This is a genomic window from Mucilaginibacter sp. P1_D10 (genome assembly GCF_056406215.1).
The window spans coordinates 346,028-461,370 of the sequence record NZ_JBFUAP010000003.1 but is presented as its reverse complement, the minus strand read 5'-3'; the positions used below and the strand labels follow the sequence as shown (position 1 = coordinate 461,370).

Here is a 115,343-nt window from a genome sequence, read left to right as displayed (position 1 = left end):
CAAATAATGATATATAAAAGAGTCTCAGCCAATTAAATAGCATATTTTGCAGATGCCCCTTATCACCCAAATATCACCTTTTGCCTTGATGCTTTAAGCTTTGGCCGTAAAAGCCTACCTTTGCGCCCTATTATGGCACATCAAGTTCCGGACGACGGCACATTGCTTCCTTTGATGGAAGAATTTTATACGATACAGGGAGAGGGATACAACACCGGCAAAGCCGCTTACTTTATCCGCCTGGGCGGCTGCGATGTGGGCTGCCATTGGTGCGACGTTAAAGAAAGCTGGGATGCCGAACTGCACCCCCTTACCTCTGCCGATACTATTGTGGCCAACGCCAAAGTGCACCCCTCCAAAGCTGTGGTGGTAACTGGTGGCGAACCGCTCATCTACAATTTAGATTACCTCACCGCCCAACTGCATAACGAGGGAATCCGCACGTTTATTGAAACATCGGGCGCGTATCCCCTATCGGGCGATTGGGATTGGATATGCCTCTCGCCAAAAAAATTCAAGGCCCCCATGCAAAACGTGGCCGATAAGGCGCACGAGCTAAAGGTGATTATCTTCAATAAATCGGATTTTGAGTTTGCCGAACACAACGCCAAACTGGTTGCGCCCGATTGCAAGCTGTACTTGCAGCCCGAGTGGAGCAAAAACAAAGAGATGGCACCACTAATTGTAGAATATGTGATGAATAACCCGCAATGGGAGGTTTCGTTGCAAACGCACAAATACTTAAATATCCCTTAATTTTGTAACTTAGCTTATTGATTAACGAATCAACAAGCGATGCGCATTTTTTACTTGTTTGCCGTCTTCGTGTTACTATCCCCCGTGTATGTGTTTGCCCAGCAAAGGCAATATTCTACTACGGATAAGGAGTCTATTAAAAACTTTGCGTTGGCCAACCAAAGCCTGGACGAACACTTGTACGACGATGCCATTGCCCAATTGCAAAAAGCTATAGATAACGATAGCAAGTTTATAGAGGCCCAGGCGCTGTTGGCAGATGTTTTGCACTCGCGCTTGCAAAACAAAGCCGCAATACCACACTATTTAAAGGCGATAGCACTTTCGCCCGAGTATTCGCGCTCGGTATATTTACGCGTTGGCGATGCCGAAGTTAGCGAGGCGCAATATGTTGCGGCCAAGCAGCACCTGGAAAAATACATCACCTATCCAAACCTGGTTAGTAGAGACGAAGCTTACGCCCGCAAATTGCTGCGCGATTGCGATTTTGCCATAGATGCCATTAAGCACCCCGTGCCTTTTTTACCCATAAACATGGGCCCCGAGATAAATACAGCTGCCGACGAATACCTGCCCGTAGCTACGGCCGACGAAGGCACGCTGATATTTACCCGAAAAATAAACAGCAACGAAGATTTTTATAAGAGCGATAAGCTCAACGGCAAATGGAAAACATCGGTTTACTTAAGCGATGCCATCAATACGCCTATTTATAACGAGGGGGCGCAATCGATATCGCAAGATGGCAAATACCTGTTTTTTACCGGCTGCAACCGGCCCGATGGCCAGGGCCGCTGCGATATTTATATAGCGCAACGCAAAGGCGACGACTGGGGCAAGCCTTTTAGCCTGAGTTCGCCCTTGAACACCTCAGGATGGGAGGCCCAGCCAAGCATCAGTGCCGATGGGCGTACCATTTACTTCGTAAGCAACCGCAAAGGTGGTTACGGCGGTTATGACATTTGGAAATCTACCCTTACCGATAAAGGCTGGGGCAACCCCGAGAACATGGGGCCAAACGTAAACACCGTTTACGACGAGCAGTCGCCTTTTATACACCCGGACGATAGCACCTTTTACTTCTGCAGCAACGGCTGGCCGGGCATGGGCGGAAGGGACCTCTTCATCAGCCGGATGGCTAAAGACGGTAAATGGCAAAAGCCGGTAAACCTGGGTTCGCCCATCAACTCCAGCGGCGACGAAAACGGCCTCACCCTCACAGCAAACGGTGCTTACGCCTTTTTCTCATCCAATAACTTAAACGGCTTTGGCGGCTATGATATCTACACCTTCGAGCTGCCGCTAAACCTGAGGCCCAATATCGTTACTTACGTAAAGGGCAATATAAAAGACATTAAAACCCGGGCCCCCTTAGAGGCCATCATCGAAATTGTGGACCTGGAGAAGAATATGCCAGTGTACCAGGATTATAGCAGCGAGGATTCGGGTGAGTTTTTAGCCACGCTGGCCGCCGGCAAAAACTATGGCCTCAATATTTCGCGGCAAGGATATTTGTTCTATTCGGATAATTTTTCGCTGATAGGGCATGCTCCAAAAACAGCCTTCAATATATCGGTGTTGCTATCGCCAATAGAAGTTGGGGGCAAAGTAATATTGAAGAACATCTTTTTCGATACCAATAAGTTCGACCTGAAGGTAGAATCGAAAGCAGAACTCCAGAAGCTCATTGAGTTTTTAACGCTTAACCCAACCGTTCGTATAGAAATATCCGGTTATACCGATGATGTGGGCAACGACGCGGCAAACCAACTGTTATCAGAAAACCGGGCAAAATCTGTATATACTTACCTTACCTCGAGCAATATTAACCCGGCCCGTTTGGTTTACAAAGGTTACGGCAAAACTGAACCTATCGCACCCAACACGTCAGACGATAACCGCGCCAAAAACAGAAGGACGGAGTTTAAGATTATTGCGAAATAGTCGCCCTTTAAAAAGTATATAATCATTTGTTATTTAACCTCAAACGAAAAATACTGACTCCCCGCATCGCCTTTAGTGTTGATCCCTTGTATAACGCCCACGTATTTTCCTGGTTGATCGGATGTATAAAATGATACAATATCATTACCCTTGTTGTTCACCGAAGGTGTCCAATACAATACGTTACGGAAATCGGGTAAGCGGGTGGCTGTTTTAGTGTCGGAATCATAAACCGGCGAATAAAATTCGCGGCGCAATTGCAATCCTTCATAATCAAGCACCACCGATTTAGGATCGATGTCGATGCCACCCAAATCGCCTTTATAAGTTGTGAAACTAAATATACCTTCATGTTCAACCGTGCCATGGAAATACCGGAAAGGGACAACTTCGAGTTTTTTTACTTTTAAGGGATCGATAGCAAATATTTTGTCGATATCAAAAACAGGGATACCATCAAGCAGTACCAACGGATCGTCATCTAAAAATCCATTACCGCTTAATACGACGATATGAAAATGTCCCTTCTTTTTCACAATATAATCTTCGGATACATATTCTCTTAAATCCTCTTCCATCGTTGTAAAACGCGTAAAGTCGTCGAGCTTATAAGTTTTATACGGCCTGCCATAAAAGGGGAGGCTATCGGTCTTTGCATCATAATAATTACGCAATTTACTACCAAAATAAATATTCAATATCTTCATACTAAGGCTGTGCTTCTGAAGCGCTTTGGCCGTTGTCGAATTAAAATCTAACGTTGGGAATATTGTTTTCGAAAATTGTTCGGAGAATGGGCTCAATACCTCAATCCGATAGATGCTATCTTTAAGTGTATTTGTTTGCACAATAACTTCATTCGGACCAAAAAAATCTTTAGTGTTATAAATTAAATGGCCCAGTGAATCACTTTGCGAGCAATATAATTGCACCCTTTTCCCCGGCACACCCAAATACGTTATTATGTTTTTAGCAGGTGCTTGGGTTTGAGCGTTAACTATTTTGGCCGAAATAATATGTCCGTTATACTCTGGCACGAAAGTAAAGCCGGCGGGTTTATTGGCCAGCACCTGCTGCCATTCAAACCTGCGCCAACCCTGGGTTAACATCAGGTTATCTAAAGCTTCAGATGTTTCGGCATCTTTGTTTTTTAAATAATAATCGGGCGATTCAATAAAGCCTTTCAAATCCGAATTAAGCCACAAGTAATTAAAAATATCAATTTTGTCAACCGCTTGCAGAGAATCGACTTGATAAATCGCCATAGATAATTCTGCATTTTGCAATTTGCCTCCTTTGTCTTTCGTGGCAACATTTATATTAACCTTTTTACGCCGCCCATATAGTTGCTGATCGGTAGCCGCATCAATAAATAATTGCCGCTCGGGGCTTTTGAAATATAGTCTTTCACAAACCGGTTGTTTTAGGCTATTAAAAACAGTTAAATGTGAAATGCCATCACTCAAAACACTGGGATCAATAAAAAAATGGGCTGTACCATCAGTGCTTACTGCGGTTGCTGCGGCTTTAATTTCCTGCCTTGTATGCGCAAACAGATAAATAGATTCGCCTGCTATGTTGTCGCTATGCACTGTAATATCCAATTGACCATTTTCGGTTTTTGTTAACTTCATAGCGTAACCGTGCGCCTTAATTTCGGATATGGTCTTAATTAGCGGTGCATTGTTTTTTATATAAATAATGGCTTTATAGGTGTTATTTATATCCGGCGTAAACGAAAAAGATCCCATCCCGAATTTTAGTGTTTGAAATCTTATGAGCGTATCATTATGTTGGTTTACGATTACTCCTTTTGCAGAAACACCTTTGCCATCTGATGCGGTTATTTTGAAAGCAACTTTACTTTCAAGGCCACTTACCAGATTTCCTCCCTCGGGAAAAAACTGCACATCGTATTTTAAAGCTGTTTCTTTAAGCGGATCAGGAGACTTTAAGGGGTGATTAGTGAGGGTTATCGCTTTTTCAAAATAAAAATCGGGACTAAAATTTTTCATCCAGTTGGTGTAGGCCCTCAATTTATAATTGCCATTTGCAGTAGTAACCGGCACATAAATAGAACCATCGCCAAAACCATTTTTCATTTCAACTTTTACCTGGGCTATAGGGTTTTGGCTACCATCCAACACATCAACATAAACAACTTTACTTAAATTGAGCGGTTTATGATCGTTACCGTCTACACAGTAAACCTTAAACCAAACTATTTCGCCGGGCACATAAACGGTTTTATCGGTGTGTACGAAAACCTTTTCGAGCAAGGTGGTTTGCTTATATAAGTTAAAACTGTTTTGAACCTCGTTAATAGTTTGGGCGCTACTATTGGAGTAACAGGCAAATAGAGCCATCGTAAAAACGGTCAACCTGATGACTTTCACTATATTTCTCATGATCAAATATTTATTCGTTGTAAGACCCTTCACTAATTTGGATACAAACTTTTCAACTTTTTTACAGTGTTTTCCTATTTTTTACACTTCGAAACTTAAACCATCAAAATACTATTGCCAAAATGGTGGTTGTTTTGTGGTGCCACGTTCGGTACAAGACGCACATACCTGGCTCGAAGCCGTATATCCAATAATCCCGGAACTGTCTAATAATTGGTCCAATGGTATAGATTGCGAGCCGAGGGGTATTAAACGACCGGCTACCTGATTAACGGCCGGCCCTCCATTTGGCGACTGGTAATCAAACAATACCGTATCTAGTTTGCAGGTGTACGGAAAGGTGAAGTAGTTAAGGTCACGGGGTAATTGATACCGGGTAATAAATATCCTCTTTCGCTGAACATTTGAAACACCGATAAACCCAATAACTGGTTTCGATGGTGTGCTCAGGCATTGTATATTTCCATTGATAGTTGATGGCTGGGCATCAAATATACTCCCCAATTGTTCGGTATTCTTTTTCATGTTAACCCAAAAATTATAAGCATCTTTCGATAGCGCGTATTGGTTTACCTCAATACTATATTTATCCTGGAGTTTTTCAGTATTGGCCAACACGTGCACAATTGGTTTTTGATGAATTACAGGCTTTGTTAGCTGGGCCGATGAGCCTAAAATAATGGTACTTGATGAATCGCGGCCAAAGCAGTAATAGACCTGCTGGGCGGGGGTCCTCCGAACTATTTCCTTTCCGTTGGTAACAAACGCCGACTCATACGGGCTGTGGAACTTCCATGTTTCGGCGTAATCCCAACGATAGTAATTTACCACATTAGCCGGATCGTGCGTATTTACATGAATCTGTACGGTATTGTAATCGGGTACTGTATATCCGATACTGTCGATAGGCGGGTTATTTAATACTGCCTCATACGACGAAAGATATGATTCATTGTTGGATGTTGTTATCCTTAAACGATATTTATGTGTTTTATCAAGTGATAGCGCCGGTGTAGCATACATGCCTTTACCAAAATCCATTAAAACATATTTCGAATTATCATCGCCTTCTACAACTAGTTGCGCCCCCAACTCCGGCTTATGAGTATTACCCGACGAAAGGGGAACCGTACGACTAAGTTTTATAAATGTAGAGTCCGTGCCACTATTTATCATTCCCTCAACTACCAGGTAACTACCTGGCGAAGCAATCGGCTGCGGGTCATAAGGCAACTTGCAGCCTTGTGATGCCACTATGAAAAATAAAATGCAACTCCAGGTAAAAACTTTCACTATCATTTTTTTTTCTGTTTTCAAAAAAGCAGATTGATTATTCATATTGCTTAAAATCGTATATTATAATTTATAAATGGGATAGCGGCCGCGAATATGGATAATTTATAACCACTGATTATGCCGCCCTGTTCGGTAAAATAGGTTGAATATGCATTTTGCTGGCCCGTTAAATTGTAAACACCGGCAGACCATGAACCATGGAAGCGTTGATGTACCCTGTGGTTACCTTCGATGTTTATCGAAAAATCGGACCTGAAATAATCAGGTATTCTATAGGCATTTCTGTCCGAATAAAATACCCTTTCGGAGCCCGAATATTCAAATTCGGATACTGGCAAAGTAATTGGTCTGCCGGTACTGTAAATTATATTGAGCGAAACGCTATAACGGTGGGTAAATCTGTAATTCCCCGTAAAATTAAAGGAATGTGGTTTATCGTAATTAGCCGGGTAATACTTTCCACCGTTTATTAACTCTCCGGCATTCGGGTCATCCTGTCGTAAAAGCGTGCGTGAATAGGTATAGCTCAGCCATCCATTTAATTTCCCTTCAGTTTTCTTTATTAAAAACTCAACGCCATAAGCTTTTCCCCGGGTATTAATTACCTCCTGTTCGATATGGTGGTTTAACAAAAGGTTTGCACCGCTTTTGTAATCGAGATAATTATTGATGCGTTTATAATAAACCTCGGCCGACAATTCGATGGTATTAGATTTTACGTTTTTAAAAATGCCAAACGAAACCTGGTCGCCAGATTGGGGCTTAATATTAGGATCGCTTAATTTATAAACATCGGTTGGCGAAATAGACGTAGAGTTTGAAAGCAAATGGAGATATTGGTGCATGGTATTGTAACCCGCCTTTAACGATAAATCGTCGTTAATTAAATACCTCGCCGATAGTCTGATGTCGGGCGCGGCATAAGTATTAATAAACTGCCCACCTTTGTAAATGGTGCTGTCAATTACATTTGTTGCATCTTTTGGCAAATTGGCGGCATAATAATTTATCGTTTGCGCACCGAGGTAGTTATATATATTAAACCTTACACCTGCGCTAACCGATAATTTAGATGTTATATCATATTTATCACCTAAATACAATGCGCTTTCCAGGGCTTGCTCGGGTGCTACAACATCGGGCGCTACGAGCGAACTACTGCCGTAGGGTTCGAAACCGCCGGGGTTGGCCTTATACAAAATAGAGCTTACCCCGAAATTAATGGTGTGTTTATTGCTGAGATAGTAAGTAAAAACACCTTTAAAATTGGCCTGGTTAATATTAAAGCCCAATTTAAACGCGTTAACCGGATTGGCACTGGCTCTTATTTCATATTGGTACCTATCGACCCCGGCAGACAAAAGGCTATATAGTTTATTGTTAAAATTATGTTTCCATTTTAAAACAATACTCTTGTTGCTATACGAATAAGCAGTGTCACTATTGAGCCGGAATTTATCGCCACTGATGTAGCTTGATAGGTAAAGGTTGTTTTTATCATTTATTTGATGGCTCACATCAAAATTCACATCATAAAAAGAAGCCGAACTGTTTTTGTACGCAGCGGGCAATAAACTTAGCAACCAATCGGAATACGTTGTGCGTGCGCCAAATATAAATGAGGTTTTATCTTTAACAATTGGCCCTTCAATGCTAAACCTACTGGTTAACAAGCCAATCCCTGCCGAACCAGTGAAGACTTTCTTATTGCCTTCGCGGTTGGTGATTTCCAATACCGACGATAAACGCCCGCCAAATTTTTCGGGGATACTATTTTTATAGAGTTCAATACCCTTTACTACATCCGGGTTAAATGCCGCAAAAAAGCCAAAAAAGTGAGCCGGATTATAAATAGTAGCACCATTCGATAAAATCAGGTTTTGGTCGGCAGCCCCCCCGCGAACGTTAAAGCCCGTGGTAGCTTCGCCAACCGATGTAACCCCTGGGAGCGTAAGCACTGCTCTCAGTACATCGGCCTCGCCAAAAACAGTTGGTATTTGTTTAATGTTTTTAATATCGATCCGCGTTACACCAAGGGCTACACCGCGTACATTTGCCACCTTATCGGCCGAAATTTTAACCTCCTTCAACCTGTTTACCTGCTCCTGCATTTCGATATTTAATTTGCCATCGGCATAAAGTATTATCTGCCGGCGGGTATCGCGCATTCCCATCCCTCTAATATTTAATAAATGCCGTCCACGAGGCATTGTAAGGGCAAAATACCCGAATTGATCAGTAGCTACACCAGCTTTAGTGCTTTCAACATAAATACTTGCACCAGCCACCGCTTCGCCCGTTTTAATATTGCGTACGTAACCTGATAAAACTGCATTGCCCGGTGCTATGACGTTTGTTTTTAAGCCGACTTCGTAAACCTTGTTTTCGGTTGTGGCCTCGGGTATTTTTTTATCACGATCGCCGGTGTAGTATGCTATTGCCGGGTTCTGTGTCACCTGCTGATTATTTGTCGGTGTTTCCACAAAATCGGACGCTAATTCGCTTTTAATGTCTCTACCTTTAGCTAAAAAAATTTGCTGGTTGACAATAGCATAGTGATAATCGGTATTGCTGAACACTATGTCTAAAATGTTTGTTACCGATTTATCGGTTACCTGCAGGGTAACTTTTAAACTGTCGAACTGCGTGGCATCGTAAAAAAAACGATAATCTGATTTCGATTCCAAATCAGTCACAAATTGCTCAATTGTAGCCTTTTCGAAATTTACGCTAATCAACTTTACATCTTTTTGCTGCGCGAAGCCAACCCGGATTAGAAAGACCAAACAAAAAATAACAAGATAAAGGCTTTTCATATTAATTGCTTAAATGGTCATAAAAAGATACAATTTTGACCATTGCCTCTTCTGGTTTAGCCCGAAACTGAATGTGATTCGTTTTAATATATTGCTTTAATTCCTTTTTTTTATCCTTTAAAAGCTCTAACAGTTCGCCCTGATTATTGAAGCTATAAAAAACGTTGTTTTTTTGGAGGAACCACTTTGTGGACTCCGAAAAATAGCTTTCGGCCCAGTTGTTTGTTTGAATTGTTTTTTCGCGTTTTACCAAAATTTCAGTTTTACCGAGATATAATTGATCATAAAAACCCGGCTTTAAACCTTCCTTTTCGCCAAGGGCATCGCTTTTTACATTGACGAAATGATGGTTTAAGAAATTAAAACTTTCTACTTTTTCTTTAACTAATGAATACATAGAATAATGATTGTATAGAAGGGCTACCACTTGGTCGGTATTTAGATCGTAAAGCATAGGTACACCATCGTAATAAACGTCATCGTAATAAACCGATCCGGGAGTAAATGAGTTTACATCCGAAAAATAGGCGTTGCCCTTTGCAAGTGGGTCGTGTAAATGGTATTCAATTCCATTAAATATATCGGCCTGCTTGCCAATCGACGAATGATAAAACGTTACCGCCTTATCAAAGGCATTTTGCTGTGAACTACTATCACGGTTAACAACTTGCGCTAAAGTTTTTTTGCTAATTATTGTATTGATAAGGCATAAAATCACGGGCAGGTAAACAATTTTTCTCATTGAGGATGTATATAGGTAAAACTGACTCATATTTTAGAAATGGACTTAGCTTTTAACCTGGCAGTTGTGATACTAACCTGATTTTTATTTTCACGCACATCAAAAATGGCATGCCCCATTTTTTTTTAACAATGAGTGAGGATTTGGTGCTGAAGCCGCGAACGTAGTGTATTTAACTTCTATGATATCATCCTTAAAAACGGCGATGTACATTAAGCCTTTATCCAGCTTAAGTAGCAATCCCCTGGCGTCTTTTTATACGATATAACAGTGGCGTTAGCAGATAAGCTTATGCAAAGCAGAATCAGGGGAATTATCAGTTTGCGTACTGGCGACTTTGTTCAACATGAATATAGGTTTATCATAGGTTTATCTAATTGGTAGCAAATTACATTGTTCCCGGCTATAAAATGATAGCTAACAAAGCCGTCCCCGCATTGAATGCCGGTGTTCTCACTTCCCATCCGGAAACAAAGAAACTACTATCTCTTTTTTTAAAAGCTATCAGGTTTATTGATTGGGCTGGCCAAAAGTATAGATGGGAAAGATAAATGAAAGGGTACAAAAGTAAATAAATAGGGCACAAAATGTTCAAAATGACGAAATACTACGGCCTAACACATAGGACGGTCATCCACAATTTGAAGAAGAGCGCCTGATTGTGGTTGGTTCCACATGGTCGCTACCAAGCGAGGTATAAAACGTAGCATTAACACTTGACCTGCGGCGCACCTGATCAATTAAAGCCAATGGCTCCGCGCCTGTGTTAACCTGGTTTAAATAAGTTTTATAAAGTCTCGAGTCGAAAGTCTGAAGTTTTATTTGAGTCTCGCTAATAAAAGAAAAAGCCCGGAGGGGAGCTCCAGGCTTTTATAAAAGGCTTATCTAAGTGTACTCTTGGCTTAAAGCTTAATTCCCTACTTCCGACATGAATTTGATACGCATCAGCTGTACCTCTTCGCGGGTGTAATCATCCGGACCAAGGTCTACCAGAGCATCGTCTATGGAGTCTATCTCGGCTGTCTTGAAGTAGTCATAAACCTCTTCTTGTTTGTCCTCATCAATAACCTCGTCAATATAGTAATTGAGGTTAAGTTTGGTACCCGAATTTACGATTGTTTCTACCTCTTTCAGTATCTCTTCGTATGTGAGGCCTTTAGAGGCCGCTATGTCATCCAAATTCAAATGGCGGTCGATATTCTGGATGATGAATACTTTCAAAGCCGATTTATTGGCGGCGCTTTTAATAACCATATCCACCGGGCGGTCTATATCGTTATCGTCCACGTATTTCTCTATCAAATCGGTAAACGGCTTGCCAAATTTCAGCGCCTTGCCTGCTCCCACGCCGGATATTTGCTTAAGTTCCTCTGTATTTATTGGGTAATGCGTGCACATTTCTTCCAAAGAAGGGTCCTGGAAGATAACGAACGGTGGCAAGCCTTTTTGCTTGGCTATTTTCTTGCGCAGGTCTTTCAGCATCTGCAGCAGTGCCGTATCTAATGCGCCACCACCCTGTTTAGGGCCGTCCTCGGCCTCGTCATCGTCTGTCGGGCCCATGTCCCTATTCAGTACGAAACGGATGCTGTAGGGGTTCTCTATGAAGGAATTGCCGGCCTTGGTTAAATGCAACAGGCCGTAATGATCAATATCTTTCGACAGGAAATTGTTTAGCAAGGCCTGGCGCATGAGCGAGTTCCAAAGGTTATCGCCGTCTTCTATACCGGTGCCGAAGTAATCTTCCAGTTTATCGTGCTCATAGTTCTTCACCTGGGCATCATCTTTGCCCATCAGGATATTGATGATATGGCAATCGTCGAATTTCTCGCCGATTAGTTTAATCAGGCTAAGGGCTTTGTGCAGCTGCGCTTCGCCATCGAAATGGGTTTTCGGTGCCGAACAGTTATCGCACATGCAATTGCAACCGGCTTCGTTAAAGTTCTCGCCAAAGTAATGCAGCAACTGCTTGCGTCGGCAAACCGACGATTCAGCATAATCGATAACCTCTTTCAATATCTGGGTGCCTATCTCGCGCTCGGCCACAGGCTTATCTTTCATAAACTTCTGCAGCTTATCGATATCCTTGCCGCTGTAGAAGGCAACGCAAACACCTTCGCCGCCATCGCGCCCGGCGCGGCCGGTTTCCTGGTAGTACCCCTCCATGCTTTTGGGCATATCGTGGTGTATCACATAGCGTACATCAGGCTTATCTATACCCATCCCGAAGGCGATGGTAGCCACAATAACGTCTACATCTTCCATCAGGAACTTGTCTTGTGTATCGGCACGCACCTTAGGGTCTAAACCGGCGTGGTATGGCAATGCCTTTACCCCGTTGAGGTTAAGCGCCTCGGCCACTTCCTCAACCTTTTTACGGCTGAGACAATAAATGATGCCCGATTTGCCCTGATTTTGCTTTACAAACTTTACTATTTCTTTGATAGCCGTGCGCTTAGCCCTTACCTCGTAAAACAGGTTAGAGCGGTTGAACGACGACTTATAAACCGTAGCGTTGTTCATTTGCAGGTTCTTTTGGATATCCTGCTGTACTTTGGGCGTTGCGGTTGCGGTTAAGGCTATAATAGGGATATCATCGCCTATATTGCTTATCACCTGGCGTATCTTGCGGTATTCGGGCCGAAAATCATGCCCCCACTCTGAAATACAATGTGCTTCATCTACCGCCACAAAGGATACCTGGTTCAGCCTCAAAAAATCGACGTTCTCTTGCTTGGTCAATGATTCGGGCGCAACGTAAAGCAGCTTAGTTTTGCCGCTTAATACATCGTCTTTTACCCTCAGAATATCGGCTTTGGTAAGCGAGGAATTGAGGAAATGCGCTATGCTGTCTGAGCCACCGAAGGCCCTTAGCTGGTCTACCTGGTTTTTCATCAGTGCAATGAGCGGGGAAATCACAATCGCTGTGCCTTCGCTCATCAATGCAGGTAGTTGATAACACATGGATTTGCCACCACCGGTAGGCATTATCACAAATGTATCGTTACCTGCTAAAATGTTCGTAATTATCGCTTCCTGCTCCCCTTTAAAGTTATCAAACCCGAAGAAATTCTGCAGGTTATCAAAAAGCGATTTTTTAGCTTCTATCATTTATGTACTTTAATACGTTTTAAAAATATGGTTCAAAATAACAAAAATTTATAAATAAACGATGGGTTTTGTGTAAAATTTTATATAAAAATGATTATTCTTCTGAAAACAATTTGTTTATTTATCCATTTAAAAGAGTGTGTTTTCTGCGCGTAAATATTTAGTTCTATTTAATACTAAATTTACAAATTAATGTACACATTTAAACCAATGTTTACCAAATAAAAATTCTTCAACCCGAACATGAATAGAAACTACTATGCCATCATTATGGCTGGCGGTATTGGCAGCCGTTTTTGGCCAATAAGCAGAACTTCGCACCCAAAACAATTTATAGACATATTGGGTACCGGGAAAACATTGATACAAAATACTTACGAGCGTTTCTTAAAGGTGTGCCCTGCAGAAAACATCTTTGTTGTAACAAATGAAAATTATACAGGTCTGGTAAAAAAGCAACTTCCCGGTATGGCCGACAGCCAGATACTTACCGAGCCTGTAATGCGCAACACCGCCCCCTGCGTTGCTTATGGCTGTTTTAAGATAGAAAGTATTAACCCCGACGCAGCTATTGTTGTTGCCCCATCAGACCACCTGATACTTGATGAGGCGGCATTTTTAACCGCTATAGAAAAATCATTCCAAACAGCTGCCGAAAGAGATTGCCTGGTAACGCTTGGCATTAAGCCATCAAGGCCCGATACGGGTTACGGCTACATCCAATATACTGAAGATACCATTAACGAAGATTTCCATAAAGTAAAAACATTTACTGAGAAACCCACCGTGGATATTGCCAAAACCTTTATCCAAAGCGGCGACTTTTTGTGGAATGCGGGGATTTTCGTATGGTCGGCAAAGGCTATCGTAAATGCCTTCAATAGCTACCTGCCCGAGATGCACGAGATATTTGCCGAGGCCCGCTCCGTTTACAATACCGACGAGGAAAAGGCTTTTGTGCACAAGATATACCAGCGCTGTATCAATATATCTATCGATTACGGTATTATGGAGAAGGCATCCAACGTTTACGTTCTACCATCAGAATTCGGCTGGAGCGATTTGGGTACCTGGGCATCCATCTATCAACTGGCCGATAAGGATTATGTGGGCAACGCTGTTATCCCATCAGAAAAGGTGATTATGTACGATAGCAGCAACTGCATGGTAAACGTACCCGGCGACAAGCTGGTGATATTGCAGGGACTGCACGATTTCATCGTGGTAGAAAGCAATAACTCCTTGCTCATCTGCCCCCGCGACCAGGAGCAGAATATCAAACAAGTAGTTGCCGACGTAAAAAGCAAATTCGGGGCTAAATATATATAGATGTGCAGATTTTAAATGTGCAGATATGCAGATGAATAAAAAGCGCCTGTTCGATAATCGAACGGGCAATTTTGTTGACCAAGGTTGGATAATCTCATTTGACGGTAATTGAGTTTAATTTGGTAAATTTGGTAATAAACATTACAAAATAGAAGGATGGAAACGGTATTAATAGAGCTAACCAATCAAAAAGCTTACAAATTGCTTAAGGATTTAGAAGATTTGAATATCATTAAGGTTTTAAAACAGCCGGCAAGCCTATCATCACTAAGGGGGAAAATTCAAACCAAGATGAGTAACGAAGATATTGATAAGCAACTTGACGCGTAATAAATTCCTTTCAACCTATTGAAAAACGAATATTAAGAGTGCCTAACATTGGCGCTCTTGTTTAAAATTTCATCTTTAATATTTGTTGACATGCACCCTCTCATGGAATCCTCTTATTCTTATTTAAATATGGATTTGAGGAAAGAAATCCTTTATGATTCACTTTCGTTAGAACACAGAATATCTATTTTTCTTGCCAAATTATTGTCAATTGAGGATTACAAAGTCTCAATGTCATTTGGTTATACATCTAAAGCTTTATCATTCAATCAAAAGATGATTTTACTCATCGACTTAGGAGCATTGGACAAAGCTGTAATTAAAAAATTCTCGAAATTCATGGAGATTAGAAATAAATTCATGCATAATCTTGATATCAAAAGTTTTGAAGAATGCGATGATACTTTTCCAGATAATGAACTAAAGAAATTTTTATTAAGAAACTATCCGCAAGAGCAAAATGGTTCAATTGAAATGCAATTACATCACGCTTTTAGACAACTAAATACTGAAATTATTCAAATTACTAATACATTATTCGATAAAATAATCACTAAAGCTGAAACAGAAACGGAGCATGAGATAAACAAATGCATTGTTGAGTCATACGATAAAAGCATAGAGAATCTAAAAAGCTTATTAGATGACCAAATAGATTTATTTGCCGATAAAAATCCTAACGTTAATATCGATGATTTGAAAAATTTAGGGACTAAAATTTATCAGTCAATAAATAAGAAAGTTGCGGAAGATATAAGACAACGAAATAAAGTTAAGAATTAGTTCTCTGCCTTATCGCTTCATACAATATTACCGCTGTAGATACTGATACATTTAATGATTCAATCTCGCCGAACATGGGTATTTTGGCCAAATGGTCTGATATACGGATGATTTCGTTGCGGATACCATCTTCTTCCGAACCCATAATAATAGCCGTTGGTGCGGTGTAATCTGGCGTGTAGATAAACTCGTTGGTTTTCTCGGTGCAGCAAACCAGCTGCAGGCCCGATTCCTGCAAAAACTTCACCGTTTGCATAAAATTATCATGGCGGCAAACCGGTATCTTATACAGCGCACCTGCCGATGTTTTGATCGCATCGGGGTTTATTTGTGCCGAACCCTTTGCCGGGATAACGATGGCGTGCACGCCGGCACATTCGGCCGTGCGGGCTATGGCCCCCATATTGCGCACATCGGTAATGCTGTCCAAAACCAAAATCAAAGGCACCTCCCCTTTTTCAAAAATCTCCGGGATAATGTTCTCTACCTTATGGTAAGTAATGGGCGATATGAACGCGATAACGCCCTGGTGGTTTTTCATGGTGATGCGGTTCAGCTTCTCTACCGGCACCTGTTGCGCGGTAATCTGATACTCGTTCATCACATCGCGTAGCTCATTTAGCAGGCCGCCGCCCAGTCCGCGCTGTGTGTAAAGCGCTTCAATTTCTTTCCCGGCAAGTATCGCCTCGATAACCGCACGTATGCCAAAAACCATTTGGTTGCCTTCGCGCACCGGCTTAGAATTATAACTCATTTCTTGTATGTTGGATAGGGGCAAAAGTAGCTATATAAACTCATTTTACGGTTATTGAACTAAACAGCATTTTGGTATTCGCCAAATATGCCATTGCCGTAGTTAACAATTGCCAACTTTTATCCACATTGTTATATTGTACTGATGTTAAGCCAATTATAAAACACCCAACAAGTTATTAACATCGGGCCTTGATAACAATGCCCCAAATTTATATCACTGATACCGTTTTCATTAAGTTTTAAATTAGTATGTGGACGAAATATCGAACATCCTCCATGTTATTTTGTATATTTTTGTTCGTTATGATTTTCGAGAACGATTCTACCAATAATAAGACAAACACCGACCGTAAAAGCCGCTTCAGCAACCCTACACCAAACGGCTTGCTGGGCAAATTACCTCCCCAGGCGCTAGACCTGGAGGAAGCTGTGCTGGGTGCGCTGATGCTGGAAAAAGATGCCCTTTCTTCAGTTATCGATGTATTGAAACCCGAGGTTTTTTACGAAATCCGCCACCAAAAAATATTCAATGCCATTGCGGTGCTGTTCGAGAAAACATCGCCGGTAGATATCCTTACTGTGGTTGCCCAGTTGCGCCAGCAAGGCGAACTGGAAATGATTGGCGGCGCGTACTACGTTACCGAGCTTACCAACCGCGTGGCTTCTGCCGCCAACATCGAATATCACTCGCGCATCATCATCCAAAAATACATACAGCGCGAATTGATACGCATCTCTACCGAAGTAATCAGCTCTGCTTATGAAGATACCAGCGACGTTTTCGACCTGCTGGATAAAGCCGAGAAGAACCTCTTCGAGATAGCCCAGAACAACCTCCGCCGCGATTCGCGCATGATGGACGACCTGGTGCATGAAGCGCTAAAGGATATGGAAGCGCTAAAGGACAAAAAGGATGGCCTAACAGGCGTTGCCTCTGGCTTTACCGAGCTTGACCGCATGACCTCTGGATGGCAAAAATCCGACCTGGTTATCATTGCTGCTCGCCCTGCAATGGGTAAAACAGCCTTCGTGCTTACCTGCGCGCGTAACGCCGCAGTAGATTTCAACAAGCCGGTGGTAGTGTTCTCGCTGGAGATGTCCTCGGTTCAGTTGGTGAATCGTTTAATATCCGGCGAAACAGAGATTGAACAGGAAAAGATACGTAAGGGAACTTTGGAAGAGTGGGAATGGCAACAGATACACTCTAAAGTTGGCCGCCTGGAGCAGGCTCCTTTGATTATAGACGATACCCCATCCTTAAATATATTCGAGTTCCGCGCTAAATGCCGCCGTTTAAAATCTCAGCACGATATACAGCTGATTATCATCGATTACCTGCAACTGATGCACGGCAAAGCCGATGGCAAGGGTGGTAACCGCGAGCAGGAAATCGGTAGCATTTCCCGCGCTTTAAAAACGGTAGCTAAAGAACTGAACGTACCGGTAATTGCGCTGTCGCAGTTGAGTCGTGCGGTAGAGAGCCGCCCCGGTGGTTCAAAAAGGCCAATGCTATCAGATTTGCGTGAATCGGGCTCGATTGAGCAGGATGCGGATATGGTACTGTTCCTTTACCGCCCGGAATACTACGGGCTGGATGTGGATGAAGACAATAACCCAACAGCAGGCGTGGGCGAGGTAATTATTGCCAAGCACCGTAACGGCGAAACCGGCCGCGTAAGGCTTAAATTTGTTGGCAAGTACGTGAAATTTACGGATCTGGAAACTAATATGGATGGCTTTCCTCCTGCCGGCAACGCCTTTGCAGGTTTGGCCCCTTCACAGGATTTCGAGAAGCAAAGCAACTTCATCATCCGTCCTTCCAGGATGGATGATATGGAGGACGAGCCTCCGTTTTAGGCCAAAATCAGAAACAAGAGATAAGATACAAGAATCAAGAAAGCCCTCAGTCCACAATATCATGAGGGTTTTTTTTACATTATCAGGCCAAGGGCCACTCCTATCAAAATAATCACAGGTGCCTTAATCCTGGTAAACTGCAACAAAAGAAAGGTTGCTGCCATTAATCCGTAGGCCAATAAATCGTGGTGGAATGGCTTCATCAACATAATAAACGCCGTGGCCATAAAACCTACCGCTACGGCGTTGATGCCGCTTAAGGAGTTCTTGATGCGGGTTATCTTTTTCAGGTCGTTCCAAAAAGGTACGATGAACAAGATGAGTATCAGTCCCGGCAGATTGATGCCGATAACCGCTACCGCGCTGCCTACAATCTGCCCGGCAATGCCGTAACCTCTATCGCCCATGGCAATGCCGCCTACAAATGAGGTGAACGAGAATGTCGGCCCCGGCAATGCCTGCTGCAGGGCATATCCGCTCAAAAATTCCGAATTGGTAAGGTAGTGTTTCAGCTCCACGAATTCCGTGTACATCAGCGGCACCAATACCTGCCCACCGCCGAATATCAATATCCCGTTTCGATAGAAATTCTCGAACAAACGTATGGGTAAACTAAAGGGAGACGTGCGGCTTACGATGGCACCCAAAGTGGCGAAAAACAGCAATATCCCTATAAAATAAGCCACCTTATTTGGGTTTACGTTACTGAACAACTTTACCCTTAATTCGTTCTCCTGTGGCTGCGTTTCCAATGCGGAGGAAATGATACCGCCCATCAAAATCAACAAGGGGAAAGCATAAGGGTTCTGCAATATCAGCGTGGCAATTAACGAGGCCGCCGCAAGCATCATCGTGACTTTGGTGCGCAGGAACTTGGTGGCAAAGGTATAAGTAGCGTACCCCACAATGCCAACGGCCATGGGTTGAACAAACCGCAGTATGGCGGTCAATCTCTCCTTATCGGCAAACATTTTATAGCTAATGGCGGCCATGCACATAATGGCTGATGAAGGCAATATCCATATCAGGAAGGTGATGATGGCCAGGCGCAGCCCTCCTACTTTCCAGGCTATGCCCACCAGCGTTTGAGTAGACGAAGGGCCCGGCATAATCTGCGAGAGGGCGTTTAGTTCGAGCAGTTCCTGCTCGGTAATATAACCGCGTTTCTGCACAAATTCGCGCAGCAAAACGGCAATATGCGCCTGCGGACCGCCAAAAGCGGTGAAGGTGTACAACGCTACATCCCTGATGAATAACAGCTCCCTGCGCCTCAATGTGCTATTGGTTAATAGTCGTCGTCATCATCGTCGTCGTAACCTTTGGCGGCCATATACACGCCCTGCAATTCGCTGTAGGCATGGTTATCGCGTTTCTCTTTGGTTATCTTCATGCCTGTTTCGTAAATGCGTATGGCATCGTCTTTGCGGCCAAGGGCCTCGTACAATTTACCCAGATGATAATAAGTGCCTGTATAACCGGGGTGGTTGTTCACCAGGTCCTCATAATAGCACAGGGCTTTCTCGGTATCGTTAAGGCGCAGGTACTCTGTGGCTAAGGCATATTTCAAAAATTCGTCTTCAGGTTCGTTCTGTATAAAAGCCAACAGCTTATCTAATCTGCTTATCTCCATTTTTTACTCTCTCTTTTTTAACTAAATTTGCATCACCAACAAATACCCGTAAAACAAACCAATTATGATGAAAATACTGGTATGTATCAGCAACGTTCCGGATACCACTACAAAAATAACCTTTACAGATAACAACACCCAATTTAATACCAACGGCGTTCAGTTCATCTTAAACCCATACGACGAGATTGCTCTGGCCCGCGCCATAGAACTTACCGACGGCGGCAAAGGCACCGTTACCGTTATTAACGTAGGCGATGCTGCAACGGATGCTACCATACGCAAGGCACTGGCTATAGGCGCTACAGATGCCGTACGCGTAAACGCCAAACCGCAGGATGCATGGTATGTGGCTTCCCAGATAGCCCAATACGTAAAAGCAAACCCTTTCGATCTGATACTTACCGGCCGCGAATCTATCGATTACAACGGCTCCAAAGTTGCCGGCATGCTGGGCGAACTGCTGGATATCCCATCAGTATCTATCATCAAGAAACTGGATGTTGACAGTGGTACCGCTACGGTAGAGCGCGAAATAGAAGGCGGCAAGGAAGTATTGACTATCCCCCTACCCTTTGTGGCCGGTACTGCCGAGGGCGTTGCCGAACCTAAAATACCCAACATGCGCGGCATCATGAGCGCACGTACTAAACCCCTTACGGTGGTTGAACCTGTAGCTGTTGAAACCTTTTCAAACATCATTGGTTATGAAACGCCGGCCCCGCGCGGGAAGGTAACGCTGGTTGATGCAGGTAATCCCGCCGAACTGGTTGATTTGTTGCATACACAGGCAAGGGTTATATAATCATTCCTATTTTATCTCAAGAAGAAAACGATATATGTCAGTTTTAATATATGCGGAAAATGCAGGCGGGAAGTTCAAGAAATCAACTTTCGAAGCGGTAAGCTATGCCAAAGCCATTGCCGACCAGAATAAAACCAGCGTCGTAGCCATTTCCATTGGCGATGTGGCTGCCGGCGATTTAGCCGCCCTTGGCCAATACGGCGCCGAAAGGGTGTTGAACGCAAGCAACGCTAAACTTAAAGATTTTGTGAACCAGGCCTACGCCTCGGTAATTGCCGAAGCCGCCAAAGCACAGGGCGCGGATATTGTTGTGCTGTCCAACTCGTTCAGCGGGCGCGGACTGGCCCCACGCATTGCTGTAAAACTGCAAGCCGGCCTGGCCGATGGCGCAGTTGAACTGCCAACTCAGGACGGCGGCAAATTCACGGTGAAGAAAACGGCTTTCTCGGGCAAAGCATTTGCAACGGTGGAGTTAAGCTCTGCTATAAAGGTAATTTCGCTTACGCCTAATGCCTATAAAGTAGTAGCGACCGGTGCGGATGCCCCGGTAGAAGATTTTGTGGCAGAGGCCAAAGGGTCAGATTTTAAGGCGATGATCAAAGATATCGTTCGCTCTACGGATAAGGTTTCCTTGCCCGATGCCGAGATTGTGGTATCAGGCGGGCGCGGACTGAAAGGCCCCGAAAACTGGGGCATGGTTGAAGAACTGGCCGAACTGCTTGGCGCGGCCACGGCCTGCTCCAAACCGGTATCTGATGCCGGCTGGCGGCCACACAGCGAACATGTTGGCCAAACAGGCATAGCTGTCAGCCCAAATTTGTATATTGCCATTGGAATTTCGGGGGCCATACAGCACTTGGCGGGCGTAAGCTCGTCAAAGGTTATTGTGGTTATCAATAAAGATGCCGAGGCCCCGTTTTTTAAGGTTGCGGATTACGGCATAGTTGGCGATGCCTTTGAGGTATTGCCAAAATTAATTGCCGCGGTTAAGGAATATAAAGCTACGGCTTAAAACTGTTTTGTTGCGATGGGTAATGATATGAAAAAAATTGAGCTGGATATCGTTGGGCTTTCATATAGCCAAACACAATCCGGCGCGTATGCGTTGGTTTTGGGCGAAATGAACGGCCGCCGCAGGTTACCTATCATCATAGGCAGCTTTGAGGCACAGGCTATTGCGATAGAAATAGAGAAAATGACGCCGAGCCGCCCCCTCACTCACGATTTATTCAAGAGCCTGGGGCAAGCTTTTAACATCTCGGTACAGGAAATCATCATCTACAACCTGGTGGATGGTATATTTTATGCCAAGCTGGTTTGTTTCGATGGCAAAAAAACGGTAGAGATTGATGCGCGCACTTCTGATGCCATTGCGGTATCGGTACGGTTCGATTGCCCTATTTATACCTATGAGTTTATCCTCTCTACAGCGGGTATCGTGATAGAGGGCAACGATTTCGTGTACCTCGAGAACATCAACGAGACATCCGAAGAAAAAACACCGGCAACACCGGCGGGTTCTTTTACTTCTGTTAGTGACGACGAACTGAAGACCCGCTTACAGCAGGCCCTCGCCGAGGAAGCCTACGAAAAGGCCGCCAAAATACGCGATGAGTTAAATAAGCGAAAAGCATCGTAAAAAAACGGGGCTATCATAAATCGCTTGATAATTCGGGCAATTGATTTCTTATAGTCGCCTATTTGCTTTAAGGTGCTGCATCCAAATTACCCCAAAAGCTTGCGTTAAGTGTTCACGCGCCGCACTGTGAACACCGTGAACACTTACAAGTTACTTATAATCAAATGATTGCAAATTACCAAATGGTGTCAATATAGTGTCACCACGCTATCGTCGCTTTTTGTTATATTTTGCCTATAAAAGGGTCGCTTTGGGTTCTCGGCAAAAATTTGAGGCCTTTTGGCAAAAATCACCAAAAGGCCTCAAAGAAAAGCACAAGGCCCATAAAAGAGGTATTTGCCAGGATATGTATTCTATATCATTTAGGCAAATTGATTTTGATAATGCTTCTAATGATTTTCTAAACCTTATACTTTAGAACAGGAAACCGATGTTGATAGCCGATACCGTGTTGCGTATTGCCGAACCTGTATTATTTTTAGCGATATCGCTAAGGCCTGCCTCGCCGTTAAGTTCGACATAGAATTTAGTGGTTTGGCCCACTGGGAATTTAACGCCGATACCTAAATCGAGCCCCGCATCGGTAGAAGTGAAATAAGGCTTTACATCCTGTTTGCCCTCGGTTTCCTTAGCGCTGGTCAAAAAGCTCACATACGGGCCAAAATCAAGATACCAGTTCTTTTTACGCCCGAAGTGCCAGTTGGCCAGCAGCGGCACGGTGATGTAGTTAAGGTTATAATTGGTTTCATATTTGCCGCTGCCTGTATCCAGGTAACCGCCGTCCCATCCTTTTTGATCGTAAAGCAGGCGGGTTTTAAAGCTCCAGCTTTCTGAGAAATAATGCTCCAGCGATATGCCGACGTTTACACCGTTACGCAAATCGCTATTGGCGATATTGCCTGCTGTGACGTTGCTGCTGTTGAGGCCAATGTTGATGCCGAACTGGGTTGTACCCTTGATTTGCGCAAATGCTACGGCCGAAAAGCCCAATGCAATAAATAATACTGCGAAGAATTTTGTCATGATATGGATTTAGTGTAGCCAAATTTAGCTAATTCTCATCAACCTGCAACAACAGATTTTAAGTAAAAGTATGGCTACGGATTTTAAGGTATCGCTTAATTTCAGTACTTTCCGCTTTTGAATTTAACGTTTTACTCATACTGATCTTAAACTGTGCCATATGAATATTAAGTTCCGCTTAATACTGATGAATTTCATGCAATTTTTTATCTGGGGAGCCTGGCTGCTCACCATTGGCGCATATTGGTTTCAAAATAAACACTGGTCTGGGGCGCAGTTTGGGGCCATCTTCTCTACTATGGGTATCGCATCTATATTTATGCCCACCATTACCGGTATTATTGCAGACAGGCTGATTAATGCCGAAAAGCTCTACGGTATTTTACATATATTGGGTGCCTGTGTTTTGTTTAGCCTGCCTATGGTTAAAGATCCCGGTACGTTCTTTTGGGTGCTGCTATTAAATATGGCTTTTTATATGCCGACTCTTTCGTTATCAATTACAGTAGCTTATTCTGCGCTAAAAAATCAAAACATCGATGTTGTAAAAGAATATCCACCTATACGTACCTGGGGTACAGTTGGCTTTATAGTTGCCCTTTGGGTGGTAAGTTTAACCCATAGCGAAACTTCTTCCAACCAATTTTATATTGCCTCTTTTGTGTCGCTATTGTTGGGTTTATATTCCTTTACCCTACCGAAATGCAGGCCTTATGCCGTGAAAACGGGCAACAAATCTTTTTACACCCTTTTGGGGTTAGATGCTTTTGCTTTATTTAAAACTCCAAAGTTTGCCATATTTTTTGTATTCTCGTTATTGCTCGGGGCTGCATTGCAACTAACCAACGCGTATGGCGATACCTACCTGCACGATTTTGCTACCGTTAAAGCGTACAAAGATCTTAAGGTGGTCCAATACCCGGCTATCATCATGTCTATCAGCCAAATATCCGAAACCTTGTTTATCCTGGCTATCCCGTTCTTCCTACGTAAATTTGGGATAAAATACGTAATGCTTTTCAGTATGATAGCCTGGGTACTGCGGTTTGGGCTATTTGCTTTTGGTAACCCGGCCGATGGCCTATGGATGATTGTGTTATCGTGCATCGTGTACGGTATGGCATTCGATTTCTTCAATATCTCAGGCTCTTTATTTGTTGAAACACAGGCTGCTCCTGAAATCAGAGGCAGTGCACAGGGTATGTTTATGATGATGGTAAATGGTTTCGGCGCGTTCTTTGGCAGCCGCGCGAGCGGTTATATAATAGACAAATACTTTACGCTACCAAACCAAGCCAAAGATTGGCACGGCATATGGCTCACCTTTGCCGGATATGCCTTGGTTATTGCCATCATCTTCCCATTTGTATTCAGGTACAAGCACAACAAGGCATTGGTAGAAGCTATTAAGCACGCTTAGTATAGATATGAAATTTGAGAGGTTAGATTTGAGACAGGAGTTCATGATTTTAATATATAGAATCTACATTATGAGGATTACCGCTGAAAATAGGGCGTTCGGGCGCCGTCCCATTTTATCTCAAATCTCAAATCCCATATCTCACATCTAATATGAAAAAGCATTACCGGCACGAAACGGATTGCCTTAACTGCGGCGCCGACTTGCAGGGCCACTTTTGCCACGTTTGCGGGCAGGAGAACCTGGAGATGAAGGAAAGTTTTGGCCACATGCTTAACCATGCGGTAAGCGATTACTTCCACTTTGATTACCAGTTCTTCCACACTCTTAAACCTTTGTTTGCCAAACCCGGCAAGCTAACGGTTGACTACTTGGCCGGCCGGCGGATGCAGTATCTGCACCCGGTAAAGATGTACATTTTTATCAGTTTGGTTTTCTTCGTACTGTTTTTTAAAGTGAACGGCGACCATGTGGTAAAGGTGAGTGAGAATAAAAAGAAAGCCGAACACGGGGTTAAATTGAAAGATACCATTCAGCACAACCTGCTTACCGATATTAACAACGATGGCAGCCTAAGCCCTGAAGAGAAGAAGAAGATAAAAGGACTTGTAAGTACCTACTTGCCGGGTGCAGTAAACAAACCCGTTCAGGACTCCAGCGTAAAAGATAAGCCCGGTCATGAAAACGCCGGAGGTGAGGAAAGTGAAGAACGCGGCAGCTTTGTTATAAACAATGATACCAAAGCCAAAACATATGAGGAATATTTAGCAGAACAGGCTAAACTGCCGGAAGAAAAACGCAACGGTATTTTAATGCGGTATATTACTAAAAAAGGCTTCGATTGGAATAAACAGGGGCACCCGCAGGAAATTGTTAAAGAAGCGGTTACGCATAACTCGCCAAAAATTATGTTTGTGATACTGCCGTTGTTTGCCCTGATATTGAAGATAGCTTTCAGAAAAAATCATAAGCTGTATGTAGAGCATATCATCTATTCTATACATCTGCATTGCTTTGTGTTTCTGTTTCTTACGGCATCTTTACTCCTGCAGTTGATACTGCCGAATAGTTGGGAAAAACCGGTTATGGATTGGGTGCAACTGATCTCATTTGTTGGCATTGTGTGGTATGTTTACCGATCGTTAAGGGTGGTGTACCAACGCAGCCGCTGGCGTACCGTAAGCAAAATGATAGGTGTCTCGCTGATGTACCTTCTTACTTCAATTGCCTGTTTTTTTGTATTTCTTTTCATCATAGCACTCACATCGGTATAAAACACCTGCTAAAACTTCCGTTTTTTTACCAAAATGGGCACAAAAAAGGGATGTTTTTATCGCCTTTTTCTTGCTTATTTGGGGGCTTTCCATCCCGTTTGCAAGGCCTGTAAGGCATTCGCCAAATAGGCCAGCGGAGCGTTCCAATTAATGGCAATTTCGTTGGAGGCGTAGGCCCGGTCGTCATCAATATAAGCCTCGTCCGGGAAAAGTGAGGGCAGCTTTATTTTATCCTGCGCACCCGGATTGGGGCCACCAGCCAATAAGCCAGGGATAGGATCTACCACTCCATCGGCCACCGATGGCCTATGATGCGGGTGCATGGTTGGCTTGCTGCCAAAACCCGTAACATAACAATAGCCTGTACCATTCCGGCCCAAAATATAATCGAGGTTGGCTAAAGCGAAATTCAAATATTGTTTATCGCCAGAAAGCTTGTATGCTTTTATCAAAAGTATCCCCTGGTTAGCGGCATTGCTGTTGCTGCCCCAGTTGAAATTGGACTTTGTTTTTGTCATCACTGTTTGATAAGCGTTGCTATCGGCTGCGTTTACCATTCCATCGGCGTAGGCCAGCAGGCTTTTCTTTAGTATAACAACTTCGGGCAATTGAGGCGCGTTCTGAAGCAAGGTATAGTAAGCGAGTTGTTTAACCGAGTTCCAGGTAGGTAACTGCATCTTACCATCATCCATCGATTTGAACTTATCCAAATAAGCAGGCTTGCCCGTGGCTACATAAAGCTCTGCCGATGCCCAAATAAATTCATCGGTGACATTCCTGTCGCCATAGGTGCCGGTTACCACGGCAGGTTTAAATTGCTTGTTCATGGCGCCCTGGTTATAAATTGCGGTTGGGTTTTTCTCTGCCCAGGCCCAGGCGTACTCCGAAGCCCTTATGCACGAATCGGCCAGGCCCGGCAATTGTGTAGGAAAACTTTTGAAAATGCGCGAAGCTTGCGCCATAACCGCAGCGAAATCCAATGTAGCAGCGGTACTTTTTTGCACAACATATCTGGTTGAATCTGCCTTATCGGGCATAATCATCCCATCGAAACGGGTGTTGGTGAGTTTGTGATAAACGCCGCCATCGTTCGGATCTTGCATGGTGAGCATCCAGCGGAGGTTCCATAGCACCTCATCCAAAACATCGGGCAGTTGATTGCTGCTTTCCGGTATATTCAATTTCACGGTTTTCATGTATTCCGGAAAATCCTCGTACAATGAAAGCAGTGTAGCCGTAGTTATACCACTGTTCACAATGTATTTATTGTAGTCGCCCGCATCGTACCAGCCCCGGGGCGAGGAAATAACCGTTCCTTCGGGTCTTTGCGCCGAGGCAGCAGAAGCATGGACCAACACTTTATCATCCGGATGCCCCGCTGCCCTTTGCCATTTACCGGCATATTTCTCTTTTAGTTGGATAGATGCGCGCTGGTAATAAAAAGCCTTGATGCTACCATCGGCCACGGGTTTAAGTACGTTTGGCTTAATTTGAAATTCGTATGAATTGCCCAGGGAATCTACTTCTATAAAATACCTTCCAGGCTTGTTGAATGCGGAAAAATCGGCTATCGATGTAAATCCGCCGGAAAAAGCAGGTTGCGCAGACGTTGTCAACTGCCCGGTGAACAGCGTTTTCCGCTTCGCATCCTTTATCCGGAACTTTCCGGTTAATTTAGCGGCAATAATGGCCACCTTGGGCGAAGCGGGGTAAAAACCGAGCTGGTTCAAACGAATCAGGCTTTTAGCATTGCCAGGCGTGGTTTGCGCTTTAACGCATAAGTGCGACAAGCATAAGGCTATTATCAAAACGCTTATTCTTCGGTATTGCATATCGTTTCTGTTTTTTAATAAAGGTAATGGCTTGAGGCAACAGATTATAATATTTTATTGCCAAATGGGGCTCAATTTGCGGCAGCATTAGAGCAATCCCTTTTGGTACTAACCAGTCGTTCCGACGGAACGAAATACTTTCTTCATCCCATCGGGATGTTTGGTTGGTAGAAAGAAACACAAAATCCGACAACGTTCCATCCTTTGGTTAATCACCAACCTGTTTTTGATGAGCTATTACTCTTTAAAGAAGGGCACTTGCAGAGCCCGTAGCGTGGCCTTTTTAAAGGCGAATTGAATAAAGAGATTTTGCATCCCATCGGGATGCCTGGTTGGTAGAGAAAATTATTAAATTGCTTTTCGTTCCATGGGAACGATTGGTGCCTAATAAATATAATCAACCGATATGCCTAACACTTACACCCAACTCCACATCCATTTTGTTTTTGCCGTTAAATATCGCGCTGCTCTGATTGATAAAGAATGGAAAGAACGCTTGCATCAATACATCACCGGCATATTCCAGCAAAACGAGCACAAAATGTTACAGATAAACAGCATGCCCGACCATATCCACATTTTTATCGGCATGCGGCCTCATCAATCAATTTCTTCCTTGATACAAAATGTAAAAAGCGAGAGCAGCAAATGGATAAAAGAACAGAAGTTTTGTGCTGGTCCTTTTGCATGGCAAGAAGGCTATGGTGCTTTTTCGTATGGTAAAAGTCAAATTGATAATGTTATTCGATATATTAAAAATCAAGAGCAGCACCATCAAAAGAAAACATTTCTGGAAGAGTACCGCGAATTTTTAACCCTTTTTGAAATAGATTGGGATGAAAAATATATCTTCAAAGAACTTGAATAATTTGTAAGCACCAAGCCTTCCGATGGAAGGCTAAAACTCATTGCTGCCATTCTCTACCAACCAGCTGTCCCGATGGGACAAGGAAAATAAACATGGTCTATAAACACCGTTCGCCTCACAGAACATAAAACTCAATTCAGACAAAGCGCTTCGGCGTAGTATGGTGTTAATATTTCCGAAAAAAAGGATAGGCGCCGTAGGTGCCTAATAATTTATTTGCTTAAACGCGATTTCCCGTTGGCGATATATCCCGAAAAAAAAAAGGCCTGTACAATTCCTGCACAGGCCTTTCTGATACCATTTAAAATTACAAAAAGCTGTAACCCAGGCTTAAATTGAAAAGGCTTACACGGGTTTTAATATTAGTAGAGCCATCTACGTAGGTTTGTTTGCTTAAACCAGCCTCATAGCGCAGATCTATAGATACTTTTTGAATGTCTACCCCGGCGCCTACCGTCCAGGCAAAGTTAGAATTTTTGTAGTCGAACGTAACTGCCTGACCGGCAGCGTTGAAAAAATTCTTGTCTTTATTTATGGCAAAAGACAAAAGTGGGCCTGTATAAAAACGGCCGCCAAACCCTAACGCGCCAACTTTACCGCCAAAAAGTAAGGGGACGTCGATGCTGGTGAATTTAGCTTTGGTTGATGCGTTATTGCTGGTGTTTATATCCACGTTTTTACTGGTAAGGTAAAGCTCGGGCTGAAAATTGAACCCGAGGGCACCAAAACGGGCAAAGAAACCGCCGAGGTAGCCTGCACGGTTATCGCTGCTTAACGAACTGCTGCCCGATAGGCTGGTAAGGTTAGCACCGGCTTTAATACCAAACTGGAATTTTGGCAAAAGTTGTGCCTGACTTTTGAACGCCAATAACGATATGATCGCTACTGTAAATAAGATTTTTTTCATTGGATTGCGGTTTTAGTGTTTAACAACGCAATATAGCTTTTGTGTTGCACAGTTGACAGTAAAAAGCGGAAAAGGAGGAATTGGAAATACCCGGTACGCCGTTGATAATGGCGTACCGGGTACCGGGTTAATTCTGCGATAAATGTAATATAATATTACAATACAAAGCAAATTTTATTATAATGATAATTTTCCCTGGTAATAATCTAAAATTTTGTTATAAATGTAAACTTCGTAGCGGGCGTTGATGAGGTTTATTTTTGCCCTGTCGAGGTTATTTTTGGCCACAACGAAATCTACCGAGGTAAGCACGCCTGCATTGAACCTGATCTCCGCTGTGCGGAACGATTCTGTGTAGGCTTTTACCTGATCGGTAAGCACGTTGTACTTATCGTAGGCCGAGGTCATGTTGAGGTAGGCCTGCTCTACGTTCTGCTTCAGTTGCACCTTAGTGGTTTGCTCCACATAGATATTGTTCTGCAACTGTATTTTGGCCAGAGCCACCTTGTTGCGGTTTTGCATGTAGTTGAGGATAGGCACCCTTAAGCTTATGCCAAACTGCGTGCCGTAGTTGTTCTTGAACTGATCGTAATAACCAATGGTTTGCCCGTTGAGCTGCGCTGCACTGGAGTAGTTGGTAGATATGCCGCCATATAAAGATACGGTTGGGAATAATGAGCCCTTTGCTACGCTAACCCCTTTCTCGGCACTTTGGCGCCTTAAGATGGCGGCTTTTATATAGGCCAGCTGGTTTAGGGCGATATCATACACCTGGTCGGCAGAGTTTGTGGTTTGCTTGGCCAGGTCGTCGGCATTGATGGGCTGCAGGGAGATATTTTCCCGGTAAGGGATATTGAGTATCTGCAGCAGGTTTAGCTTAGATGTTTTCAAGGTAGCATTGGTAGTTACCACATTCAGCTGGTTATCGCCGTAGGTACCTTTGAGGTCGTACAGGTCTGACGGCAGTTTATTGGCTCCCTCTTTCTCCAGTATCTCTAAGCGTTCCACCTGTTTTTTGGAAACATCCAGCTGATTCTTCACCTGGTTAAACAATTCGGTGTTGTTAAGCACCAGTAAATAGGCGGTAATAACGTTGATGGTTATCTGGTCTTTGGCCTGTTGCAAATCCATTTTGCCTGCCTGGTAGGCCAGCGAAGTTTGCTTGATGTTGTTGAGGTTCTGCAAGCCGCTGAAAACGGTAAGATCGCCATTGAGGCTGTAATTGCCCGATTTGAACGACTGCTTTACATAGGTATTGGTAGATGGATCGATACCGCGGCCGTTGTTGATGCCATGGTCTACCTGGCCGCTGATGGCGGGCAGCATAAACTCCTTAGCCTGGTTTGAGTTCACCTGCGCAGTTGCCAACGCCAGCTCGCTCTTCTTCACGTCGAGGTTGTTCTTTATCGCTATATCGATGCATTGCTGCAGGGTAAGCGTGGTATCGGCCACCTGACTGTGCGCCAGTGCCGGTATTAGTAGGGAAAGACTAAAAAGTAGGTATTTAAAGTATCGCATTGTATGTTGTAGTTCAGAATTTTTTTGAAGATTCTACCCTTCCATCCAGCAGGTTAATAATGCGCGAACCATATTCCGCATTTTTTTCGGAGTGCGTTACCTGGATAATTGTAACGCCATCTTCTTTGTTCAGCTTACGGAACAACTCCATAATCTCTTCGCCTTGTTTGCTGTTGAGGTTACCGGTTGGCTCATCGGCCAAAAGCAATTTGGGTTTGGCTATCAGCGCGCGGGCTATGCCCACCAATTGCTGCTGCCCGCCCGATAGTTGCGCCGGGAAAAGGTCTTTTTTACCAACGATGTTGAAACGATCCAGCATATCGGCAACCATGGCTTTGCGTTCGCTGCTTTTCACATCCTGGTATATTAGCGGGGTTTCGATGTTCTCGTAAACGGTTAGCTCATCAATCAAGTGATATGCCTGGAAAACGAAGCCGATATATTGTTTGTACAAAGCCGAGCGTTGTTTTTCCTTCATCTGGTGAACGGGCTGGTCTACGAAGTAATGGAAGCCTGTTGATGGCTCATCTAACATGCCGATAATATTGAGCAAGGTAGATTTACCCGAACCCGATGGCCCCATGATAGATACGAACTCGCCCTCATCAACATCCAGGCTGATATCGTTGATAACGAAATTTTTGTTGCCGCCAACCTGGTAATACTTCGAAATATGCTGTAGTGATAACATTTTAACTGGTTAAGATTAATGGATAATTGTTTACTGGTTGCAATTTCTTAATTTGATTTTGGCATTGAAGTATCAATAACATACCAAAGTTACAATGCATTGCATATCAGTATATTATATTTAAATTTCGAACGTAATACTGTACGCTTATGTACAGCGTGCGTTCGGTAATGATACAGTCTTGGGGAAAGAAATAAGACTTGTAGAAACAAGAAGCAAGACAACAGGAATTACGATGGACTCATTGGTTACCTATCTAAAACGGCCAAGAGCCAGGACGAATAACATCCCGGCTCTTGTTTTGCCTATTGATTCTTGAACTCTTGCGTCTTGATTCCTGGCTCTTGACTCTTGATTCTTGATTCTTGACTCTAATTTCTACTCACTCCTCAAACTCTTTACCGGATTGCTCAGCGCGGCCTTAAACGACTGGTAGCCAACCGTTACGAAAGCGATGAAGATGGCCATCCCTCCTGCCAGCAGGAAAACGTACCATTGGATATCAATCCGGAAGGCAAAATCCTGTAGCCACGCACTCATGGCGTACCAGGCCAGCGGCGATGATATGATAACGGCTATCAAAACCAGTTTGAGGAAATCGGAAGAGATGAGGCCTACGATACTCATTACGTTGGCGCCTAATACCTTGCGTATGCCGATCTCTTTAACCCGCTGGCGCGTACTGAAGACCGCTAAGCCAAACAAGCCCAGACAGGAGATAAATATGGTAACCATGGTAAAGGCTTTTAATATTGAGCCTGTACGCTGGTCGGTTTTGTACATTTCTTCAAACTCCTGGTCGAGGAAGTGGTAATCGAATGGTTTGTTTGGATAAAAACCTTTCCATTTTGCCTGTATGGCTGCAATGGTTGCTGCTGTGTTTTTGCCGGAGGTTTTGATAAGCAGCTTTCCAAACCAATCGTACTCGGGGAACATCACTATAGGTGTTATCTCCTGGTGCAGCGATGCAAAATTAAAATCTTTGGCAACGGCCTTAATGGTACCCATACGTCCATTAAGCCCTATTTTTTTGCCGATGGCCTCTTCCGGCTTCCAGCCGAGGGCCTTTATCGCCTTTTCGTTTAAAACGAAGCTGTAGTTGCGCTTTTCGCTCTCTTTATTCATTACCTGTAGCTCGTCATCTACATTCAATTGCCTGCCGGCGATGAGTTGGATGCCAAGCGTTTGGATAAAGCTTTTTTCGATAGGAATAGCGGTTACCGAAAGGCTATAGTCAGCAGCTTTGCCTTCAGCTGTGTTGATGGAATACCCACCCCGCACATCTACCGGCGAGTCGTAACTGGCGGTTGAGCCTAACACGCCTGTTTGCTGGTTTATCTCGCTTTTAAAGGCCGCGATATTGTTGTACGGGATGCCGCCGATATCAAGCACCATCACCTGTTCGCGATTGATACCTGTGTTTAAGCTTTGCATGTAACGCAACTGGCTACCTGCTATCAGCGTGCTGATAATAAAGAACACCGACACTACAAATTGAAAGATAACCAATGATTTACGCAGCATATTACCACCGGGTTGGCCCGATACTTTGCCTTTTAAGGTTACAATTGGCTTAAATGCGGATAAGAACAGGGACGGGTATGTACCTGCCAACAGCGTTACCAAAACAAACACGGCAACAAGTGCCTCTATCAGCCAGGTGGTATTCCAGGTTTTAAAACCCAGTTGCTGGCCGGTAAAGGTGCTGAACGATGGGAAAAGTACATATAGCAAAACCACGCCCGCCAGTAAGGAAAACAGCGTAATAATACCGGCCTCCATAATAAACTGAACGAAGAGTTGCCCGCGTAATGCACCCATAACTTTGCGTACGCCAATTTCGCGCGCGCGCTCTGCCGACCGGGCCGTAACCAGGTTAAGGAAGTTTACGCAAGCCAAAAGCAGCAACACTACGGCCACAATGCCCAATATATAAATATACTTAATGCTGCCTGCGGCCTCCAGGCTGTATAGTGCGTTTGAGTATAAGTGCACACTGGTAAGAGGCTCCAGCGTGTATAAAGTAACGGCATCCCTGTTCTGTTCCTTCAGGATGTTTTTGATGTAGGCATTCATTTTTGCCTGTAGGGCATTAACATCTGCACCGGGTTTCAGCAAAAAGTACGAATAGTTGCTTGCCGAGCTCCATTTAAGCTCTTTTATGCCGGGCATAATGGCCGAGTTGGCTATCATATCAAACTTAATCTGCGAATAGGCGGGCACATCCTCTACTACGCCGGTCACCATCAGATTATGGCTTTCGTTTACCTTAATTATCTTCCCTATTGGGTCGTCGCTGCCAAAATACTTTTTAGCGGTAGATTCGCTGATGACAATAGACAAAGGATCTGATAGAGCATCTTTTGCATTGCCCTTGATGAAATTGAAGCTGAACATCTTAAAAAAGGATGCGTCGGCTGCCAGCATGCTTTTCTCGTTAAATATCTTGTCGGCATACTGTACCGCCGCCGGCCCGTTACCCGAGTAGTTGAAAACGCGGGTGCCATCCGCAATCTCCGTGATTTCCTGCTTGTAAACCGGTACTACAGCGGTTTGGGTAACTGCCAGGTAACGCCCTTCTTTATCATCGGCAGATTTATAGGTGTAAGCAACGCGTACTATTTGATCGGCCTTTTCGTGGAAACGGTCGTACCTTAACTCGTTGATGAGGTACGTTGCCAGTAAAAGGAAACAGCAAATACCGACTGCCAGCCCGGCTATGCTGATGAATGATGTGGCTTTGTTTTGCAACAAATTGCGCCACGCTGTTTTTAAATAGTTCTTTATCATAATATTTTAATCATTGAGTCATTCACTTCGTTGTCATTGAGTCATTGGCCGCAAGTACAAATGACTTAATGACCCAATGACTCAATGAAAAAATCATTCGCTTTTCAAGCTCTTCACCGGATTTACCAGTGCGGCCGTTATTGCTTTGTAACCAACCGTTAGCCATGCGATGATGATGGATAGCGAAATAGTTAGTACGAATACGCCCGCGCCGGGGGTAATGCGATAGGTAAACCCTTGCAGCCATTGTTGCATAAAGTACCAGGCAACCGGCGCGGCAATTACAAAGGCCACTACAATTAGCAGGGTAAATTCTTTAGAGAACAGGTAAACGATATTGCCCACCGATGCGCCAAGCGTTTTGCGGATGCCCACTTCTTTGGTGCGCTGCACGGCCATAAACGATACCATACCGTATAAACCAAGGCATGAGATGAATATCGCAATGCCTGCGAAGATTTTGTACAGCACCGATAGCTGATCTTCTTTTTTATAGAAGTTGGCAATCTTGTCATCCAAAAATTTGTACTCGTAAATATTTTCCGGGAAGGTGCTGCTCCAAACCTGTTCTATACCGGCAAGGGTTTGTTTGACGTTGCCGGGTTTAAGCTTGATGTTAGCTACTTCGTATTGGTCTGTCCAGGCACCCATAATCACGGGTGGCACCTGGTCGCGCAGAGATACGGTGTTGAAATCCTTCACCACCCCTACTATCCGGGCTGCTCTCCTATCCCAAATGTTGATATTTTTGCCAATAACGTCTTTCGCATCTTTTACGCCAAGGCTTTTCACCATCGCCTCGTTTATAACAAACTCCCGCAGCGTGTCGCTTTTGACATACGGGCGACCGGCAACAAAGGTCATTCCGTACAATTTAAAATATCCTTCATCGGCCCATTTTAAACTGGCTTTGAAATCAGCATTTTCCTGCGCGTCGTTATACTTAAAGCTTGTGCCCCAATTTTTATCATCAGAGGGGCTGCCGTAACTAAAGCTAAAATCCTGCACGCCGGGCTGTTTGATAATCTCGTTACGTAGTGCAGTGAGTTTAAGTCGGCTAACACTATCCGAAGCTAAAGGCACCGTTATAACCGCTTCTTTGTCAAAACCCAAGGGGCTGTTTTTAAAATAATCGAGCTGGCTTATCACTACTATAGTTGCGATAACCAAAACCTGGGCAATGCCAAATTGCAATACCACCAAACTGCGCCTAAGGGTAACGCCGCCGCTCTTGGCACTGCTGATCTTATTTTTTAAAGCCGCAATAGGGTTAAAGCCCGAGAGTACAACCGCCGGATAAAGCCCCGACAAAAGCGTAACGCCTACTATCACAGCAATCAGAAACAGGATGATATCGCTGCTTGCCAGGAAATTGGCATTCAGCTGTACTTCCAGCAGGTTGTTTAATGACGGCAACACAGCCTCGCTCAACCCAATGCCTAACCCAACCGATATAAGGGTGATAATAAAAGTTTCGCTGATGAATTGCAGAATGAGCTGTTTACGGCCGCTGCCTAATACCTTACGGATGCCAACTTCTTTAGAACGGTTTACCGCCTGCGCGGTAGCGAGATTAATGAAGTTAACACAGGCAATCACCAACAGGAAAATCCCGATGAGGCTGATGGTTTTGATTAAATCTTTACTGAATACCTGCCCGCTGAAAATGGGCACTTTACTATCGTAGTGCATGTCTGTAAAGGCCTGCAGTTTCAAAAAGTCCTTATTGTCTTTCTCAGGCTTATACTTTTTTACGAATGATTTTAAAAAGCTATTAAAACTTGCAGGGCTTACATTATCGGGCAGTAAGATAAAGCAGGCATGCGCACTTAGGTTGCTACCCCAGTCTGCAAGATTTTGCATGTAGCCCGTATTTTTTATAGTGCTGTACGATACGGCAATGTCTATAGGCAGGTCGGTATTGGCGGGATGGTTCTTCAATACCCCGGTAACTTTCAGGTCTATTTTATTATCGCAACGCACTGTTTTACCAATTGCATCCTGCCATTTGCCGAAGTATTTCTCGGCAACACGCTGCGAAAGGATAACGGTATTCGGTTCTGTCAATGCGCTTTTTTTATCACCATCGAGCCATTCAAAGTCGAATATTTTAAACATTTGAGGTTCGGCAAAGTACACATCATCGTCGTTGAATTTTTTCACCTCCCCCGTGCGCGCATCGGCAACGTTCATCTGCAAATCGTAGTTGTTGAAAACGGACGCTACTTGCGGCAATTGCGCATAATCAACCCTGAGCGCAGGCGCAACCGGCATGGGTACACCGCCTTTATATTTGATACCATCGGGCGTATGCCTTTCGGTAATTACGCGGTAGATATGGTCTTTTTTGGCGTGATAGTTATCGAAACTGGTTTCGAAATGCACCACCAAAAATATCAGCAAACAGGCTGCAATGCCAATGGCAAGGCCGGTGATGTTGATTATGGTATAGCTTTTATTGCGAAGCAGGCTGCGCCATGCTGTTTTAAGGTAGTTCTTTATCATATCGTTTTGTCATTGGGTCATTCACTTCGTTGTCATTGAGTCATTTGTTTATTGGCCACTAGTCCAAATGACTCAATGACCTAATGACTCAATGACAAATCCTTTATTCGCTCTTCAAACTCTTCACCGGATTAGCTATCGCTGCTTTTACCGATTGGAAACTGATGGTTAACAGGGCGATGAACACCGATAAAATCGCCACGAAAACAAACGTGCCTGAGGATATGCTGATGTGATAGGCAAAATCTTTGAGCCACAGATTCATAGCGTACCACGCAAGCGGCCAGGCAATGAGGTTTGATATCAATACCAATTTTATAAAGTGCGTTGATAACAGCAGCACTATGTTTTGTACCGATGCGCCCAACACTTTGCGCACGCCTATCTCTTTAACCCGTTTTTCTGCTGAGAAGGATGCAAGGCCGAATAAACCAAGGCACGAGATCAGGATAGCTAAGCCGGCGAGGATTCCCACAATTTTGCTTACCTGGTTGTCGGCGCGGTAAACTTCCGCGAAATGATCGTCGAGGAACTGGTACTCAAAAGGGTGATCGGGATTTATTTCCTTCCAGGTATTTGTTATAAACGCCACTGCTTCCTTTGACTTGCCCGGTTTTATTTTTACAGAAACAGTCCGGAATCCCCACTGATCCTGGTTTACAATAAATAAATTTTCAACTTTAAAATGCAGGGAGTTAAAATTAAAGTTTTTACATATACCCGTGATAACGCCCAATGAATCGTAACCGAACCGCTGGCCTATTAACGAAGCCTGTGTAGCCTTAGGGTGATCTTTTAAAAGTTCATTCGCCATGGCTTCGTTAATAATATACTCCCGGCCGTTAGCAGATTTTTCCGAAGAGAAATTCTTCCCTTCTGCCATTTTAATGCCGTACACTTTTAAGTAATCATTATCTACTATAAGCTGTGTTGCGGCCATTTCCCTTACCGGCGAATCGTTATACTTAAAGTTAACCCCCGACTGGTCCAGATGACTCCCCAACTGATCCTGAGAGGCGGTAACGCCTGCTACGAGTGTACTGTTTGATAGCTGTTGTTTAAATAGCTGGTACTTTTGGCCGGAAATCCTATCAAGCGGAATAGTTACCATTTGCTCACGGGTAAAACCAGGATCTTTTCCCTGCATAAATTGCAACTGCTTCACTACAAATACCGTGGCGATCATCAGGAAAACCGCACTGGTAAATTGCGCAACAACCAATATATTGCGCAGCGTCCCTTTATTTTTACCTATTTCTACCGAGCCCTTTAACACCTTCACCGGCTGAAAAGAAGACAGGAACAACGCCGGGTAGGCGCCTGATAGTATGCCTACGCCTATAGTACTTAATATAATCAGAGGCAGGAATAGCGGTTTACTAAATACAGGCAGCGAGATATTACGCAGGCTTAGGTTATTTACATAAGGCAACGCCAGCGCTACCAAGGCGATGGCCAACAGCAATGCCAGTAACGACAACAAAATAGTTTCGCCCAAAAACTGTAAAGCCAGCTGAGGCCGGTTGGCTCCGATGGATTTGCGAATACCTACCTCTTTAGCCCTATCGGCAGAGCGCGCGGTAGAAAGGTTCATGAAATTAACGCAGGCGATGATCAACACAATGATGGCAATGATTGCAAACATATTGGTTGATTTCTGGTCGAACTTCTGAAAGTTTAAGTAATCTAGCCCAATATCTGCAGAACCGGCGTGCACATCTTTTAGCGGCAAATAAAACAATTCGTAATATTTCCAGTTATCGCCGTTCATATGTTTCTTCAGAAAGGCGGGCATCTTAGCCTCAAACGCACTTAAATTTGTACCGGGAGTTACTTTAAGATAGGTATTTAGCCAATTGCCACCCCAGTTATCCATCCACTTTTGATGGATGCCGGCTAAGGAGTACAAAGCATCAAATTGTAGCTGAGAGTTTTGGGGGATATTTGCCATAACGGCTGTTACCGTAAATTTCACCGTATCGCCCCCGTAATGATTTATTATTTTCCCTATCGGATCTTCCTTACCAAAAAGTTTTTCGGCGGTTTGCTGTGTAATAGCAATGCTGTTTGGCTTTGTGATCGCATCAATTGCATTGCCCTTAACTACTTCAAATTTAAAGATGTTAAAAAACGATGAATCGACCGCGAAGGCCTGTGGCACAAAAACCCTTTGTTCGTTGTAAGTAAGCTGATATTTCGCATCCCACTTTACCCGGGTATAATCTTTCACCTCCGGAAACTCCGCCTTTAGGGCAGGTGCCATCGGGTACATAGATAAAGCCACTTTTTGCGATGCCGCCATCCCCGGGAATTTTTGCACTTCGTTTAACCTCACAATGTTTTCGCCGTGAAAGCTATCAAAGCTCTTCTCGTACGAAACAAATAACAGGATAACAATACAGGCAGCCATCCCAACGGAAAGCCCCACCATATTTATTATCGACGAAATTTTGTTCTTCCACAAATTACGCCAGGCGATTTTAAAATAGTTCTTTATCATAATTAGTTCATAGTTGATGGTTCATAGTTCATGGTAGATGGCCGTTAGTTGATGGTTCATGGCAGATTTTTCTTTTCCTATGAACCATGAACTATCAACCATGAACCCTTATTCACTCTTCAAACTCTTCACCGGGTTTACCAGTGCGGCTTTTACGGCTTTGTAGGCAACAGTTAGCCAGGCTATGGTAATGGAACCTATAATGGCAAGTACGAACACGCCGGGTGTAATGGGTATTCGATATGCAAAATTTTGCAGCCACTCCGACATCATGTACCAGGACACAGGCACAGCAATTACAAAAGCGACACCTATCAGTAATAAGAATTCTTTGGAGAACATAAACACGATGTTGGCAACCGATGCGCCTAACACCTTACGCACACCTACTTCTTTGGTGCGTTGCACTGCCATGTACGATACTAAGCCGTATAAACCAAGGCAGGAAATAAAAATAGCGATGCCGGCGAAGATCTTATACACCAATGCCAGCTTGTTTTCCTGCTCGTAAAATTTCGCAATATTCTCATCAAGGAAGTAGCCGGTATAGGCATACTCGGGATAGGTTTTCTCCCATAGGGCTTTGATATCGGCCGTTGTTTTAGAAAGGTTCCTGGTTTCTATTTTCACAGCAGCCAATGATTCGAATTGCTTGAGTGGCGCAATAGTTATCGGCTTAACAGCATCACGCATGGAGTTAGTTTTGAAATCTTTCACCACGCCGGTAATAGTGGCCCATGATCTCATGCCGCCTGTTTTCAGCGTTTTGCCAATAGCATCTTCAGCCCTTTTTACGCCCAGTTTGTGTATCAGCGTTTCGTTCACTACCACCTGGCGAACGGTATCGGCAGGGTCGTAACCTTTACCGGCCACAAATTTAAAGCCGAAAGTTTTAAAGTAATCGGCATCACCATATTTCAGGAAAGTAGCAAACGTGGCGCCCTTGTTATCGTTGTTGTAATAGAAATTAGATCCCCAATTATTTTCTGACGACGGTGGATCCGAAGCAAAGCTTACCGATTTTACCTGCGGGTTTTGCAGCAGTTGCTGTTTAAAGGTTTGTATTTTGCCCAGGCTGATGCTATCGGTATAGCCGGGCAATATCAATACAGCGCTTTTATTGAACCCCAGGTCGGCATCGTTAACATAATTCATTTGCTTAACAGCTATCAGCGTACCGATGATGAGGAACTGCGCAATAACAAACTGGCCAACTACCAGGGCCCTGCGTAAAGGGATGCCACCAACCGAAGCTGCCGTGATTTTATTTTTAATAGCCAGTATAGGTTTAAAGCCTGATACGATAAGCGCAGGATATATACCCGATAACACGATAACCGCCAGTGTGGTTAACAACAGGAACAACACGGTGCCCATGTTAAATAAACCGATGTCATCAGGCACGCTGGCAATGTTTTTAAGGTATGGTAACGCGAGCTTGCCTATGGCGATAGCAATTAAAACTGAAAATATTACGATAAGTGTAGTCTCCCCTATTACCTGGAAGATCAGTTGCTGACGGGTGCTGCCCAACACCTTGCGGATACCAACTTCTTTTGAACGACTTACCGATTGCGCGGTAGACAGGTTTATAAAGTTAATGGATGCCATTACAATGATAAGTATGGCAATAAGCCCAAGTATACGCAAGGTTGCCATACTGGTGCTATGGTCGCCAATGGTGTTGCCAAAACGGGTATCAAAATGCATATTATCCAAAGGCTGTAAAAAATGCGCGCGGGTTACTTTAGTTTTATCCTCGCTGTACTTTGCGGTAAAGCCTATGAGTTGCTTATCCATATTTGCTGCCGTCATATTTCCCGGTAGTTGGGCAAATATTTGGTGATTGCTGCTTAACGAGCCCCATTCGTTGCTGTAATTATAGTCTTTCGGATGGTCTTTCCAGGTAATGTAAGATACCATTATCTTTAGCGGAAAATCGCTGTTTTCCGGCGCATCTGCTATTATACCGGCTACTTTCAGCGTTAAAACGTTATCCATTTTCAGCGTTTTGCCAACAGCTTGTTTCCAGTCGCCAAAGTATTTGGTAGCGGTGCTTTTGTCAATCACTACCATATTTGGCTGCTTTAAAACGCTTTTATCGCCGGCCATCCAGTCCAATTGAAAAATATCGAAGAACTGCGGCTCCATAAAGAATACGCCAATAGGCTCGGTAAACTTTTTATCATTGGCGGCGTTGGTAGGATCGTTCCCCGGTACAGTTAACTGGCTGCCATAGCTGGAGTTCAACGCAGCAAATTTTACCTGCGGGAAATCGTTGCGCAAAGCATCGAGGGCAGGAACAGATACGCCCGGATTATAGGTGGTACCATCCTCGCCCATTTGCTGTGTTACCACATGATAAAGGCTTTTGTAATTAGTAAAGCTGGTGTTGAAGCTAAGCTCGAACTGCAGAATAACGAATATGAGCAGGCAAGCTGCAATACCCACGCTTAAGCCCGAAATATTTATGATAGAGTAACCTTTATGGCGACGGATATTGCGCCAGGCTATTTTGAAGTAATTTTTTAACATAAGGCCGATTTTGGCCTTATAAAGTTAAAAGCTATACCAATTACTTAAACAATTGATTATAAACATCTTGCAAACAATCGGGGTTATAAGAATTGTCCGTAAGCGTGACAGTTAGTGTTCGGTTATGATACAGTGAGTTGGTGAGTGGTAAATAGAGAGCGGTGAGTGGTTCTTTGCATTTCTGCCACTGCGCAACCACTCACCATTCACTTAATCAACCCCTCCCTTAATACCCAAAGTATTTAATATATGTATCCAAATCCTTATCGCCCCTGCCCGATAGGCAGATAACTACGTTGTCGCCTTTCTCGAAGGTCATTTTCTCCAGGTAGGCCAGTGCGTGCGCGGTTTCTATAGCGGGGATGATGCCTTCCATCTGCGAGCAAAGCAGGCCGGCTTGCAGGGCTTCATCATCGGTGATGCTTACGTATTTCGCGCGGTTTATCTTATACAGGTGCGCGTGCTGTGGACCGATGCCGGGATAATCTAAACCCGCCGAAATAGAGTACGGCTCCTCTACCTGCCCATCTGCGGTTTGCATCAGTATGGTGCGGCTACCGTGCAGTACGCCCTCTTTGCCCAGGAAAGTGGTGGCTGCGGAATGCCCGCTATCCACGCCTTTGCCCGCTGCTTCTACGGCTACCAGCTTTACGTTTTCATCATCCAAAAAATGGTAGAACATGCCCATGGCGTTGCTGCCGCCGCCAACGCAGGCCATTACGTATTGCGGCAACTCGCTGCCGGTTTGCTCTAATAATTGTTTTCTTGCTTCGAGGGAGATGATAGACTGGAATTTGGCCACCATATCCGGATATGGGTAAGGCCCAACTACCGAGCCGATGATGTAATGCGTATCAACCGGGTTACCTATCCAATCGCGCAGGGCCTCGTTTGTGGCATCTTTAAGCGTTTTACTGCCCGATGTTGCCGGCACTACCTTAGCGCCCAGCATCTTCATGCGCGATACGTTGGGTGCCTGCCGTGCCATATCTATCTCGCCCATATACACCACGCATTCGATGCCTTTTAAAGCGCAAACAGTTGCAGTGGCCACACCATGCTGCCCCGCGCCGGTTTCGGCTATAATGCGTTTTTTGCCTAAACGTTCGGCCAGCAATATCTGCCCGATGGCGTTATTTATCTTGTGCGAACCGGTGTGGTTCAGGTCCTCCCGTTTGAAAAAGATGTTCGCCCCATATTTTTCCGAATACCGTTTGGCGTGGTACAAGGGCGAAGGACGGCCCACGTAATCGCGCAGCAACTGATCGAACTCGGCCTTAAAACCGGGGTCTTCCATTACTTTTACGTATTCCTGTCGCAGTTCTTCTACGTTGGGGTATAGCATTTCTGGTATGTAGGCCCCGCCAAAATCGCCATAGTAGCCCTGTTCGTTTACGCCGTATTTCATCGCTCTTAAATATTTTTTATGGTATTGAATGCCTTTTTTAGTTTATCTATGTCCTTTATCGCCGGTGCCGATTCGAACTTACTGTTCAAATCTACCCCTTGCAGCATCGGGTGCTTAATGTTGGCCACTTCGTGCAGGTTATCGAGGCCTAAGCCGCCCGATAGAAAGAAGGGGGTGTCGCCCGTGTATTGGTTCAGTATGGCCCAGTCGAAACTCAGGCCCGAGCCACCATGCGCCGGCGTTTTGGTATCGAACAGGAAAAAATCCACCTTGTTCGCATAAGCCTCCAACCTGCCGAAATCGAATTGCTCGTCTACACCGAAGGCTTTTATTACGATGACTTTGCTGCGCAGCATGGCGCAATACTCAGGGCTTTCTACCCCATGTAGTTGCACCGCCTCAAAATCGTACTTATTGATGGTTTTGTTCACCCGCTCGATAGATGCGTTTACGAACACGCCCGTTTTAAGGATATGGTCGGGCAGCAGGGTTAAGATATCCTCATCCAGCTCGCCTATGAACCTGGGCGAGCGGCTGTAGCATATAAAACCCATAAAGTCCGGCGATAACGCCGCCACGGCATTTATATTTTCGGGGTACTTTAAGCCGCAAACTTTTACTCTCATCTTAGTTGGCAATCAGGTTCTTGAAACTTTGCAACGCTTTTTTGCTTACCAACGATTGCTCGGCCTCGTAAAAACTATCGGCGAAGCTTTTGCCGGGCGACATGGTTTTAATGGCCATGGCCGCATTGCTGAGCACCACGCTGGTTTGCGCTTTGGTGGCTTCATCGTTCAGCACTTTCATGAATATATCTGCCGAATCGGCCACGGTGTGGCCTCCGGTAATCTGGCTCTCCTGCAATTTCTCAAAACCCAGGCTCTCAATAGTGTTTATCTTTTCGCCTTCGGCAGAAAAGGTCTTGAAATCGCAGGTGAGCGATATCTCGTCGTAACCATCCAATGCATTCAATATGGTGTATTTGATACCCGACTTTTGGTACAGGTAGGCATACACCCGCGCCAACTCCAGGTTAAACACCCCTACCAGTTGGTTGCCCGGCTTTGCAGGATTTACCATGGGGCCAAGCATATTGAAGAACGTTTTAACGCCCAGTTCCCTGCGGATAGGCGCAACGGTTTTCATAGCCGGGTGGAACAGCGGCGCATGCAGGAAACAAATATTGGCCTTATCGATACTGCTTTTCAGCTTATCCACATCGTTGGTAAACACGTAACCCAGGTGCTCCATTACATTGGACGAGCCGCAGCCCGAGGATACGCCGTAATTACCATGCTTAGCCACCTTATAGCCGGCTCCTGCTACTACGAAGGATGCCAGCGTAGAGATATTAAAGGTATCCTTGCCATCGCCGCCGGTGCCGCAAAGGTCTATCAGTTCGCCCGCCTGCAGGTCTATAGGCAGGCAAAGCTCCAGCATGGCATCGCGGAAGCCTTCGAGCTCGTTCACGGTAATGCTGCGCATGCAATAGGCCGTCATGAACGCGGCCATTTGCGAGTTGTTGTATTTACCCAGGGCGATGTTCTTCAAAATTTCTTTCGATTGCTCGCGGCTGAATGTTTTGTGTTCGAATAGATGGTTAAGTATCTGTTTCATGATGCGCTAACTCAAGCCCCCCAACCCCCTGAAGGGGGAGCTTTTGATTTATAAATTTTATATCCTACTCCCCCTTCAGGGGGCCGGGGGGCTTGGCATAAAAAAAGGGCTACCTTGCGGCAACCCTTCTGTATATCTGTAAAAAACAAAAAATGAGGCTGCCTTACGAATTTTCGTTAAGCCACCACCAATTGTTGTTCAATGCTTTCATTTTCTTTTGTATGGCAAATATGGAAATACTTTTCACTAAAAGCAAGCAGAATGATAATTTTACGAGCATAGCCCAGCACCCGAATTAATATGGCGATAAAAGAGCAGAAAGTAAACCCAGAGAACGACCTTGGCTTCGGCCCCCAGCCGGTAATCAAAAGCCAGCCGCTCATTAATAAAGATGGCTCGGTAAACGTGCGGCGCAAAGGCCTCTCCCCTTTCAATACCGCCGATAATTACCACACCCTCATCAAAATGAGTTGGGGCAAATTCTGGCTAATCATACTGAGCGGTTATCTGCTCGCTAACCTGTTCTTCGCCAGTATTTATACCCTGATAGGCATGGATAGCCTCGACGGCTCTACCGGCACCAACGGGTTGGGCCATTTTTTGGATGCCTTTTTCTTTTCCGCGCAAACCATTAGTACGGTGGGTTACGGGCATCTCAGTCCGCACGGCGTGGTGGCCAACAGCGTAGCGGCCATCGAATCGATGATTGGCTTGTTAGCCTTCGCATTGGCTACGGGCTTGCTTTACGGGCGTTTCTCCAAACCCTCGGCCAAAATTGTTTATAGCGAAAATCTATTGGTGAGCCCTTACCGGGGCGATGGCAAAGGCCTGATGTTTCGTATGTCGAACCTGCGCAAGAACGTGCTTATCGATTTAGAGGTGGAGGTGGTTTTCTCCTACAACGAAATCGTAGATGGCAAAGCAACCCGCCGTTTTTTCCCGCTGGAACTGGAACGCTCTAAGGTGAGCATCCTCACCCTCAACTGGACGATAGTACACCCGCTTGACGACAACAGCCCCCTCGCCGATATCACCGCCGAAGAACTGGAACGCACCCAGGCATCATTCTCGGTGCTGCTCAAAGCCTTCGACGATACCTTTTCGCAAACCGTGCATTCGCGAACTTCTTACACCTACGCCGATATGGTTTGGGATGCCAAATTCGTGCCGATGTTTGAAAGGGATGAAGATGGGAGGATTGTGCTGGATATGAGTAAAGTGAGTATTTTCATTGAGTCATTGGGTCATTGAGTCATTGGTATTTGCGAGTGGGTCTTTAACCAATTTGTCATTTCGAAACGAGGTACGAGTGAGAAATCTTGTTGGATATGCAAAGCAATCATGCAAAGTTGCGACCTTGCACAACCAACAAGTTCCCACCTCGCCCCTGCACACATTCCAGCGCCGCTCGTTCGGGATGACAAAACTTAGATTTAAAAAATGGAAACAGATCCAGTAAGGAAGCTCAATTTGAGGCTCACCAACACTACCGATGAACTGCTTTTTGTGGTGTTAGAACCAGGTTTTTATTATGAGGACCTGAAATCAGGAGCAACCTTAAAGATAACAGTGGATACCAACGCGTCAGAAGGATTGGAGAATTTTTTCTTTATAGAATATGGAAAAAATCAAATCACCGTGTTTTTTGAATACAAGCTATCTGCGGATAAATTTTATCACGTACAGGTTTTTGTAAACGACGGGGCTCTTTTTGATTATACGCTGTGAGGCGGTGATCCGCATCCCGCATAAGTTCCCTCCTCGCTCCTGCGCACAGGCCTGCTCGGCTCGTTCGGGATGACATGGGTGGAGGAGAAACGGAATTACAGGCCAACTCCTACCAATGAACTAATGACTCAATGAAGCAAGGCATTCCTTTCCTTAGAAAACACTTTATAAACCTGTGTGTCTAAAAACGCCGGGAAGAATTTACTGAGGAATACGGTGAGTTTGCCCTGGGTGGTCATGATGAGCGTGCGGCTGCGGTTTTCGATGCCACCAGCGATGATTTTAGCGACGGCTTCGGAGGTCATCATCTTATTTTCTTCCAGCGTGCTTTCGCCTTGCTCGGTACCGCTTTTATCAAGGGCCGTATTGCGGATATTCGAAGCCGTGAAGCCAGGGCAGGCCACCATAATGTGAACGCCGGTTTTAAGATTTTCTACCCGCAGGGCATCCATAAAACCATTCATGGCATATTTGCTGGCCGAGTAACCTGCGCGGCCCGGCAGGCCCTTATAGCCTGCTATTGAAGATACAGCAACGATGCTCCCCTGGGTTTTGGTAATCTCGGGCAAGGCGTATTTGGTGCAATATACGGTGCCCCAAAAGTTTACGTCCATCAGGCTTTTGAGCACCTTTAGGTCAACATCTTTGAAGAGCGCCCGCATGCTGATGCCCGCATTATTGACGAGTACATCTACCCTGCCGAAAGTGAGCATGGCCTGTTTTACCAGCATTGCGCAATCCTGTTCCACCGTCACATCGCATTGCACGGCAACGGCGCGTACCTTTTGATGGCTTTCGATATTTTGGGCAATGGTGCAGAGGTTTACGAAATGGCGCGCGCCCAGCACCAGGTTGGCGCCGCGGCTGGCAAGTTCTATAGCGAGGGATTTACCGATGCCTGATGAAGCACCGGTGATGATGACTACCTTATTTTTCCAGTTCATAGTTCGGGGCAAACAGCTGCGGTACTTCCGGTATTTTTATCTCGGGCATACGGAACAGGTATTTGGCGGCGAATATAATCATAGCACCATAAAAATGCCTGATGTAGTCCCAGGTAAATTTGGCGCTTTGTTGTTTACGGAAATTGAGGATATAGCTTTTGGGGTAATAGTAATTTTTATAGCCGGCGAGCCTGATGCGGTACGACAGGTCGATATCGTGGCCGAACATGCTCAGGCGTTCGTCCAGCCCGCCTATTTCATTTACCACGTCTCGGCGCAGCAGCATGAACGCGCCGTTTATTACGTCAACCTCGGCGGTTTCGAACTCATCCACCCAATTATCTTTGCCGTTTTTATACAACCTCGATTTGGTGAAATGTCGCGCTAACCCCGTAAGCTTAAAAAAAGCCTCCCAGGCCCGGTTGAAACCCCTGCGGGATATATGCAGGAAACGCCCCTGTGGGGTAAGCATCCTGATGCCTACGCCGCCTGCATGTTCGTGGTTATCCATAAAAGAGAGGGTGCCTTCCAGCGCATTGCTGGCGGTAATTGTATCCGCACTGACCAGTAAAACATACTCTCCTTTAGCTTGCGTCAGCCCAAGGTTACGGCTTTTGGCAGTACCTAAATGCTTCGCGTTCACGATGATATCAGCTTTGGGGAACTCGCTTTGTAGCATCTTTACCGAGCGGTCTTCAGAAGCATCGTCAATCACAATCATCTCATAATCAATATGTTTACAAGATTTCACTAAAGAGCCTAGCGACGCTTTCAACAAGGCGCACATATTGTAATTAACTACAATAACAGAGAGTTTCATAAGCTATCAGGATAATGAATTTTGGTACGGAACCCTGGTTACGATAGACCTTCCTAACGTAATCTCGTCAACGTACTCCAATTCACCACCAAAAGCTATGCCACGGGCAATGGTTGAGATATTTATATCGAATTGTTTTAAGCGCTTGTGCAGGTAAAATATAGTGGTATCGCCCTCCATGGTTGCGCTAAGGGCAAATATGATTTCTTTAACCTCACCGTCTTTCAACCTTTCTACAAGCGTATCTACCTGTAAATCAGACGGACCAACACCGTCCATAGGCGAAATAAGGCCGCCTAGCACATGGTACACGCCATTGTACTGATTGGTGTTCTCTATGGCCATTACATCGCGGGTGTCCTCTACCACGCAAACCAGGGAATGGTCGCGTTTTTTGGAAGAACATATTTCGCAAATGGCACTATCAGATATATTATGGCAGGTGCCGCAGAACTGTATTTCGTTGCGCAAACGATTTACCGCTGTGCTAAAGCGGGCCACCTCCTCTTTTTCGCGGCCAAGCAGGTGCAGCACCAGGCGCAAGGCGGTTTTTTGGCCCACGCCCGGCAATTTGGCAAATTCGGCAACGGCATCTTCCAGCAGCTTTGATGAAAAATTCATTGGGCGAATTTAAGGATTTTAGTTCATAGATGATGGTTCATGGGTAATGGCGGCATGGAGCTATCAAAACCCCGATACCAGCAAGTTCGATGCGGCATTAACGCTGCATTTCTGGTACTTTACATAGGCCGCTACTGCCCTGCTCCTTATCTTTTGTGTGGGTTCGTTATTCAGGTAGCCGGTGATGGCATCGTGCAGGGTGTATGCTTCGGGGCACATGAGGCCGGTTGTCCAAATCAGCGGGTTGGCTTTTGCGGTGCTTATGTAGCCTTTAAAATAGCTTTTACTGATACAGGCCAAAATGATGCAATCGCGCGTTTGGCCGTCGGTATTGTGAAATTTATCCGCCATGCCGAAATCCATCAAGCCATCGTGCCCTATATAGGCCAGCAATTGCGCATTGCCGCCAATGCCTATTACCCGCTTATTATAATGGATGGTATCTTTCAATTGCCCGGCGCAGCTATACAAGAAATCTTCAGTAGTCTTTTCGATGGACCGGCCATCCCAGGCATCGGCAACCAGATAGGTATCCTTACTGCGGTGCTTGAACACTAGCCGCTCCATAATCATCCCTTTCATTTTCACCTTTTTAAGCAGCTGCCATTCCTTGCTTTTTTTGAAGTAAGTGCGCACGCCGTTATCGCATCCCCAATACAGGTTGGTTTCGGGGTCCTGCCCGTTGCCTATGGCTTTCGGTACGGGCACTATGCCCTGGTATTTGTTATCGCAAAGGGCTACGAATACGTGGATTACTTTGGTTGAGCCATTGGCGTAAGTGATATTTTTGAGTTTTGGGGCGGTTGGTTTGGGGCTTGGTGTCGAGGATGCTTTATCTGCGGGCTTTTGTGCGCATGCCGAAATGGTCAGGATAAGGATTAGGATTAGGGCAATATTTATACGGCGGCGCATTGGTGTATTATTTTGAAGCAATGTAGTTAATTGTTTGATAAGCCGGTTAACTTATCCCGTCATTCTGTCCGTGGGACTCCTTCGGACAGAATGACGAATTGTATGGAAGCATATTGAAGTCGAGCACAGACCTACCCACTTAAACCCGATTGTACGGAAAGCCAGCCTCTATCGGCGGCTTGGAGGGAAAGCGGGGCCGAACCTAACCTAAGTGCTACTGTCTTTGCTTTTTAAATCTTCAATCGATGTAAGCAGAAATTAGTTTCGCGCAAAGTCGCGAAGCCGCAAAGAATCTTAAACGCATCACTTTGCGGCCTTGGCGACTTTGCGTGATAAAAAACTCAACTTAATACAATGTCAGATGAGTTTCGAAAAGGCGACATTACCAGCAATAGATTTTTCTATATTTGCCGCAATAACACAATTTATATGAGCGCATTAAGTAACAGGATAAACAACCTGTCGGAATCCCAGACCATTAAAATGGCAAAAATGGGTCGCGAACTGGCGGCCAAAGGCGTTGATGTGATCAGCCTCAGCTTCGGCGAGCCTGATTTTCACACCCCCGAGCATATTAAGGAAGCTGCTAAAACAGCTATGGACAAGAATTTTACCTACTACACCCCTGTAGCCGGTTACCCCGACCTGCGCAAGGCCGTAGTTGCCAAACTGAAGAACGAAAACAACCTCGATTTTACCGATAACCAAATAGTAGTATCAACCGGTGCCAAACAGGCGCTTGCCAATGCCGTGCTTTCGCTGGTGAACCCCGGCGAAGAGGTGATTATCCCTACACCTTACTGGGTATCGTACTCCGAAATTGTGAAACTGGCCGAAGGCGTGAGCGTTTTCATAGATACCACGGTTGAAAACAACTTCAAGATTACTGCGGAGCAATTGGAAGCGGCCATTACGCCGAAAACGAAGCTGTTTATGTTCTCGTCGCCATGTAACCCTACCGGAAGCGTTTACGGCAAAGCCGAACTGGAAAGCCTGGCCAAAGTTTTTGAAAAACACCCGGATATCTACATCCTTAGCGATGAGATCTACGAGCACATCAACTTCATCGGCGGGCACGAATCTATCGCCCAATTCGATTATATCAAAGACCGCGTAATCATTGTGAACGGCTGGAGCAAGGCTTTCGCCATGACGGGCTGGCGCATTGGCTACACCGCAAGCAATAGCGAGATTGCTGCCGCCTGCGATAAACTACAGGGGCAGATTACCTCGGGCACCTGCTCTATCACCCAGAAAGCGGGCGTTGCTGCTTATACCGGCGGACTGGAAACCGTGCACGCCATGCGCGAGCAGTTCCAGAAACGCCGTGACATCGTGTACGAATTATTAAAAGAGATACCGGGTATTACGGTTAACCTGCCCGAAGGCGCATTCTACTTTTTCCCGAATGTAACTTCGTTCTTCGGCAAAAGCTACAATGGCAAAACCATTACCGATTCTGATTCGCTGAGCATTTACCTGCTGGAAGAAGCACACGTGGCCACCGTAGGCGGCGACTCCTTCGGCGATAAAAAATCGATACGTATATCTTACGCTGCCGCGGAAGATAAACTGATTGAGGCCGTGAGAAGGATTAAGGAAGCGTTGGGGAAATTGGCGTAAGCAGGATTCCCTCCCCATCGTCATTGCGAGCGATAGCGTGGCAACCCTCGGCAGGCAGAGCGGACTTGCACAGCGGCTCTGCTTACCGAGGATTATTAATGTGTTTTTTGTTTTTGAAAGGAATTAATGAGCTCCCTTCGGTCGGTTGTCCGCGTCGCCCCATTGCACTATTCCGGCGCGCCGCTCCTCGCAAAGACGAAGGGGCATAAAAAAACGCCCCGTTGGCCAATTGGCCAACGGGGCGTTTTCTATTTAAGTACGTTGCTTTTTACAAAAATGCGTAAGCTACACGTAAGCCGGCTGTACCATAGCCGTTACCCTGGCCAGAGAAATGCTCGTAACGCAAACCTATGTCCCAGCCCGAATCGCCTGCGAAGCCTATACCCGGAGCAAGGATAAGTTTGGTATCTTTAGCATATTTGGTTTCGAAACCTGCACCGGCCTCAGCACCTACGTACCATTTTGGTGCAAAAAATGCTTTGACGCCTAATTTAACGGGCACTATACCTTGGTCTGGTAGGTTGGTTACACCGGCCTGATCCTTAGCGAAGAAGTTATAGTAACCGGATGTAAGGGTAAATGATAAACTGCTTTTGATATCATACTGTAAACGTGCAGTACCGCCCAAGCCAAAGCTCGAGAAATCGTGCAGGTCTCCTACTGGTGCTAATGCCTCAACACCTATACCAAAGCGCCATCCTTTTGAATCCGGAGATGATGTAGAGGTTTGTGCATTAGCGTTTGTTCCTAAAAATATAGCAGCTACTGTAAATGCGGCGGCTACTAAGGTTGTCATTTTTTTCATCGTTGTGTTTTTTAGTAATACAATCTTAAATTGTGTTACCTCCCCCTTTACAAATACTTTGCCACGATGCCAAACTTAACATTGCGTTAATGCCAATCAAAAGGGAATTTGCTTGCGAAAAGCACTCTGCAGCCCCCTTATTTGTTGATAATCAGGTAATTTTTTGGCTCATCGTTACCGCGTTCGGGTTATGAAACAGCAGTGTTGGCCGACAGCAAAGCGACGCAGTTATGTGGGCGATAACATACAAAACTGTATGGTGGTGCATATAAAGGTTGCATTTCGAAGGCTGTTTTTCATCTGTTTTTCATGCCACGATGGGGTAAATTGGCGGGAGGAAATAAAAAACTATATCATTATGAACCCCTGCTGTGGTAAAAATAACCGCAAAGGGCGCAAAGATTTCGCAAAGGGCGCAAAGATTTGCAAGCCGATGAAAAGACTTGTAAAGTGAACTATCAAATAGTCGCGCTTTGGAAACTTTGCGCGAAAAAAATCTTTGTGCTCTTTGCGCTCACAAAAAACAAATCTTTGCGGGCTTTGCGGTAAAAAACAACCAACACAACATACAAACCATAAAAAAAGCCCCTTTTTCAAGGGGCTCGGTTTATTATTTTATGCTTCCGGATCTAGTTCCGGGTCGGGTTTGTAGTTTTTCTCCAATTCGGCGAGTTTCTTTTTGCCGTAAGCAAATTTGGTAATGATGTAGAACAGCACCGGCACAATGAATATCGCCAGCGATGTTGCGGTAAGCATACCACCGAATACCGTGAAGCCGATGGTTTTACGAGCCTCGGCACCTGCGCCCGATGCAAACAGTAATGGCAATACGCCCAGGATGAAAGCCATCGAGGTCATGATGATGGGGCGCAAACGCAGCCTTACAGCTTCCAGCGTGGCCTTTTCCAGGTCCATACCCTTATCCACACGTTCTTTGGCAAACTCTACTATCAGGATGGCGTTCTTGGCCGCCAAACCTATCAAAGTAATCAAACCAATTTGTGCGTAAACGTTATTGGTTAAGTTCTTATCGAACAAGAGGAACAATATCGCGCCAAAAGCACCAAGCGGTACGGCCAGCAATACCGAGAAGGGAACCGACCAGCTCTCGTACAAGGCAGCCAAAAAGAGGAACACGAAACCTATCGACAAGGCAAATATGTATATGGTTTTAGAGCCGGATAGCAACTCCTCGCGGCTTAAGCCCGAAAACTCGTAGCCGTAGCCTTGCGGCAACGTTTCTGCGGCAACTTCCTGCAGGGCCTTTATCGCGTCGCCGCTGCTGTAGCCCGGCTTGGTTGAACCATTTATCTCTGCCGAGCGGAACAGGTTGTAGTGCGATATCAATGGCGCATTTTCGATAACCTTATAACTGGTCAGCGTACTCAGCGGCACCATGGCACCGGACGAATTGCGTACGAAGTACTGCCCAATGTTCTGGATATTCGTACGGTAATTGGTATCGGCCTGCGTAACCACCCTGTAGTTTCGGCCATAGATGGTAAAATCGTTGACGTAGGAACTACCCATGTAAGTTTGCAGGGCGTTATTTACATCGGATATCTGCACGCCGAGTTTCTTGGCTTTCTCCTTATCGATGGTGAGCTGGTAAGCCGGGGTATGCGCACCGAAGAACGAGAACGCGCGGGCAATCTCGGGGCGTTTATTAACAGCGCCTACGAAATTATTCATCACCTTTTCGAAGTTCTTGATATCGCCGCCTGCTTGTTTTTCCTGTAAGATGAACGAGAAACCGCCCGTATTACCCAGGCCCGGTATGGCCGGCGGAGAAATAACGACAACGTTAGCCTCTTTAAACCTGGCCAGTTTTTTAGTGATGGTGGCAATAACACCTTGTAATTTGTCTTTATCGTCTTTCCGTTCTTCCCAGGGCTTCAACTGCACAAATATGGTAGCACTGTTTGATTTTGTGGCAAAGTTGACGGCATTTAAACCACCCAGCGCAGCATAGTGCTTTATAGCGTGTACGCTATCCAACACGGTCATCATCTCGTGCAATACCGCTACGGTACGTTCTGTAGATGCACCCTCAGGCAAATCGTAAGTAACATACACACGTCCCTCATCCTCCAATGGAATAAAGCCTGATGGTTTACTTTTGAACAGCAATATAGTGCCTACCACAACACATACCAGTATGATAACCACAAACTTGGAGTTCCTGATACCTCTATCTACCGAATTTCGGTAACGGCCGGTAACCCGATCGAACCATTGGTTGAATTTGAAGAAGAACTTATTAAGGCCTTTAGATTTATCATCGATTTTATGCGGGCGTAATAATATGGTACAAAGCGCAGGAGTAAGCGATAAAGCCACGAATGCCGATATCAGTACCGATATGGCGATGGTTATAGCAAACTGCTGGTAAAGCCTACCTACGATGCCGGGGATAAAACCTACCGGCACAAATACCGCCGCCAATATCAACGCGATAGCGATAACCGGTGCCGAAATATCCTTCATGGCGTGCTGCGTGGCCTCCTGCGGGGTCATACCCTTTTCGTCCATATAATGTTGCACAGCCTCCACCACCACAATGGCATCATCCACCACGATACCTATCGCCAACACAAAGCCGAACAGCGTAAGCGTATTGATAGTAAAATGCAGCGGTATAAAGAAGATGAACGTACCCACGATAGATACCGGGATAGCCAGTACCGGGATAAGCGTGGTACGCCAGTTTTGCAGGAAGAGGAACACCACGATGATTACCAGCACCAGGGCGATAACCAGGGTTTCTATTACTTCCTCCAGCGATACCTTTACTACCGTAACCGACTCAAAAGGTACAACGTAGTTTATATCCTGCGGGAACGATTTTTTCAATTCTTCCATCGTAGCTACAACGTTGTCGGCCGTTTCGATGGCGTTGCTGCCCGGTGCCTGGTATATCAGCAGGTACGATGCGCGTTTATTATCTACAAAGGAGTTACCCGCATAGTTGAATTTGCCCAGCTCTACCCTTGCAACATCCTTAAGGTGTACTATCGAGCCTGTGCCGGGCTGCGTTTTAACCACGATATTCTCAAATTCGGCCTGGTTGGTCAACCTGCCTTTTACCAGCACGGTGTATTCGAAGGTTTGCCCTTTCATTTGCGGGGTTGCACCAACGGTACCGGCGGCTACTTGCGCATTCTGCTCTTGCAGGGCTGCAGTAACATCCGCAGCAGTCATATTCAGGGCAGCCAGTTTATCGGGTTTTAACCATACGCGCATACTGAAATCATCGGCACGTGTAAACACGTCGCCAACCCCTTTAGTACGCAGCAATGCATCCTTTATAAATACGTTGGTATAGTTATCGGTAAAAGTTACATCGTGCGAGCCCTTGGGCGAATACATAGCCACTAACATCAAAATGCTGGGGTTACGTTTACGTACAATAAGGCCCAGGCGCTGTACCTCCTGCGGCAGGCTTGGCTGGGCAATGCCTACGCGGTTCTGCACATCCAGCGCGGCATTGTTGATATCGGTACCTACTTCAAAGTTCACCGTCATGCTCATGGCGCCGTTGCCGGTGCTGTTGCTTTGCAGGTAGGTCATGCCCGGGGTACCGTTTACCTGTAATTCTACCGGCGTGGCTACGGTTTGCTCAACGGTTAAGGCATCGGCACCTATGTAGTTGCCGGTAACCTGTACGGTTGGCGGCGTAATTTCGGGGTACTGCCCTATCGGCAGGCTCAGCATAGATAGTATGCCCACTATGACGATCACCAGCGATATCACGATGGCGGTTACGGGGCGTTTTATAAAAACATCTGCAATCATTATCTATTTCTTTAGCTTAAAAAATGGGGATATGCTCCCTTATCCGCTTTAAGTATCTTTTATTTTTTTGGTGCCGCGCCCGGTGCCGGTGCTGCAGGGCCCTGGGTTACCTTGCCCCCATCGCGCAAGCGCTGGAACCCTTCGGTAATTACCTTGTCGCCGGGTTTTACGCCTTGCATAATAATGACGTTGCTTTGTATGCGTTGCCCAAGCACAACTTTCACCTGGCGGGCCAGGGTATCGCGGCGGTCTTTAATGGTTTTGTCGGCTGCGGTGTCCTTAACAGTAGTATCCCTTACAGTAAACACAAAAAACTCGCCCATTTGCTCGGTAATCGCTTTATAAGGTATCTGCACCCGTTCGCCCGAATTATCGTTCAGTACCTGCAATACGCAGCTCATGCCGTCGCGCAGTACATCCTGCGCGTTGGGGAACTGCACCCTTACTTTTATGCTTCCGGTTTGGTTGTTTACGCCGCGGTCAATAGCGAATATCTTACCATTTTGGGCGTAGGTGGTACCGTCCGAAAGTTGCAGCTTGAAAGTAGTATCTGATGCGTGCTGTTGTATTTTATAAAAACGGTTGATATCCTGCTCGTTTATCACCACGTCTACCCCTATCGGGTTACCTGTAGATATGGTGTTCAACAGCGTAGTGCCCGGCGTAACCTGTGCGCCCAGCTTTACCTGCGATATACCTATACGCCCGGTAAACGGCGCACGAATGGTAGCATAAGAAAGATCCGTTGCGGCGGATGCCAACGCGGCCCTGGCAACGGCTACCTGGCTTTGCGCGGTTTCGAAGGCCGCTGTCGCCTGATCTACCGTTTGGCGTGCCACTGCATCGGCCTTCAACAGCATATTGTAGCGGTCTACATCTTTTTGGGCCTTTACCAGGTTGGCTTTGGCGCTTAATACATTGGCGTTTGCCTGCTCGTAAGCGGCTACGAATTTGCGGCGGTCAATCTCATAAAGCGGGCTGCCTTTGGTAACCACATCGCCTTCTTTAAAGGAGATGCCGGTAATAAAGCCGCCTACCTGGCTGCGCAGCTCAACTGTATTGAGCGCAACTGCGATGCCCTGGTATTTATCATAATAAAGGGCTTCAGATTTTTGCGCTTCCACCACGTTTACCGGGGTGGGCGGCAGCACAGGCGCGCCCGTGCCTTTGTCTGAACTTTTGCATGCCGAAAGCGCCAAAACACTTGCGGCGATAATAAAGGAGATATAGCTGTTCTTCATATGCTGTTTTTATTCGGCCTGTAGGGTGCCCAGTGCACGTTGCAGATCGATCTTGCTTGATAATAGTTGAAATAGTGCGTTATAATAATTCAGTTCGGCGGTGCGTAGGTCGGCCTGCGATACAATTACGTCCAGGTAGGTTTTGATGCCCTCACGGTATTGCAAATCAACCACTTTATATACATCCTTGGCCAGCTGCACGTTCTCGCTCAGCACCTGCCAGTTGGTATAATTGCTTTTGTAACTGGCCAGCGCCTGGGCGTACTGGGTGTTGATGGCGTTGCGGGTGTTCTCAATATCCAGATCGGTACGCTGCACCTGCAGGCGTGCCTTGGCCAGGTTCTGCAAACGTTTGGTGCCCGTAAAAATGGGGAACGTAAGGCTGAGGCCCACATATGATGTTGGGAAACTGCTGTTATACAACTTGCTGAAACTATCGTTAAAGTAAGCCAGACTGTAGCCGCCGGTTGCGGATAGCGATGGTAAAAAGCCCCATTTATAATACCGCACGTTGAGGTTCTGCAGGTTTTTGCTGGTTTCCAGCAGGCGGTATTCTATACGGTTGCTGTAGTTGATTACCTCGTTGGTATCTATCACTGCCTCGGCCTGTAAACGGGCAGAGTCGTACTGAAGCACCAGTCGCCTGGCCGGGTCGTAACCCATTACCTGTTTAAGATAGGCAGTTTTGCTTTTAATGGCTTCTTCGGTTTGCTTGTGCGATGCCAGCGCATTGTTGAGCGATATGGTGGCCTGCTTATAGTCGGTTTTATCTGCCACTCCGGCCTGGTAGCGGGCGGTGGCATCTTTCAGGCTGCGGCGCAGCCTCAGGATATCTTCTTTGATGATATCCAGCTGGCGTTGCGATAACAGCACATCGTAAAAGGCCTTGCTTACGTCTGATGCCAGGTCTATCTTACTGCTTTCGGTATTCTGTTGATAATACTGGCGCGAGTATTTTGATGCTTTGGAAGCCAGCACCACATCATTATTATATAGTGCCTGGCTGGCTGTGAGGCCCAGGGTTGATACATTGTGCGCTATGGCCAGGTTTTGGCCCGTACCATTACCCGCACCTGTAGCTGCGCCCGTTGGCCGCTGAAAATAGTGCTGCACACTGCTGCTGCTATTGATCTGCGGCAGCCATCCCGATAAGCCTATATTGATATCGCGCTCGTTTATCTGCTCGTCTATTATCGATTGCTTAAGCAATGGCTGGTTCTTTAACGCAAAAGCTATGCTTTGCTTTATAGTAAAGGAGGTGGTGGTATCGGCAGATGTTTGCGCAAATAGTAAAACGGGAAAAAAAAGTAGTATATTAGTGATATATATGCAGCTGTTTTTTTTCATAAAAATGGTGAAGCGGTAAAAAAACGGACACCGGAGCGAGGGGCCTCCGTTGATTCTTTATTTAAATAATAGAGTTCACGAATATGAGATTTTGCAGAAACAATAAGAAATTGGCAACAGGATTTTTACTTAAATAAGATAATTATTGCATTGCAACAGGCTTTTTTTGTTTTTTTATTACAAATTTCAAAATCGTGACATTGTTTAAATAAAATTTTAATTAATTTGCCTTATGATTGTGAATAGTGCTGTATTAAGATAGTGTAAAAAAATTTGTACATCTAATGCCGCAGATAAGCATATTCATGGTATTTTTACAGAAAATTTAAGAAGTGTTAATAAATGGTTAAAAAACTGCACGATAAGATTGCCCAGTTTCAGGATGCGAACATGATCCGCGCGCAGGGACTGTATCCTTTCTTCCGCCCTATAGAAAGCGGTCAGGATACTGAAGTTATGATTGATGGCAAACGTGTTTTAATGTTTGGGTCTAACTCCTACCTGGGGCTTACAAATCACCCTAAGATAAAAGAAGCTACCAAGAAAGCTGTTGATAAGTATGGCTCCGGCTGTGCGGGTTCGAGGTTCCTGAACGGCACGCTCGATATCCATATCGAATTGGAACGCCGCCTGGCTAACTACGTAGGTAAAGAAGCCGCGGTGTTATTCAGCACCGGTTTCCAGGTTAATCTGGGCGTGCTATCTTGTATCACAGGGCGTAACGATTATTTAATTTTAGACGAATATGATCATGCCTCTATTATAGATGGTACGCGCCTGTCGTTCTCTAAGGTTATCAAATACGCCCACAACGATATGGTAGATCTGGAGCGCAAGCTCAGCATTTTGCCCGAAGAAGCCGTAAAGGTTATCGTGGTAGATGGTATCTTCAGCATGGAAGGCGATATCGTAAAACTGCCTGCTATAGTTGAGCTTGCCGATAAATACGGCGTAAACATTATGGTTGATGATGCCCACAGCCTTGGCGTTATCGGCGTAAACGGCTCGGGTACCGCTTCGCACTTTGGTTTAACCAGCGAGGTTGACCTCATCATGAGCACCTTCAGCAAATCGCTGGCCTCGCTTGGCGGTTTCATTGCCAGCGATTACGAAACAATTGATTATATCAAACACCGCGCACGCTCTTTAATGTTCAGCGCCAGCATGACCCCAGGCTCCGTAGCCAGCGTAATTGCCGCCCTGGATATCATCGAATCAGAACCGGAACGTATACAGAAGCTTTGGGATAACACCAATTATGCCGTTAAGTTGCTTACCGACGAAGGTTTCGACCTCGGCGCAACCGAAAGCCCGATATTGCCTATCTACATACGCGATAACGACAAAACCTTTATGGTAACCAATTACCTGCAAAACGCGGGCATATTTGTTAACCCGGTAGTATCGCCTGCGGTACCTTCAGATTCATCGCTGCTGCGTTTTTCACTGATGGCTACGCACACCTTTGAGCAGATAGACGAGGCTGTTGAGAAACTCATTGCTGCATTTAAAGCAGTTGGCGTGCCCTTAAAAAAACTGGCTAATACCTCCCTGTAACGAGAAGTTAATTTTACTTTTATAAAATAAAACCATATAAAGCCGATACATTTGCACACCGCATTTGCATCGGCATTTATTTTTAAGCCCTCCAAAATGAAAAAAATAGTTTCGGTGAAATCAAAAAAAGAACTCGCATCTTTTATTGATTTCCCGCATGAGTTGTATAAGAACGACCCATATTACGTACCGGAATTATTTATCGCACAGCGCGACATCCTGACAACGCACCCCTTCCACAAGCATTCGTCGCTGCAAACATTCTTAGCTTACGATGGCGATAAAATAGTTGGCCGCATTGCCGCTATCCAAAACAATAACCACAATAAGTTCAATAACGTAAATGATGGTTTTTTTGGCTTTTTTGAATGCATAAACGACCAGGAAACAGCCAACCTGTTAATCGATACGGCTATAAAATGGCTTAAAGAAAAAGGTGCCGAAACCATTGTAGGTCCGGTTAACCCATCTACCAACGAAACCTGCGGCCTTTTAGTAAAAGGGTTTGATAGCTCGCCTATGGTGATGATGACCTACAACCCGGAGTATTATATCACGCTGTTAGAAAACGCCGGCTTCAAAAAACAAACCGACCTGCTGGCATGGCACTGGGACGGCCAGAATTATAACGATAAATCGTTGCAGATGCTGGATAGGCTGCAAGAGCGTCTTACGCGCAACAGCGGCATTACCATTCGCAAGATAAATCTCAAGAACTTTAAAGCAGAGGCCGATGCCCTGCGCGAGGTATATAATAAGGCATGGGACAAAAACCTGGGTTTCTTCCCCATGACCAATGAGGAATTCGATTACACCGCCAAAGATCTGAAGATGATATTGGATCCTGATTTTGCCCTGGTGGCCGAGCAGGACGGCAAGATAGTAGGCTTCGGCGTAGCTATTCCGGATATTAACCAGATATTAAAAACCATCAAGAAAGGCCGTTTGCTGCCTACAGGCATATTCAAGCTGCTGCTCAACAAAAGCAAGATACAAGGCATACGCATTATGCTGCTTGGCGTAATAGATGGTTACCGCAAAATGGGCATTGAAGCTTGCCTTTACGGCAGCATCATAAAAGAGTACAGGCGCAAAGGGCTTAAATATGCCGAAGCAAGCTGGACCTTAGAAAAGAACGATATGGTGAACCGTGCTATCGAAGCTATTGGCGGCGAGCAGTACAAAACATACAGAATATACGAGAAAACAATATGAGCGAACGGGTTTTAATAACCGGTGCGAGTGGGTTTGTGGGATATCATATTATACAGGAAGCGCTTAAGAACAATTTTGAGGCATACGCGGCAGTGCGCAAAAACAGCGATACCAGCCACTTAAGCAACCTGGGCGTGCCATTGGTGCACCTGAAGTACAACGATGCGGAAGCATTGGTGACAGAGATAAAAGAAAAGCGGTACGATTATATCATACACGCGGCCGGCGTAACCAGCGCGCGATCGCAAAAAGAGTTTACGATAGTAAACGCCGGGTTTGCTTACAATTTGGCCAAAGCAGCCGAAACTTGCGGCATAAAAAAATTCGTGTTGATAAGCAGCCTGGCTGCCGTTGGCCCGTTGAAGCAACTTAGCGGCACTATTACCGAGGGCACTACACCGGCCCCTATTTCGGCTTACGGCAAAAGCAAGCTGCTTGCCGAACAAAAGATAGCGGCCCTGCCCGCCCTAAACTATACTATTTTGCGCCCAACAGCAGTTTATGGCCCCCGGGAAAAAGGCATATTCCTTTTTATAAGGCAAATAGCAAAAAAAGGATTCGAGCCCTACGTTGGTAATGTCGAGCAAAAAGTTAGTTTTGTGCACGCAAAAGATTTAGCTGCGGCAAGCGTAAAAGCATTGTTTGCGCCGGCCAAAAGCACTTACAATATATCCGACGGTAATTTTTACAGTCGGTACGAATTGGGCGATACTGTTAAGGAAACGTTAAAATTACGTTCAATTAAATTTCATCTGCCTGTAAACTTTGTAAAAATAATTGCAGCAATGAACGGAAAATTGAGTTCTTTGCGCGGCAAATCGATAAGGTTAAACCCGGAGAAGATAACCGAATTGATAGCCGTAAATTGGGATTGCAGCATAGAAAAAGCAAAGGCCGAACTCGGTTTTTACCCACGCTACAACCTGCGCACAGGCTTAACCGAAACACTGGCCTGGTATAAAGAAAATAAATGGCTGTAAGCCTCTATTTTATATTAACAAACAAAACAATGAAAGGCTTGTGGGCCCGCGCTTAACAAAACCCATGGCTGTTCATTATTCGATCTTTTAAACAACCAATACAAATGAAAATCAACATTAAACCTGCCAATGGTAAACTAGGTATCTTAATACCTGGTTTGGGTGCGGTAGCTACTACGTTAATTGCCGGCGTTGAAGCCGTAAAGAAAGGTATTTCCCAACCTGTGGGCTCACTTACACAAATGGGAAGCATCCGTTTAGGAAAGAGAACTGAGAACCGCCATCCAAAAATTAAAGATTTTGTGCCTTTGGCCAAATTGGAAGACATCGTTTTTGGCGGTTGGGACCTATATGAAGATAACGTTTACGAATCGGCTATGAACGCCAAGGTTTTGGAAGAATCGTTATTGAACCAGGTAAAAGAAGGTTTACAGGCTATTAAGCCAATGAAAGCTGCGTTTGATAAAAACTACGCTAAAAACCTTGATGGCACCTATGTAAAAACCGGTACCCGTTATGAGCTTGCGCAGCAGGTGATGGACGATATCAAAAACTTCCAGGCAGAAAATGGTTGCGATCGTGTTGTTTTAGTTTGGTGCGGTTCTACCGAAGTTTACTTCGAAGGTTCTGAAATACACGAAACTTTAGCGGCTTTCGAGCAGGCTTTGATCGACGATGACAAACGCATCGCCCCGAGCATGATTTACGCTTACGCGGCTTTGAAGCTTGGCGTACCTTTCTCAAACGGCGCCCCTAACTTAACCGTGGATATCCCGGCTATGATAGAACTGGCTAAACTTACCCAAACCCCAATTGCGGGCAAGGATTTCAAAACCGGCCAAACTTTAATGAAAACCGTTTTGGCTCCGGGCCTTGCTGCACGCAGCCTGGGTGTACACGGCTGGTTCTCTACCAACATTTTGGGTAACCGCGATGGTTTGGTATTGGACGATCCGGATAACTTCAAAACTAAAGAAGTATCAAAACTTGGCGTACTGGAAGATATCCTGCGCCCTGAGGATAACCCGGAATTGTACGGCGAGATCTTCCACAAGATCCGTATCAACTACTACCCGCCACATGGCGATAACAAAGAAAGCTGGGACAACATCGACATTTTTGGCTGGTTAGGCTACAAAATGCAGATCAAGATCAACTTCCTTTGCCGCGATTCTATCCTGGCTGCCCCTATCGCTTTAGACCTTGCTTTGTTCAGCGATATGGCAAAACGCGCCAACATGAGCGGCATACAGGAGTGGTTATCGTTCTACTTGAAGTCGCCGCAAACCGCGCCGGGCTTACATGCCGAGAACGATATATTCAAACAACTCATCAAGCTGGAGAACACCCTGCGTTACCTGATGGGCGAAGATTTGATCACCCACCTGGGCCTCGATTACTACGACGATATGTTTGCACAAGCATAACATTTGCTATAAACGCAAAACAGAAACAGGTTAGGCAACATTGCCTAACCTGTTTTTTTATTTTACCTTTGGCCCACCCTAATCGCCTGCACAGTAACAATAATCTTACCCTTCGATTATTTATGAACTTTGCAACACTACGGTAGCATTTTCTGCGTATATAGTAACAATTATCCGCTTCGGCCGTCTATCTACCCGGTTACAAGCATGGCAATAGTCTTTTCTGATGACAGTATAAAGCTGTTTTTATTGGGGCAAATTTTGAGGGTAGCAAGGCGCAAGGGTTATGATGTGTACCGATTTTTGACTTTTTGACCACAATAGTCTGTAGGGTTTTTTACTTACCTTTGGCTTTGTATTTGTGTAACGAGCATGTTTACTAAATGATTTGTAAAAACACTTTTAAGCGTTTATTTTTTATTGCACTTTTATTTGTAAGCACAACCTTAGCTGCACAAAATACGGTAGTAACGGGCGTTGTTACCGATGCCGGCAATAAGAAACCCCTGGGCTTCGTAAGCGTTAGTTTTACGGGCAGCACCATCGGCACCAATACCAACGATGCGGGGCAGTTCATTATCCACTCTACAAGGCCTTACTCGCAGTTAAAAATCACTTACCTGGGCTATAAAGATGCCGTAGTGGCTGTAGTGCCCGGCAAAGAGCAGGTAATAAATATCAAACTGTTCCCATCCGCACAGCAACTTAACGAGGTTACTATACAAGCCGGCAAGCGGCCCAAATACACTAATAAAGATAACCCTGCCGTTGAGCTTATACGCAAAGTTATAGCCAATAAAGACAAAAACCGCCCCGAGAACTACAATTACGTAGAGTACAAGGAGTACGATAAGATGCAGTTCTCGCTCAGCAACTTATCTGATAAGATATCCGAGAAAAAATTCTTCCGCAAGTATAAATTTGTTTTCGATAACCGCGACAGCACCAGCTACGCCGGCAAAAACCTGCTGCCTATTTACCTGGTAGAGAAGCTTTCGCAGGTGTATTACCGCAAAAATCCCGAGGTTACCAAAACCGTGCTACTTGGCGAGAAAGGCGTAAATTTTGGCCCTGCTGTTGATAACGAAGGCGTTGGCCAGTACTTTAAGCACCTTTACGAAAAAGTTGATATTTATACCAACAGCATATACCTGCTGGGCCGCCAATTCATGAGCCCGATTGCCGATGCTGCGCCTACCTATTATAAGTTTTTCATTACTGATACCATCACCACGGCCGATAACAAAAAACTGGTTCAGCTGAGCTTTACGCCCCGAAACACCAACGATGTATTGTTCGAGGGCGATATCTATATCACCCTGGATGGCAACTACGCCGTGCAAAAAGCCGGGTTAACCATCAACAAAAACATCAACGTAAACTTTGTGCGCTCGATGCATGTAGATCAGGATTTCGAACTGAACCCCGATGGGCGCTACCACCTTAGCAAAAGCAACACTTACGCCGATTTTGGCGTATCGGCCAAGCGGAAGGGCGGCCTTTTCGGCATACGTACGCTTACGTATAAAAACTACATTACCAATAAATACCAGCCCGATGTTTTATATACGCCCGATATCAACCTGGAAGACGACGAAGTAAAGCACCGCAGCGACCAGTTCTGGGCCGAGAACCGCCTGGATACATTGACCGCTGCCGAATCTAAGGTATATAAGAACATCGATAGCCTTACGCATATGCCATCGTTCAGGCGTACAGCAGACCTGGTTACGCTTTTGCTGGCGGGTTACAAAGGCTTCGGTAAGTTTGAAGTTGGGCCGGCAAGTACGTTCTACAGCTTTAACCCTATCGAGGGCTTCAGGCTGAGGATAGGCGGGCGCACCACGCCGGAACTGAGCAAACGCTATTATTTTGAAGGCTACGGCGCCTACGGTTTTAAAGATAAACGCTGGAAATACCTTTTGGCCGCCACCTACTCGTTCAATTCTAAAAGTGTTTACAAATTCCCGCAGGATTACCTTCGCGTAAGCTTCCAGCGCGACACCAAGATTCCCGGCCAGGAGCTGCAGTTTATATCAGAAGACAACATCCTGCTATCGTTTAAACGGGGCACCAACGATAAGTACCTGTATAACGACCAGTATAAGATCGATTACGTGCACGAGCTGGAGAACCATCTTTCGTTCAATTTCGGCGCGCGCAAATGGGTACAAACCCCTGCGGGTTCGCTGTTCCCATTCCAAAACGGGCCAAGCACTATATTCAACGATTTGACCACTACCGAGGTTTCGGCAGGCATCAGGTACGCGCCCAACGAGCAGTTTTACCAGGGCAAGCTATTCAGGGTACCTATCATCAACAAGTACCCTATCTTGAGCCTGGATTATACCGCAGGTTTTAAGAATGTACTGGGCGGGCAGTACAACTACCAGAAGCTGAGGGCGCGTTTCGATAAACGTTTCTACATCGCGCCGTTCGGTTTCTCGGATGTTACGCTGGAGGGCGGCCGCATCTTCGGTACCGTGCCTTATCCCCTGTTGGATATCCACCGCGCCAACCAATCGTATGCCTACGTTATCGATTCGTACAACTTAATGAACTTTTTGGAGTTCGTGAGTGATAGGTACGCCAGCATCAATATAGATCAGCATTTCGGCGGCTTCTTCTTTAACAAGGTGCCACTATTCAAAAAACTTAAATGGCGCGAAACTGCGTCGTTCAAAGCATTATACGGCGGCCTGGGCAACAATAATAACCCAATGCTCAACTCGTCGGTTTACCAGTTCCCTACCGATGGCAACGGCGTGCCCATTACTTATGCGCTTGGCAACAAGCCCTATATGGAAGCCAGCGTGGGCGTTGAAAACATTTTTAAGTTTATAAGGGTTGATTTGGTGAAAAGGCTTTCGTACTTAGACCATCCGGACGTTGCCCCCTTTGGCGTTCGGGTGAAAATAAAGTTCGATTTTTAATTATTTGTAGTATTTTATTTATTTTTATTCTGAAATGGAACAGCATACATCTATACGCACCAGCTTACAGCTTGGGATATATAAAATTATCGATCCGTTTGTTAAGCTGCTGATTAAACTTGGCTTAACCCCCAATGCCGTTACTTCTATCGGCTTTATTTTGAACGTAGGCGTTGCAGCGATATTTATCGTAGGCGGCGAAGATGGCGACCGTGCCAACCTGAGCTATGTAGGCTGGGCCGGCGGGCTTATACTTTTTGCGGGCCTTTTTGATATGCTTGATGGGCAGGTAGCACGTTTAGGCAATATGAAATCGGTATTCGGCGCCTTGTACGATTCTGTGCTTGATCGCTATTCGGAACTGATCATGTTCCTGGGCATATGCTATTACCTGGTATCGCACCACTATTTCCTCAGTTCGATATTCGCTTTCATTGCGCTAATAGGCTCTATGATGGTGAGCTACGTACGTGCCCGTGCCGAGGGCCTCGGCGTAGAATGCAAAGGTGGCCTGATGCAACGCCCCGAGCGCGTAATTACCATAGCTGTATTTGCCATTGCCTGCGGCGTGGCCTCAAACTACATCGGCGGCGATTATAAATTATGGATACCGGGCATACGTTTCCACGTGTTCGAAACCATGTCGATATTCACGTTCCCGATAGCCATACTGGCCGTGCTAACAAATTTAACAGCCTTTAAACGCCTGGTAGATGCCAAAAAAGCACTATCAGAAACCGAAAATGAATAAAAGCGCGGCGAAGCAGGCCATTGTTTTCCTGGTACTGTTGGTAAGCATGTGGCATAACGCCGCCGCGCGTGCTATCAGTACCCTGCAAACAGACACATCAAAGGTGCGCAAGGCTGCCGACGGCCGGGCATACCCCACACCGCCGCCTAACAGCAAGCGCTTATTTTACCTGCAGCGCTCGCCCAACATCAATGCCTTATCTTATGATATTAACATTGATGCCAGCACTGGTAAAGCCGACGAGGACGATCCGATACATGTATATTGGCTGAGGTATGCTGAAGGGAATGGAGAACCCTCCGAACTGACTTTTGTACAGCGCAAATTTGCGTATGGGGTAACTGTGGATAAATTGAGCGACGATAAGTATGATATCAGAATTATGTCATACAAAAAATTTCCTCTCACGCTGATGAGGGGTGCTGACGGAAAATATCATATCTTCGCAACTGTAGCAAAAAAACAGCTAACCCTTCAAAGTATTTTTATCCAGATTGACGGAGGCTCTGTGTTTGCTCCAAACGTAACATATATTGAAATAAAAGGTGTAGACCCCGTGACAGGTAAAGAAGTTACAGAACGTTTTAAACCTTAAATGCTATGGCGAAAAATTTTGTATCAAATTCACAGGAATCTGTGAGGATGTTTAAGAGTAACTTTTTAGAGAGTTTATCAAAGGTGCATTTCTTTGTGCCGCTTATTATTTTTATACCCGTTATTTTGGTATGCAGCTATTTTGCATACGACAAAAATATCGGCGCGTTAAATTATATCTGGCTATTTTTGTTCGGCCTGTTCATATGGACGCTTACCGAATACATCATGCACCGTTTTGTGTTCCACTTTGTGCCAAAACAGGGCTGGGCATTGCGTTTGCACTTCATTTTCCATGGCGTGCATCACGATTATCCCAGCGATGCCAAGCGTTTGGTAATGCCCCCATCGGCAAGCATACCGCTAGCCACCGGCTTTTACTTTTTGTTTAATGCCCTGCTGCCTGCAAACTATATTTTTGGCTTTTTCCCGGGTTTTATATTGGGTTATCTGGCTTACGATATTTCGCACTACGCCATACACCATTTCAACTTCAAAGGCTCGTTTTGGAAAAGAATAAAACAACACCACATGTTGCACCACTACCAGGACCCTACCAAAGGTTATGGCGTAAGCTCTCCGCTGTGGGACAAGATTTTTAATTCGGATTTTATTAAGAAGTAGGATGGCTAATGCTGTTGATAGCGGCGTCCAGATCAATCAGAAAAGCATCAGTATTGTATCGGGCCTGTCGTTATTGTATTTGATTTTATCGTGTTTGCTGCTTGGCTTCAAGTCGGATCAGTTAGTGCTGATCGGTATCTTTAATGTGCTTTTCTACGCATCGTTAATCACGCGCAAGTTTATTTTAGGCTTTTCCATCTTCATCGTTTACTGGATAATCTTCGATTACATGAAGGCTTTCCCAAACTACAATTACAACCCTGTAGCTATAGGCGGCCTCTACAATGCCGAGAAAAGCCTCTTCGGCATCCATTATAATAATACTATCCTTACGCCAAACGAATATCTGCTCCTCAAAAGCAATACATTCACGGATATTTTTGCGGGTGTATTTTACCTGTGCTGGATACCCGTGCCGCTGGGCTTTGCAGCCTACCTTTTTTTCCGCAACAAGCAACAGTTTTTGTACTTCTCGTTAACCTTCGTGGTTGTAAACCTGTTAGGTTTCGTGGTATATTACACCTACCCTGCCGCACCGCCATGGTATGTACAGGTCCACGGCTTCAACTTCCACCCGCTTACGCAGGGCAATACCGCAGGGCTGGCCCGTTTCGATAGATTTTTCAACGTAACGGTATTCAAATCCATTTATGCTAAGGGATCAAACGTGTTTGCGGCCATGCCATCGTTGCACTCCTCCTACCCGGTTATCGTATTGTATTACGGCATCAAAAACCGGCTGGGCACCATCAATATATTCTTTGCAACGGTAACGGTAGGGATATGGTTTACGGCAGTTTATGCCAGCCATCATTACGTGCTTGATGTTTTGGCCGGCATTACCTGTGCCAGCCTGGGGATACTGCTCTTCAACCTTATCCTTTCGCACTCGGCATGGCTTAAGAGATCGCTCCTCAACTACGAAAAACTGATACAATAAACGCTGCGGACTTTATTGTATAGTATTGGCTACTTCTATTTCATATTATTTATATATAGCCTGGCTTTAATTAATATATTTTATCCATTTTTACGTTATATATCAGGCACTTATAATCTACCGAATAAAAAAGGCCCGATATCTGCACTTTCGGTACCCGCAATGCCCATTTGGGGCATGCTATTTGGGTATCATTCAGCAAAAAATCTATCAGCCAGCGGATGAAGAAAATCGTTTTCCTTATTTTATTGATATCAGCCGCAATTAAGGTGCAAGCCGCGCAGCAGCAGATGAACCCCGATACCTTGAAGCAGGAATTGCAGGTTACGGCGGATTCGTGCAAAGCGCCTATTTACACCCTGTTAGCCGATGTTTACCTCAAGTACGATACCATTGCCAACCGGCGCAAACGTACCCTGTACCAAACAGAAGCGCTAAATTATACCATGCAGGCCCTGCATTACTACAGCCGCTACAACGATTCTTTGGGCTTGCGGGTAAGTTTCGATAACCTGGCAAAAGTGTATTTTTCGCAGCGCAAGTTCAGCCAGGCCAAATGGTTCATCCTGCAATCCAACAGCATATCACGCATTAAGAACGATACGCTCAACGTTATTACCTCTTTGGTAAAGCTATCCATGGTAAAAATGGAGATAAAGGATTTCTCCCTCGCCATGCGCGATCTTAACGAAGCCCTCTCCCTATCCATCGCCGGCCACATGCCGCAATGGGAAGCAACCGTGCAAAAAAACTACGGCTTTTTATATAACCGAATGGATAACCCGGCCAAAGGAGCCGTCGCTTTAAAACGCGCCGATGTTATACTGGATAGCCTCAAGCGCGACGAAGCGGCAAAGATGCTGGCCATCCAACGATTTGCGCGAGACACCATCGGCACCCGAACGATAGACTCGGCACTAAAAAAAAAAGTAGTGATAACGGCAGTCAAGAAGCCGGCCAAAGCCAAAAAGGTATCTTCCAAAAAAGCCGTGGCATCTTTGTAGTAGTTGGGCTTGTTATTCTCTTACTCATAATTTTAATTCGCTCCCGGCGGAATAAAAAATAAGCTCCCCTATTTTGCGTTAGGTTAAACCACAGGCCATTAAGCCCGTCTGTACCTGTTAATGAGAAAGCATTTTTTTAGCGCATTGTTACTTTTGGGCGTACTGCTGGTATGCGGCTTTACTTATATCGGATTTAACAACCGCGACGCCAATTTTAAACAGGAGTTTTTAAGGCTGATTAATAAAACGCGCACCAAAGGCTGCAATTGCGGCGGCAAATGGTACCCGGCCGCCGCGCCGTTAATTTGGAACGATAATTTGGAGAAAGCCGCGCAAGGCCATGCCGACGATATGGCAAACCGTGAATACTTCGATCATACCAGTAAAGATGGCCGCAGCATGAGCGACCGCATTGTTTTTGCAGGCTACTTTTTCAAAGGTTACAAAAATTTCATGGTGGGCGAAAACATTGCCATGGGCCAAAGCACCATTGCCGAGGTAATGGCGGGCTGGTTCAAAAGCGAGGGGCATTGCCAAAACCTGATGGAGCCCCGTTTCAAAGAAATAGGCGTAGCCGAAACCGAGCATTATTGGGTGCAGGATTTTGGCGGCCGCGTACCCTTCTCTCCCGAAGAACAAAAGATGATCAAATCGGGTAAGTACCGTTTAATCCCAAAAGATGGGGATAAGCATTAGTGATAAATATCGAATAATGAATTCCGAACTCCCAATATCGAAGGAGTTCCCCTTCATCATTCGATGTTGGGCATTCGGCGTTCGATATTTTTGATTAAGCTTTGTCTTCGCCCTGCTTTCCTTCTGCCGGTTTTGCGTTAGCGGCAGCTTCTTTGTTCTTCTCGCGGTTATCGGGCCTTGGGCCGCGTTTGTAAATCACCAGGCCATTCAAAAAATTGCGCAGCAACTGATCCTTACAAGGCTGAAAGTTTGGATGATCCTCGGCACGAAAGATAGCGCTCAGCTCGGTTTTGGTGGTACGAAAATTAGCGAGCTTCAATATCTCAATAATATCATCGTCGCGCAGCGAAAGGGCCACGCGGAGTTTCTTCATTACATCGTTATTGCTCATATCCTTTTCTTTTTAGATTTTTTTAAATACTACCACGCCATTATGCCCACCGAAACCAAAGGTATTGCTTAAAGCGGCATCTACGCGTTTTTCAATGGCTTCGTTTATCACGATGTTCAGCCCCTGCGGTATCTCCGGGTCGATGGTTTGGGTGTTGATGGTTGGCGGCACTATACCTTCTATAATCGCTTTTATGCTGATGATGGCCTCTACCGCGCCTGCCGCGCCCAAAAGGTGCCCGGTTACAGATTTGGTTGCGCTTACGTGCAATCCGTCGTGCCCGTCAAACACGGCTTTGATAGCTTTTGCTTCGCTGATATCGCCTACCGGCGTAGATGTAGCGTGCGCGTTTACGAAGCCGATATCGGTTGCGTTGAGTCCTGCATCTTCCAGTGCTAATTGCATAGCCTTTATCGCGCCTTTACCTTCGGGATGCGTGGCGGTGATGTGGTAGGCATCCGAGGTCATGGCGGCGCCGCCCACTTCGGCATAGATATGCGCACCGCGCGCTTTGGCGTGTTCGTATTCTTCCAAAATCAAAACGCCTGCACCTTCGCCCATCACGAAACCATCGCGCTCCACATCGAAGGGGCGTGATGCCTTAGTTGGCTCTGCATTGCGGGTAGATAAGGCTTTTAAGGAATTATACCCACCGATAGATGCCTCGCTGATAGGCGCATCAGAACCGCCGGTTACGATAACCTTGGCCTTGCCGAATTTGATGTAATTAAAGGCATCCATAATGGCCGTATTGGCGCTTGCGCAAGCCGAAGCCGTAGAAAAGTTGACGCCCATAAAACCATGCTTGATGGATATTAGCCCTGCGGCCATATTCACCAGCGTTTTTGGGATGAAGAAGGGGTTGAAATGCGGCTCGAAGTTTTTGGCAGCAAACTCTTTATACTGATGCTCGAAAGTATCCATACCCCCCTGCGCCGTACCGAATATCACGCCGACATCGAATGGCGACATCGTATTCACATCGATGCCCGCGTCAGATATGGCCTGGTCGGCAGCGATGAGGGCATATTGGGTGTACAGGTCGCTGCGTTTTATTTCATTCCTATCGAGGTATTGGGCAGGATTAAATTCAGCTATCTGGGTAGCAAAGCGCGTTTTGAACTTTTCCGGGTTAAACCGGGTAATCTCTTTGGCAGGGCTATTACCCTCAACAATATTATTCCAGAACCCGGCAATATCCGTACCTGTAGCAGAAAAAACCCCAAGGCCGGTAACAACAACTCTTTTCATCAATTAAAATAACCGTTTAAATTTTAGTAGCGCAAAAGTACTACAGTAAAGTTTATTATTTTGTAAAATTTTCTGTTCAAAATCAGGCATAGTATTCATAGGAGGCACCTACGGAGCCTTCTCGCTTTTCTTCTTCAAGCTATAAACAGGGTGCTCCTAACGGAGCGTTCTTTATCATCAAATAAAACCGATAGGTTAAGTGACCCCATCCGAACAGTCACACCCCATAGGGGTACCCTGTTTATAGCAATTAAAAGGAACGACACCGGCTCCGTAGGTGCCCCCTTTTACGCAACGCATCACCAACCCATTATAGCCATAGCGGCAGCAAATCCCGGCTGTAACGGTGCATCTATTACAACTTCCGCGCCAGTTACCGGATGCTGAAAGCTCAGCTGCGCCGCGTGCAGCAGCATGGTCTCCATTTCCCATTTATCTTTAAACAGCTTGTTTTGTTTATTGCAGCCGTGCGTGCGGTCGCCTATAATGGGGTGGAAAATATGCGCGAAATGCTTACGCAATTGGTGCATGCGGCCGGTCTGCGGCGTTGCTTCCACCAATGAATATCTTGAGGTTGGGTGCTTGCCAAGCGGCACATCCAATTCGGCGCGTTTCAGCGTAATAAAACGGGTGAGCGCATCCTGCAGCGTGCCGTTCTCCTTGCGCAGGGGATAATCTATTTCCAATTCATCGGGCGTGTAGCCGCGCACTATGGCCAAATACTTTTTGCTTACGCGATTTTCCATGAAGGCCTGCTGCATGGCGATTTCCGTTGGCTTATCGAAGGCAAACAGCAATACGCCGCCCGTCTTGCGGTCTATACGGTGTGCCGGGTTTACCTTTTTGCCGGTTTGGTCGCGCAGTAGCTGCAAGGCAAATTCTTCGGCATCGGCGGCTATGGATGAACGGTGCACCAACAGGCCATGTGGCTTGTTGATGGCTATGAGGTAATCGTCCTGGTATAAGATATCGAGCATCTGGTTATAGGGCAAACTGAAACTGCCCGGTAATTTGGTTAAGTGCTAGCTGCTGGGCAACCGGCGTGCCCTCGGGATGGATGGTGTAAACTTCGCTTTCGTTATAACGCGAAGCTACGCTTACCTTGGTATTGCCCGCATGCTGCACGAACAATTGCAGGGCAAGTTCGGGATCGTTATTGTCTTTTGATAGGTGGGCCAATAGTAAATGGCTCATATAATGCGGCTTATGGTCTATGAAAAGCTGTAGGGCCTGTCGGTTGGATAAGTGCCCCTTGCCACCGCGTATGCGCTTTTTCAGATGGTATGGGTAACGACCGGCCTCCAGCATAGCTTCATCGTAATTAGCCTCTAAAAATGCGGCGTGGCACTGGTTAAAATGCTTGATCAAGTGCTCGCAGGGTGCGCCGATATCGGTAAATACGCCAATGCGGATATCGCCATCGGTAACCAGGAAACTATGCGGGTCGATAGCATCATGATGTTTGGGGAATGCGCTCACCTGCAGGCTGCCTATGCTTACCGGCGTATAACCCTTTAGCGCAATGCAAAACTCGGCGGGTACATCGCCACAATAACCCGACGTGCTATGAGTAACATAAACGGGTATGCGGTATTTACGCGATAGCACGCCCAGGCCACGTATATGGTCTGAATGTTCGTGCGAGATGAAGATGGCCCTTACTTTTTGCATGGAAAGCCCAAGCCTCGCCATGCGCCGCTCGGTTTCGCGGCAGGATATGCCGGCATCTATCAGCACGGCTTCGCGCTCGTTGCCCACGTAATAGCAATTGCCGTTACTCCCCGAATTCAATGATGCAATAAAAACCGGCATAGCTTACAAAATAAAACATTTTGGCCGGGAATAGAAAGTTTTATGGCAAGGTCTTTATCCACCTCATTTTACACATCATATAGTAGCCCCACGCCGCTTTGTTACCCCCGCCTATACCAAGTGCTCCAAATTAATAATTACCGTTAGCATCTACCACAAAAGCTCTTGAGGTACCGTTAGAGCCGGTAATAGGGAACTTCCATTTTTCATCTCCTGTGGCAGCATCGTATCCCGCATAAAATCCGGAGCCGCCGCCCCCGGGATAAACAATATTATCAGAAACAACAGGTAACGTTGAATAGGTTGCAACAGCTTTGCTCCATAGGATACTGCCATTAAGTGGGTTGATCGCGTAGAGCTTTCCATCATCTCCGTTTATATACAGTTTGTCGTTCGCTATCACAGGCCCGGATGCAAAAAAGCCCACATTATCAAGGCTTCTCCACAAGAACTTACCGTCTGCTTCCTGCACCGCATTCAAGCTTCCACGTATGGTGTGCGCTGGGTCGTACCCTATATACTCACCAGTAATAAAATAAACCCGCCCATCCTTTACGGCTGCGCTGCAGTTGTAAAGGGCATATTTATCGAAATAAAGCTTCCACTTTTCAGTGCCGTCGTTCGCGTTCAGGGCATAGAAAAACCCATCATAACCGCCAAGGTAAGCCACACCATTTGCCACGCTCACACCCGATAGCGCCATATTAATACCAATTTGATGCTTCCATTTTAGAGTTCCGTCGGCGGCGTTAATTGCATGTACAAAGCCATCGGCACTGGTAATATAAATAACATTATCTACATAGGTTAGTTCCGACCGTATCATACCACCTGGCGAGTAGCCCCATTTGTAGGTACCTGTTTCAGCATCTAAAGCAACAATGCTGTAACCCGATACAAAACATACCCGTGCACCGGCCATTATAGCACGAAATCGCTGCTCTCCCAATCCATTCTTCCATTTTAAATTGCCCGTGGCGGCATCAAATGCGTACATATACGCATTTGCGTTACCAACCAAAACCATTCCGTTATAAAATATCGGTGGTGCAAAATCTTTATCTGCGGTAGTTTTCCAAATAAGGCTACCGTTTAGGGAATTTAAGGCATATAAGGTTTGGTTTTGCCCGCTTACAAATAATATGCTTTTAAATTTCCCACGATGCACTGCCACAAAATACATTTTTGTGGTGCCGTCACCCGCGGTTAGCGTATATGTTACCGGGCTGGAAAAATTTTGCGAAATCCCGTTTGCAGGAGAAATCGTAACGGCATCTATCGTAATATTTGGTACAAGGTTGCTTATATCGGTAGTTGCAGGCAGAGTGATGAGGACACTATCGCCAACGATGCTAACCGAAATGTCGGCCGTAGCGAAATCAGACCCGTCTGCCTTTTTAAGACTGAACCCCGTAATGCTTTTACTTGTGCTTTTACCCTCCCCTTTTGGTGATGAGCCTTTACCGCAGGAGCAAATGATGACAACAGAAAATAAAAAAGCCGGATAAATTAGTGCTTTAAAGGAAAAATATCTCATAAGGTTTACGGTATTTTGGTGCTTAAATATACAAATAACATAAATACTCTTTCTTTTAAAAAAAAAACAGCCGACTAATTCCTTAGCCGGCTGTTGGTTTTATATATATTCGGTGGGGGGCCGAATGCCTTTTTCTATTATTTGCTGCCCGTAGCTACCTGCATTGGGTTTACGCCGGTAGATTGGCCACGTACAGGGCCGTTAGCGCCCATCTTTTGTTTAAACACCTGGAATTTAGTCGGCTCGCCGCTTTTACCCCAGAAATTGTTGGTTTCGTCGATGTCGGCGGTTTCGCGCATAGGGTCTAATTTGATAGATGCCACTTCCTTATCCAGCACATAGAATTTGCTGCAATTCTTCTCGTTCAGGCGCCAGATTTGTACGGGGATACGGTCAGTAAACGTGGTACCATCGGTGAACTTAAACTCTACGATGATAGGCATCACCAAGCCACCTTTATTGCTAAAGTTTAGCTGGTAAGCATATTTAGAGCTATACTTCGCTTTGTCATCCGTAGTTGGGATGTCGGTTTCGAAAACCGGCGGGGTTTGTGCTTTTATCAGGTTGGAGAACTTAAGGGTATCCACACCAGCCAGGCCACGTGCATATTTCCAGTAGAAATCATGCGTAGCGGTGTCTCTATCTGTTTGGAAAACGATGCTCTTATCGGTACGGTTACGTATCTTGGAGATATCATCGAAGCTATTTACCGCAGGGCCTGCAACTTTCGCAGTTGTCGATGAGCCACGTGGCATGGTGTAAGTATCCTTCAAGTCGGCTTTACCAACTTTTACCGAATCTAGAGAGATGTCAACCGGGTCAGTACCGTAGAACCAGCCTCTCCAGAACCAATCCAAATCCTCGCCGCTGGCATCTTCCATAGTGCGGAACAAATCAGCAGGGGTTGGGTGTTTGAATGCCCAGCGTTTTGCGTATTCTTTAAAGGCATAATCGAACAGCTTGCGGCCCATGATGGTTTCGCGCAGGATGTTTAAGCCTGTAGCCGGTTTTGTATAAGCATTCGGCCCGAAGCGCACGATATTCTCAGAGTTGCTCATGACGGGCTCCAGCTCGTTTTTGGGCAGTTTCATATAATCAACGATGGTGTATGCCGCACCTTTTTTGCTCGGGAATTTATTGTCCCATAGCTCTTCGGTAAGGTACTCCACAAAGGAGTTGAGGCCTTCGTCCATCCAGCTCCACTGGCGCTCGTCGCTGTTTACAATCATCGGGAAGAAGTTGTGCCCAACCTCGTGGATGATAACGCCGATCATGCCGTTTTTGGTGCTTTCGCTATACGTGCCGTCTTTTTCGGTACGGCCGTAGTTGAAACAGATCATCGGGTACTCCATACCGTTTGATGCTTCTACGCTTTGCGCAACCGGGTAAGGGTAGTTGATGCTGAAACTTGAGTAACTTTTGATGGTATGCGCCACCAGCCTTGTAGAGTATTTGCTGTACAGGTTGTAGGCTTCTTTGCCGTAGAAGCTCATGCACATCACCGGTTTGCCTGCAACATTTTGGCCCATGGCATCCCAGATGAATTTACGTGAAGATCCCCATGCAAAATCGCGCACGTTATTGGCCTGGAACACCCAGGTTTTCTTGGCGGCAGATGGTGCGCCTTCGGCTTTCTTAGCATCGGCAAGGGTTACGATCTCTACCGGTTTGGTTGATGTTTTTGCTTTATTGTAAAGGGCAAGCTTAGCCGGACTCAAAACAGCCGAGTAGTTTAGGCACTCGCCGGTTGCGCCAATCACGTGGTCGGCAGGTACTGTCATCTGCACGTGAAAGTTACCGAAGGTAAGCGCAAACTCGCCACGGCCTGTAAACTGGTGGTTCTGCCATCCCTGGAAATCGCTGTACACGCAAAGGCGGGGGTACCACTGTGTCATGGTGAACAGGTAGTTGCCATCGCCGGGGAAAAATTCATAACCGCCACGGCCGCCAACGGTCATACGGTCGGTTATCTTGTAGTTCCAGTCGATGTTGAATATAAACTGCTGGCCCGATTTAAGCGGCACAGGCAGCTCAATACGCATCATGGTTTTGTTGATGGTGTAGGCCAATTTTTTGCCGGTACCATCGGTAAGCTTGGTGATGATATCGCCAAGGCCATTATCCGCATCGCCGTTGCGCACGATGGTGCGATCGAGGCCCTGCAGCGTGGTTTGCTTGGGCATAGTAGAACTGGCCTGATAGCCTGCGTTGTTTATCGAGCTGTGCTCATTCTCGTCCAGCTGCAGCCAAATGTAGGTAAGCACATCGGGCGAGTTGTTGAAATAAGTAACCGTTTCGCTGCCCTTGAGCGTCAGGTTCTTCTCGTCAAGTTCGCATTTGATGTTGTAATCGGCACGCTGCTGCCAATATTTTACGCCCGGCGCACCGCTGGCCGTGCGCTGTTCGTTCGGCGTGTTGAGGATGGTGCCCAACTGCTCGAATTTGTTACCGTGATTACTGCCCGGGTTGTTCTGGATATCCTGTGCAAAGGATGCTCCAACGGTGCCAATCACGAATAAAATCCCTGTAAAGATCCGCTTCATATATCTGTTTAAGTTTAAAAAAGTTTTCAATGCAAAAATGGGAGCCTTTCCACCGCCATTTTTATGGCCAGTGCAAACACACCCGAAGATATAAAAAATACCCAGTCGCGCCGCCGCACCCGCAATAAATTCATGAACAGCCAGCCCAGCACCAGGATGATGGCTACTACGACGATCTGCCCTGCCTCGAGCCCGATATTGAACCCGAAAAGCCCCATGCCTACGCCCTGATCCTGCGCCAGCATGATGCGGATGCTGTTGGCGAAACCCATGCCATGTATCAACCCGAAACCGAGGGCCAGGTAGTAATTTACCTTTGCGCTCCCCTCCTTTTTATCAACCCGCAGGATATTGTTGAGGGCGGTGATAAAAATGGTGCAGGGTATCAAAAATTCAACCCATTTGCTGCTGAAGCGTATCACATCGAGCACACTGAGGGCCAATGTTAAGCTATGGCCAATGGTAAAGGCGGTAACCAGTATCAACACCTGCCTGATATTTTTGAACGTGTACACCGCCGCCAGCGCTAAAATAAACAGCTGGTGATCCAGCGCATCCAGGCTGATGATATGCTTCCACCCTAACCCGAAATAAAAAACAAAATCAGACATGCAATAAACAGGCGTTGAAACCGTAAATTTAGCAGGTTTTAATTATAAATAAAACCGGGGACTGTTATGACTGCTTTATTGGCCAAACCGCTATTATATTGTTACATTTTGTTGGGTGCTTTTTGGGCAGATAAGCCCGCCCCCGCAGCTTTCCACCCGCTGCACGTAAGCACATCAGATATCAGCTATAACGCTAAGGACGGGCAGATGGAGGTTATCCTGACCATTTTTACGGATGATTTCGAACTTGCGCTTACAAAGCAATTCAATACCCGTACCGATCTGACCAAACCCGATATGCACGCCGCTATGGACGACCTGGTAAAAAAATACGCCGCCGCCCACCTGCAACTACGCGCCGGCGGAGCAGCCTTGCCATTAAGCTACCTGGGCTACGAAATCAATAAAGAAGCGGTGAACGTTTACCTGGAATCGCCAAAAATAGCCAGCCCAAAAAAGATTGATGCCGACGTAAGCCTGCTACAAAATCTGTACGATGACCAGCTGAACATTGTACACATGACAGTAGGCGGCATACGCAAAAGCGCCAAGCTGGATAGCCCTACAAGGAAGGTAAGTCAGGAGTTTTAATGATATATAGTTAAGCCCTAAATGACATACGATTTCTTTGCGGACGAATCGGATAAAGTTGCCATTTTAACTTATATTCTTGAGGAAACCGATTTACAAATCTTCGATTTATATTCCCGCTTGGGAGAAACTGTAAAAAATTACAACTCGCTAATTGATATTACTTCTTGTTTTGACTTAAAAAATGAAGTGCCATCTGCAATTCACTTTCAATTATGGTCGCCGCGGTTTAAAGTTGAACCCAGTTTTAGAAAAATAGAACTAAATCCCAAATACTGCGAGGGTCACACGTACAGATTTGCAACTGAGGGATGGGGACTTATACAGCTTTATTTAGGAGGGATAAGTGGCAAAACCCTTAAACATTCACACATAGGGCGTTGGAATCAAAAAGGAGCTTTAAAATCGGAAAGCAACAACTCCGAAAACGGGAAAGTAGAATCGTGGAATTGGGAGGCGATACAAAAAACATCTAGCCAACTGAAATATCTACTTGACAAAAAGCTTTCAGTAAAAAGATTGGGGACTTACGGCGTTTTACGCGGAGCAGCCTATTTGGAAGAACAAGCTTTCTCATTGGTGTAATAAGACATTCTATAATCTTGCTTCAGATTAAGTGTCCAAACTCTATAGCAATCATCCTGAAAACTCTCGAATTCCGAAAACGGCGAAGCCCTCTTGAGCACCAAAGAACAACAACTCGCGAAAAATCCTGATTCAGAAAATAATAAACAACTAACTCCACTCCTTCTGTTCCAAATTGCTGCTGCAGTTGCTGTTGCCCGTAATATCCGCAAATGCAGAAGAAAGCATACCCGCATCAATAATTATCACAAATTTGTTATGCAGCATTACAACTATTAGTTCTACATTTAATAAATAAACCTGGTTGCAGTTGCTTCAGAATTATAAACCATTACCCGATAGTCGTTTTTTACCCAATAAAGCAAATAAACGAATTGGCCTGTTCTCAGTCCTTACGGGAATAGCTGTGCTTATAGGGTGGTTTTTCGGCGTAGAAAATCTCAAAGGCGTATTCCCCGGCCTGGCTACCATGAAGGCGAACGCAGCCATTTGCTTTGTTTTGTTGGGAGTGGCCCTTTACATCAGAAACGGGCAGCAAAGCATGGCGATAAATACTATTTATCGGGTACTGTTGCTGTTAGTAGCCGCTATTGGCGGCATCACCTTCCTGGAGTATCAATTACATTTTGATGCTCATGTCGACCAGTTTTTTGTAACAGACTACCAATCCGTAACCACCCGCTTTCCATTCCCCGGCCGCATGGCTAATAACGCTGCGGTAAGTTTTGTTTTATTAGGGACTGGTTTGCTGGGCTTAAGTACCCAGCCCGGCAAATTTCACGTCGTTTTTCAATATTTACTGCATGTAGTCACCGTGATTGCGGGCATAGCCATTATGGGGTATGTGTATGGTGTATCCATGTTGTATAAGCTGTCTTATGTAAGTTCAATGGCTATCCATACCGCCGTTTTACTCTTTATGCTTTCGTTGGCTGCTGCGCGTTTATACCCTAACCTGGGCGTTGCAAGGCTATTTACAGGTAATGGCTTAGGTAACCGGATGGCGCGGCGGCATTTTATCACCTTAATGCTGGTGCTTATCTTTTTCGGTTCCCTGCGTATCCAAAGCGAGCGTTTCCATATCCTTCCGCCCGAGATCGGTATTTCCTTATTGGCCATCAGCCTTTTAGCAACCAGCCTGGTTATGATATGGATAACGGCAAACTGGCTAAACAAAGTAGACGGCGAGCGCTCAAAGGCCCAACAAGAAATAAGGAATATAAATAGCGATCTGGAAATAAAGGTAGAAGAGCGCTCTGCAAGGCTAAAGGATTTAAATACCGAATTGCAAAAAAGCGAAGAAAGGTATCGCTCCCTGTTCGAGCATGCTTCGGATGCGATATATGTATTAAGCAATGCCGGCGATTTTATGGATGTGAACGACAGCCTATGTAATATGACGGGCTACAGCCGTGAAGAATTACTGCAGATGAACATTACCTCGCTGCTGAATGCTCAAATATTGCAAAACTACCCTTTGATCTACGCTGGACTGGAACCTGGAAAATCGACCATAGCGGAAAGGAAGATCATTAAGAAGGACGGCAGCGTAATAGATGTGGAGATAAACCTGAAGAAATTCGTAGACGAAAGGATACTGGTTGTGGCCCGCGACGTTACCCGGCGGAAACTGATGGAAGCAGAATTGCGCACAGCCGAAATAAAGTTCCGCACCCTTGCCGAAAAATCAATGGTGGGGATATACATCGTTCAACACGGCAAAGTAGTATATGTAAACCCATGGTTCGCCGAAGTATTTGGTTATGAGCCGGATGAATTAATAGGCACCGATCCTATTGAAAAACTTATACACCCCGATTACCGGCAAAGCCTGCTTGAAATGGTCCATTTACGAAGGGCGGAGGGCGTTGACAGTGTGCATTATGAAGCCATGTGTAAACGAAAGGACGGCAGCCCGAACTGGATAGAATTTTACGGAAGCCGTGCCTTGCTTGAAGGCGAGCCTACCTTTATCGGTTCGATGATAGATATCACCGACCGCAAAAAGGTTGAAGATGAGCTAAAGAGGTCTGAGCAGAAATATAAATTACTTTTTGAAAGCAGCCCTTTACCTTTATGGATTGTTGCCAAAGATGATATGAAGGTGATAACCGCCAATAACGCCGCCGCGAAATTATATGGTTATACGCCCGAAGAGCTACTGCACATGGATGTTAAAAAATTGCGCCCGGTTAGATATTGGGAGACATTGCTGCAAAGATACAACACCGACCTACAAGAGGCTACCGACTTTGGTGTTATTGAGCATGTTAAAAAAGACGGAACCGAGATTTTAGTCAATATTATTGCCCAGGACATTGTTTTTGAGGGCCGGTTTGTAAGGCTTTCATCTACAAACGATGTTACAGAAAAAATAAAAGCAGAAGAATCGCTTAAAACAAGCGAAGCCAACTTACAAACCATTTTAAGCAATACGGATACGGCATACGCCTTGCTAAATGCCGATCTCAATTTAGTAGAATACAACAAGTTGGCGTTGATATTGGCAAAAAGTGAATTCAACTTTGACCCCAGTAGCAATGCGAAGATATATGATATGATGCCGGATGACAGGCGGCGGCAATTCCTGGAATATACGCGCGATGTTTTTAAGGGTAACGCCATAAGTTACGAGGTGAGTTATCCACAAGAAGACGATAGCCAGTTGTGGTATTATGTAAGGATGTTCCCGATTGCTGATAAGGGGAATAAAATACTCGGCCTGGTATTGGCCATAACCGATATTACCGAACGGAAAGAAGCGGAACAAGATCTGCAGAAAGCCTACCAGAGCATACAATCGCATATCGCAAAAATACGTGAGATGACGTGGAAGCAATCGCACCTGATCAGGAGCCCTTTAGCAAATTTGATGGGGCTTTTCCCTATGCTACGTACCAACCCCTCAGATGGCCAGGTGTTAGGATACATCGAAACGGAATTGGAACGGATGGACGAAATACTTTGGGAAATGGCTGAGGGTAACCCTATGCCGGGCAAAAGCAAGCCGACGGGGCCTGAACTTTAACGGGCGATAGGCTAAAGCTGTTTTAGCCCTCCGTGCCCTAATTCAGAAGATTATAAACAACGAACTCCGCTCCCGCTGCTCCAGATTACTGCTTCGATGCCCTTTGCCGGTGGTGTCTTCCATTAATAAAACCTCGCCCTGCTCAAACTTTCGTTTTTCGCCGAGGGAGGTTTCTATCTCTACGCCGCCATTCAACAACACCACGTATTGTTTTGCTGGTGCAGTATGCAGGTCATTATATCCGGCAGGCACTTTTCTGAAGACAACTTCCTTTACCGCCACGCTTTGTGATAGGTGCCCAATCGGGCCGCCATCAGTAAGCGGGTAATACACTTCATCGAAATGGCTGTCGCCGTTTTCATCGGCATAAACGCGCGTTACTTTAAACTGCTCCATTGTATTATGCTGCTAAAAGCCTGTCCCATTCGGGGTGTTTACGCAGGAAAACTTGTACGTAAGTACAAAGCGGTATCAATATTAAATGATGTGCTTCGATGTATTTAAAGGCCTTCTCTACTATCGCTTCGGCAACACCCTGGCCCTGCAGTTCTTTAGGCACCTCGGTATGGATGAGATAGATTTTGTTATCCTTGGTTTTGTAATCGATAAAGGCACGATGGCCATCCACAAAGAGTTCAAAGTTGTGGATGGCTTCGTTGTTTATGAGTTCTGTATCGTCGTAGTTCATTTCCTTACCTTTTTAAAATTGCTCGCAGTCCATTTGGCTAACAGCCATGCTATAAGTTTGTTCATATAAATATGGTGCTGTTAGCCAGATCAATTTCTTCGCGACTGATAGTATGCGGCCTGCCGTTGTAAACTTTCAGCGTAACGGCTGCATCCATACTTTTCAAAACTTTTACGCTTTCTTCTACCCTGCTCAACGGCACATGCGGGTCGGGGTTGCCGGTGGTTATCAGTACGGGCATGCCAATGAAATCGCCTTTGTAGTTATCCAAATTCAAGCGCTCGCCAATCAGTCCACCGGTAAAGGCCACCGCGCCACCGAATGGTTGGGCATGGCGGGTGATGTATTCCAGCGTTAAACAGGCCCCCTGCGAAAAACCCAGGAAGTATATCTTATGCGTCGGGATACCGTCTGCCAATGCCTGTTTTACCGTTTCATCTACCATTTCCAATGCCGAATCTAAGGCGGGTTGGTTTTGTGCATCGGGTGCTAAAAAGCTTAAGGGGTACCAGCTGTTATTGGTGGCCTGCGGAGCGTATATGGCGAAACCATCTACATCCAATTCGTTTGCTACACCTATAATATTGGCTGCGGTGCCACCTCTGCCATGCAGCAGTATCAGCGCGCCTTTAGCAACGGCGGGTGCTGCACCCGCCGTTTTAATTTGCTTTGTGTGACTGTACATAAATAATTAGAACAGTTTTGGTAATGATTTTTCTAATGCCGACCTGAAACGTTCGTGCTGTGCAGGTAATTTCAGGTTCTGGCCCAATTCTTCAACCGATTCGTCAACTGCAAAGCCCGGGTTGTCGGTAGCAATTTCGAACAACACGCCTCCTGGTTCGCGGAAGTACAGCGAATAGAAGTAGTTACGGTCTATTTTATCGGTAATATGCAAACCTAAAGCGGCTACCTTTTCGCGGTATTGCATCAATATTTCCTCGTTGGCTACCCTAAAGGCTACGTGGTGCACGCTGCCACCTGCTACGTGGCCTGCAACTTCTCCGGCAACTTCAACCAAATCAACAATGTTGGCATTTTCAACCGCATCAGTTACGAAACGGTAACGGTTTACATGCTGCTCCAACAATTTGTAACCGAATACGCCGGTCAAAATATCGGCAGTAGGCTGCATTTTATTGGTGGTGATGGTTACGTTGTGGAAGCCTTTGATGGCGTTCTCTGCTTTAACTTCATCTGTTTCCCATGGTAAGCGGTTATCGGCAGTTTTCGATGCGGTCAATTCCAGCTTCAAGCCATCAGGGTCTAATACCGTTAAGTATTCTTCGCCAAATTTTTCGGACACCTTGTTGTAAATCACGTTATGTTTTTCGAAACGATTTACCCAAAAATCGAGGCTTCCTTTTGGTACCGAGTAACCGATTTCAGTAGCCTGCCTTGCGCCCCTGCGGCCGCTTTGTATGCCTTCCCATGGGAAGAACGTAAGGATGCTGCCGGGGGTACCTTCCTTGTCGCCGTAATATAAATGGTATGTTTCAGGGTCGTCGAAGTTTACGGTTTTCTTAACCAGGCGCTGGCCCAAAACGTTGGTGTAAAAGTTATAGTTGCGTTTGGCATTACCAGCTATTGCTGTGATGTGGTGGATGCCGTTTATGGTATTTTCCATGATGTTGTCTCCTTTAAATTGTTTGTGTTTTGTTCTTGTTTGTTGATATCAAATGTCGGTATAAACACAGCATTTCAACTTAATGTAGGTTAAAACGGAAAGTTAATGTAGGTTAAGAAAGATGTGCAGATTTCAGATTTCAAATGTGCAGATGGAGAACCTGTTAAACCTCAGTTTAACCGCAAAGGGCGCAAAGATTAGCGGCTTCATTAGCGCAAAGAGCACAAAGCTTTGCAAACTCTTCACTGTTCAGCTTGCAATACTTTGTGCTCTTTGCGTTTTTTCTTCGCGTTCTTTGCGGTTAAATCACAACATCAAAGCCTAAAGTTTAACGACACATACGGGTACCAGCCCTCCACAGAGTGGCCGGCCAATACCTGTATTACGATAAGCGCGGCCGGCGAGAAGTAAGCACCGCCGCCTACGCCCTGGTGCAGGCCGCCTGAGTTGTAATTATCGGCCCATACCCTGCCCACATCATAAAACCCGCTGATGCCCAGTTGGCCGGGCAATAGGTAACCCTTGATGTTGGCCAGTTTAAGCCTTGCCTGGAAGTTGTTATACACCATATGCTTACCCGCGAACCTGTTTTGCAGGAAGCCGAGCAGATTGCCCTGCCCGCCCAAAAACATCCCCTGGTAAAAGGCCGGGCGGCCAACGGTAATACCGCCACCTATACGGTCGCTTAGTACCAATGCGCCATGGCTGGTTAGTTTTTTATAGAAGGTAAACTCCGAACGCAGCTGACCGTACGATTTGGAGTAGCTGTTCAATCCCCTGTAACCGGTTAAGCTAACGGTAAAGTAATGCCCATCGTTGGGGAACACGCCGCCTTTGCGCTCGTTATCTATATAGTTAATGGCTATGCCCACATGCAGCTTGTCTTTACCCACAATCAAACTATCGTATGAATTGATGAGCGGCGGGTTGGTAATCAGCCTGCCTGCATTGCCCTCCGCATCGAAATGGTAATATTGGAAAGATGGGCCAACGCTGATGCTTTGCACGCTATCCAGCCGCCAGCGCAGTGCCGGGTCGAACTGGTAGGTATCGAACCTTGTGCGGTAAAACCTACGGTAATTAGGCCCTTTCACCAGGGGCGTGCTGTTGCCGAAACCAAAGAAGTTCATGGTATTATCCGGTGCCTGTATTTTGGCGTTCATCAGCAGGTCTGTTTTACCGAATGCGTGTATCCACTCGCCGCTATAGCGTATCCTGAATGCATCGGTAGAGAAAGAACGTGTTACCATCAACTGCTGCAGGCTGGTATAAGGCAGCTTGCGGAAGCCATCGTATTTGGTGTACTGCACGCCCAGGCCCAATAGAAAGCCGTCATCGGCATTGAGGGCGGCGGTAGCCAGCGGCATCCAAACATTGTAGGGATAGGTAGGGATGAATTTGGTATTGAAGGTATCGCGCGAAAGGCGCTTCCTGAAGATACTTTCGTCGCCGATGAATTTGAGACTATCCGGCTTATCGTAAAGCTTCACACGCCCGTTAGATTTGATACCCTCGTAAATTTTGTTGCCTTTGCCACCAACCACGCGCAGGTTGATGGTGGAAGTGGCGGTGTTGATAATCACATGGTCGTCGCCACCCGAAATAAAGAGCCGTATCTCATGGGTAATGGCCGGCTTGTACACCATATCCAGCAAAGTATCGCCCAGCTTGCCTTCTTTAGTTATTTTTTGGATAAGCACCCGCATGCCGTTATCGGGCGCATCAGTAATGGTTACCTGCTCATTTTTATCGCTGGTGCGTATATCTACCAGGCGGTTAATGAAGTAGTAATACTCCTCCATCGCTTTCGGGATGGCATCGCGCCGCTGCTTCAGCTCGGCCAGTAATTTATCATGCCTGATGTTGTAAGCTTCGACCGGCATTTTGCGCAAGCCTGCTTCCAGTACGGCATCGGTTTCGGCAGCTACAAAGGCGTTGGTAATACGCATCCAATCTTCAAAAGATATCTGCGCATCGGTATAAGGTTTGATGAAGCGGGTTTTGAAAATAGAGTATTTTACCCGGGGTATCTCGCCGCTGAAATTATCTATGGCCGGGGTGATGAAGGGCAAAGACGCGATACTTGGGAACAAGCCCTGTGCTACGTGCAGTACCTGGTCGCGGTCGCGGGGTACGCCGATGTACATTTTACCGTTGCCTTTTTGCTTGTCGAGCCAGCGCCATTGGTCCTCGTGGCGGTCCCAGTCGGCCACCAGCAAATCCAGCAGGCGTGCGCGCAAAAATGCCTCGCCATCAAAATGATTGTCGTTGTCTTCTATAATCTTGCCTAGAGCCTTGGGGGTGTTATCAGATTCGCCACCCGGTTCGCGCTCTTCCAACAGGCAAATGGTGTTAGCAAATTTCTGGCGGAATTTGCCCAGCGCGGGGTCATCTGCAACAACGCCTATTACCGGGTTGGAGTGCGGTACATTGGCGGCCTCGGCCATTGGGCCAACAATCAGCGCCGAAAAAGGGTGCTGCCCGCTGATAGCGTCGTCAAGCCAATCCACCGCGAATGTACCCGCAAAATTCGGCGGGAGCAGCTTGTCCGGCGATTTCTCTACGCTCCTGATCACCCACTCGTGGCCTTTCTTATCCTTAAGCCTTAGCGATTTGGATTGATAGCCTCCGCCCTCTTTATCGGGCGTAAGACCGCCATACACCTCGCTAATACGGATGATGGGTAGTTTTACAGGCACGGCCCATTCCTCGCGGTAGTTTTTGCCGAAGAGCCATTTATGGGCACCTGTAACATCGTTATAGGAAGGGTGTACTTTTACTACGATGCTGTCCCTGAATTGGGGCGCGGGCAATTCGTTAACTGTATTTTGCTGCGCGTAACCAGTGGCGACGGTAGCAAGTATGGCGGAGAGGATAAGTAGATGTTTACGCATAGCAGAAGGGGTGTTTTATCAGCAACATGCGACGGGCGCATGCGGCTAAATTATCTGTATTTCATCATTAGGGTTTCGTGTACTTAAAAAACAATATGTTGCCGCTGTCGAGTTCGTCGCCCTCATTGGAGATATACAGGTTGCCCTTACTATCGAACGCGATACCTTCGGGCTGCAGGAAACCCTTTAAAGGGTAGCTCGCCTGCACTTTCCATTTATCATCTGTAACCAGCAGCAGCTTATTTATAGATGATACGATGAACCATTGTTTGGTGAGCGGGCTACGCGCCAGTGCCGATGGACGGAACTTGAACTTTTTTATCTCGCCCTCACTGTCAACCGTGGTGGCATTTACGGTAAAGTCGCCTGTTTTGGTAATGCTGCCATCGGTGCCGAGATTGAATATATACCCCGAGTTGTTATCGGTAGATTTATCAATAGCGCATTGCTTGCACAGGATATAGAGCTTGCCGCTCTCGTTATCGAAGTGCATGCCCTCATACTCGCCCGGCGGCATCAGGTTTTTTACCTTTTGGCTTTTTATCTGCCCGCCCTTTACTTCCGTAATGGGGAAGCTGTGTAACTCGCCGTCGCTGCGGAGGATAACCGCCTGGCCGTTGCCAACGGCTACGTCTTCGTAATCGCCATGTTTACCAAATTTAGCACTTTTTGGTGTTTTATCACCCGGATGCAGGTAATAGATGTTGCCATTCTCATCCTGTTCGGCATAAATAAGGTTATCGTCGCCCTTGTTAAAGGCAATGCCCGATATCTCCAGCAATTCTGATGGCATCTTATATTCAACCGGCTTGCTTAAATCATAGCCCGGAGGCGATACGGCAACGGCCTCTTGTTTTTCTTTATCCTTTTTATGCTTGCCTTTTTTTTGTTTGCCATCATTTTGGCTACAGGATGCGCCAATGACGCCTAATATGATTACAGAAAATAAAATGGCTACCGTTTTCATGCTCATGGTATTAATACAACCTCTTTTTGGCTTAAGTGCCGATAGATGGCCTGTTGCGACTGTACCGGCGTACCGGTTAATTCCGGCTTAATGTTTTGTAGTTGTTTATTTAACAACACCGCCTGCACATTATCGTTTAGCTGCAGGGCAATTATTTCTGTTAGTTGCTGCTTTATGGCCTCATCATACACCGGGAAACAGACCTCTATGCGATGATATATATTGCGGTTCATCCAATCTGCCGAGCCCATGAATATCTCAGGCTGCCCATTGTTATTGAAGATGAATACCCGCCCGTGCTCCAGGTAACGGTCAACGATGCGTTTGATGCTGATGTTCTCGCTCAGGCCCTTTACGCCTGGTATCAGGCAGCATATTCCTCTGATGAGCAGCGATATATTCACCCCCGCCTGCGATGCCTCGTAGAGCTTATCTATCATCACCTTTTCTTCGAGGTTATTCATCTTAATGGTGATGGCGGCGGGCAGGCCTTGCCTTGCAAAGGCTATCTCGCGGTCTATCAGTTCCAGGAAACGGGTTTGCAGATTAAACTGCGCTACCAGTATATATTTAAAATCGATGTGGTTATCCTCCGTCGGCTTCTCGCGTTTAGCCAGGAACAGGAATAGCAACTCCACCTCGCGCAGCAATTTGGGGTTCGCGGTAAGCAGGATGTGGTCGGTATAGAACCGGGCGGTGCCCTCGTTGAAATTGCCGGTAGCCAAGAGTCCGGTGTAAGCTATGCGCCCGCCCTTGCGTGTCTTTACGAGCGCAATTTTGGCATGCACCTTTAGCGCAGTAACGCTGTAGATGATGTCCACACCGGCGCTCTTCATCTTTTTGGCCCATTTGATGTTATTGGCTTCATCAAAGCGGGCCTTCAACTCTACCACTACCCGCACCTTTTTGCCGTTTTTGGCCGCGCTGATCAAGGCGTTCACTATTTTAGAATCGCTGGCTACGCGGTAAAGCGTTACGCTCATCTCCTCCACATCGGGGTTATTGGCTGCCTCATTAAAAAACCGCAGGATGGTATCGTACGATTGGTAAGGCGCGTTTATCAGCAGATTCTTGCGGACCAATGCATCGGCAATCAATTCATCCGGACTGATATCCTCCAGCATAGCTGCCGGCCATTTATCGTACGCCAAATTTGGCGCGCCAACAGGCAGGGCAAAGAAATCTTTAAGGTTATGGTAGCGCCCCCCTTCCATACTGGTGGGTTTATTAAGGTTGAGGTAATTGCTCAGGCTATCCAATATCCACATGGGCATATCTGCCTGATATAAAAAACGAGTCGCAAAGCCCAGGTCACGTTTGTTGAGTTGCTTTTCAATTTGTTCCGAAAGGTCGCCCGAGTACTCGTCTTTCAGGTCGAGTTCGGCATCGCGGGTAATTTTAAAGCTGTAGCAGTTTTTAATTTCGGCATGCCTGAACAGCTTATCCAGGTTCCAGCGGATAACATCGTCCAGGAAGCAGATGTATTGCAGGCCATCGGCCTTTGCAGAATAAAAGCGCGGCAGGTTATCCGATGGGATATTAATCAGTACCAGCTTATCGGTATTGTTTTCGCGCAGCTCTACTAAAAAATATATCTTATTATTCTCGGGGAAGAAACCGTGGGTAGCATCCAATGCAATGGGCTGCAAAAAGGCCAGCACCTCGGCCAAAAAGTAATTGCTCACCTCTGCCTGCAAAATCTGAGGCAGCGGTTGATTATATATCAGGTTTACTTTTTCCTTACGCAGCAACGGGATAAGCTGGGTAGTGAGTATTTCGCCGAAATGCTGCTGCTGGGCCAGTATAAGTGCCGATGCCTGCTGCAATATATCAGCCTGCTTATCGGCATCTACGTCGCTACTTTTCTTTTCGCCTATTTTTTGGAGGGCACGCAACACGGGCATGCGCACACGGTAAAACTCATCGAGGTTGGAAGAGTATATTGCCAGGAATTTGATACGTTCCATCAGCGGCACGGCCGTGTTTGCAGCCTCGTCCAGCACGCGCTGATTAAAGCCAAGCCAACTCAGGTCGCGATTGAAGTACTTTTGCATAAGCCTTTACAATATAGGTTTACCCGCAAAAAATGCCGACGATACGATAAACGCCAGTACCGAAATGATCAGCCCAAACATAAAAATGTTGTAGGCGATGCGCAGCAACCGGTATTTTTTGCCCAGCACCACGCCCTGCGCGTACACGTCTTTTATCAGGCTACCGTACAAAAAGTCTTTATCGTCCATCATCTTCTCCATCCCGTAGGTATATTCCTCTAAGGTTGCTTTGTAGAAATTGCCAAAAAACAGCAGGTTCACGGTTTTATTATCCACTTCTTCGCGGGTGAACAACCCTTCGGGAATAGATGGCCGCGTGGCCAGGATAGAGAAAGTAATAGCCAGCAGACTGATGGCTAACAGGATAAAGGTAGGGATAACCAAAAACTCGTTCTCACTAAGGCGGCGCAGCACCAAACTGATGATGGCCGATAGAATGATAGAGTTTACTGTTATCATGATATGGGCCTTGTTATCAGCCATATCGCTCAATCGCTGATGGTTGGATGAGCTTATCCTGAACATGGTCTCGATGCCTTTTTTGGGCTCCTCCTGTTTCTCCTTGTCCTTATCTTTGTTCGTTTTGTCGGCTTTTTTTTCGGCCACCACTGGTACAGGGGCTATCCGCGCAGCAGCCTGGTCGCCGGCCTCTTTTTCCTGTGCCTTGGCCAGCTTGCTCTTCAATTCTTCGATGTTTTTGCGCTTGGTGTTGTTCAACAGCACCTGGCAATAATCGGTATGGTATTGGTGTGCCGATAAAAACGCGATGCTTTTGCGCCACCACTCAGCCTTTTTTACCTCCAGGCCATGCAGCGTAGCGCCTTCTTTACGCATCTTTTTATCGGTATCGAAAAAATCGTCGGTACCCAGATGGTACAAATCGGCATCGCAGATTATCTTCTCCAGTAAGCTTAAGGGCGATTGCGGCATGCGGGTAGCCATAATGCATCCTTTTACATCGGCGATATCGTCTTCGGGCAGGCCAATTTTTTTGAGGTAGGCAACGGCCAGTTCGGCACTTTTTTCTTCGTGGTTGTTTATATCCACCATGTAGCCGGTATCGTGGAACCAACTGGCGGCCACCACCACAAAGTAGTCGCGATCGTTCACCTGGTAGTGGTTGGCAATTTCGGTTGCCCGGGCCACAACCGCTTCGGTGTGCTTTTTATCGTGGTAAACAAGGCGCGGATCGCCATGGGTTTTGTAATAGGCCAGCACATGCTCGCTAACCTGTTTTATCAATTGCTGGTAGTTCATAAATAGATGCTGCTATAACAACCCTTACCTAAAATTGTGCACAAACGAATTAGGTGCAAAACAATTTATTGAGTACTTTGCTAACACAAATACACGGTTTGGGATAAATATAAATATTAAAACAAAGCCGTACACCTATGATGAGTTTTTTTTACAAGCGCACGATCAAAATAGCCATAGCGGCACAGTTATTAACATTTTTTGCGGGGGGTACCAACCTATTGGCGCAAACCGTAGTAGTACCCGCCAAGGATACAGTAGCTGCCCTACCCGCCCCAAAACCCAAAGTGGCCGTTGTGGTGCCCAAAGTAGATAACTTCATCCAACGGCTTGACGACCGCACCATGATAAGCCTTGCATTGAACCGAACGCCCGAGGTGACGCCTACCATGCGTTTCCTCTCGCGTAACCTCATGTACGGCAATATAGGCGTGCCTGCGGCCTTGCTGGTAGGCGGCATTATTACTAACGACCGCAATATGCGCGAAAACGCGGGCTATGTGGCCAGCAGCACGGCTATCACCTTTGTGGCTACTTACCTTATCAAGAAACTGGTGGGCCGCCCCCGCCCGTTTATCCGTAATTTAAAGATAGTGCCGGTTTATATCCCCGGCGAAAGCTCGTTCCCATCGGGGCATACCTCTACCAGTTTTTCTACCGCCATGGCGGTATCAAGGGCTTACCCAAAATGGTATGTAATAGCGCCCGCGTTTTTGTGGGCCGGCGGTACGGCTTATTCGCGCATGTACCTGGGCGTGCATTACCCTACCGATGTGTTTAGCGGAGCTATACTTGGCAGTGGCACGGCATTGGCTTTGAAGCCGGCGTTTTAGGGGGGGGGGCTTTTTCTGAACTCGAATTTGGGGGAATTTGAGGAATTTTACAGAAGCATTGTACGCACCGGTCATTCAATTCTGCCCATTCTAAAAATTCCTTAAAATTCGAGTTCAGACAAATAGTCAACCAATAGTCAACACTCCCTCCTAATTAAGTCATAAAGAATATTTTATATATAAAAAGGGCAGTAATTAATTAATTTTGCCTTAACATACTATCTGCCCCAAATGCTATCAGAACCTACCTACTTGCCGGCCCGCATTGTTGCACCTGTTATTGAGGCGCACTTTAAGAAGCACCTGCTTGAAGCGCAGGAGATTATAGGCGTAAACCTGGCTACCGCGCCCGATAGCATGATTATAGAGGCCGTTATCGATATCGGCTTTTGGGCCAGCCTGCGGCGCGAGGAAGGGCATTCGCCAAAGATATCGCTGGCATTGCTCAGCCCCACACAATCCGATAAACCGTTGATATTCGGGCAAAAGCTTAGGCTTACGCCGCAGAACCTGATAAAACTGGCCCCCGCTGTGGAGCAACCCGGCATACATCTGGGCGTTTGGCGAGAGGGCGACGACCTGTTCATATGGGGTACCACGCACAGCATCCCCTCTATTTGTTTCGTATTGGAAGTGGTAGAGCCGGGCTTACTGGTGATCAAACACCGACGGGTAGATGGCTTCGGCAAATTTGTGAACATTGCCGTGTTGCAGGGCGACCAGATAAAGGTGCTTGACGAGGTTACCATGGGCGTAGCCGATTGCCCCGTGCTGCTTAAATCGCTGGCGAATATGCCGCTCCCCTCTTTCATGGGCGAATCGTTCAACGTGTTGGTGCAGTTAGCCTCGTCTATGCGCTTGCATGGCAAGGGCGGCCTGGTGGCTATTGTGCCGGTGGGTACTGATAAGTGGCACGAATCTGTTGTGCATCCTATTAAATACCCGGTTACACCGGCATACAGCGCAATACCAGAATTGCTGTCGCTTAACGATACCGAACGCAAGAAGCGCGAATGGCAGGAATCGCTTTTAGAAGCAATAGACCTTATCGGCGGTTTCACGGCGGTTGATGGCGCTACCATCATCACCAATAAATACGATCTGCTTGCTTTTGGCGCAAAGCTTACGCGTGCAGAAAAAAGCGCCCGCATTGGTCAGATCGTGTTGACCGAGCCTCTTGCTGAAGCAAAGGCCACCAAGGTACACCCTGCGCAAAACGGCGGCACCCGGCATTTGGCAGCGGCCCAGTTTGTTTACGATCAAAATGATGCAATTGCGCTGGTAGCTTCCCAGGATGGGCAGTTCACCGTGTTTGCATGGTCTGTAGAAATGCAGATGGTGCACGCACACCGCATTGATGTGTTACTGTTGTAACATTTTAACTCAACAATTAGTCTACCGTACTGTACTATATATTTATGAATTTAAATGCGTTAGCAGATAGCCCCTTTAGCCTCCATATCTCATTCCATAAGCTGATTGAGCATTACGAGGAACTCGCCGCCCAAACCGGACCGGCGGCCGCTTACGCGCAGGCTATCCTCGAAGAAATAAAGCCCTTTCCCGAACTGCGGAACGGCATCACCAAAAAACATCAAATTATCGACAATACCGAAGTGATTGGCCATCTGCTTGATAACTTGTTCCCCAGGGCATTGACGGATAATGAGATAAAAGCGGTGAGCATCCCTTACCAAGACATTCTTTTTAACCAAACCAACCGCTTCAAAAACATCCTGAAATCGGCCGGGGAAGGATTCGACATCTCTTTCAGGGATTACGACGAACCATCGTTCTACATTATGGCCTGCTGTATTATACTGGATGCCATATATGGTACGCACCTTAATTTTTCCAAGCCGCTTTACTATGATATACCCGATGCCAACGGCATCATTAAGCATTACCGCATATTGTATAATGCCGATTTCCTGGAGATTTCGCCTAATGAAAAAGCTGTTGAGATAACGCCGGAAGACATAACCATGCTCACCGACAATTTCAGTAACATCGACCTGTGGAAAGAAAAATTCCCCATTGGTAGCTGGAATTTGCGGGGCTTCGGGCTGATATCTTTGTACGATGCCACGGTGGAAAGCGCGGTATCCTCATTAAAAGGCGCCTTGCTTGGCCGCGATTCTGCTGAGGTAAACCCTTACGAGAGCATCCTGTCCGTCTTTCGGTCGATATACCGCATCGCTGATTTGCGCGTCGGTTTCATCGAGTTCGACCCTGAGGAACAAGCGTTCAGCCTGCCTAAATTCAGTTCGCAGATCAGCAGTTTCTTTTTGCCGGAAGATATAGAAGAGGAATTTTGTACAGATACCCTTTGCATGAACTCGCTAAACGGCGTAGTTACGGATAGGATTTACTTCGCCGTGGCCGACACGCAGCAACTTTGGGCTAAAAACCCAGGCAGCAAGCTGGCCAAACGGCTTAAGGAACAAAACATCAATAGTTTTATATTGGCCCCGGTAATTAAAGATGGCAAGATGCTGGGCATCATTGAGTTGGTATCGAGCCGTAAAGGCGAGCTTCATAGCGTAAACGCCAACCAACTGGATGTGGTAATGCCGTTTTTAACCGATACCATTGCCCGTAAGGTTTCTGAAAAGCAAAACCAGGTGCAAGCCATTATACAAGACGAATATACCAGCATACACCCAAGCGTTTACTGGAAATTTAAGAAGGAGGTGGATAAGTACCTTTATTTAAAGGCGGAGAAAAAGCCTTACGCCCTTCGCGAGATTACCTTTACTAACGTGTACCCGCTATATGGGCAGGTAGACATCAAAGGTTCATCAGACACGCGGAACAACAGCCTGCAAACCGACCTAAAGAACCAACTTACGGCCGCCATTAACCTGGTAGGCAAGCTGACCGTTTCCACTGGCGTAGAATCATTGGAAAGCGTACTACAGCATTTACGGTCGTACGAAATAGAGCTTGGTACCGCGCTGAAGGCAGATACCGAACAACAGCTGCAAAACTACCTGGACCATTTGGTGCACCCCATATTTAGGGAGGCCCTTGTGCTGGAGGTGCCCAACAGCCCGGCTATAGAAAAGTATTTTGAGGATGCCGACAAGATGGGCGATTTCCACCTGCAGCGGCGTAAGTACGAAACCACTGTGGCTATCATCAACGAGCGCATGGCAACCATGCTGGATCGCTGGCAAACCGAAGCACAAAGCTACTACCCGCATTATTACGAGCGTTTTAAAACCGATGGCGTAGAGCACAACCTGTATATAGGCGAAAAAATCTCCCCTTCGAAACCCTTCGATATGAAGTATGTGTACAATCTGCGCTTATGGCAATTGCAGGTTTTATGCGAAATGGAGCTTGAGCACCACTTTAACCGCGAGATACTGCCCTACCCGCTTGAAGTAACCTCGCTGATATTGGCGTTCAGCCTTCCGCTTTCTATCCGTTTCCGGATGGATGAGAAACGTTTCGATGTGGATGGTACTTATAACGCCCGCTTCGAAATCGTAAAGAAACGCATAGATAAGGCCCTTGTAAAAGGTACTACGGAGCGGATTACGGCCATAGGTAAGCTCACCATCGTGTACTCTAACCATGATGAGGAAGTGGAATACCTCACCTACATACGCTTTTTGCAGATGAAGAAGATGGTGGATGAAGAAGTAGAAATGCTGGAAATTGAGGATTTGCAGGGCATATCGGGCTTAAAAGCCATCCGCGTAAAGGTGTTGTACGATAGTAGCCTGCCATCGAAAAAATGCTACACCTATGATGAACTGCTGGAAGTGATAGACCCGGAAGAGACGAAATATCAAAAAGCCAATGAGCCGAACACGCCGCTTTTATAGTCGGCCATGGCCTGTTCAATTTCTTCGGCGGTATTCATCACGAAGTTATCTTTAGCTGCTACCGGCTCATCTATAGGCTCGGCAGAAAGGAATAGTATTTGGGTATCTTCTTCGGCGGAGAGGATAATTTCTTCGTTGTCTTTTTCAAACACAACCAGGTTGTACTGATTTACAGTCTCCAGGTTTACGCTCAGGCAGCCTTTTACAATGTAAAGCAGCGTCCAATAGCCGGGGGTGGCGGCAATCTGCACGGTTTTGCCTTTGGCAATTTCGCCCACTACCGATATTACCGGGGTAATGCTTTGTAAAGGCCCCGTTTTTCCATCGAATTGCCCGCTTACCAAACGCAGGCTCACGCCATCCTGCTCCAGCACCAAAGGTTGTTGCTCTTTTGTTGCCGATTGATAGCTGGGCTCATCGAATTTATTTGCGGCGGGTACGTTTACCCAAAGTTGCAGCAATTCCTGTGCGCCGCCTTGCGTCGATAACTCTTGCGTTGGCCCCTCGCTGTGCAGTATGCCCTTGCCTGCAAACATCCATTGGGCATCGCCGGCTTTCACGGTTTCGTTATGGCCCGCACTGTCTTTATGGTAACCCTCACCCTGCAACATAAAAGTAACCGGCGCAAAGCCCCGGTGCGGGTGCGGATGGATACGCAGCTGCTGGCCGGGCTCAATTTGCTTCGGCCCCAGGTGATGCAGCACAATAAAAGGGTTGGCGAACCTGAAATCCATATGCGGCAGGGGTTGCCTTACGCTATCTTCCCTGGTTATCTGCTTCTCGCGACCTAAAAGGATGTGCTTTATCTTCTTCTTCATCTTAGTTTTAATTTTACCACAAAGGCCACAAAGTCAGAAGGCACAAAGGGCACAAAGCCCATCCTTTCATTAAATTTAAAGAATTCTATCTTTGTGCACTTTGTGGTTTTCCCTTTGTGCACTTTGTGGTTAACTCACCAACTTATTAGTTCAATATACCGTATTTCCCCGATTGAAACTCCTGTATGGCTTCCATAATTTCCTGCTGGGTATTCATCACGAAGGGGCCATAGCTGGCGATAGGCTCGTTGATGGGTTCGCCGCTCAATACTAAAACAACACTTTCGGTATCGGCTTTGATGCTTATCTCTTCGCCGTCGTTCCTAAACAATATAAAGCTATGCTCTTTAGCCTGTTGCCCATTCACCTCCACGTTGCCATTGATAATCAGCAAAGCAGTGTTGTGCCCTGCGGGTATGGTAAATTCGGCTACGCCATTTGCCTTCAATTTAATATCGAACAGGTTTACGGGGGTAAATGTGCTGGCAGGGCCAGTTGTATTATTATACGTACCGGCAATAACGTTTACGATGCCTGCATCATTGGGTAATTGTACTTTGCCCATTTGGTCGGCGGTAAGGGGCTGGTAACCGGGCTGCGCCGATTTATCTTTTTTGGGCAAATTCACCCAAAGCTGAACCATCTCGAATGGGCCTCCCCTGCGCGAGAATTCCTGTTCGTGATATTCCTTATGGAGGATGCCGGCTCCGGCTGTCATCCATTGCACGTCGCCGGGGTTAATGATGCCGCTGTTACCCGCGCTATCATGATGCGCAACGCTGCCTTTATAGGCAATGGTAACCGTTTCGAAGCCTTTATGCGGGTGCACATCTACCCCACGCAGATGTTCCGACGGGCCAAAATCAAACTCGGCGTTAAAATCGAGCATCAAAAACGGACTGATGCGCTGCTGCGAGATGCCTGCGCCGGGTATCATATTGTAAACCCTGAAGCCGTCGCCAACCATACCTGGCCGGGCGGGGCGTGGGATTATCCTTTCAATCGATTTTTTCATGGTGTGTTTCCTCTTCTTTAGTAATATAAAGGTAGGAGTTGCACCATGCACGCCGAATAAGGTAGGTTAAGGAGAATTGTTAATGTAGATTAAGGGGTTGGTGAGTGGTGGATGGTGAGTAGAGAGTGGTTGGTGCTGAGTAGTTAAGGGTTAGTTAAGCCGAGAAAATTAGCTTAACGCTAAACAACAATGCAACTATTCACAACTCACCATTCACCAAAAACTAATCTACCAACCGCTGGTATATATTCTCTAACTGCCGGGTGTGCCTGATGGTGTGGCAGGCCACAAAATGCAGCCACTCTTGCCGGGTAAACGGCCCGGTGCCGGGCACTTCAAAATCGAGGCATATGTCGGTATCATCCAACGGCTGGGCGGTTTGTTGTATCTCCTCGCTTTTGCCCCGGTACTTGTTTAGCATATCAGCCCTGTTCAACGGTTCTTCGGTTGGTAAAATAAATGCAGGCGATTTCAGCTTGGTGCTGAAATCCAGGAATATATTCTCTATCATGCCGTTTGCGGCATTGGGCTCGCGATTGGCGGGTTTGGTGTTGCCTGTGAGTACCTGCGGCAAGCCGGTTTGCGATTTCAGCATATGATCGGCCACCTGGCCGGCTGTCCAGCTCCCCTCAAAGGGTAAAGCGTTAAACTGCTGCTCGTTAAAAATCGCCAATACTTTCAGGAAGTTATCGGTGGCGGTTTTGTATTCGTTAATGGCTTGCTCTTTCATAGTATTGATTACAAATGTGTTAGTACTTTGGTTTACATGGTAAAGGTACGGCCGTAGTAAAAGCACCGTTAGGTGCAAATACGGCTATTTAGCGGGTGATATGCGACGAAGATTTTATTTTCTCTTCTTTTTGCGAAATGCAAATAAAGCGCTATTTTGATATCATAAACCTTATTGCCTGCCATGAAGAGATTCGCCCTCGCAACTATCTTACTCTCAATCATTTCCACCTTTGCAATTGCGCAACAGAAATACGCCTACGCCGTAGATTTATTGAACATTAAGGACGACCGCGTATCCGTTACGCTTACCACGCCGGCCATTACGCAGGCCAGCACTATATTCTCGTTCCCTAAAGCAATACCCGGCTCATATGCCCGTAAAGATTTCGGGCGCTTCATCGTCGATTTTGAGGCCTTTGATAATGCCGGCAAAAAACTAAAAACCGAGAAGCTGAACAAAAACCAGTACCGCATCAGCAATGCCAACACGCTTACTACCATCAAATACCAGGTTAACGATACCTGGGACCAAAAGCACGACGACTTTATCTTCCAGCCCGGTGGCAGCAACATCGAGGCCGGCGTAAACGTGGTGATGAATAACCACGCTTTTTATGGTTATTTCGAGGACTACAAAAAGTTACCTATCGAAATCACCATCAGCAAGCCCGACTATTTTTTTGCGGCCACTCATCTGGATGTGGAGCACCCCTCGGCGCAGCAGGATCTGATAAAAGCCCGCGATTACGTGTACCTGGCCGATAACCCGGTGATTTATGCCCGGCCCGATACCACTTCCTTTTATGTGGGCAAAAGCAAGATAAACGTGTTTGTTTTTTCGGCCACAGGCAAAGTGAAGAGCGCACAGGTGGCGGGATATCTTAAGCCTATTGCGGCATCGCTGGATAAATTCTTCAACGGCCTGCCGGTAAAATCGTACCAGTTCCTGTATTACTTCGAGGACCCGAAAAAGGCCCTTGCCGACCGCAAGAACGGCGAAGGTGGCTACGGCGCATTGGAGCACAACTACTCCTCGCTTTATTACCTGCCCGAGGTGGAGTACGAAAAAGATTTGGTATCGATGGTGAACGATGTATCGTCGCACGAGTTCTTGCATATCCAAACACCGCTTAACCTGCATAGCTTCGAGATAGAGAATTTCGATTTTACCGACCCTAAGATGTCGGCCCAGTTGTGGATGTACGAAGGCGTTACCGAGTACTTTGCCCACCTGATACAGTTGCAAAACGGACTGGTTGACGAGAAAGGTTTTTTTAAAGAAATGCGCAGCAAGATGAACGCTGCCGAGGAATTCGGTAATTTTTCGATGACCGAAATGAGCAAACGCGTAATGGAGGACGATTTCCAGAAGAAATACAGCAGTGTTTATAACAAGGGGGCGCTGATAGGGTTTGCGCTGGATATGTATATCCGCGACAAAACAGGCGGCGCGAAGGACCTGAAATCGGTAATCCTCACCCTTACCAAAAAATACGGCGCCAGCAAGCCTTTTAATGACGATGATTTCCTGAATGAATTCGTGGCCGCATCGCATCCGGATGTTAAACTGTTCATCGATAAATACATAGTAGGTACCGAAACCCTGCCGTATGCCGAGTACTTTGGCCGCGTGGGTTACGAGTATGCCGCACTGCGCGACGTGCAAGCTTATTATCCGGGTAAGATGGGCTTGAAATTCCAGGACGGCACGTTCCTGTTCGTTAGCGTAGGCGATAACCCATTGAAAGTAAAAGAGGGTGATATATTCAAGAAGATTGACGGCGTGGAAGTAACATCAGACAATTTGGACAGCATTTGGGATGAGTACTTTAACGAGAACACCCAACACCCCGATATTGAGATAACCGTGCTGCGCGATGGCAAGGAAAAAGTGTTGAAAGGCCCCATTTTTAACGGCCACTTCAAAACCAAAAATTATCTTGCGCCGGTTGCCGGCCCAACTGCCCAACAGCAGGCGGCCTTGAACGCATTGGAGGGGAAATAATAGCCGGTGGATGCCACCATAACGGCATCCGGCTTTTGGGAAAATGCTCGATTGATTAATTCTTTGTTAAGTTATTAATTAATCGGAAATACCGCTAAACCGCAACGTATATTTGCATGGTAATTTTAGAGTTTAAGCAGGGCGCTGAAACGGCAGCATATTGAAGGTTCGACCCCTTCCTCTGCATCTGCCAATTAAATCTTAACCATATGCAAATCGATTATACCGTTGTGGCCATTGTTGCCGCAGTAGCCTTGCTAATTATTTTTTTGCTGGTGCGCAAAAACATGAAAGACGAAAAGCAGTTTGAGAGCGACATGAACAAGCAAGGCACCCAACCTGAAAAACATGACCGCGACGAGGACCGGATTTAACGCCACCCATCCATAAATAAATTTCCTATTCTGTAGCGGGTTCGCGAGATTTGCCCGCTATGCAGCCACGTTTCGAAACCCTACCAGCTAAGCTATTCTGCGGCATGCGCATCAATATGTCGTACATCGATAACAAAACCGGCCAGCTTTGGCGCGGTTTTATGCCGCGGCGAATGGAAATAAGCAATACCATAGGTATGGAGCTCTACTCAATAGAGGTTTATCCCGACGCTTTTTTCGATACTTTTAATCCTGCCGCGTCATTTGAGAAATGGGCAGCCGTTGAGGTTTCCGAAACCTTCGATGTACCCGCGGATGTGGAAATCATTAACATGCCTTCTGGCCTTTACGCGGTATTTACCCACTACGGCCCGGCAGTAAACGGCCCCGAAACTTACCGCTATATTTTTACCGAATGGCTACCGACATCAGGCTACCGGATTGCCCACAGGCCGCATTTCGCAGTTATGGGCGAGAAATATAAAAGCGATAGTGCAGATAGCGAAGAAGAGATTTGGATACCGTTGAAAAAAATATAGCATTCGGGACATGCATATAACCACAGTGTAACATTTACCGCCTATTAGCAGACTTAGCCGGGCCAACAAATCACAGTCGCCAAACGTTAAGGGAGCAAAAAATGGCTTCTTTTAAAAATTATGCTTATATTAACCATGCTATTTCCTTAACATATACTTAATAAATAAGAGGCCCGCCTTTATTGATATGGAAGACGTAATTATACAAATCATTGTTACTTGCTTTTTGGTGTTGACGCCTTTGATTGGCCCACGCACCAAACGACGAGAACCCGATTTTAAGACCCAAACCGAAATACATTCCATCTACGGTGTCAATGCAGATGGCAAATTGGAGTTGCTAAAAAAAGAAGACGAGGAGCAGGCGTAATACCCCTGTCAGGCGCAAGGATATCAAAATAAACAGTAAACGGCCACAAGGGAAATCCTGGTGGCCGTTTACTGTTTATATATGCGGTCGTCAGGCCGCCTTTATCAATACTTAATTACCAAATAACCTGTCTTCCGTATCGTATCAGCACCTTTCTTATATTCCAGGGAATAAAAATACGTCCCTGCTTTTTGCAGGTCGCCTTTTGCCGAGTGCCCGTCGAATGCTTTCAGGTAATTATCGTAGCCTGTTGCGCTGTATATCACGTCGCCGTTGCTGTTCATCACCTTTACTGTATTCTGCGGGTATGCACCGATGCCATCGATGGTGAATACATCGTTTGCCCCATCCCCGTTCGGCGACATCCCCTGGTGGATATTTAGCTCCGGCGTGGTGCTTTCTGCCAGTGCGTCCTGCTCTACCAGCATTCGTTTTTGGTTGGTGGTGAGCAGCGTTGCCGGGGATGCTGTAGTGGTTACGTTGGCTGCGTTGTATCTCTCCAGGTTATACATCTCTGTACCTGCTGTGCCATTATATTCGATCACAATAGCGCGGTATGTAGATGACGCACTTAAACCCGAAAGACCTACCGTATTGCCTGTACCGTTATAAACGCAATACCAGCCATTGGTGCCCACCTGGGTGCCCTGGCCAAAGGCACTGTTGGCGTTATAAGTTGTGCCTTGCATAACGTTCAGCGAACCGCTGGTGCCAAGTTTTATGAAAACCGCACGTGCCGAGCCGTTACTGCTTATCCAACTAAGCGTAGTTGATGTTGCTGCCGTGTTACTAAACGCTAAGCCGGTTGCATAGCCCGTTGGAGGTGTTAATGGCGTAGTTACGTTTGCCGGGGCTATCTCCGTTTGCAGGAATAGTGGCTTATCTATAGTGCCTATATATTCCATTACCGCTACGCGGTAGGTTTTGTTGGTAGCCAGCCCTATCACATTAACTGTGGAACCTGTACCATTATAAATACAATACCAGCCTGTTTTATCCACCTGGTAACCCGAGTGGTAACGCACGTTTGAAGAGTAATAAATATCTGCCGGCGATGGCTCACCAGCCGTGGTATCTTTAATGAATACCGCGCGACCTGTGCCGCTGCCGTTCGTCCAGCTTAGGCCCATTGTAGTACCTGTTGCGCTATAAACATTGTTGTACACTATGTTGGTGGCGGGTACACCGGGAAACGGGCTTGTACCGAAGGTATAAACCGCCCCGGTGTAATTGCCATCAGGAGAACCACTATCGTAAGGGTTGCCAACAAAAGCGGTGCTGCCATCTGCAGAAAGCGCAGCTGATGTAGCGTAATAACCTGGTTTCAATTCCGATTTTTTCTCATAGCTACCGCCAACGCGTACATAAACCGTTGCATTATTGGCGATTAACAAAGTGTTACCATCGGCGCTAAAGGCTGCCTCACCATCTTCTTTTATAACCTGCGCCAGGCTCCAGGTGGTACCATTGCGGGTGTATATTTCCGTGGATCCGGCTCCCGGAGAACTCTGGCCCCAGTCAATTTCGGCATCGCGGGTTGCCAGCAGCGTATTGCCGTCGGCACTAAGCCGCACCCGGCTAAACTCTTTTAATATATATTGCGGCACCCAATTATTGGTGTTTCTTGATGTCCGGCTAAATATAATGGTGTAAGGTTTTCTAGTGTACCTCGTATTTTTAGGAAGCCACAAATAAGTTTGCGCAATTAATGCTACCGTTTTGCCATCCGCGCTTATGGCACCCCCTATGCCCGGAGCGGAAGCATTTAACTTTGGATACCCGAAATACCCGAAATATTGGTATCCGGGGAGGCTGGGGCTGGGCACTTGCTTCCAGCCTTCGCTACTGCGGTTAAATATTTTGATGGTATCCACATATGGTTCTCCTCGTTTTGTAAAAGGTGTATCGTGCTTGCCGGCTCCAACTAAAATTGTATTACCATCTGCCGTTATAGACACCGTATTACCAACTGCATAAGACCCATCCCCTGCATTTTTAAGGTGCTCAACCAAGGGGTTGCTCCAGGACCCGTTTACCCTCCGTAAAACCAATACCGGCACAGGGTTAACGGCGGCTCCGCCCATTACTGCGGTGCTACCGTCGGCACTAAGGGCAACACTGGTACTCAATCCGGATGGTGCATATTCTGATCCGGATGGGTCGAAATTTATAATGGGAGAAGCCTGCTGCCAGCGGCCGTTTTGCCGGGTGTAAATTATTACGCCCCCTCCTTCAAAACCATGCCACACCGATACAATTGCCGTATTGCCATCAGCACTCAACGCTACTGCTTTCACTTTGTAATGATAAGTGTCAACATATTCGCTGGCAGCCTCTGTATCCATTATTTTACGGCCCTGCTGTACAGTGGGGTATAGTGTTTCGGTCACTGTGAAATTGGTGGCGGCATTGGTACTGGTATTAACCGTTACCTTGCCGGTGATTGCGCCCGGCATTACAATGCCAACTATTTGGGTGGTGGTTGCCGAAGTTACAATAGTACGCACACCGCCGATAGTAAGTATTGATGCGGATGTAAAACCTATGCCTTTTACGGTTACTAGCGTACCTGCGGAACCTGATGCCGGCGAAAACGAAGTAATAGTAGCACCTAAGGAAGTTATTATGCTTGTGCATAATATAATAATTGTAAACAATGCACTTTTAAATGCGGGCGAGAAGCGATTGTGCAATAGAATTGCGGATGAGGTAAGGTTTTTAATCATTTAATATATTTGTATCGGTTGCAAAATAAATGATAAAATACAGCCACCGTTGTAAGAAGGCGATAGATTATGATAAGGATTTAGTAGGGACCAGTTATAATTTAACTAACAGTCCGTTACGGGTTTGTGCATTCAAATATATAAGATAAACTAATCTTTGACTCAAAAAAGTTAAAAAACAGTAAGTTATAAAGCCAATATGATTATAATTAAATAGCAAGCAATAACATTACCTCTCAGGCAATAAAAATAATAGAGCTAATTTTGGCTTTGCATAATAAGTGTTTTTTAGGTTTTGATAATAGGGAAAGTACACCTGCTTACACATTATGAGCGATGAGAAGCATCCCCGGCAAGCAGGGCGGGCTTGCAAAGCGGCTCCGCTAATCGAGGATTGCTTCGTACCAATGACAGGGCAATCTCTACGCATGACAAGCGACTTGCAAGCTGCTACCCTAATCGGGAAATTGCTTCGTTCCTCGCAATAACGTAGTGGTGAGTTTAATCTGCACATTTGAAATATGCAAATTTGAAATCTAAAGTATCTTCCGCAGTCGCTCGGCTCTTGCTGAGTGACAAGCTATTATAAGGCCTCCGGCGATGGCAAGACGCAGGTGAATAATCGTCACTCGGCTGGAGCTGAGCGACAGCGATATATTAAATTCCCTCATCTGCACATCTGAAATCTAAAATATCTTCCCCGGGTTCAATATTCCATTTGGATCGAATACAGACTTTATCCCTTTCCACAATGCGAAATGCATCGGCGTATACTTCAGCGGCATAAACTCCTTTTGCACCACACCAATGCCATGCTCACCGGAGATGGTGCCGCCGAGGCTTACGGTTAACTCAAATATTTCGGTGATACCGGCTTTTAGCTTGTTGTTCCAGTCTTCATCGCTCATGCCGGCTTTAATGATGTTTACATGCAGGTTGCCATCGCCGCAGTGGCCATAACAAACCGAGGCAAAACCATACCGGCTGCCAATTTCTTTGATGCCGTTGATGAGTTTTGGCAAGGTAACCTTTTTAAGCAACAAAGGCCACGGGGAAATCCCCGTGGCCTTTGCTTTGAAACAAACACTTCGTTTAAAATTTCAGTATTAAATAACCCGTCTTCCGTATCGTTTCGGCACCCTTCTTATATTCCAGCGAATAAAAATAGGTGCCGGCCTTTTGCAAATCGCCGTTTGCCGAGTGCCCGTCAAAGGCTTTAAGGTAATTATCATAACCGTTGGCACTATATATCACATCGCCGTTGCTGTTCATCACCTTTACTGTATTCTGCGGGTATGCACCGATGCCATCGATGGTGAACACATCGTTCGCCCCATCCCCGTTCGGCGACAAGCCCTGGTGGATATTCAAATCCGGCGTTACATTGTCTGTAAGTTCGTCCTGCTCTACCAGCATCCGCTTTTGGTTTGTAGTAAGTATCAGGGTCGGGGCCACGGTCGTGGTAACGTTTGCGCCGTTGTACCTGCTTATGTTATAGCCTTCTGCGCCTGCCGTGCCATTATATTCGAGCACTATAGCCCGGTAAGTGCTTGAGGCATTTAAACCCATGAGGTTCACAGTGCTGCCTGTACCATTGTAAACGCAGTACCAGCCGTTTGTGCCTGCTTGCGTACCTAACCCAAATGTGTTATTTGCGTTATAAATGGCGCCTTGCGTAACGTTAAGCGCACCGCTGGTACCCAGTTTAAGGAACACTGCCCGGGCACTGCCGTTGCCGCTTACCCAGCTTAGCGTGGTTGAGGTTGCAGCTGTATTGCTGAATGCTAAAGCTGTTGCATATCCTGTTGGCGGCGTAGCAGGTGCGCCCGGTGCCGGCAAAGTGGTAACGTTTGCGCCGTTAAAGCGTTCCACGTAGCTAACGGCCACGGGGCTGTTGTCGTGGTTATAATCTACCACGGCAACACGGTAGGTTGTAGCAGGCGACAAGCCTGTTAGGTTTACAGAACTGCCCGTACCGTTGTAAACGCAATACCAATCTGAACTACCGGTACCATCGTAAATCGGGCTACCCTGTGTAAACGGGTTACTTGCCTCGTATAGATACTGATTTAAAGGTTGGGGGGCACCCATCGAGCCGGCTTTGATAAATACCGCACGCGAAGCGCCGGTTCCGTTGGCCCAGCTCAGGGTACTGGATGTTGCGGTGGTATTACTGAATGCCAAAGCTGTGGCATATCCTGTTGGCGGATCAAAAGTGTACATCCTCCATGATGTGCTCGCATATTCCAGGTAGTCTGCATTTTCATAAACCGGGTTTTCCATGCTGCCATTATAGGCAACAGCCGTAATGCGGTAAGCTTTATCGGGTGTAAGGCCGGTTACAGTTACTGCTTCAGGAGTAAATGAACCATTATACACACAAAACCAGCCGCTGGTGCCTATTTGTTCTCCGGCACCAAATTTAGTATTCGCTGCATAAGAGGCGCTCCCGGGCGAAGGTAGCCCTGGTAATACATTTATATTAATCATTTCTTTCACAAATAGGGCATATCCCACCGGATGTGGCTCACTAGGATAGGCCTTAATATCTACCATTGTTGCACGGTTTTTAGCAAACCAAGCTTCTACACTGGTAGGGTAAACCGGTGCTACAACAGGCGTAGTTACCCGCGCAGTAGTCCCGGTTACCTGGTAGGTTTCGGCTCCGGCGCTGCCGGTATATTCTACTACCGATGCCGTGTAGGTAGTGCCGGTTTTTAGCCCGGTAATGTTTACGTAGCTGCCCTTGCCGTTGTAAACGCAATACCAACCCGTACCCGCCAGGCTGCCCTTTACAAACGCGCTATCGGGGGCATATGCTGTCCCTTTAACCGGCGCAGGCAAGCCTGCGGTGCCCAGCTTTAAAAACACCGCGCGGTTGGCGGTGCCATCTCCCCGCGGCCAGCTTAAAGTAGTGGTTTTATCGGTCGTGTTTGAAAACGTTATGGTGGTGGCATGATCTAGCGGGTTATAGGGTTCTACGCCATAAACGGTTACCGAACCGAGCGGAAGGTAATCTACCCCACCCCAATATTCCTCGGGTACCGTACGGGTAGTATCGCCCGGCGCACCAAAAAATGCCGTGGTACCATCTGCGCTAAGGGCAGCAGTGCCAGATGCCGCAGCAGGAGAGTTTGGGTCTGGCGCTGGGATTTCTTTTTGTGTCCAGGTGCTGCCCGTACGGGTAAACACAGTTGGCGTTTCGCCGGCAAAAACAATCGTGTTGCCATCGGCACTAATAGAACCGGTTCCGTCATATGGATGCAATTGCTGTTGCTGGGTCCAGGTCTTTCCGTTGCGGGTATACACAATACCATCTGCCAAAAAAGTGTTACCATCGGCACTTAGCGTTATACTATTATGCTCCTCCGGCAGCGTTGCCAGCACTTTCCAGCCGGTTGATGTGAGCCCATATATAACGGTGTAACCAAGGTTGAACTGATAGTTATACCGGCCGTAGTTCGCATGAGAGGATGAAGCAGCAGTTTTTCCATCAGCACTTATGGCCACGTAGCTACCGGGGGCTCCCCTGTACACATTGTAATAGGAAGGCGGGGTAATCAGGTTCCCATCCTCGTCATAATCAGACGGATTAAACGGCCTATAGCGCTGCCGGGTTTCCCTTTTTTGCGGAACATCCTGCACCGGCTGTGGCTGCCAGGTATTGCCTACCAATTTCATAATGGTGATACCCATTGCGGTATGGCTGCCGCCGCCGTAACTGCCGCCGTGTACGCGCTTACCTAAAATGGCTGTTTTGCCATCGGCAGAAAGCCCTACTACACTGCCCAGAGAATCGTTTAACGTACCGGCCTCGGCCCAAACGCCCTTATTACGCCTATACAACTTCGCGGGTAAGGACCCCTGCAGGTTTTCTCCTATTAACGCGGTGTTGCCATCTGCGCTTAAACCAAGGTTGTTCCCATAAACCGGGTCTCTGAAACTGGTGCCAAAAGCTGCGGACACCGCCCAATTACCATTTACGCGGGTGTAAAAAAGATAGCTGGGGTAAGTACTATAAGCGCTGCCGCCGTTTACGATTGCCGAATTCCCGTCGGCACTCAGCACTACCGATGCGCCCTGGTTCTGGGCTACGAACGGTGAATAAAAACCGAGGGCACGTTTTGCTGTATCGATAAGTTTCGCGCCCTGTTGGAAGCCCGGGTATGGCGTTTCGGTTACCGTAAAATTGGTAGCAGAATTGGTACTGGTATTGACGGTCACTTTACCGGTAACCGCACCCGGCATAACCATACCTACTATTTGGGTTGCGGTAAAAGATATTACGACGGCGGGTTTACCGCCAATAGTCAGTTTTGATGTCGACGTAAAACCGGTTCCTTTCACGGTCACCAGTGTACCGGGCGCGCCCGAAGCCGGCGAAAAGGATTTGATAGTAGCGCCAAGGGATGCAATTATGCTTATGCATAATATGATGCTTGTGAGCACTACGCTTTTAAGCACAGGCGAAAAGCGTTTGGGCAATACAATTGCAGATGAGGTAAGGTTTTTTTGCATATGGTATTTTTGTTGGGTGCGAGAAAACATTATAAAATACAGCCGCACTTTAGGGAGACAGTAAATTATGATAAGGATTTGGCATAAACTGTGTTATAAATTCAACACACAGTCCGTCACGGCTTTGTATGCTCAAATATATATGTTTAAACCAAAATTTGAATAAAAAAGGCAATAATACCTACTGGTAAGTATATAAAAGCAAATATTAGGTGATGCAAGTTGAAATTACCAAGCTTATCGTAATATTAATTACACAATAGCGAGTTTTTTACCTAATGCTTTAATATATATCCAGACATTAAAGTATTAAAGCCAAAAGGCCGCCTCACAACTAAGTATGAGGCGGCCTTTTATGTATGGCGTGATTGTTATCAGTATTTGATTACCAGATAGCCGGTCTTCCGTATCGTATCCGCGCCCTTCTTATATTCCAGTGAATAGAAATACGTGCCTGCTTTTTGCAAAGTGCCGTTTGCCGAGCGCCCATCAAATGCTTTAAGGTAATTATCGTAGCCGGTTGCGCTGTATATTACGTCGCCATTGCTGTTTATTATCTTAACCGTATTCTGCGGGTAAGCGCCTATGCCATCGATGGTAAACACATCGTTATCGCCATCTCCGTTAGGCGAGAGGCCCTGGTGGATATTCAATTCGGGCGTTAAGTTATCTGTAAGTCCGTCCTGCTCCATTAGCAAATGTTTCTGATTGGTAGTAAGCAACATGGCAGGGGCTGCAGTTGTAGTAACTGTAGCCGTATTGTACCGGCTCAGGTTATAAGCTTCGGTTCCTGCTGTACCATTATACTCAATAACCACTGCACGGTAGCCTGTAGATGCATTCAGGCCAGCCACATTTACGGTGTTACCCGTACCGTTGTAAACGCAGTACCAGCCGTTAGTACCGGCCTGTGTGCCTAAACCAAAAGTAGTGTTAGCGGTGTAAGTAGTGTTCTGAGCCACGTTTAGCGTACCGCTGGCACCCATTTTTACAAATACTGCACGAGCCGCGCCGTTACTGCTTACCCAGCTTAAAGTAGTTGAGTTTGCTGTAGTATTGGTAAATGCAAGCCCTGTTGCATAGCCGGTTGGCGGCGTAATGGGCGTAACCACGCTGGCGATAGATTCGGATACTTCAGCTACCCGTATTACCCTTGGCGCCTGTATGCTGCCGTTATAATCGTAAACAATGGCCAGGTAGCGCTGGCCGCCTGTTAAGCCGGTGATGTTTACGCTGCTGCCTGTGCCGTTGTAAACGCAATACCAGCCGTTTGCCTGGTTGCCCGAACCATATTTCGTATTGGGCGAATAGTACATATCTGATGGGCCCGCTCCGCCGTCGTAATCCGTTGCCAGCATGAATACCATGCGCCCAACGCCACTGCCGTTTGTCCAGCTTAGGGTGGTGGTGGTACCGGTTGTGTTGCTAAATGCTACGTTTGTTGCCCTGATATTTAAGTCGTCGGTTGTAAACTTGCCTGTTGCCCCGGCAGTGGCGTACTTTTCCGTACCATATTTGCCGTTGTACCCAACTATAGCCACAATATACGGAGTACTTGGATCAAGCCCGGTAATCTCGATATTCGTGTTAGACACATGGGTCCCACTGTAAACGCAATACCAGCCTGCGCCGGCCGGGCTACCCTGGCCAAATACCTTGTTGGCGGTGTAGGTAGTACCGTCGATTATCGTAGGGAAACCTGTGCTGCCCTGTTTAATAAATACAGCCTGCATCGCGCCGCCGGCGTTTGCCCAGCCTACCGCCTGGCTGGTAGCGCCAAGATTAGTGAAGGTTATCGCGGTTGCAACACCAGCAGGGGTAACTACCGGCGTACCTGTGCCCAGCCCATAAACTGCGCCTATAGGGAATTCCCCTTCCGATTCAGTTTGGCCATCATAATACTTCTGGCTTGGGAATACCGTAGTATCCTGCGGGTTACCTGCAAAGCCGGATGCACCATCGGCACTTAACGCTACCACGGGCGCCGGGTTGCTTGTTGCAAAGCTGGTGCTTTGTTTAGCCCATGCAGCAGTACTGCTATTGCGCCAGTACACAACGGGCCCGTTATCGCCGGCAAGCATAACTGTGTTGGCATCTGCACTTATATAGGTCGCAGCACCCGGTTGTACAGCGGGTAAAGAAGTTGTATAGGTCCATTTATTATTTGCACGGCTATAAGCGTGATTGCCGCTGATTAAGATGTTACCATCTGCGCTTAAGCTGGGCACCCCAACAGCCGAGGTTAAATTTTGCTGCAATACCCACTTGCTGCCACTGTATGTATAAACGTTTGTCCCCACGTTTGCAGTGCCCTGAGGCACATTTGTCGCGATTGTTTTGCCATCGGCGCTTATTGCAACTGTGGAGCCTGTATTAGAAATGTAATATTTTGGATTTGGTGGCGCCCCGGGGCTTGTCATTGCCGTGTCTCCCGTCCATACCCCGTTAATACGGTAAAACACGTTTGAATGTGTTTCGCATCCGTGTGCCGAGCACTTTCTGTAACCGGTTACGGCAGTGTTGCCATCTGCGCTTAGCGCCACATCAACTGCCAGAAATAACACGCCGGTTATGCCCTGTGCATCGGGCAGCCAATCACCATTGGCGTCTTTATGGTACCCGTAAACAAAACCCGGGTTAATGGAGTGCAGTTCATCGGTAAAAACCACTAATGCAGCGGTACCATCACCATTTATTACAGCCTTAAGCGGGTAAGATAAATTGGTGTAAGAGGTAGTTATGAATTTGCTTTGTTTCCAGGTATCGCCTTCTTTTTTGTAAAAAATCACGTTTTGCCCGGTACCATACGGCATAGTATAAGTGCTTTTCCCGGAAGCCGCCACAGCGGTTTTGCCATCGGCACTAATGGCCACCACGGTACCCTGCTGTAACGAATAAGTCAGCTTATCTCCCGAGGCATGCTTGGCAGTATCAGCCATCTTTGGGCTGGTTGGTACGTTAGGGAAAGGCGTAGCCGTTACAGTAAAGTTATCACCGCTGCCCGACATAGTCGTAACGGCACCAGGCATTACCATTGCGGTAGCGCTGTAGTCTTTTTTAGAGATAATTAAAGCCTCTTTACCACCAATTTTTAAGCTCGCCGGCCCGGCCATATCGCTAAAATTCACCTTTACCACGGTACCAACCGGCCCACTTGAAGGGCTGATGGATACAATTGCCGGCGACGTTGCACCAAATGCATAAGCTGTACCAAGCGGGTTGCCATCAGCTAACTTCGGCGTTACCGAGGTATCGGCTGGGACACCCATAAAGGCGGTGGCCCCATCCGGGCTCAACGCTATAGATGGTAAACCATAAGCTGTATTATCACCATTAGGGAAACTGCCTAAGCTTGTACTTTTTGCCACCCAGCTACCTGTACCGCTGCGGTAATAAACAACAGGGCTTTTACCAGCCAAAATAATTGTCCTGCCGTCGGCGCTTAAAGTACCTAACGCGGTTTCTGGCAATGTTTGCGTTTGCGACCAGGTTTTGCCTGTAAGGGTGTACAACACTCCCGGATGGTTTCCGGTTAACAACACGGTTTTCCCATCGGCACTGATAGCGGCCTTTTGACCGCCGATTGGTAACGCCATGCCCTTTACCCAGCCTGTATCTTGTTTGTTATAAATACAGCTGCGGTCGGGGGCAGTATGCACAATCGTTTTACCATCGGCACTTATCGCTACCGCCCCACCGTAAATAAAATCCGGCGTATCAAAATAACCGTTTTGCACCCAGCCGCTGCCGTTGTAGCGGTACACGAGGAGGTGGCTATAGAACCCGGCTCCGCTGCGGCCGCTGCCCGGATGAAAGGTACTGCTTACTACAGTATTGGCGTCGGCAGACATGGCAATAACGCCGCAGCTCGGTATGTTATTATTAGAACTTTCCAGCGTCCATACACCGTTTGCTTTTCTGTATACGCCCGGCGTGTGGAGGGAGGATGTATTGGCATCGCCAACTGCAGTTTTGCCATCCGCGCTTAATAAAACTAAGCCGCCTATAGCACCAGCGCCTACGAATAGCTTTTGCACCGGCGGGGCTTTCATCCACACGCCATTGCTTCTTTCGTAAAATATCAAACCGCCCTTATC

General features: G+C 46.2%; 87 protein-coding genes and 1 pseudogene (1 of these 88 cut by a window edge). 37 read left to right on the top strand and 51 right to left on the bottom strand.

Annotated elements, in window-relative coordinates; translation table 11 throughout:
* Positions 1–132: 132 nt before the first annotated feature.
* Complete coding sequence (locus tag AC1DYT_RS06375; RefSeq protein ID WP_477461010.1) at positions 133–756, top strand: 7-carboxy-7-deazaguanine synthase QueE; 624 nt, start codon at positions 133–135, stop codon at positions 754–756.
* 39 nt (positions 757–795) lie between these two features.
* Positions 796–2,700 carry an OmpA family protein gene (locus AC1DYT_RS06370; protein ID WP_477468797.1) on the top strand — a complete coding sequence of 635 codons (1,905 nt, stop codon included), beginning with the start codon at positions 796–798 and terminating at the stop codon, positions 2,698–2,700.
* 29 nt (positions 2,701–2,729) lie between these two features.
* Here the strand turns inward: AC1DYT_RS06370 and AC1DYT_RS06365 are convergent, their stop codons facing one another.
* From AC1DYT_RS06365 to recQ, 6 genes and pseudogenes are all read right to left on the bottom strand, one after another.
* Positions 2,730–4,715, bottom strand: coding sequence for a hypothetical protein (locus tag AC1DYT_RS06365; protein ID WP_477468871.1), 1,986 nt, complete (start codon positions 4,713–4,715; stop codon positions 2,730–2,732).
* 18 nt (positions 4,716–4,733) lie between these two features.
* Positions 4,734–5,066 (bottom strand): annotated as a pseudogene (locus AC1DYT_RS06360) (MG2 domain-containing protein); the annotation flags it as partial.
* A gap of 153 nt (positions 5,067–5,219) precedes the next feature.
* Positions 5,220–6,425 carry a DUF4249 domain-containing protein gene (locus AC1DYT_RS06355; protein ID WP_477468796.1) on the bottom strand — a complete coding sequence of 402 codons (1,206 nt, stop codon included), beginning with the start codon at positions 6,423–6,425 and terminating at the stop codon, positions 5,220–5,222.
* A 26-nt stretch (positions 6,426–6,451) separates the two neighbouring features.
* Positions 6,452–9,220, bottom strand: coding sequence for a carboxypeptidase-like regulatory domain-containing protein (locus tag AC1DYT_RS06350; RefSeq protein ID WP_477468795.1), 2,769 nt, complete (start codon positions 9,218–9,220; stop codon positions 6,452–6,454).
* A 1-nt stretch (position 9,221) separates the two neighbouring features.
* Positions 9,222–9,962, bottom strand: coding sequence for a hypothetical protein (locus tag AC1DYT_RS06345; RefSeq protein ID WP_477468794.1), 741 nt, complete (start codon positions 9,960–9,962; stop codon positions 9,222–9,224).
* Positions 9,963–10,871: 909 nt separating this feature from the next.
* Entirely contained in the window at positions 10,872–13,067 is a 2,196-nt protein-coding gene (recQ, locus tag AC1DYT_RS06340) for a DNA helicase RecQ (RefSeq protein ID WP_477468869.1), read from the bottom strand.
* A 246-nt stretch (positions 13,068–13,313) separates the two neighbouring features.
* Here recQ and AC1DYT_RS06335 point away from each other — a divergent pair, with 246 nt between their 5' ends.
* The 3 genes from AC1DYT_RS06335 to AC1DYT_RS06325 all read left to right on the top strand — a co-directional run bounded on the left by AC1DYT_RS06335 (position 13,314) and on the right by AC1DYT_RS06325 (position 15,512).
* A complete protein-coding gene (locus AC1DYT_RS06335) occupies positions 13,314–14,399 on the top strand; it encodes a mannose-1-phosphate guanylyltransferase (RefSeq protein ID WP_477468793.1) in 1,086 nt (361 codons plus the stop codon).
* Between the two features lie 156 nt (positions 14,400–14,555).
* The gene (locus AC1DYT_RS06330; protein ID WP_477468792.1) at positions 14,556–14,729 is read left to right on the top strand and encodes a hypothetical protein; all 174 of its coding nucleotides are present in this window, start codon (positions 14,556–14,558) and stop codon (positions 14,727–14,729) included.
* Between the two features lie 129 nt (positions 14,730–14,858).
* Positions 14,859–15,512 (top strand): hypothetical protein, encoded by a 654-nt coding sequence (locus AC1DYT_RS06325; RefSeq protein ID WP_477468791.1) that lies wholly within the window; start codon positions 14,859–14,861, stop codon positions 15,510–15,512.
* Here AC1DYT_RS06325 and rlmB read toward each other — a convergent pair.
* Complete coding sequence (gene rlmB / locus AC1DYT_RS06320) at positions 15,502–16,266, bottom strand: 23S rRNA (guanosine(2251)-2'-O)-methyltransferase RlmB (RefSeq protein WP_477468790.1); 765 nt, start codon at positions 16,264–16,266, stop codon at positions 15,502–15,504. The two genes, AC1DYT_RS06325 and rlmB, sit on opposite strands and share 11 nt — an antisense overlap.
* 305 nt (positions 16,267–16,571) lie before the next feature.
* Here rlmB and dnaB point away from each other — a divergent pair, with 305 nt between their 5' ends.
* Positions 16,572–18,125 (top strand): replicative DNA helicase, encoded by a 1,554-nt coding sequence (gene dnaB, locus AC1DYT_RS06315; protein ID WP_477468789.1) that lies wholly within the window; start codon positions 16,572–16,574, stop codon positions 18,123–18,125.
* A gap of 74 nt (positions 18,126–18,199) precedes the next feature.
* Here the strand turns inward: dnaB and chrA are convergent, their stop codons facing one another.
* Both chrA and AC1DYT_RS06305 read right to left on the bottom strand, forming a co-directional pair.
* Positions 18,200–19,399 carry a chromate efflux transporter gene (gene chrA / locus AC1DYT_RS06310; RefSeq protein WP_477468788.1) on the bottom strand — a complete coding sequence of 400 codons (1,200 nt, stop codon included), beginning with the start codon at positions 19,397–19,399 and terminating at the stop codon, positions 18,200–18,202.
* 11 nt (positions 19,400–19,410) lie between these two features.
* Positions 19,411–19,755, bottom strand: a complete 345-nt coding sequence (locus AC1DYT_RS06305) for a tetratricopeptide repeat protein (protein ID WP_477468787.1) — start codon at positions 19,753–19,755, stop codon at positions 19,411–19,413.
* A 67-nt stretch (positions 19,756–19,822) separates the two neighbouring features.
* Between AC1DYT_RS06305 and AC1DYT_RS06300 the strand changes: the two genes are divergently transcribed.
* Genes AC1DYT_RS06300 through AC1DYT_RS06290 form a run of 3 tightly spaced genes read left to right on the top strand, consistent with a single transcriptional unit; the run spans position 19,823 to position 22,199 of the window.
* The gene (locus tag AC1DYT_RS06300; protein WP_477468868.1) at positions 19,823–20,560 is read left to right on the top strand and encodes an electron transfer flavoprotein subunit beta/FixA family protein; all 738 of its coding nucleotides are present in this window, start codon (positions 19,823–19,825) and stop codon (positions 20,558–20,560) included.
* Positions 20,561–20,594: 34 nt separating this feature from the next.
* Complete coding sequence (locus tag AC1DYT_RS06295) at positions 20,595–21,572, top strand: electron transfer flavoprotein subunit alpha/FixB family protein (RefSeq protein ID WP_477468786.1); 978 nt, start codon at positions 20,595–20,597, stop codon at positions 21,570–21,572.
* A 27-nt stretch (positions 21,573–21,599) separates the two neighbouring features.
* The gene (locus tag AC1DYT_RS06290) at positions 21,600–22,199 is read left to right on the top strand and encodes a bifunctional nuclease family protein (protein WP_477460997.1); all 600 of its coding nucleotides are present in this window, start codon (positions 21,600–21,602) and stop codon (positions 22,197–22,199) included.
* A 414-nt stretch (positions 22,200–22,613) separates the two neighbouring features.
* On the opposite strand, the gene AC1DYT_RS06285 is transcribed toward AC1DYT_RS06290, so the two are convergent.
* Positions 22,614–23,222: a porin family protein gene (locus AC1DYT_RS06285; protein ID WP_477468785.1), complete on the bottom strand. Its 609-nt coding sequence runs from the start codon at positions 23,220–23,222 to the stop codon at positions 22,614–22,616.
* Positions 23,223–23,382: 160 nt separating this feature from the next.
* On the opposite strand from AC1DYT_RS06285, the gene AC1DYT_RS06280 reads away from it, so the two are divergent.
* A complete protein-coding gene (locus AC1DYT_RS06280) occupies positions 23,383–24,642 on the top strand; it encodes a nucleoside permease (RefSeq protein ID WP_477468784.1) in 1,260 nt (419 codons plus the stop codon).
* Positions 24,643–24,794: 152 nt separating this feature from the next.
* Entirely contained in the window at positions 24,795–25,916 is a 1,122-nt protein-coding gene (locus tag AC1DYT_RS06275) for a DUF3667 domain-containing protein (protein ID WP_477468783.1), read from the top strand.
* 74 nt (positions 25,917–25,990) lie between these two features.
* Here the strand turns inward: AC1DYT_RS06275 and AC1DYT_RS06270 are convergent, their stop codons facing one another.
* A complete protein-coding gene (locus tag AC1DYT_RS06270; protein WP_477468782.1) occupies positions 25,991–27,748 on the bottom strand; it encodes a glycoside hydrolase family 9 protein in 1,758 nt (585 codons plus the stop codon).
* Between the two features lie 406 nt (positions 27,749–28,154).
* Here AC1DYT_RS06270 and tnpA point away from each other — a divergent pair, with 406 nt between their 5' ends.
* The gene (tnpA, locus tag AC1DYT_RS06265; protein ID WP_477468781.1) at positions 28,155–28,616 is read left to right on the top strand and encodes an IS200/IS605 family transposase; all 462 of its coding nucleotides are present in this window, start codon (positions 28,155–28,157) and stop codon (positions 28,614–28,616) included.
* A 307-nt stretch (positions 28,617–28,923) separates the two neighbouring features.
* Here tnpA and AC1DYT_RS06260 read toward each other — a convergent pair whose 3' ends face one another.
* The 10 genes from AC1DYT_RS06260 to trpD form a co-directional block, all read right to left on the bottom strand.
* Complete coding sequence (locus AC1DYT_RS06260; RefSeq protein WP_477468780.1) at positions 28,924–29,523, bottom strand: porin family protein; 600 nt, start codon at positions 29,521–29,523, stop codon at positions 28,924–28,926.
* A 177-nt stretch (positions 29,524–29,700) separates the two neighbouring features.
* Entirely contained in the window at positions 29,701–31,041 is a 1,341-nt protein-coding gene (locus AC1DYT_RS06255) for a TolC family protein (RefSeq protein WP_477468779.1), read from the bottom strand.
* Between the two features lie 13 nt (positions 31,042–31,054).
* Positions 31,055–31,732 carry an ABC transporter ATP-binding protein gene (locus tag AC1DYT_RS06250; RefSeq protein ID WP_477460990.1) on the bottom strand — a complete coding sequence of 226 codons (678 nt, stop codon included), beginning with the start codon at positions 31,730–31,732 and terminating at the stop codon, positions 31,055–31,057.
* Positions 31,733–32,110: 378 nt separating this feature from the next.
* A complete protein-coding gene (locus AC1DYT_RS06245) occupies positions 32,111–34,522 on the bottom strand; it encodes an ABC transporter permease (RefSeq protein ID WP_477468778.1) in 2,412 nt (803 codons plus the stop codon).
* 93 nt (positions 34,523–34,615) lie between these two features.
* Positions 34,616–37,027, bottom strand: coding sequence for an ABC transporter permease (locus AC1DYT_RS06240; protein WP_477468777.1), 2,412 nt, complete (start codon positions 37,025–37,027; stop codon positions 34,616–34,618).
* Positions 37,028–37,130: 103 nt separating this feature from the next.
* The gene (locus AC1DYT_RS06235; protein ID WP_477468776.1) at positions 37,131–39,527 is read right to left on the bottom strand and encodes an ABC transporter permease; all 2,397 of its coding nucleotides are present in this window, start codon (positions 39,525–39,527) and stop codon (positions 37,131–37,133) included.
* Between the two features lie 108 nt (positions 39,528–39,635).
* Positions 39,636–42,062, bottom strand: a complete 2,427-nt coding sequence (locus AC1DYT_RS06230; protein WP_477468775.1) for an ABC transporter permease — start codon at positions 42,060–42,062, stop codon at positions 39,636–39,638.
* Positions 42,063–42,288: 226 nt separating this feature from the next.
* Complete coding sequence (trpB, locus tag AC1DYT_RS06225; RefSeq protein ID WP_477468774.1) at positions 42,289–43,470, bottom strand: tryptophan synthase subunit beta; 1,182 nt, start codon at positions 43,468–43,470, stop codon at positions 42,289–42,291.
* Positions 43,471–43,475: 5 nt separating this feature from the next.
* Positions 43,476–44,096: a phosphoribosylanthranilate isomerase gene (locus AC1DYT_RS06220; protein ID WP_477468773.1), complete on the bottom strand. Its 621-nt coding sequence runs from the start codon at positions 44,094–44,096 to the stop codon at positions 43,476–43,478.
* A 1-nt stretch (position 44,097) separates the two neighbouring features.
* Complete coding sequence (gene trpD / locus AC1DYT_RS06215; RefSeq protein WP_477468772.1) at positions 44,098–45,087, bottom strand: anthranilate phosphoribosyltransferase; 990 nt, start codon at positions 45,085–45,087, stop codon at positions 44,098–44,100.
* 300 nt (positions 45,088–45,387) lie between these two features.
* On the opposite strand from trpD, the gene AC1DYT_RS06210 reads away from it, so the two are divergent.
* Positions 45,388–46,338 carry an ion channel gene (locus AC1DYT_RS06210; RefSeq protein WP_477468771.1) on the top strand — a complete coding sequence of 317 codons (951 nt, stop codon included), beginning with the start codon at positions 45,388–45,390 and terminating at the stop codon, positions 46,336–46,338.
* A 189-nt stretch (positions 46,339–46,527) separates the two neighbouring features.
* Entirely contained in the window at positions 46,528–46,815 is a 288-nt protein-coding gene (locus AC1DYT_RS06205; protein WP_477468770.1) for a hypothetical protein, read from the top strand.
* Positions 46,816–46,943: 128 nt separating this feature from the next.
* Here the strand turns inward: AC1DYT_RS06205 and AC1DYT_RS06200 are convergent, their stop codons facing one another.
* The 4 genes from AC1DYT_RS06200 to AC1DYT_RS06185 all read right to left on the bottom strand — a co-directional run bounded on the left by AC1DYT_RS06200 (position 46,944) and on the right by AC1DYT_RS06185 (position 50,112).
* Positions 46,944–47,759, bottom strand: a complete 816-nt coding sequence (locus AC1DYT_RS06200; protein WP_477468769.1) for an SDR family oxidoreductase — start codon at positions 47,757–47,759, stop codon at positions 46,944–46,946.
* Entirely contained in the window at positions 47,743–48,579 is an 837-nt protein-coding gene (locus tag AC1DYT_RS06195; protein ID WP_477468768.1) for a glycosyltransferase family 2 protein, read from the bottom strand. The genes AC1DYT_RS06200 and AC1DYT_RS06195 overlap by 17 nt, the downstream gene beginning before the upstream one ends.
* A 6-nt stretch (positions 48,580–48,585) precedes the next feature.
* On the bottom strand, positions 48,586–49,200 hold the full coding sequence (gene recR, locus AC1DYT_RS06190; RefSeq protein ID WP_477468767.1) for a recombination mediator RecR: 615 nt from the start codon (positions 49,198–49,200) through the stop codon (positions 48,586–48,588).
* 63 nt (positions 49,201–49,263) lie between these two features.
* Positions 49,264–50,112 carry a hypothetical protein gene (locus AC1DYT_RS06185; protein ID WP_477468766.1) on the bottom strand — a complete coding sequence of 283 codons (849 nt, stop codon included), beginning with the start codon at positions 50,110–50,112 and terminating at the stop codon, positions 49,264–49,266.
* Positions 50,113–50,541: 429 nt separating this feature from the next.
* Here AC1DYT_RS06185 and AC1DYT_RS06180 point away from each other — a divergent pair, with 429 nt between their 5' ends.
* Positions 50,542–51,735, top strand: coding sequence for a pyridoxal phosphate-dependent aminotransferase (locus tag AC1DYT_RS06180; protein WP_477468765.1), 1,194 nt, complete (start codon positions 50,542–50,544; stop codon positions 51,733–51,735).
* Positions 51,736–52,003: 268 nt separating this feature from the next.
* Here AC1DYT_RS06180 and AC1DYT_RS06175 read toward each other — a convergent pair whose 3' ends face one another.
* The 4 genes from AC1DYT_RS06175 to AC1DYT_RS06160 form a co-directional block, all read right to left on the bottom strand.
* Entirely contained in the window at positions 52,004–52,540 is a 537-nt protein-coding gene (locus AC1DYT_RS06175) for a hypothetical protein (RefSeq protein WP_477468764.1), read from the bottom strand.
* Positions 52,541–53,155: 615 nt separating this feature from the next.
* On the bottom strand, positions 53,156–56,335 hold the full coding sequence (locus AC1DYT_RS06170; protein ID WP_477468763.1) for an efflux RND transporter permease subunit: 3,180 nt from the start codon (positions 56,333–56,335) through the stop codon (positions 53,156–53,158).
* Positions 56,336–56,394: 59 nt separating this feature from the next.
* Positions 56,395–57,576 (bottom strand): efflux RND transporter periplasmic adaptor subunit, encoded by a 1,182-nt coding sequence (locus AC1DYT_RS06165; protein ID WP_477468762.1) that lies wholly within the window; start codon positions 57,574–57,576, stop codon positions 56,395–56,397.
* A 9-nt stretch (positions 57,577–57,585) separates the two neighbouring features.
* On the bottom strand, positions 57,586–58,923 hold the full coding sequence (locus AC1DYT_RS06160) for a TolC family protein (protein WP_477460971.1): 1,338 nt from the start codon (positions 58,921–58,923) through the stop codon (positions 57,586–57,588).
* A gap of 342 nt (positions 58,924–59,265) precedes the next feature.
* Between AC1DYT_RS06160 and spt the strand changes: the two genes are divergently transcribed.
* The 11 genes from spt (at position 59,266) to AC1DYT_RS06105 (ending at position 71,644) form a co-directional block, all read left to right on the top strand.
* Positions 59,266–60,480, top strand: a complete 1,215-nt coding sequence (spt, locus tag AC1DYT_RS06155) for a serine palmitoyltransferase (RefSeq protein WP_477460970.1) — start codon at positions 59,266–59,268, stop codon at positions 60,478–60,480.
* 96 nt (positions 60,481–60,576) lie between these two features.
* Positions 60,577–61,695, top strand: a complete 1,119-nt coding sequence (locus tag AC1DYT_RS06150) for a hypothetical protein (RefSeq protein ID WP_477460969.1) — start codon at positions 60,577–60,579, stop codon at positions 61,693–61,695.
* Positions 61,692–62,675, top strand: a complete 984-nt coding sequence (locus AC1DYT_RS06145) for an NAD-dependent epimerase/dehydratase family protein (protein WP_477468761.1) — start codon at positions 61,692–61,694, stop codon at positions 62,673–62,675. Before AC1DYT_RS06150 ends, AC1DYT_RS06145 begins: the two co-directional genes overlap by 4 nt.
* A 104-nt stretch (positions 62,676–62,779) precedes the next feature.
* Positions 62,780–64,102 (top strand): inositol-3-phosphate synthase, encoded by a 1,323-nt coding sequence (locus AC1DYT_RS06140; RefSeq protein WP_477468760.1) that lies wholly within the window; start codon positions 62,780–62,782, stop codon positions 64,100–64,102.
* Positions 64,103–64,485: 383 nt separating this feature from the next.
* Entirely contained in the window at positions 64,486–67,035 is a 2,550-nt protein-coding gene (locus tag AC1DYT_RS06135) for a DUF5686 and carboxypeptidase-like regulatory domain-containing protein (RefSeq protein ID WP_477468759.1), read from the top strand.
* 34 nt (positions 67,036–67,069) lie between these two features.
* Positions 67,070–67,786, top strand: coding sequence for a CDP-alcohol phosphatidyltransferase family protein (locus AC1DYT_RS06130; RefSeq protein ID WP_477460965.1), 717 nt, complete (start codon positions 67,070–67,072; stop codon positions 67,784–67,786).
* Entirely contained in the window at positions 67,779–68,381 is a 603-nt protein-coding gene (locus tag AC1DYT_RS06125) for a DUF4833 domain-containing protein (RefSeq protein WP_477468758.1), read from the top strand. The genes AC1DYT_RS06130 and AC1DYT_RS06125 overlap by 8 nt, the downstream gene beginning before the upstream one ends.
* A 5-nt stretch (positions 68,382–68,386) precedes the next feature.
* The gene (locus tag AC1DYT_RS06120; protein WP_477468757.1) at positions 68,387–69,004 is read left to right on the top strand and encodes a sterol desaturase family protein; all 618 of its coding nucleotides are present in this window, start codon (positions 68,387–68,389) and stop codon (positions 69,002–69,004) included.
* A 1-nt stretch (position 69,005) separates the two neighbouring features.
* A complete protein-coding gene (locus AC1DYT_RS06115; protein WP_477468756.1) occupies positions 69,006–69,944 on the top strand; it encodes a phosphatase PAP2 family protein in 939 nt (312 codons plus the stop codon).
* 221 nt (positions 69,945–70,165) lie between these two features.
* Positions 70,166–70,948, top strand: coding sequence for a hypothetical protein (locus AC1DYT_RS06110; RefSeq protein WP_477468755.1), 783 nt, complete (start codon positions 70,166–70,168; stop codon positions 70,946–70,948).
* 120 nt (positions 70,949–71,068) lie between these two features.
* The gene (locus AC1DYT_RS06105) at positions 71,069–71,644 is read left to right on the top strand and encodes a CAP domain-containing protein (RefSeq protein WP_477468754.1); all 576 of its coding nucleotides are present in this window, start codon (positions 71,069–71,071) and stop codon (positions 71,642–71,644) included.
* A 94-nt stretch (positions 71,645–71,738) separates the two neighbouring features.
* On the opposite strand, the gene AC1DYT_RS06100 is transcribed toward AC1DYT_RS06105, so the two are convergent.
* The 7 genes from AC1DYT_RS06100 to AC1DYT_RS06070 all read right to left on the bottom strand — a co-directional run bounded on the left by AC1DYT_RS06100 (position 71,739) and on the right by AC1DYT_RS06070 (position 79,789).
* A complete protein-coding gene (locus AC1DYT_RS06100; RefSeq protein WP_477468753.1) occupies positions 71,739–72,035 on the bottom strand; it encodes a DUF1456 family protein in 297 nt (98 codons plus the stop codon).
* Between the two features lie 12 nt (positions 72,036–72,047).
* A complete protein-coding gene (gene fabF, locus AC1DYT_RS06095) occupies positions 72,048–73,286 on the bottom strand; it encodes a beta-ketoacyl-ACP synthase II (RefSeq protein WP_477468752.1) in 1,239 nt (412 codons plus the stop codon).
* 299 nt (positions 73,287–73,585) lie between these two features.
* Entirely contained in the window at positions 73,586–74,263 is a 678-nt protein-coding gene (locus AC1DYT_RS06090) for a pseudouridine synthase (RefSeq protein ID WP_477468751.1), read from the bottom strand.
* Positions 74,264–74,267: 4 nt separating this feature from the next.
* Entirely contained in the window at positions 74,268–75,098 is an 831-nt protein-coding gene (locus tag AC1DYT_RS06085; protein ID WP_477468750.1) for an MBL fold metallo-hydrolase, read from the bottom strand.
* Positions 75,099–75,228: 130 nt separating this feature from the next.
* Entirely contained in the window at positions 75,229–76,635 is a 1,407-nt protein-coding gene (locus tag AC1DYT_RS06080) for an outer membrane protein assembly factor BamB family protein (protein ID WP_477468749.1), read from the bottom strand.
* Between the two features lie 137 nt (positions 76,636–76,772).
* Positions 76,773–79,178: a M1 family metallopeptidase gene (locus AC1DYT_RS06075; protein ID WP_477468748.1), complete on the bottom strand. Its 2,406-nt coding sequence runs from the start codon at positions 79,176–79,178 to the stop codon at positions 76,773–76,775.
* Between the two features lie 26 nt (positions 79,179–79,204).
* The gene (locus tag AC1DYT_RS06070) at positions 79,205–79,789 is read right to left on the bottom strand and encodes a HupE/UreJ family protein (RefSeq protein ID WP_477468747.1); all 585 of its coding nucleotides are present in this window, start codon (positions 79,787–79,789) and stop codon (positions 79,205–79,207) included.
* Positions 79,790–79,855: 66 nt separating this feature from the next.
* On the opposite strand from AC1DYT_RS06070, the gene AC1DYT_RS06065 reads away from it, so the two are divergent.
* The 4 genes from AC1DYT_RS06065 (at position 79,856) to AC1DYT_RS06050 (ending at position 83,993) form a co-directional block, all read left to right on the top strand.
* Positions 79,856–80,380 (top strand): DUF6702 family protein, encoded by a 525-nt coding sequence (locus AC1DYT_RS06065; RefSeq protein WP_477468746.1) that lies wholly within the window; start codon positions 79,856–79,858, stop codon positions 80,378–80,380.
* 21 nt (positions 80,381–80,401) lie between these two features.
* Positions 80,402–80,965 (top strand): hypothetical protein, encoded by a 564-nt coding sequence (locus tag AC1DYT_RS06060; protein WP_477468745.1) that lies wholly within the window; start codon positions 80,402–80,404, stop codon positions 80,963–80,965.
* Between the two features lie 93 nt (positions 80,966–81,058).
* Positions 81,059–81,244, top strand: a complete 186-nt coding sequence (locus AC1DYT_RS06055) for a hypothetical protein (protein WP_477468744.1) — start codon at positions 81,059–81,061, stop codon at positions 81,242–81,244.
* 127 nt (positions 81,245–81,371) lie between these two features.
* Positions 81,372–83,993, top strand: coding sequence for a PAS domain-containing protein (locus AC1DYT_RS06050; protein ID WP_477468743.1), 2,622 nt, complete (start codon positions 81,372–81,374; stop codon positions 83,991–83,993).
* 42 nt (positions 83,994–84,035) lie between these two features.
* Here AC1DYT_RS06050 and AC1DYT_RS06045 read toward each other — a convergent pair whose 3' ends face one another.
* The 8 genes from AC1DYT_RS06045 to AC1DYT_RS06010 form a co-directional block, all read right to left on the bottom strand.
* Positions 84,036–84,389, bottom strand: coding sequence for a cupin domain-containing protein (locus AC1DYT_RS06045; protein WP_477468742.1), 354 nt, complete (start codon positions 84,387–84,389; stop codon positions 84,036–84,038).
* A gap of 4 nt (positions 84,390–84,393) precedes the next feature.
* Complete coding sequence (locus AC1DYT_RS06040) at positions 84,394–84,681, bottom strand: GNAT family N-acetyltransferase (protein ID WP_477468741.1); 288 nt, start codon at positions 84,679–84,681, stop codon at positions 84,394–84,396.
* Between the two features lie 61 nt (positions 84,682–84,742).
* Positions 84,743–85,366 carry an alpha/beta hydrolase gene (locus AC1DYT_RS06035; protein WP_477468740.1) on the bottom strand — a complete coding sequence of 208 codons (624 nt, stop codon included), beginning with the start codon at positions 85,364–85,366 and terminating at the stop codon, positions 84,743–84,745.
* Positions 85,367–85,372: 6 nt separating this feature from the next.
* Positions 85,373–86,308 (bottom strand): ring-cleaving dioxygenase, encoded by a 936-nt coding sequence (locus AC1DYT_RS06030; protein WP_477468739.1) that lies wholly within the window; start codon positions 86,306–86,308, stop codon positions 85,373–85,375.
* A 314-nt stretch (positions 86,309–86,622) separates the two neighbouring features.
* Positions 86,623–89,202, bottom strand: coding sequence for a BamA/TamA family outer membrane protein (locus AC1DYT_RS06025; RefSeq protein WP_477468738.1), 2,580 nt, complete (start codon positions 89,200–89,202; stop codon positions 86,623–86,625).
* Positions 89,203–89,269: 67 nt separating this feature from the next.
* Entirely contained in the window at positions 89,270–90,175 is a 906-nt protein-coding gene (locus AC1DYT_RS06020) for an SdiA-regulated family protein (RefSeq protein WP_477468737.1), read from the bottom strand.
* Complete coding sequence (ppk1, locus tag AC1DYT_RS06015; RefSeq protein ID WP_477468736.1) at positions 90,172–92,223, bottom strand: polyphosphate kinase 1; 2,052 nt, start codon at positions 92,221–92,223, stop codon at positions 90,172–90,174. The genes AC1DYT_RS06020 and ppk1 overlap by 4 nt, the downstream gene beginning before the upstream one ends.
* Before the next feature lie 6 nt (positions 92,224–92,229).
* Positions 92,230–93,480: a Pycsar system effector family protein gene (locus AC1DYT_RS06010; protein ID WP_477468735.1), complete on the bottom strand. Its 1,251-nt coding sequence runs from the start codon at positions 93,478–93,480 to the stop codon at positions 92,230–92,232.
* A 137-nt stretch (positions 93,481–93,617) separates the two neighbouring features.
* On the opposite strand from AC1DYT_RS06010, the gene AC1DYT_RS06005 reads away from it, so the two are divergent.
* From AC1DYT_RS06005 to AC1DYT_RS05995, 3 genes are all read left to right on the top strand, one after another.
* Positions 93,618–94,313: a phosphatase PAP2 family protein gene (locus AC1DYT_RS06005; RefSeq protein ID WP_477468734.1), complete on the top strand. Its 696-nt coding sequence runs from the start codon at positions 93,618–93,620 to the stop codon at positions 94,311–94,313.
* 231 nt (positions 94,314–94,544) lie between these two features.
* Complete coding sequence (locus AC1DYT_RS06000; protein ID WP_477468733.1) at positions 94,545–95,687, top strand: putative sensor domain DACNV-containing protein; 1,143 nt, start codon at positions 94,545–94,547, stop codon at positions 95,685–95,687.
* A 44-nt stretch (positions 95,688–95,731) separates the two neighbouring features.
* On the top strand, positions 95,732–98,149 hold the full coding sequence (locus AC1DYT_RS05995; RefSeq protein WP_477468732.1) for a GAF domain-containing protein: 2,418 nt from the start codon (positions 95,732–95,734) through the stop codon (positions 98,147–98,149).
* Here AC1DYT_RS05995 and AC1DYT_RS05990 read toward each other — a convergent pair.
* From AC1DYT_RS05990 to AC1DYT_RS05980, 3 genes are all read right to left on the bottom strand, one after another.
* A complete protein-coding gene (locus AC1DYT_RS05990) occupies positions 98,113–98,967 on the bottom strand; it encodes a pirin family protein (protein WP_477468731.1) in 855 nt (284 codons plus the stop codon). The two genes, AC1DYT_RS05995 and AC1DYT_RS05990, sit on opposite strands and share 37 nt — an antisense overlap.
* 145 nt (positions 98,968–99,112) lie before the next feature.
* The gene (locus tag AC1DYT_RS05985) at positions 99,113–99,982 is read right to left on the bottom strand and encodes a pirin family protein (RefSeq protein WP_477468730.1); all 870 of its coding nucleotides are present in this window, start codon (positions 99,980–99,982) and stop codon (positions 99,113–99,115) included.
* Positions 99,983–100,205: 223 nt separating this feature from the next.
* Positions 100,206–100,712 carry a DinB family protein gene (locus tag AC1DYT_RS05980; protein ID WP_477468729.1) on the bottom strand — a complete coding sequence of 169 codons (507 nt, stop codon included), beginning with the start codon at positions 100,710–100,712 and terminating at the stop codon, positions 100,206–100,208.
* 183 nt (positions 100,713–100,895) lie between these two features.
* Between AC1DYT_RS05980 and AC1DYT_RS05975 the strand changes: the two genes are divergently transcribed.
* The 4 genes from AC1DYT_RS05975 to AC1DYT_RS05960 all read left to right on the top strand — a co-directional run bounded on the left by AC1DYT_RS05975 (position 100,896) and on the right by AC1DYT_RS05960 (position 104,002).
* On the top strand, positions 100,896–102,719 hold the full coding sequence (locus AC1DYT_RS05975) for a M61 family metallopeptidase (protein ID WP_477468728.1): 1,824 nt from the start codon (positions 100,896–100,898) through the stop codon (positions 102,717–102,719).
* 209 nt (positions 102,720–102,928) lie between these two features.
* Positions 102,929–103,093, top strand: a complete 165-nt coding sequence (locus tag AC1DYT_RS05970; protein WP_477468727.1) for a hypothetical protein — start codon at positions 102,929–102,931, stop codon at positions 103,091–103,093.
* A 59-nt stretch (positions 103,094–103,152) separates the two neighbouring features.
* Positions 103,153–103,632 carry a GyrI-like domain-containing protein gene (locus AC1DYT_RS05965; protein WP_477468726.1) on the top strand — a complete coding sequence of 160 codons (480 nt, stop codon included), beginning with the start codon at positions 103,153–103,155 and terminating at the stop codon, positions 103,630–103,632.
* A 187-nt stretch (positions 103,633–103,819) separates the two neighbouring features.
* The gene (locus tag AC1DYT_RS05960; RefSeq protein WP_477468725.1) at positions 103,820–104,002 is read left to right on the top strand and encodes a hypothetical protein; all 183 of its coding nucleotides are present in this window, start codon (positions 103,820–103,822) and stop codon (positions 104,000–104,002) included.
* A 104-nt stretch (positions 104,003–104,106) separates the two neighbouring features.
* On the opposite strand, the gene AC1DYT_RS05955 is transcribed toward AC1DYT_RS05960, so the two are convergent.
* The 4 genes from AC1DYT_RS05955 to AC1DYT_RS05940 all read right to left on the bottom strand — a co-directional run.
* Positions 104,107–106,728: a T9SS type B sorting domain-containing protein gene (locus tag AC1DYT_RS05955; RefSeq protein WP_477468724.1), complete on the bottom strand. Its 2,622-nt coding sequence runs from the start codon at positions 106,726–106,728 to the stop codon at positions 104,107–104,109.
* A gap of 686 nt (positions 106,729–107,414) precedes the next feature.
* On the bottom strand, positions 107,415–107,750 hold the full coding sequence (locus AC1DYT_RS05950; protein WP_477468723.1) for an FAD-binding oxidoreductase: 336 nt from the start codon (positions 107,748–107,750) through the stop codon (positions 107,415–107,417).
* Between the two features lie 70 nt (positions 107,751–107,820).
* Positions 107,821–111,246, bottom strand: a complete 3,426-nt coding sequence (locus AC1DYT_RS05945; RefSeq protein WP_477468722.1) for a T9SS type B sorting domain-containing protein — start codon at positions 111,244–111,246, stop codon at positions 107,821–107,823.
* A gap of 374 nt (positions 111,247–111,620) precedes the next feature.
* A protein-coding gene (locus AC1DYT_RS05940; protein WP_477468721.1) for a T9SS type B sorting domain-containing protein crosses the window boundary here: on the bottom strand, positions 111,621–115,343 show its 3' portion. It continues 585 nt past the right edge of the window; the window shows 3,723 of its 4,308 coding nt (coding positions 586–4,308); its start codon lies off the right edge, out of view — the gene reads right to left on this strand; the stop codon is at positions 111,621–111,623.

Bases quoted from the DNA above. Each gene is read 5' to 3' on its own strand.
- recR (WP_477468767.1), bottom strand. From the start codon at position 49,200: ATGAATTTTTCATCAAAGCTGCTGGAAGATGCCGTTGCCGAATTTGCC.
- AC1DYT_RS06250 (WP_477460990.1), bottom strand. From the start codon at position 31,732: ATGTTATCACTACAGCATATTTCGAAGTATTACCAGGTTGGCGGCAAC.
- AC1DYT_RS06075 (WP_477468748.1), bottom strand. From the start codon at position 79,178: ATGAAGCGGATCTTTACAGGGATTTTATTCGTGATTGGCACCGTTGGA.
- AC1DYT_RS06285 (WP_477468785.1), bottom strand. From the start codon at position 23,222: ATGACAAAATTCTTCGCAGTATTATTTATTGCATTGGGCTTTTCGGCC.
- AC1DYT_RS06255 (WP_477468779.1), bottom strand. From the start codon at position 31,041: ATGCGATACTTTAAATACCTACTTTTTAGTCTTTCCCTACTAATACCG.
- AC1DYT_RS05945 (WP_477468722.1), bottom strand. From the start codon at position 111,246: ATGCAAAAAAACCTTACCTCATCTGCAATTGTATTGCCCAAACGCTTT.
- AC1DYT_RS06210 (WP_477468771.1), top strand. From the start codon at position 45,388: ATGGCGATAAAAGAGCAGAAAGTAAACCCAGAGAACGACCTTGGCTTC.
- AC1DYT_RS05960 (WP_477468725.1), top strand. From the start codon at position 103,820: ATGGAAGACGTAATTATACAAATCATTGTTACTTGCTTTTTGGTGTTG.
- rlmB (WP_477468790.1), bottom strand. From the start codon at position 16,266: ATGAGTTATAATTCTAAGCCGGTGCGCGAAGGCAACCAAATGGTTTTT.
- AC1DYT_RS06160 (WP_477460971.1), bottom strand. From the start codon at position 58,923: ATGAAAAAAAACAGCTGCATATATATCACTAATATACTACTTTTTTTT.
- AC1DYT_RS06245 (WP_477468778.1), bottom strand. From the start codon at position 34,522: ATGATAAAGAACTATTTAAAAACAGCGTGGCGCAATTTGTTGCAAAAC.
- AC1DYT_RS05980 (WP_477468729.1), bottom strand. From the start codon at position 100,712: ATGAAAGAGCAAGCCATTAACGAATACAAAACCGCCACCGATAACTTC.
- AC1DYT_RS06345 (WP_477468794.1), bottom strand. From the start codon at position 9,962: ATGAGAAAAATTGTTTACCTGCCCGTGATTTTATGCCTTATCAATACA.
- AC1DYT_RS06330 (WP_477468792.1), top strand. From the start codon at position 14,556: ATGGAAACGGTATTAATAGAGCTAACCAATCAAAAAGCTTACAAATTG.
- AC1DYT_RS06200 (WP_477468769.1), bottom strand. From the start codon at position 47,759: ATGAACTGGAAAAATAAGGTAGTCATCATCACCGGTGCTTCATCAGGC.
- AC1DYT_RS06220 (WP_477468773.1), bottom strand. From the start codon at position 44,096: ATGAGAGTAAAAGTTTGCGGCTTAAAGTACCCCGAAAATATAAATGCC.
- AC1DYT_RS06290 (WP_477460997.1), top strand. From the start codon at position 21,600: ATGAAAAAAATTGAGCTGGATATCGTTGGGCTTTCATATAGCCAAACA.
- AC1DYT_RS06140 (WP_477468760.1), top strand. From the start codon at position 62,780: ATGAAAATCAACATTAAACCTGCCAATGGTAAACTAGGTATCTTAATA.
- trpB (WP_477468774.1), bottom strand. From the start codon at position 43,470: ATGAAATACGGCGTAAACGAACAGGGCTACTATGGCGATTTTGGCGGG.
- AC1DYT_RS06060 (WP_477468745.1), top strand. From the start codon at position 80,402: ATGACATACGATTTCTTTGCGGACGAATCGGATAAAGTTGCCATTTTA.
- AC1DYT_RS06260 (WP_477468780.1), bottom strand. From the start codon at position 29,523: ATGAAAAAAATCTTATTTACAGTAGCGATCATATCGTTATTGGCGTTC.
- AC1DYT_RS06115 (WP_477468756.1), top strand. From the start codon at position 69,006: ATGGCTAATGCTGTTGATAGCGGCGTCCAGATCAATCAGAAAAGCATC.
- AC1DYT_RS06085 (WP_477468750.1), bottom strand. From the start codon at position 75,098: ATGCCGGTTTTTATTGCATCATTGAATTCGGGGAGTAACGGCAATTGC.
- tnpA (WP_477468781.1), top strand. From the start codon at position 28,155: ATGCCTAACACTTACACCCAACTCCACATCCATTTTGTTTTTGCCGTT.
- AC1DYT_RS06180 (WP_477468765.1), top strand. From the start codon at position 50,542: ATGAGCGCATTAAGTAACAGGATAAACAACCTGTCGGAATCCCAGACC.
- fabF (WP_477468752.1), bottom strand. From the start codon at position 73,286: ATGAAAAGAGTTGTTGTTACCGGCCTTGGGGTTTTTTCTGCTACAGGT.
- AC1DYT_RS06305 (WP_477468787.1), bottom strand. From the start codon at position 19,755: ATGGAGATAAGCAGATTAGATAAGCTGTTGGCTTTTATACAGAACGAA.
- AC1DYT_RS06350 (WP_477468795.1), bottom strand. From the start codon at position 9,220: ATGAAAAGCCTTTATCTTGTTATTTTTTGTTTGGTCTTTCTAATCCGG.
- AC1DYT_RS06175 (WP_477468764.1), bottom strand. From the start codon at position 52,540: ATGAAAAAAATGACAACCTTAGTAGCCGCCGCATTTACAGTAGCTGCT.
- AC1DYT_RS06275 (WP_477468783.1), top strand. From the start codon at position 24,795: ATGAAAAAGCATTACCGGCACGAAACGGATTGCCTTAACTGCGGCGCC.
- AC1DYT_RS06105 (WP_477468754.1), top strand. From the start codon at position 71,069: ATGAGAAAGCATTTTTTTAGCGCATTGTTACTTTTGGGCGTACTGCTG.
- AC1DYT_RS06035 (WP_477468740.1), bottom strand. From the start codon at position 85,366: ATGTACAGTCACACAAAGCAAATTAAAACGGCGGGTGCAGCACCCGCC.
- AC1DYT_RS06130 (WP_477460965.1), top strand. From the start codon at position 67,070: ATGGAACAGCATACATCTATACGCACCAGCTTACAGCTTGGGATATAT.
- AC1DYT_RS06365 (WP_477468871.1), bottom strand. From the start codon at position 4,715: ATGAAAAATTTTAGTCCCGATTTTTATTTTGAAAAAGCGATAACCCTC.
- AC1DYT_RS06235 (WP_477468776.1), bottom strand. From the start codon at position 39,527: ATGATAAAGAACTATTTTAAAATCGCCTGGCGTAATTTGTGGAAGAAC.
- AC1DYT_RS06230 (WP_477468775.1), bottom strand. From the start codon at position 42,062: ATGTTAAAAAATTACTTCAAAATAGCCTGGCGCAATATCCGTCGCCAT.
- AC1DYT_RS05955 (WP_477468724.1), bottom strand. From the start codon at position 106,728: ATGATTAAAAACCTTACCTCATCCGCAATTCTATTGCACAATCGCTTC.
- AC1DYT_RS05975 (WP_477468728.1), top strand. From the start codon at position 100,896: ATGAAGAGATTCGCCCTCGCAACTATCTTACTCTCAATCATTTCCACC.
- AC1DYT_RS06270 (WP_477468782.1), bottom strand. From the start codon at position 27,748: ATGCAATACCGAAGAATAAGCGTTTTGATAATAGCCTTATGCTTGTCG.
- ppk1 (WP_477468736.1), bottom strand. From the start codon at position 92,223: ATGCAAAAGTACTTCAATCGCGACCTGAGTTGGCTTGGCTTTAATCAG.
- AC1DYT_RS06170 (WP_477468763.1), bottom strand. From the start codon at position 56,335: ATGATTGCAGATGTTTTTATAAAACGCCCCGTAACCGCCATCGTGATA.
- AC1DYT_RS06000 (WP_477468733.1), top strand. From the start codon at position 94,545: ATGCTATCAGAACCTACCTACTTGCCGGCCCGCATTGTTGCACCTGTT.
- AC1DYT_RS06150 (WP_477460969.1), top strand. From the start codon at position 60,577: ATGAAAAAAATAGTTTCGGTGAAATCAAAAAAAGAACTCGCATCTTTT.
- AC1DYT_RS06335 (WP_477468793.1), top strand. From the start codon at position 13,314: ATGAATAGAAACTACTATGCCATCATTATGGCTGGCGGTATTGGCAGC.
- AC1DYT_RS06040 (WP_477468741.1), bottom strand. From the start codon at position 84,681: ATGAACTACGACGATACAGAACTCATAAACAACGAAGCCATCCACAAC.
- spt (WP_477460970.1), top strand. From the start codon at position 59,266: ATGGTTAAAAAACTGCACGATAAGATTGCCCAGTTTCAGGATGCGAAC.
- AC1DYT_RS06165 (WP_477468762.1), bottom strand. From the start codon at position 57,576: ATGAAGAACAGCTATATCTCCTTTATTATCGCCGCAAGTGTTTTGGCG.
- AC1DYT_RS06295 (WP_477468786.1), top strand. From the start codon at position 20,595: ATGTCAGTTTTAATATATGCGGAAAATGCAGGCGGGAAGTTCAAGAAA.
- AC1DYT_RS06025 (WP_477468738.1), bottom strand. From the start codon at position 89,202: ATGCGTAAACATCTACTTATCCTCTCCGCCATACTTGCTACCGTCGCC.
- AC1DYT_RS05970 (WP_477468727.1), top strand. From the start codon at position 102,929: ATGCAAATCGATTATACCGTTGTGGCCATTGTTGCCGCAGTAGCCTTG.
- AC1DYT_RS06195 (WP_477468768.1), bottom strand. From the start codon at position 48,579: ATGAAACTCTCTGTTATTGTAGTTAATTACAATATGTGCGCCTTGTTG.
- AC1DYT_RS06370 (WP_477468797.1), top strand. From the start codon at position 796: ATGCGCATTTTTTACTTGTTTGCCGTCTTCGTGTTACTATCCCCCGTG.
- AC1DYT_RS06280 (WP_477468784.1), top strand. From the start codon at position 23,383: ATGAATATTAAGTTCCGCTTAATACTGATGAATTTCATGCAATTTTTT.
- AC1DYT_RS06020 (WP_477468737.1), bottom strand. From the start codon at position 90,175: ATGAGCATGAAAACGGTAGCCATTTTATTTTCTGTAATCATATTAGGC.
- AC1DYT_RS05965 (WP_477468726.1), top strand. From the start codon at position 103,153: ATGCAGCCACGTTTCGAAACCCTACCAGCTAAGCTATTCTGCGGCATG.
- AC1DYT_RS06005 (WP_477468734.1), top strand. From the start codon at position 93,618: ATGATGAGTTTTTTTTACAAGCGCACGATCAAAATAGCCATAGCGGCA.
- AC1DYT_RS06030 (WP_477468739.1), bottom strand. From the start codon at position 86,308: ATGGAAAATACCATAAACGGCATCCACCACATCACAGCAATAGCTGGT.
- AC1DYT_RS05990 (WP_477468731.1), bottom strand. From the start codon at position 98,967: ATGAAGAAGAAGATAAAGCACATCCTTTTAGGTCGCGAGAAGCAGATA.
- AC1DYT_RS06185 (WP_477468766.1), bottom strand. From the start codon at position 50,112: ATGCGCCGCCGTATAAATATTGCCCTAATCCTAATCCTTATCCTGACC.
- AC1DYT_RS06080 (WP_477468749.1), bottom strand. From the start codon at position 76,635: ATGAGATATTTTTCCTTTAAAGCACTAATTTATCCGGCTTTTTTATTT.
- AC1DYT_RS06135 (WP_477468759.1), top strand. From the start codon at position 64,486: ATGATTTGTAAAAACACTTTTAAGCGTTTATTTTTTATTGCACTTTTA.
- AC1DYT_RS06010 (WP_477468735.1), bottom strand. From the start codon at position 93,480: ATGAACTACCAGCAATTGATAAAACAGGTTAGCGAGCATGTGCTGGCC.
- AC1DYT_RS06325 (WP_477468791.1), top strand. From the start codon at position 14,859: ATGGATTTGAGGAAAGAAATCCTTTATGATTCACTTTCGTTAGAACAC.
- AC1DYT_RS06375 (WP_477461010.1), top strand. From the start codon at position 133: ATGGCACATCAAGTTCCGGACGACGGCACATTGCTTCCTTTGATGGAA.
- AC1DYT_RS06125 (WP_477468758.1), top strand. From the start codon at position 67,779: ATGAATAAAAGCGCGGCGAAGCAGGCCATTGTTTTCCTGGTACTGTTG.
- AC1DYT_RS06120 (WP_477468757.1), top strand. From the start codon at position 68,387: ATGGCGAAAAATTTTGTATCAAATTCACAGGAATCTGTGAGGATGTTT.
- AC1DYT_RS06300 (WP_477468868.1), top strand. From the start codon at position 19,823: ATGAAAATACTGGTATGTATCAGCAACGTTCCGGATACCACTACAAAA.
- trpD (WP_477468772.1), bottom strand. From the start codon at position 45,087: ATGAAACAGATACTTAACCATCTATTCGAACACAAAACATTCAGCCGC.
- AC1DYT_RS06205 (WP_477468770.1), top strand. From the start codon at position 46,528: ATGGAAACAGATCCAGTAAGGAAGCTCAATTTGAGGCTCACCAACACT.
- AC1DYT_RS06045 (WP_477468742.1), bottom strand. From the start codon at position 84,389: ATGGAGCAGTTTAAAGTAACGCGCGTTTATGCCGATGAAAACGGCGAC.
- AC1DYT_RS06145 (WP_477468761.1), top strand. From the start codon at position 61,692: ATGAGCGAACGGGTTTTAATAACCGGTGCGAGTGGGTTTGTGGGATAT.
- dnaB (WP_477468789.1), top strand. From the start codon at position 16,572: ATGATTTTCGAGAACGATTCTACCAATAATAAGACAAACACCGACCGT.
- AC1DYT_RS06240 (WP_477468777.1), bottom strand. From the start codon at position 37,027: ATGATAAAGAACTACCTTAAAACAGCATGGCGCAGCCTGCTTCGCAAT.
- AC1DYT_RS06090 (WP_477468751.1), bottom strand. From the start codon at position 74,263: ATGCTCGATATCTTATACCAGGACGATTACCTCATAGCCATCAACAAG.
- AC1DYT_RS06100 (WP_477468753.1), bottom strand. From the start codon at position 72,035: ATGAGCAATAACGATGTAATGAAGAAACTCCGCGTGGCCCTTTCGCTG.
- AC1DYT_RS05985 (WP_477468730.1), bottom strand. From the start codon at position 99,982: ATGAAAAAATCGATTGAAAGGATAATCCCACGCCCCGCCCGGCCAGGT.
- AC1DYT_RS05995 (WP_477468732.1), top strand. From the start codon at position 95,732: ATGAATTTAAATGCGTTAGCAGATAGCCCCTTTAGCCTCCATATCTCA.
- AC1DYT_RS06070 (WP_477468747.1), bottom strand. From the start codon at position 79,789: ATGTCTGATTTTGTTTTTTATTTCGGGTTAGGGTGGAAGCATATCATC.
- AC1DYT_RS06065 (WP_477468746.1), top strand. From the start codon at position 79,856: ATGACTGCTTTATTGGCCAAACCGCTATTATATTGTTACATTTTGTTG.
- AC1DYT_RS06110 (WP_477468755.1), top strand. From the start codon at position 70,166: ATGAAGAAAATCGTTTTCCTTATTTTATTGATATCAGCCGCAATTAAG.